Below are 113,778 nucleotides of genomic sequence, written 5' to 3' on the forward strand. Positions count from 1 at the left end.
TGTTCTTTGATCATTCCGATGATCTGTGCTTCTGTAAAACGGCTCTTTCGCATCTGTTTGCTCCATCAAGAGGTTGAGCAAACTCTACATTAAAGTGCGGGAGATTTCGGGGGGCAGGTCAAGTACGGGGCGGCCTTTGCGGGGCTGGGGCAGAATAATATCATAACCACATCCGCAGCTGCGCCAACGGTGGAGGTGCAGACGCCAGTGAGCCCTTCGGAGTGGGATGGCTCTACCCCGTTCATTGACTGATCAGAAAGCCTTTCCTGCGGCGCGCAGAGGGCAGGCAACGTGGTCATGTCCCCCCGCTTTATGCGCGCCTTTGCTCCGCGTGCATGTCCGGGGGGGCTTGTGGATCAGCGTTTCCAGAACCGTTTTGGTTTCGGCTTCTGGGCCTTGAGGTGTTTCTTCAGCTCGGTAAAGCCACCAATTTTCTCCCCGTCGATAAACACAAGCGGCGTTGTGGTGACGTGGTGCTTATCCTTGAAGACATCTGTTTCCCGGCGGGTGCGCAGCACATGTTCTTCGATATCGAATTTTTCGCGACGCAGCAGGTCAAGGGCTGCCGTGCCGAAGCCACAGGTGTAATTGGGCAAATCCATGCGATATATTACGGCTTTGGGCATAGGGGTATCCTTTCTATTCGCGGCGGGTTTCGAATACCGGCATGGCTTGCGCAAGGTCGGGCGGATCACGTTGGCGTGGGGGAGGTGAGTGCGCCGGCTGGGAGCAGCGTGGGGAGCGCCTGATTGTCAGCCGCGCGTCGGCCAGTCGCGGTGCAGATCGTCGATGATGATGGCGTGCTTGTGAGCCTCATCCCCGTGCTCAAGCAGGTGTGGATGATCCGGCGGCAGATCCGCGTGGCTATGGGTAATCTCCGATGGGGCATGGGCAGGCCAGAGGAAACGGCACAGCAGCAGCCCAGCAAGAGAAAGCGCCGCCAGCAGGATCAGCGCTGTGAGCGTGCCAAAGGCGGTCATCAGCCAGCCAGACAGCGGATAGGTCAAAAGCCAACAAGCATGGGAGAGGGCAAACTGCGCGGCAAAGATGGCCGGGCGGTCCTCGGCATGGGCAGAGCGGCGCAACAGCCGTCCGGAGGGGGTCATGACCGACGAGTAGCCGATGCCGACCAGGCACCAGCTGATCAGCAGCCCACCCCAGCTGAGGCCCGTAATCGCCACCAGGGCCGCCAGCCCCAGCAATGCCGCAACCAGCAGCCCGGCGCCGGACAGCATGACTGGCCGGTCCGGCACCCGGTCCAGCACAGGGGGCAGCAGCAGCGCCGCCAGCATCGAGCCGAAGCCAAAGGCGAACATCGCCCAGGCCACATTGCTTTCGCTCAGGCCCAACTCTCCGCGCACCAGAACCACCGAGTTCACCAGCACCATGGCTCCGGCGGCCGAGACCGCAAGATTGAGCGCCAGAAGACCGCGCAGCCGCGGCGTGGCCAGATAGATCCGGATCCCTCGGGTGGTGCGGTCGTAGATACCGCGCCGCTGGGTGGATTTGGGGCTGGGCAGCAGCACTGAGACGACAAGCAGGGCCGAGCCTATAAAACCGGCGACCGTGCCAAGGAACAGCGTGTCATAGGCCATGACGGCCAGCAGCAGCGCCGCCAGAGTCGGGCTGACGATGTTCTCCAGATCATAGGTCAGCCGCGACAGCGACAGCGCCCTTGTATATCGGTCCTCTTCCGGCAGGATGTCCGGAATCGTGGCCTGGAATGTGGGAGTAAAGGCAGCTGATGCGGATTGCAGCATGAAGATTAGCACATAGACCTGCCAGACCTCGGTGACGAAGGGGAGACACAGGGCCGCTGCCGCCCGCACGAGGTCCAGAGATACCAGCAGGGCGCGGCGGTTCACACGGTCGGCAAAGGCCCCGGCGATGGGTGCAATCCCCACATAGGCGATCATCTTGATCGTGAAGATACTGCCGAGCACCAGCCCCGCGCCGCTGCCTGCCAGATCATAGGCGAGCAGACCCAGCGCAACGGTGGCAAGTCCAGTCCCGATCAGCGCCACGACCTGGGCCAGGAACAGATGGCGATAGGTGCGGTCTGACAGGATGTCGAACATGGGCGTCCTTACGCGGAGCGGGAAATGGCGATGGGCCTGATCCTGCCTGAGCGTCAAAGGGCAGGCAAGAACGACGGGGAAGAGCGTTCGACAAACGGGCTTCTTTTCGGCACGATGCGCCGGACGAACACATAATCGAAGCCGGAAAGAGAGTTCATGAAGCAGCGCAAACTTGGAGCCCAGGGACCAGAGGTCGGATGCATCGGCTATGGCGCGATGTCCTTTTCAGACATGTACGGCCCCACCAATGAGGCCGAAAGCCACGCCATTCTCGACAGCTGCCGGGATCTGGGTGTGACGCTGCTGGACAGCGCCAATATCTACGGCATGGGTAAATCCGAGAACGCCATCGGCAGTTACCTGGGCGCCAATCCCGGGGCGCGTGATGAGTTTATGATCTCGACAAAGGCCACGATCACCCGCGACGGGGAGGGCAACCGGTGTTTTGACAACTCGGCTGAGCATCTTGAGGCAGAGCTGGACAAATCCCTGCAGCGGCTGGGGGTGGACTGCGTCGATCTGTTTTATGCCCACCGCCGCGATCCGCGTTTCACGCCCGAGGAAACGGCGGCGAACCTTGGTCGTCTTGTGGAAAAGGGCAAGACGCGCGCGATTGGCCTGTCTGAGGTGGCGCCGTCGACTCTGCGCCGCGCTATGACGGCCTTTCCGATCACTGCGGTTCAGTCAGAGTATTCCCTGTCGACCCGGTTCCCCGATCTTGGCCTGGTACAGGCCTGCGCCGAACTCGGGGTGGCTTTTGTGGCTTTCTCGCCGGTGGGGCGCTCCTTGCTGACAGACAACCCGATTCCGAAGGCGCGGATCCCGCAACTGCCGTTCCTTGCTGGCAACCCGCGGTTCATGGAGCCGAATCTGAGTGAGAACCTGCGGATCACCGATAAGTTCCGTGCACTTGCGGCGCAGATGGGGACCTCGGCGGCAGCTTTGGCCAACGCTTGGCTGCTGACCCGCGGTGACCACGTGATCCCGATCCCCGGGACTCGCAGCGTCAAACACCTTGAGGAATGCGTCGCGGGCGCGGATCTGACGCTGACGCCTGAGGACTTGGAACGGATCGAGACTGTGCTGCCCGTGGGATGGGCGCATGGCGACCGCTATTCGGATGAGCAGTGGATCGGCCCTGAGCGCTATTGCTGATCCGACAGTTGCTCTGGTTCACGGAGACGGGGCGAATACGGGTCTTTGGTTCGCGAGTGCGTGGAGGGATAGGGAGCTTTCCTCTTGGTTTCAATGCTTTACATCTGGGAATGAATTTTTTTGGCCGAAAGCGGATAAAATGACAAAACACCGCTTGACGATACCCGAGGCCTAGGAATATTACACCCCAACGTTCGGCAGAGATGCTGAACGGGCAGCGAGCGGTTGTAGCTCAGTTGGTTAGAGTACCGGCCTGTCACGCCGGGGGTCGCGGGTTCGAGCCCCGTCAACCGCGCCACTGCTGCCTGCCCGCCTTGGGCAATACCAGGGTCCGCTCCGGATGGGGGAGGCCGAAAGGCAGATGATATGAGATCCATGCGCGGTTGTAGCTCAGCTGGTTAGAGTACCGGCCTGTCACGCCGGGGGTCGCGGGTTCGAGCCCCGTCAACCGCGCCACTCATAAGTCTGGTCCCATGTGACAATGGGAAGTCCCGAAATGGGACCGGTCGGAACGCCTTATATAGGCCATGCGCGGTTGTAGCTCAGCTGGTTAGAGTACCGGCCTGTCACGCCGGGGGTCGCGGGTTCGAGCCCCGTCAACCGCGCCACTTCCTTTTTCCTCGAAAAATCAGGACCAGATGCGCGTGTCATGAAACTGCTGGATTCCATCGACTGGACGACTGCGATCATTGTCGCACTGCTTCTGGGGCTGGCGCCTTTCTTCCCCGAACCGCACCTGTGGGAAAAGCTCAGGATGCTGTTTGCAGGGGAATTGCAGCGCGCCCTCGAGGGGTTCAATCTGCTGATGCACGGCGCCCCCTTGGTGCTGCTGGTGCTCAAGGCCGCAAGAGACCTGCGCGCACGCAAGGGGTAGGCTGCCTGCAGAGCGGGGTATTGGCAGTAAGGGGGGGGCGGCCGCGCTGTGCCTTCTATCATCGGCCAAGGTCGGGAGAGTCTGCACAGGCTCAGTGCCCATGTAGCCGACACCATCGGCGCCAAGAACACCGGATGTCAGAACGCTGGTTGTTCACTAAGAAAGTCCAGGAGCGCTTCCGCGGTTTCCGATGGGTGCTGGTCCACGAAGAAATGCCCGCCCGGAATGGCCGCAGCGCGCATGTTGGCTAGGCGGGGCGCCCAGGTTGCCTCCACATCATATTGTTTCGCCATAGCGCCGGTGGCGCCATAAAGGACCAGCGCGGGGCAGGAGACCTGACAGTTCAGATCAGCGGCATCTAGCGCGAAATCCACATCGATTGCGGCGCGGTAATCGTTGCACATCGCATGGATGCAGGCCGGATCACGCCAGCTCTTGCGGTAGGCCGCCAGCGCCTCGGCCGGGAAATCCTCCAGCGTCGCGCCGCCCCAGCCCAACATGCAGCTTTCAAAATAGTAGTCCGGGTCCGCCCCGATCATCCGCTCGGGAAAGGGCGCGGGCTGCGCCAGAAAGAACCAGTGGTAATAAGCGCGGGCGACCTCTTGGTGCAGATCACCCAGCAGCAGGTGGGTGGGGATGATGTCCATCACTGTCAGGCTGGCCACTGCTTCGGGGCTGTCCAGCGCCATGCGATGCGCCGTGCGTGCGCCACGGTCATGGCCGACGAGGTGAAAGCTCTCATGGCCCAATGAACGCATCAGCGCCACCTGATCGGCGCCCATCTCGCGAAAGCTCATCGCGGTCATGTCGTCTGGCTTGCTGCTGTCGCCATATCCGCGCAGATCGGCAGTCACCACGGTGAACTGTTCGGCAAGGCGTGGTGCCACGGCATCCCACATGGCGCGGGTTTGTGGGAACCCATGCAGCAGTAGAACGGCAGGTCCGCTGCCTTGCTGGGTGTAGGCAATCGTTTGGCCGTTCACCTCGGCGCGGCCTGTTTCGATTTCTGATGCCATCCACCTGACCTCCCTGAGTGGTGTGACTTCCCTGAATGAGGGATGCCCGGCCCACAGGGCCGGGCATGGCGGGGAGCCGCCGCTCCCCTATCTTGGCCCCTTACGACTTGGTCAGTGCCTCCAGAACCCGCGCCCAGGAGCGGATGCCTTTGTGAAAGCTCTTGAGGTCGTATTTCTCGTTCGGCGAATGGATCGCGTCATCTTCATTTGCAAACCCGATCAGCATCGATTCCATGCCGAGGATGGATTTGAAGAAACCCGCGATCGGGATCGATCCGCCCATGCCGCAGAAGACCGCCTCGCGCTCCCATTCGTCGCTCAGCGCGCCGCGGGCGGCGGTGAATTCGGGGCGGGTGATATCCATCACCGAAGCGCGCGATCCTTCCAGATCGTTGTCCCAGACCACCTTGCAGTCGGGCTTCAGGCGGTCTTCGATATGCTTGCGGATCTTCAGGCGCAGCGCGTCGGGGTCCATATCCCCCACCAGACGGCAGGTGATCTTGCAGTGCGCCTCGGACGGGATCACGGTTTTCGATCCGGCGCCGTTGTAGCCGCCCCACAGACCGTTGACTTCCAGCGTCGGGCGCGCCCATTGCTGCTCCAGAATGCTGCGGTCCTTTTCGCCATGGGCCTGGGTGTAACCGGCGTTGCCAAGGTAGTCGTCTGCATCAAAACCGCAGCCTTCCCACTGGCGCATCTGGTCCTCGGGCACCTCTTTCACGCCCTCATAGAAGCCTTCGACGGCGATCTTGCCGGTTTCCTCATCATAGAAGGAGGCAACGATACGGCTGATTTCGCGCAGCGGGTTGAGGCCCGGCCCGCCATAGTGGCCGGAATGCAGGTCGATGCGCGGGCCGACCAGGGTGAATTCATCCTTCAGCATCCCGCGCAGCTGCGAGGCGATGGAGGGCACGCCGCGCGACACCATGGAGGTGTCACAGATCAGCGCGATATCCGCTTTCAGCTCTTCGGCGTGTTCTTTCATGAAGGGCACCAGCGACGGCGAGCCCGATTCCTCTTCGCCTTCGAAGAAGAAGGTGATGCGGCAGGGCAGGGAGCCGTGGATCGCCTGCCAGGCGCGGCAGGCCTCGACAAAGGTCATCAACTGCCCCTTGTCGTCCGAGGCGCCGCGGCCCCGGATGACGGTGCCGTTTTCGGTCTCTTCCAGTTGCGGTTCGAACGGCGGTGTCTTCCACAGGTTCAGCGGATCGACCGGCTGCACGTCATAGTGGCCGTAGAACAGGACATGCGGCGCGTCCTTGTTTTCCTGCCCCACGTGGCCCACCACCATAGGGTGGCCGGGGGTTACGCGTTTTTCGGCGTCGATGCCGATGGATTTGAGATCTGCCACCAGCCAGTCAGCCGCCTTTTCGCATTCTGCCTTGTAGGCCGGGTCGGTCGAGACGGACTGGATCCGCAGAAGGTCCAGCAGCCGGTCCGTTGCTGCGTTCACATCGGCGTCGATCCGGTCCAGCACTTCATTCAATGACATGTCTCACTCCTGCGTTCTGATTATGGTTTGTGATGATTTGTCGCGGACCGTAGCAGCGCCGTCAAAGAGGCGCCAGTGGGGAAGCTGGACGAGGGGATGAACCGCCATAGCCGGCTGACCATGCAGGTATTTACCAAAGTTTCCGATCCTCTATGACCGGCGCCTTTCAGCGCCGCGGGCCACGCAATTGTCAGGAAATAGCCGTCCGCGCCGGGTTGTGGGCTCAGTTGCTTAGGTCTATTTGACCTGCATCAATGTTGCGCAACATGCCTTTTGCGTAAGCAGTTGATCAAAATCGGCGTCTAGGGTAGTTATTCATAAATGTGAATGGGACTGCCTTCGCGCCAGCGCCCTGGGTGCCAGACTTACAGCTATGGAGATGCCGGTGGACTATACCGCGAAACTCGACGCAGCGATTGAAAGCCTTCACGAAGAAGGCCGCTACCGGACCTTCATCGATATCGAACGGAAGAACGGACAGTTCCCGCATGCGGTCTGGACCCGTCCCGATGGCAGCGAAAGCGATATCACCGTCTGGTGCGGTAACGATTACCTTGGCATGGGGCAGCACCCGGTGGTTCTGGCCGCGATGCATGAGGCGATCGATGCAACTGGCGCAGGCTCCGGCGGAACCCGCAACATCTCGGGCACCACTGTCTATCACAAACGCCTTGAGGCCGAACTGGCGGATCTGCACGGCAAGGAGGCATCCTTGCTGTTCACCTCGGCCTATGTGGCCAATGACGCAACGCTTTCGACCCTGCCCAAGCTGTTCCCCGGCCTAATCATCTATTCCGATGCGTTGAACCATGCTTCGATGATCGAAGGCGTGCGCCGCAACGGCGGTGCCAAGCGTATCTTCCGGCACAATGACGTGGCTCATCTGCGCGAACTGCTGGAAGCAGACGATCCGGAGGCGCCCAAGCTGATTGCCTTCGAATCGATTTACTCCATGGATGGCGATTTCGGTCCCATCGAAGAGATCTGTGATCTGGCCGATGAATTTGGCGCGTTGACCTATCTCGACGAAGTGCATGCGGTGGGCATGTACGGCCCACGTGGCGGCGGTGTGGCTGAGCGTGACGGTCTGGCAGACCGTATCGACATCATCAATGGAACCCTGGCCAAGGCATTTGGCGTGATGGGGGGGTATATCGCGGCTTCGGCCAAGATGTGTGACGCCATCCGCTCTTATGCACCCGGCTTTATCTTCACCACCTCGCTGGCCCCGACGGTTGCAGCCGGGGCGGCGGCCTCGGTGGCTTTCCTCAAGACCGCGCCCGAGCTGCGCGAGAAGCACCAAGAACAGGCAAAGATCCTGAAAATGCGCCTCAAGGGGCTGGGCCTGCCGATCATCGATCACGGCAGCCACATCGTGCCGGTCATCGTCGGCGACCCGGTTCACACCAAGAAGTTGAGCGATATGCTGCTGTCGGATTTCGGCATTTACGTTCAGCCGATCAACTTCCCCACCGTCCCCCGCGGCACCGAACGGCTGCGGTTTACCCCGTCGCCGGTGCATGGGCCGCTGGAAATCGACGCTTTGGTCAAGGCAATGGACGGTCTTTGGTCGCATTGTGCGCTGAATCGCGCCGAATTGGCCGGGTAGTGCACAGTTCTGTGTTCAAAACTGTTGAGTGTGTTATCGTTTCATCAACGGATTGGTCAGCTTGAGTCGTTAGGGTGATTCTGCAGACATCAAAATCCGGTTGCGGCAGGTAAAGATGGGACAGCAGGCATGATCGGGCGCCTTACTCAGCGCAAATCAAAAGAGCAGGGTGAGCCATCCGCGCCCAAAAGTTTTGACGACTTTGAGCTGCGGCTTGGCGACATGATGCGCGGCGAGCGCGCAACCATGGGGAAATCCCTGCTGGATGTGCAACGAGAGTTGCGCATCAAGGCGTCTTACATCGCTGCGATTGAAAATTCCGATCCTTCAGTTTTTGACACGCCCGGCTTCATCGCCGGGTATGTGCGCTCTTACGCGCGCTATCTGAACATGGATCCCGAAGAGGCGTTTGAAACCTTCTGCCGCGAAAGCGGCTTTACGGTTGCCCACGGCATGTCCGCCGAGGCCTCGGTGCGTAAGGCAAAGGTTGCACCCGGTGCACAAGCGGCAAATGCCAGTGGGCTGGGCAGCGACCCGTTCACCTCGCCCAACACGCCCTTTGCCCCCTCTGCGGGTGGTCTGTTCAGTCATGTGGAGCCACGCGCCATCGGATCGCTGATGGTGCTGGCGGCGCTGATCACTGGCATCGGCTACGGCGGCTGGAGCATCCTGAAAGAAGTGCAGCAGGTGCAGTTCGCACCGGTCGATCAGACGCCGCTTGTGCTGGCGGATGTGGACCCGCTGGAAGGCGCGCAGCTGAACCTGGCGAATGCGGATACGGATCCTGCGGCAGCGGCGCTGGACCGGCTCTATCGCCCCCAGGCGCTGGATGTTCCGGTTCTCGAAGCCCGGGACGCGCCGATTGCAACGCTTGATCCGCGCACCTTTGGCAACTTTGCCGAACCCGATCTGCCATCCATCCAACTGGCGGAGGCCAGCCTGCCTGCGGACATCGCCGGGCAGAAGCTGACGGTACCGCAGGTCGTCGAAGAGGTGGCGCCGAGCGCGGAAATGCTTGCCGTACGTCCGGCATGGGTCGAGGTGACCGCCGCGGATGGCAGCGTCATCTTCGAAGGGATCATGGAGCCGGGCGACCGGTTCGAGATCCCCCTGACCGAAGTTGCACCGACCCTGAAGACCGGGGAAAGCAGCGGCATCTATTTTGCCGTCAATGGACAGCATTTTGGTCCCGTGGGCCAGCGTGGACGGGTGACCAAGAATGTCGATCTGTCCCCGGATGCGATCTCGGGTCGGTTCGAGGTGGCAGATCTTGAGGATGACCGCAACCGCGCCCTTGCGACTCTGGTGGCGCAGCTGCAGGTCGACAGCGCACAGGACTGATCCTTTTTCCGCTTTTACTGTGTCTGACCGCGCCTGCCATTGCAGACGCGGCCCGCAGCACGTATCTACCGGCTGAGCAGCAGGACCATAGGGGACGGACCGCATGTCGCTGAATCACATTCGACCCTGGCGCCATATCGAGCGCCGCAAGAGCCGCCAGATCCATGTAGGGAACGTGCCGATTGGCGGGGATGCGCCCATCGCGGTGCAGACCATGACCAATACGCTGACCACCGATGTCGCTGCGACCATCGCCCAGGTGCAGGCCGCCGCGGAGGCGGGCGCGGATCTGGTGCGTGTCTCGGTCCCGGATGAGGCTTCGTCCAAGGCGCTGAAGGAAATCGTGCGCGAAAGCCCGGTGCCCATCGTTGCGGATATCCATTTCCACTACAAACGTGGGATTGAGGCAGCCGAGGCAGGCGCCGCCTGTCTGCGCATCAATCCCGGCAATATCGGCGATGAAAAACGCGTCGCCGAAGTGATCAAGGCCGCCCGCGACCACAATTGTTCGATCCGGATTGGCGTCAACGCCGGCTCATTGGAAAAGCACCTGCTCGACAAATACGGTGAGCCTTGCCCCGAAGCGATGGTCGAAAGCGGTCTCGATCATATCCGCATCCTGCAGGATCACGATTTCCACGAGTTCAAGATTTCGGTGAAGGCCTCTGATGTCTTCATGTCGGCAGCCGCTTATCAGCAACTGGCCGAGGCGACGGATGCGCCGATCCACCTTGGGATTACCGAGGCAGGGGGCTTTGTCTCCGGTACCATCAAATCGGCCATCGGTCTGGGGCAGCTTTTGTGGATGGGCATTGGCGATACGCTGCGCGTCAGCCTCTCTGCCGATCCAGTCGAAGAGGTAAAGGTCGGCTTTGAGATCCTGAAATCGCTGGGTTTGCGGCACCGCGGCGTCAATATCATCTCCTGTCCCTCCTGCGCGCGGCAGGGGTTCGACGTGATCAAGACGGTTGAGGCGCTGGAAGAGCGACTGGCCCATATCCACACACCGATGAGCCTGTCTATCATCGGCTGCGTCGTGAACGGGCCGGGTGAGGCGCTGATGACGGATGTCGGTTTTACCGGCGGCGGGGCTGGGGCCGGGATGGTCTATCTCGCGGGCAAAGCCAGCCACAAGATGAGCAACGAAGAGATGGTCGACCATATCGTCGAACAGGTCGAACAAAAGGCTGCAGAAATCAACGCGGCTGAGGCAGCCGCCGCGGAATAGGTAGAGGGCCCGATACCGGGGCTATATGCGGTCTGACAAAAACGGGGCGCCAAGGGCGCCCCGTATTGCGTTTCAGTGCGTTTCTCGGGCTGCGGTCGCAGCGCGGGTCAGCCGCGGTTCTTGCGGTTCTCTGCCACCAGGACTTCCATCTGATCAGTAGGCAGATAGCCGCGCAGCAGTTCTCCGCCCAGAACAAATGTGGGCGTGCCGGAGATCGACAGACGCTGGGCCAGATCGCGGGTCTGGCGCAATTCGCGGGTGACGTCCTCGGAATCCATATGGGCGAGGATGGCGTCGGCATCCAGATCAAGCCCGTCGGCCAGACGGCGCAGGGCAACTTCGCCCGGCTCGCCAGTCATTTCCATCAGGGCTTCGTGCACGGATTTGTAGGCATCGTCGCCAGCCAGCTGTTTGGTGGCAACGGCAAAGCGCGACGACAGCACCGAGGCTTCGCCCAGGATCGGGAATTCCTTCACCACCCAGCGGATGTTGCCATCCTTTGCCAGCAGCTCCGCCACCTCAGGCGCGGCGCGGCGGCAATAACCACAGCGATAGTCCATGAACTCGACCAGGGTGATGTCGCCCTCGGGGTTGCCTCCGACCCAAGAATAGCCGTCGTTTTCCAGTTCCTGCAGGTTGTCGGCAACCAGCGCCTGATCGCGGGTGGCTTCGGCGGCGGCCTGACGCTGCTCCAGCAGGTTCACGGCCTCAAGGATCACCTCGGGGTTCTCCATCAGGTATTCCCGCACCTGGACGCCAAAGGCCTCGCGTTCGGCGGCGCTCATATTCGAAAGGTCCAGCGCCTGCGCGGGGGCGCCAAGCAGCGCAAGAGCAGTGGCAGCGCCTGCTGCTGCACGTGTAACACGGATCATTTTCGTTTCCTTTTCTGTGTTTTCTCATAGGCCACCAGCACGTCCTGCGCCCGGCGCCAGGCTGGCGATCCGGTGGGCAGAAGCGCGGTGGCGCGTTTGGCATGCAGACCGGCATCGTCCAGCCGCCCTTGCAGGGCATAGCGTTCCGCTGTCACCAGCGCGGCTAGTCCGGTCTGTTTCGTCTTGGCATAGGCCTGCGCCATGTCCCGCAGCAGCACCGTGTTGCGAAAATCGATGCCGCGGGATTTTTCCAGCGATTTGAGCGCGGCCCGGGGCTGCCCGGCGGCCAGCTGCGCCCGGCCATAGCTGGCCAGAACCAGCGGGTCCGAGGGGGCAAGCGCAACCGCCTGTCCGTAACTGGAAAGCGCCGCATTCCAGTCGCGGTTTTCCATCAGGATCTGACCTTTGAGATCGTGATAAAACGGATCCTTGGGGCGCAGCGCGATGGCGCCGTTTATGGCGGTCAGCGCCTTCTTGCGATTGTTGAGCCGGTGATAGGCGATCGCCTCCCGCATGAGGCGGACATCCTTGTGGCTCTCGCTACCTGCGCGCCGCAGCGTCCATTTCGGAGAGCGGACGAAGGCAGAAAGCTTGCCGCGCAGCCGGGCGAACCAGTAGTCCGCCTGCGGATCGGTGGCGACGTCCGTGCCGTGGCTGGCGACATAGGCCTGCGCCGCGCGGATGCGGTCGCGGCTGAGTGGATGCGAGCGCATGTAGGGGTCCTGATGCTGGGCGCTCAGCACTTCTTGTCCGGCAAAGGTTTGGTGCAGGTCGACCAGCCCCTGCGGATTGACGCCAGCGCGGCTCAGATACCCCGCCGCCGAGCGGTCGGCCGAAGCCTCTTCGGCGCGGGTGTGTGACAGGAAGCCGCGCAGGGCAGAGCTTTGCGTGCCGATGGCGATCCCGGTCGAAGCCTCGCTGCCTGCGCCCGCAGCGGCGGCTAGAACCGCCAGGGCCATGCCCAGCCCGGCCGCGCTTCCGGCCGAGCGCATGTTCTGCATCCGCCGGGCCAGATGGCCGTTTGCGATATGGGCTGCTTCATGGGCCAAAACGGCCTGCAGCATCTCGGGGCTGTCGGACTTGAGGATCAGGCCGTAATGCACGAAAATCGTGCGGTTATCCAAAACAAAGGCGTTGTAGCTCGACTCGTTGACCACAAGGATCTTGGTGCGCCGCGCATTGAGCCCCGCCGCCTGCAGAACCGGCGCCGCAAGCCGGTTCAGCGCCTGTTCCACATCTGCGTCCCGCAACAGGGTGATCGATGCCGCCTGCACGGCCGTCGCCGCATAGGCCAGCAGGCAAAACACCAGAGCCGGGATTGACGCCAGACGAGAGAAACGGTCAAAAGTCATGCGCGCACCATGGGAGAACATCATGCGAAACTCAACCCGCTCAGAGGTCGATCCGTTTATTGTGATGGATGTCATGGAGGCCGCCCGCAAGGCCGAAGAGGCCGGGCGCCGTATCATTCACATGGAGGTCGGCCAGCCTTCGACCGGGGCGCCGGAGGCGGCGCAGCAAGCGCTGGTCAGGGCGCTGCAAAATGATGCGCTAGGGTATACCGTGGCGCTGGGGATTCCGGCGCTGCGCGAACGTATCGCACGCATGTATGGCGAATGGTATAACGTGGATCTGGATCCTGGGCGCGTGGTGGTGACCTCCGGCTCGTCCGGGGCGTTCCTGCTAGCCTTCACGGCGCTCTTTGACAGCGGTGACAGGGTCGGCATCGGCGCGCCGGGCTATCCGTCCTACCGGCAGATCCTGCATGCACTGGGGCTAACGCCGGTGGATATTGAAACGGCAGCGGAAAACCGCCTTCAGCCGGTGCCAAGCGATCTTTCCGGGCTTGATCTCGCCGGGCTGATGGTGGCCTCTCCGGCGAACCCGACCGGCACGATGCTGAACCGCGATGCCATGGCGGCGCTGATCGGCGCTACGCGAGAGGCTGGCGCAGCCTTCATCTCGGATGAGATTTACCACGGGATCGAATACGAGGCCAAAGCGGTCACCGCTCTGGAGCTGACCAATGATGCCTATGTGATCAACTCCTTCTCCAAGTATTTCTCGATGACTGGCTGGCGCGTTGGTTGGATGGTGGTGCCTGAGGATCATGTGCGGGTGGTGGAACGTCTGGCTCAAAACATGTTCATCTGCGCGCCGCACGCAAGCCAGGTGGCGGCGCTGGCCGCGATGGATTGCGAGGAGGAACTGCAGGCAAACCTGGCGGTCTATGCCCGCAACCGGCAACTGATGCTGGAGGGGCTGCCCAAGGCGGGTTTCAGCAATATCGCACCGCCGGACGGGGCGTTCTACGTCTACGCGGATGTGTCGGAGCTGACGCAGGACAGCCGTGCATTTGCCGCCGAAATTCTGGAAAAGGCCGGGGTTGCGGTGACGCCGGGGCTGGATTTCGATCCGGTCCGGGGTGCCACAACGCTGCGGTTCTCTTATGCGCGCTCCACCGCCGATATCGAAGAAGGGCTGTCGCGTCTGCGCAGTTTCATGGAAAACCGCTAAGGTCCCCGTCAAAGGCGATGGGGGCGGTGGGTGCAAACACCCGCTGGTCAGAAGCAAAACAGAATGGGCAGGAACAGGATGACAGGCAGGATATTGGCGATCATCGCGGCGCTGTTTCTGGGCGGCGCGGCCATGGCGCAGGGGTTTTCCGGGCTCGCGCGCATTGACGCCGAGCAGAGCCGCATCAGGGATGCGGGGCAGGGGGCAGAGATTGATCTGCACCTTAGTCAGGGGGTGCCCTATCGCCTGTTCACGCTCGACAACCCTCCGCGTCTGGTGCTCGACTTTCAGGAGGTGGACTGGACGGGGCTGCGCCGGGAGAACCTGATCCAAGGCGAAAACCTGCGCGATGTGCAGTTCGGAACCTATGTGCCGGGCTGGTCGCGCATGGTTCTGGCGCTGGCCGGACCGATGCAGGTTAGCGCCGCCGGGATGGAGGTCGATCCGGTAACAGCGGGCGCGATCCTGTCGGTCACGCTGGACAAAACAGATGCCGAACAGTTCGCCGCCAATGCGGGCGCCCCGCAGGACCGGCGCTGGGACCTGCCCGCGCCCGAGCCGCTGACACCGGCTGCCCCGCGTGATGACAATGCGCCGCTGCTGGTGGTGCTGGACCCGGGGCATGGCGGCATCGATCCCGGTGCGCAGGTCGAGGGCGGCCTCGATGAAAAGACCTTGATGCTGCAATTTGCCTTTGAACTCGGTGAAATGCTGGTGCGCTCGGGCCAGTTTTCGGTGCAGCTGACCCGTGATGGGGATTACTTCGTATCGCTGGAGCGCCGGATTGCGCTGGCGCATCAGGCGGGGGCGGATCTATTCATCTCACTGCACGCGGATTCCCTCTCCGAAGGCGGCGCGCGGGGATCGACAATCTATACCCTGTCGAAAGAGGCTTCGGACAAGGCATCGGCCACCCTGGCCGAGCGGCACGACCGGTCGGATCTGCTGTCCGGCACCGACCTCAGCGCGGCGGATGATCTGGTGACGGATGTGCTGCTGGATCTTGCCCGGCAGGAAACCCAGCCACGCAGCGAGGCGCTGGCGCGCGCCATCGTCGAAGGGCTAGCGGAGCAGGGCGGGCCGCTCAACCGGCGGCCCATGCGCTCGGCCGGATTTTCGGTACTGAAATCGGCGGATATCCCGTCGGTCCTGATCGAAATCGGCTTCCTGTCCAGCGCCCGCGATCTGAAGAATCTGAAGGACCCGGAGTGGCGCGCTCAGGCGGCGCGCGGTGTTCTGTCTGGCCTGATCGAATGGCGTATCCGCGATGATGCGCTGCGCCCGCTGGTACGCCAGTAGCCGGAAAGCAGGAAAAAGGCGCCCATGGGGATCGGCGCGCAGGTGCCGACTGACCCACTGGTTGCGACAGCACCTGTCGCTGCAGCCCCGAATCCTCTATGGTTTTCCTGACACCAGCGGCATATATTCGCCGCTTCCCGTTTTGACCCCGGTAACAGGGGCTCCTATATAGGCGGGACCGTGCGAGAGAGGCTTTATTCCGTGCTCAGGTTCATTCTATCCTTCTTCGGCTCCATTTTCAGTACCATCACGCTTGGCGTGGCGGTGGTTGCACTGACCATTGGCGCGGTGTTCTGGATGTATGGGCGCGACCTGCCCAGCCACGAATCCCTGGCGCAATACCAGCCCCCGACCATCAGCCGGATCTATTCGGGCGAAGGACAGCTGATCGACGAATTCGCCGAAGAACGGCGCCTGTTCACCCCGTCGCACGAGATCCCGGCGCTGGTGAAACAGGCCTTCATCTCTGCCGAAGATAAGAATTTCTATTCCCACGCAGGCTATGATGCCCGTGGTATTGCTGCCGCCGCGATTGAAGCGGTTCGCTCGCGCGGGTCCAACGTGCGCGGTGCCTCGACCATCACCCAGCAGGTGATGAAGAACTTCCTTCTGTCCGGTGACCGTAAGGCCGAGCGCAAGATCAAGGAAATCATCCTCGCCACCCGGCTTGAGGAAACGCTCGACAAGGACCGAATTCTTGAGCTCTATCTGAACGAGATTTTCCTGGGTCAGAATTCTTACGGGGTCGCGGCGGCCTCGCAGACCTATTTCAACAAGACCCTTGGCGAATTGGCCCCGCACGAAGCTGCCACGCTGGCCTCCATGCCCAAGGCGCCGTCAGATTATCACCCGGTTCGGCGCAAGGACCGGCTGCTGGCCCGGCGCAACTACGTTCTGCGCGAGATGTACGAGAACGGCTATATCTCCGAAGACGTCTACAAGGTGGAGGTCGAACAGCCGCTGCGCTCGGTCCAGAATGGCGATTTCGAAAGCTTCCGTACCGCTCTGCCGCCGCGCGATTATTTCACCGATGAAATCCGCCGCCAGCTGTCGCAGGACTTTGGGGAAGGCGAGTTCTTTACCGGTGGTTTCACCGTCCGCGCCACCATCGACGAGGAAATGCAGACAGAGGCCGCGCTGGCGATGCGCAAAGGTCTGGAGAAATATGACCGTTCGCGTGGGATCTGGAAGGGCACAGGGGTAACCCTCACCGAAGAGGAACTCGCCTCCGAAGAGATCTGGCGCGAGGCGCTGGGACAAGCCGATGTGTCCCGCGACATCGACCTGGGTGGGAAATGGCTGCCTGCCGTGGTGCTGACAGTGGCCGATCAGTCGCTGACCGTTGGCGTAGAAGGCGTTGCCGAAACCGGCAGCGTGCCGCGCTCTGACATCAAATGGATGAAGGGCAATTTCAAGGACAACTTCACCCGCGGAGACGTGGTGCTGGTCCGCGCCGAGATGAAAGACGATGCCTTTAGCCATTGGTCGCTGCGGCAGGTCCCCGAAGTGCAGGGCGGTTTCGTTGCGATGGACGTGAACACGGGCCGCGTTCTGGCGATGCAGGGCGGGTTCTCCTATCAGCATTCGGTGTTCAACCGCGCCACCCAGGCGCAGCGACAGCCTGGGTCCAGCTTCAAACCTTTCGTCTATGCGGCGGCGCTGGACAGTGGATACAGCCCGGCGACCATCATCGTCGACGCCCCGATCGAGATCAACACGCCGCAGGGTCTGTGGCGGCCCAAGAACTCCAGCAACAAGTTCTACGGTCCGACGCCGCTGCGCACCGGGATCGAGATGAGCCGGAACCTGATGACCATCCGTCTGGCGCAAGAGGTCGGCATGCCGGTGGTCGCGGGCTATGCGGAACGCTTTGGCGTCTATGACAATATGGGCACCTATCTGGCCAACTCGCTGGGGGCCGAGGAAACCACGCTCTACAAGATGGTTGCAGCCTATGCGATGTTCGCCAATGGCGGCCAGCGGGTGCAGCCGACCCTTGTGGACCGCATTCAGGATCGCTTTGGCAAGACAATCTATCGCCACGATGACCGCGACTGCGTCGATTGCGCCGTGGCTTCCTTGGAGCCTGGACAGGCACCGCGTATCGTTGCCGACCGCGAACAGGTGATGGATCCGATCACCGCCTATCAGCTGACCTCGATGATGAAGGGGGTTGTCGACCGCGGCACCGCCTCCAGCGTGATCAACCTGCCGGTGCCCACCGCGGGCAAAACCGGCACCACCAACGATTCGCGCGATGTCTGGTTCGTCGGCTTTACCTCCAATATCGTTGCGGGTTGCTACATGGGCTTTGACCAACCCCGCCCGATGGGGCGTGGCGCCTATGGCGGCACCATGTGCGGGCCGGTGTTCCAGCAGTTCATGACTAAGGCTGTCGAGAAATTCGGCGGCGGTCCATTCGAAGTGCCCGAAGGCGGCCATTTCATCAAGATCGACCGCTATACCGGCGCGCCTTTGCCGGATGATGCTTCGGGTGCCTATGTGGTGGCGGAATACTTCCGCGACGGGGCTGAGCCGATCTTTGGCATGACCTTCGATGGCGGCTTTGCCATGGGCTCCAGCCTGCCGTTGATCGAAGAGGTCGAACAATCCGGGCGCAAGGTTACCACCTCAAGCGGTGGAACCGCGGTTCTGGGGCCAAAGGCCAGCTTTGGCACCATCAGTTCGGGCGGCCTTTACTGACCGCCCGCCTGTGCCTTTGCGGGCACCGGCTTTGACGGGGGTATTGCGCGCGGGGCGCGATTGTCGGCCGCCTATGCGCACTGCTTGACGATGGACAGGCGCAGACCCTTGTTCTGCCTTGGTCTCTGGGCTATCACGCCAGCCTGAACGTCATGACAGGATACTCCCAAGATGCGCGCTGAAACCCAGAATATCGTGACCGAGATTGAAAAATCGCTGGAGCTTCTCGCCCAGCGGCTCGATTGGGAAACTGCGGAGTTCCGGCTGGAGGAATTCAACGCCCGGGTCGAGGATCCGGGACTGTGGGACGATCCCGAAGCGGCGCAGAAATTGATGCGCGAGCGTCAGATGCTGGTCGATGCGATTGATACCTACAAGGGCATCAAGCAGGATCTGGCCGACAATATGGAGCTGATCGAGCTTGGCGAGATGGAAGAGGACGAGGAGGTCGTCACCGACGCCGAGGACGCTCTGAAGGCGCTGAAGGACAAGGCCGCCGAGAAGGAACTGGAGGCGCTGCTGGACGGCGAGGCGGACGGCAACGATACCTTCCTCGAAATCAACGCGGGCGCGGGCGGCACTGAAAGCTGCGACTGGGCTTCGATGCTTGCGCGCATGTACGTCCGCTGGGCCGAGAAGAAAGGCTACAAGGTCGAGCTTCAATCCGAAAGCGCTGGTGAAGAGGCAGGCATCAAATCCGCCGCCTACAAGATCTCCGGCCCCAATGCCTATGGCTGGTTGAAATCCGAGAGCGGCGTGCACCGTCTGGTGCGGATTTCACCCTATGACTCGGCTGCCAAGCGTCACACTTCCTTCTGTTCGGTCTGGGTCTACCCGGTGGTGGACGACAATATCGACATCGAAGTGAACCCGGCGGATATCCGTATCGATACCTACCGTTCGTCCGGTGCGGGCGGTCAGCACGTTAACACCACCGACTCGGCGGTGCGGATCACCCACCATCCCACCGGGATCGTGGTGACCAGCTCGGAAAAATCCCAGCACCAGAACCGCGACATCGCCATGAAGGCCCTGAAATCGCGCCTGTATCAACTGGAGCTGGACCGTCGCAACGCGGCCATCAACGAAGCCCACGAGAACAAGGGCGACGCGGGCTGGGGCAACCAGATCCGGTCCTACGTGTTGCAGCCCTACCAGATGGTCAAGGATCTGCGCACGGGGCATGAAACCTCTGACACCAAGGGCGTTCTGGATGGCGATCTGGACGGCTTCATGGCGGCGACACTGGCGATGAACGTGTCCGGCAAGAGCCGCGCGGACGCGCAGGCGGAGTAATCCGGCGGCCTAAGGGTGACCCAAGGTTAGCCTCGGGGCAAGTCACGGCTTTCCTTTGTAAAAATCTGCGGCTAGGCTCTGTTTAACAAATGAACGGAGTCACGGCAACTATGACAGATTACAGCTCTGCCAGCGATATTCTGGCCCAATTGCAAGATGGTAGCCTGACTGCCGCCGCGCTGATGGAGCATACCCTGGCGCGGATCGAGGCGGTGAACCCGGATCTGAACGCCATCGTGGGACTGCGCCCGGCAGAAGAGCTGATGGAAGAGGCGCGCCGCGCCGACGCGATGCGCGCCGCCAATGTACCGCTGGGGCCGCTGCACGGGCTGCCGATGGCGATCAAGGATCTTGCCAACGTCAAAGGCATCGCATCGACCCAGGGCTCCCCCCTGATGAAGGATTTTGTCCCGACCGAGGATGAGCTGTTCGTATGGCGCCTGCGCGCGGCGGGGGCGATCCTGATCGGCAAGACCAATACGCCGGAATTCGGCCTTGGCTCCCATACCTTCAACCCGGTCTATGGCGCGACCAATAACCCGTTTGATCCCACGCGGACCTGTGGCGGCTCTTCCGGTGGCTCAGCGGTGGCGTTGGCCGCCGGGATGGTGGCGCTGGCGGATGGATCCGACATGATGGGATCCCTGCGGAACCCGGCAGGCTGGAACAATGTCTACGGCTTCCGCCCTACCTGGGGCTGGGTGCCGTCAGAACCCAAGGGAGACGTCTTCCTGCATCCTCTGGCGACGCTTGGCCCGATGGCGCGTAGCCCCGAGGATATCGGTCTGCTGCTGGACGTGATGAGCGGGCCGGACCCGCGGCAGCCGCTGGCCTCGGGCGGGGCTCCGGTGATGCCGCTGCCGGAGGTCGAAAAGATGCGGATCGGCTGGCTTGGCGACTGGGGCGGGGCCTTTCCGATGGAGCCGGGAATCCTTGAGCTATGCGAGGCGGCGGCAAAGTCGTTCGAAGACTTGGGGCATACGGTTGAAGCCGTGGCGCCGCCGTTCCCGGCGGAACGCATCTGGGAGGCCTGGATCACCCTGCGCTCCTTTGCTGTTGCAGCGGGGCTGCGGGTGTTCAACGATCGCCGCGAGCATCTGAAGGACACCGCCATCTGGGAGCTGGAGCGCGGCCTTTCGATGACAGCGCAACAGGTGCAGGAGGCGTCTGATGCGCGCTCTGACTGGCAGCGGGCCGCAGCGCGGCTGTTCCAGGACTACGACGCCCTGATCCTGCCGACGGCGCAATGCTGGCCGTTCCCGGTCGATATCGATTACCCGCGGGAGATCGCAGGCGTTGAGATGGACACCTATCACCGCTGGATGCAGGTGGTAGTGCCGGTCAGCCTGCTGGGGCTGCCCTGCCTTGGCGCGCCTGCGGGGTTCAGCGAGGCGGGCCTGCCGATGGGCATTCAGATCTTTGGCGCACAGGGGCAGGATCAGAATATCCTGGCACTGGGCCAGCAGTATCACGCGGCCACGCAATGGCCGCAAAACGCCCCTCCACAGGGTTAAGGAGGACCCGGGGGAGGGGAAACGTTTCGGGGAGGAAGCGTTTCGATGACAGAAAAGGCATTTGGTGTACCGGAAATGCAGCCGATGACCGCAGGGATCCTGCGCGAGGCGCTGCGACGCGGCTGGGCGGATTTCCTGGCCAAACCCGGATACGGGTTGTTCTTTGCCGGGTTTTACGTCTTGGCAGGCTGGGCGATGGCCTGGGTTACCGCGCAGACCGGCACCACCTTCTGGCTGGTGCTGGCGGCCATCGGATTTCCCCTGATCGGTCCCTTCGCTGCCGTAGGGCTTTATGAGGTCTCACACCGGCGCGAACAGGGGCAGGCAATGGATGCCCGGGCCATTCTGGGGGTGGTTCTGCAGCAAAGCCGCCGCCAGCTGCCGTCGATCTGCGCCATCATCATTGTGGTGTTTCTGTTCTGGTTTTTCCTTGGCCACATGATCTTTGCCCTGTTTCTGGGGCTGTCGACCATGACCAATATCTCTACCTCTCTGGATGTCTTCCTGTCGGTCGAGGGGCTTACCATGCTGGCAGTCGGAACGGTTGTTGGCGCGTTGTTCGCGTTGCTGCTCTATATGATCACGGTGATCTCTCTGCCGCTGCTGCTGGACAGAGAGGTGGATTTTGTCACAGCTATGATCACCAGCTTTACCTATGTGCAGCGGAATTTTGCGCTGATGATGCTCTGGGCGGTGCTGATTGCGGTGCTGACCTTTGCGGCCATGCTGCCCGCCTTTGCCGGTCTGCTGGTGGTGCTGCCGTTGCTTGGCCACGCCACTTGGCACATCTACCGGCTCGCCACATCCCCGACCTAGGGCGGCGTGGCTTCTCTGGTCAGGAGAACGGTTCGTTGATGCGCAGCAGGCGGCGGTGGTAGGGCAGCAGGTCCTCTTCGCTCACAAAGCCCGCATTGCGGGCCACGGCCAGCGCAGGCCCCATGTCGCGGCCGAGGTATTCATAGACCATCCGGGTGACCCGTTCATCGCCGCTTTCGCGCACGGTGCGGGCCACGTAGCCAACCCAGAAATTGTTTTCAAGCGAGGCCACGCGCGCCAAGTAGTTGAAGGAAAAAGTCATCGCGCGGCGCCGTGAAATCAGGAAGGCGACGCCGTCCTCGTGACAGCTGAGCACGCCACGGAACTCGCGCGATGCCGGGTCTTCGGGCAGGCCCTGAAACCGCATCGCATCCTTGGCCTCAAAACCCTTGATATAGGCGACGCCGCCTCCGTCACGGCTTACGCGCACCAGACCAACGACAAAACTGTCCCCGTTGATGAAGCTACGACGGGTGAAACGGTAATAGCCAGAGGGGAAGATCTGCTCGCTCAGCTGCTCGATCCCATGGCCCAGAAAATCATTGAGAAAGGCGCCGTGCAGGATCTTGTCCTGTTTGCCAACTGTGTCGACCGGCTCCAGCAGGATACGCGCGTCTACATCAAAGAAGCAGCAGATCCGGTCTAGAACGTCAGGCCGCGGAAAGCTTTCGCCGGACATGTAGCGATTGAACTGCGTCCGGTTGATGCCAAGGCGCCGCGACAGTTCGGAGATGGAGGGGTATTGCTGTGCCAGATGACGCAGGTTGGCGCCAAACATGTCGCGCAATTCTGCGGGAGAACGCGATTGCCGGGCGCGGTTGTCATCTCTTGCTGTTGCTATGGCAGCCATTGTGGCCTCAATCCCCGACCGCTGATCGCGACAAATATTTCCATTTTACGATGGGTTGTCGCTTTATCGCGTCAATGTTGTCTCTAAATCACGTCGGGATACTATCCTCGCTGACACAAATTGCAATAGTCCGACGCAGTATTTGCCATGTTGGCGCCTCTCCAATTGGCCCAGAATTGAGCGATAAACGAACGAGGCTTGCAACATGATCGGATATGTACTTTGGAGTGACGTCGCCGTCGGAAAAGCAATTATCTGGTGTGAGGATCAGGGGGATCTGGCCTATTATTCCCGGCACAGAGATGCCTCACAGACGGCGGTGTGTAAGGGAGATTGGGTACAGTTTGACCTGACCGAAAAAGGCAATATGCGGTTGGCAGCCAATGCGGTCATTCTGGATGACGTCGGGTATCCTGACCTGTCCGAGATGCTGGTCGAGGCAGCACCGCTGCCAAAAGCGGCTTCAACAGCGGTGACGGCCGATTATCCGGTTCGCACAACAGGTGCAGGGCGGAGTTTTGAAGCGTCTGGCGGTGTCGAGGTGGTAACGGAAAACAATGTGATACCCTTTCCGGCTTTCTCAAAATGGCACACGGCCGCGCGCTACGGATAACCCCCGTACTGTCGGAACGGTCTGGCGCAGCGCTTTGTTACAAGCGGACATGGCGCTGCAGGCCCCGTGATTTTCTACTGACCCGGACGTCGCAAAAAGGCCGCCCAGATTGGGCGGCCTTTCGTGTTATCGGTGCAAGACATGCGGTCGGAAGGGGCAGGTGGTCCTCTCCCGGCGCGGCAATCAGGTGCCGCGCAGCAGGGCAGCAACGCCGGTACGGGCGATTTCAATCAGTCCCAGCGGGCGCATCAGATCGGCAAAGGCATCGATCTTGTCCGGGGCGCCGGTGATTTCAAAAATGAAGCTTTCCAGCGTGCTGTCCACGACGTTGGCGCGGAAGATATCGGCAAGACGCAGGGCCTCGACCCGCTTGTCACCATCGCTCACGACTTTGAGGATCGCCAGTTCCCGCTCGACCGCGGGGCCTTCTACGGTCAGATCGTGCACCTCGTGGACCGGAACGATACGGCCCAGCTGTGCCTTGATCTGTTCGATCACCTGCGGCGTGCCGGTGGTGACCACGGTGATGCGGCTGAGGTGTCCGGTGTGATCGACTTCGGCGACGGTCAGACTTTCGATGTTGTAGCCGCGTCCGGAAAACAGGCCGATGACACGGGCCAAAACGCCGGGTTCGTTTTCGACCAGCAGGGCCAGCGTGTGGCGCTCCTGCACGTCGGAAAACGTGGGCCGTAGGTTATACGCCGAATGTTTGCTGGCGCCTTTTTTGATGTGTAGGGCAGACATGGAATTGTCCTTTTTCATTCCTATCGGGCCGTGTCGGCGATTGCCGGGCCCATCAATTCGGTGAAGGGGGAGCGGCGTGGATCAGACCAGCACCGCACCTCCGGCCTGAATGGCGCCCTGGGTCTCGGCTTCGCCCAGCAGCATTTCGTTATGGGGCTTGCCCGAGGGGATCATCGGGAAGCAATTCTCATGCTTTTCAACCAGGCAATCAAAGACAACCGGACCGTCGTGGTTGATCATCTCCATGATCGCATCGTCCAGATCCTTGGGGTCCTTGCAGATGATGCCCTTGGCGCCAAAGGCCTCGGCGAGCTTCACGAAATCAGGCAGCGCCTCGGACCAGGAGTGGCTGTAGCGTTCACCGTGCAGCAGTTCCTGCCACTGGCGCACCATGCCAAGGCGTTCGTTGTTGAGGATGAACTGTTTTACCGGCAGGCGGTATTGCGCGGCGGTGCCAAGCTCCTGCATGTTCATCAGCCAGGACGCTTCGCCGGCGACGTTGATCACCAGTGCGTCCGGGTGCGCCATCTGCACGCCGATGGAGGCCGGGAAACCATAGCCCATGGTGCCAAGTCCGCCTGAGGTCATCCAGCGGTTGGGATCCTCAAAGCCAAGGAACTGCGCCGCCCACATCTGGTGCTGCCCAACCTCGGTGGTGACGTAACGGTCGTGACCCTTGGTCAGCTCCTCAAGGCGTTGCAGCGCGTATTGCGGTTTGATGGTGCCTTCGGACGGGGTGTAGGACAGGCAATTGACCGCGCGCCATTCGGAGATCTTGGCCTGCCATTTGGCCAGCGCCTCCTTGTTGGTCTTGCGACCGCGGGATTTCCAGACCTTCAGCAGATCTTCCAGCACGTGGCCCACATCACCCACGATCGGGATATCGACGCGGATCACCTTGTTGATCGAGGAAGGATCAATGTCGATATGCGCTTTGGTCGATTTGGGGCTGAAGGCATCGATGCGGCCAGTGATCCGGTCGTCGAACCGCGCGCCGATATTGATCATCAGGTCGCAGTCATGCATCGCCATGTTGGCCTCATAAAGACCATGCATACCCAGCATGCCGAGCCAGTTCGGGCCAGACGCAGGATAGGCGCCAAGGCCCATCAGGGTCGAGGTCACGGGAATGCCAGTGGCATCCACCAGTTCGCGCAGCAGCTGGCTGGCGCCGGGGCCGGAGTTGATCACGCCGCCGCCGGTATAGAACACCGGGCGTTTGGCGGTCTCGATGGCGGCCACCAGTTCGGTGATCTCTTCCATATCGCCCTTGACCGGCGGCTGGTAATGCGAGGCCGAGGGGCGCGGCGTCGTGTAGGTTCCGGTGGCGAATTGCACGTCTTTCGGAATGTCGATCAGAACCGGACCGGGGCGGCCCGAGGTGGCGACATGGAACGCCTCGTGCAGGGTACCGGACAGCTTGTCGGTGTCCTTCACCAGCCAGTTGTGCTTGGTGCAGGGGCGGGTGATGCCAACTGTGTCCGCCTCCTGGAAGGCGTCTGAACCGATCATGAAGGTCGGCACCTGACCGGTCAGCACCACCAGCGGAATGGAATCGAGCAGCGCATCGGTGAGGCCGGTCACCGCATTGGTTGCACCGGGCCCCGAGGTGACAAGAACGACGCCGGGTTTTCCAGTCGAACGCGCATATCCTTCGGCGGCGTGAACCGCGCCTTGCTCGTGGCGGACCAGAATGTGGCGGATATCGTTCTGCAGGAAGATTTCATCATAGATCGGAAGCACGGCGCCACCGGGGTATCCGAATACCGTGTCCACGCCCTGATCCTTCAGGGCCTGAACAACCATTTTTGCGCCGGTCATTTCACGTGTCATCTGCTTTTGCTCCAGTTGGCGGCAACGTCCATTCCGCATAAAAAAAGCCCCCGATTTTCTAGGTCGGAGGCGCATGGGTCAGATTATGGTCAACCGTTACCGGCCCATGCGCTTGGTTCCTACAATGACGACTAGGGAGGTCATTTACCCCAGGCTCCTCTTTTGCGTTGAAGCGCAGACTATGACCGGCCGGCAGGGGCGTCAACAGGCAAACCCATCAAAAATGCCCGTCTTTCGACATTTTCTTGCGCTCAAGGGGCGCGTTGCGACATTTCTCAAAAGGAGACTCCCGGAAATGTGACCGAAACCCGAGCCGCAGGGACTCAGCCGCAGGTGTCGCGTGCTCCAGAAATGGGGGGAGCAGGGGCTACAGCCCGACGCCAGTGCCCTGTAGAACGCCGTGTTGCAGCGCATAGCGGGTGAGGCCGGCGGTCGAGGAAATGCCCAGCTTGCGCTTGATGTTCTTGCGGTGGGTTTCCACTGTGCGCACCGAGATATCGAGCGCAAGGGCAACTTCCTTGTTGGATTTGCCCTGAGCCAGTTCCAAGAGGATGGTCTGTTCGCGCCCGGTCAGCGCCTCGCGCAGACCGCTGTCCTTGGGCTTCAGCGACCCTTCGGCGCCGGTGCAGAGATAGCGTTCACCGCGCATCACCGCGTCGATAGCGTCCTTGATCTCTTCGGTGGGCACGTCCTTCAGCACATATCCCATGGCGCCATGGCTAAGCGCGGTAGAGATATATTCCGGGCTGTCGTGCATCGACAGGATCAGGATACGAGTGCTGGGGCTGCGCTCCAATATGATTTCGGTGGCGCCGAGGCCACCCAACCTGGGCATGTTGAGATCCATGAGGATCACATCGGGCGCCAGCTTGGCGACGCGGCTCACCGCTTCTTCGCCGTCGGTCAACGATCCGACCACCGCGATGTCATCGTAGCTTTCGAGAATCGACTGGATGCCCTCGGCGACCATCGGGTGGTCGTCCACGATCAGGACACGCACAGGCTCGCAATTTCCGTCTTTCAGCAGAGTGCCATCCCCCAACTGCCTATATGCTTCGGACCCGGCAGAGATACGGATCCTGCATCTGCCACTACGACACGCGTTTCGGAGCGGCTTCGTTCCCCGGAGGCAGCAGATGGCTCAAAGGGAGTGTCGCTTCGATCACCGTGCCGCTCTGGGTGCCCCGTGATGACAGAATCCGCAAGGTGCCGTCAAGCTGATCGATCCGCTCTTGCATGTTGCGCAGGCCGATGCCCGGCTCGCCTTCGGGCTTTTTCTGGGGCAGGCCACGGCCATTGTCGCTGATGCGCATGGTGGCGCCGCGGGCGTGGCCACGCAGGTCTATACTGACATGGCTTGCATCCGCGTGCCGTTCTATATTGGTCAGCGCCTCCTGCGCGATGCGGTACATGGCGATCTTGGCGTCCTGATCCAGCCGGTTGCGGAACACCACAGTGGTAAAATCCGTTTCGATTCCGGTGCGGGCCGCAAAATCATCGGTCAGCGCCTTCAGCGCAGGGCCAAGGCCCAGATCATCCAGCACTCCCGGGCGCAGATCCCGGCTGATGCGGCGCACTTCGGAGATGGCGATGCCAAGGTGTTCGATGCCTTTGTCGAGCGGATCCGAAGCGCCATCGTGATCGCCCCGCATCAGGCGCCGCCGGGTGTTGTCCAGCGCATAGCGCACCCCGACCAGAAGCTGGCTGATCCCGTCGTGCAGCTCGCGGGCCACGCGTCCACGCTCTTCTTCCTGCGCGTCGAAAACCCGCTGTGTAAGCTCTTTCAGCTTGGCATCGGCAAGGCGGCGCTCGCGGATGTTCAGAACCATGCCCGATGCAAAGACAAGGACCAGTGCAACAAGGGTAATTCCGCCAATATAGATAAAGGTCCGGCGTACCCGGGCTTCCACCTCGGCGCGGCTGGCGGCGACCGAGGCCAGCACATCGTCGATGAAGACGCCGGTCCCGACCGCCCATTGCCAGTCCTGCAGGCCAAGGACGTAGGTAACCATCTGCGCTTCTTCGCCAGTCGATGGTTTTTCCCACATGAAACTGTGCCAGCCTGCGCCTTGGCGCGCCTGCTCGATGAAGGTGTCCACGACTGGCGTGCCCTGGCTGTCGGTAAGCCCGCGCCAGTTCTGGTTGATGAACTCGGTTTGCCGGGGGCTGACCAGATTGTTGCCGTCGTAGTCATAGACGAAAAAGAACCCGTCCTGGCCGTAGATCATCGCGCTAAGGATTTGCGTCACCCGCTCCTTTGCATCCGCATCATCCGGCGCAGCCAGACCATAGATATGGGAAAAGGCATTGCGGGCCTGGGTGACATAGTTGCGCAGTTCGGCCTTCTTGGCTTCGATCAGCTGCCGCTCCAAGGCCTTGATCTCCCGCTCGGCGAGGGCGCGGGACTGATTGGCCACCAAGAGCGCAATCGCCGCCACTGCCACCACCAGAGGCAGCGTCGCCAGAAGCGAAAGTTTCTGCGCATAGTTTGGTCGGAACAGGCTGGAAAACGGGGGCATAGGGCTGTCCGGCGGCTGTGAGAGAGGGAAGGCGAATCGTTACGCAATCGAAATCCGAAAGCAAAGGGGGCTTTGAGGCAGATTTTGCCGTCAACTGCGTAACAAAAGAAGCCTGCGCTCAAAATTAGTGCAACAATCGTACTGAAACTTACCAAAAAAGCGCCGATCTACGCAGTACTAGGTATTCACAAGTTTGGCCCCGTGGCTAGGCTGACGCCACTCGAACCGATCCGCCCAAGGCTTTGCTGCGGGCAATCCATATATCTGGGAGGAAAACATCATGGATCGTCGTTCCTTTTTGAAAACATCCGCTCTGGGCGGTACCGCCGCTGCTGCGTCCACTCTGGCAGCTCCGGCTTATGCTCAGGGTAAGCGCACCCTGACCATGGTTACCACCTGGGGTCGTGGTCTGGCTGGCGTGTTTGACGCCGCTCAGCGCGTTGCAGACAACGTCACCGCCATGTCCGATGGCAACCTGACTGTCGACATCAAAGCCGCAGGCGAACTGGTTGGCGCCTTTGAAGTGTTTGACGCCGTTTCCTCGGGTCAGGCCGACATGTACCACGGCGCCGACTACTACTTCGTTGGTCAGCACCCGGGCTATGCCTTCTTTACCGCCGTGCCCTTCGGCATGACCGCGCAGGAACTGTCCAACTGGTACTACTTCGACGGCGGTATGGAGCTGCACGACGAGCTGGGTCAGATCTTTGGTCTGAAATCCTTCCTCGGCGGCAACACCGGCGCGCAGGCTGGCGGCTGGTTCTCCAAAGAGATCAACAGCCCCGAAGACTTCAACGGACTGAAGTTCCGTATGCCGGGTCTGGGCGGCAAGGCACTGGGTAAACTGGGCGCTTCCGTTCAGAACATCCCGGGTTCCGAAGTGTACCAGGCTCTGTCCTCTGGCGCTATCGACGGCACCGAGTGGATCGGCCCCTGGGCGGACGAAAAAGCCGGCTTCCAGGAAATCACCAAGACCTACTACACCGCTGGCTTCCACGAGCCGGGTGCAGGTCTGTCGGTTGCAACCAACCGCGACGTATTCGAGAGCCTGAGCCCCGCGCATCAGAAGATCATCGAAATCGCATCGGCTGAATGCCACCAGTGGAACCTGGCACAGTTCCTGGCCAACAACGGTGCCGCTCTGCAGCGTCTGCAGGCCGGTGGCGTGAAACTGATGGAATTCCCGGACTCCGTCTGGGATGCCTTCGGTAAGGCTTCCATGGAAGTGCATGCGGAAAACATGGGCGACGATCTCTACAAGAAGATCCACGACAGCGCCATGGCTTCGATGAAGTCCTCCTCCGCCTGGATCAAGACTTCCTCGGGCACCTACGTGTCGCAGCGCGACCGCGTTCTGGGCTAAGCGGCGTACTTACGCTTTCATCGGATCCTCCGCCATTGTGCGGGGGATCCCTTTTCCATTGCAGCAGGTCGAACCGGGCAAGCCAGCTCCTTGTGGAGCACCGCCAGCTCATCTAAAGACCCGCCGCAATCAATGATCCCGGGGGAACAATGCAGGACGACAGTGGCATTTCCTTTTTCGGCGCCCTGTGGGGTGGTCTTGTCTGGCTGGTCCAGAACATCGCTGGCGCCTTTTACAATCTTGGCTACGCGCTCTCCCATACCAGCGAATGGCTGGCATGGACCGGAGGGCTGGAGTCCGTTGAGGACAAACAGTCGCTTATGCGCTTTGTCTACTTCGGTGGCTCGGTCGAGTTCTTCTTTGTAGTGTTTACCGCGTTTCTGGTTCTGACAGCGGTGGGGATTTACCAGCGCCAAGTCATGTGGGGCGTGGTGCGCGGGCTGGAAGGCTTTGCCAATACCATCGGCCGCCTGTTCGCCTGGGCCGGTCTGATCATGGTGATCCAGCAGATCATCATTGTCTTTATGCAGCGGGTCTTTGCCCGGCCGGACATGAGTTTCGGTCTGGGGATCGAACTGCAGATGGACATCTCGTGGTTTGCCGAAGAGTTGAAGCTCTATAACGCGCTGGTGGTCTGTATGTGCGTTGCCTACACATTCGTGCAGGGCGGCCATGTGCGGGTTGACCTGATCTACTCCGGCATCAGCTTCCGCGCCAAGCGGGTGATCGACATGATCGGCTCGCTGATCTTCATGATGCCTGCGGCTGTTCTGACCTGGATGTATGGCTGGTTCTTCCTGTGGCGCCACCTGATCGTGCCGAAGCCTTCGGCCTCTGATGGGCTTGACCGGCTGGTGATGAAAGCACGTGCGCTGCGCTGGAACGTGGAAACCATCGGGTTCAGCCCGAACGGCTTCAACGGGTACTTCCTGTTCAAGATCCTGCTGGTCTCGTTTGCAGGCATCGTCTTCCTGCACGCCATTGCCTTCTTCTACCGCTCGTTCCTCGAGTTCGTCGAAGGTCAGGGTAGTGAAAACAAATACCTCGACAAGGATACCCTTGGAGAGGGCGAAGAAGCCTATGAAGGCGCGCATTAAACTAAGGGACAGCTGACATGCTATTCGGTCTTGATGGCGTCGAAATCGGCCTGATCATCGTATTCTTCTGCCTTTTCGGAGGCATTCTTTCCGGCTTCCCGGTGGCCTTTGCCATCGGCGGCGCCGGCATCATCTCCTTCGGGATTATCGCGGCGCTCGACAGTGCCGGGCTTCTGGTTCACCAGGCCATCGACACCTCGTCGCAGGTCTACCGGGATCTGGTGAATTCGGGCGTCAAACCCGATGTCATATCCATCTTCCGATATCCGGATCTTCCACGCGTTGCCGAGCATGTGTTCCCGCAGGGCTGGGAAAGCGCGATGGATCGCAACGTCTCCTTCATCGTGAACCGCATGAACGAGCGGGTTCTGGCAGGGGCGTCGATTGAAACGCTGCTGGCGGTTCTGATGTTCGTTCTGATGGGGATCACCCTGGAGCGGTCGAAGATCGCCAACGATCTGTTGACCACCATGGCGCGCGTTTTTGGCCCGCTGCCCGGCGGTCTGGCCGTGTCCATCGTGGTTGTGGGGGCCTTCCTGGCCGCTTCGACCGGCATCGTGGGCGCGACTGTGGTGACCATGGGGCTTCTGGCGCTGCCCACCATGCTGCGCAACAACTACTCGCCGGAGCTGGCGACGGGTGTGATTGCAGCTTCGGGCACGCTGGGGCAGATCATCCCGCCCTCTATCGTGATCGTTCTTCTGGGCACGCTGGCAGGGGATCTTTACTCCACTGCGCAGGAAAACCGTGCGCAGGAAGCGGGCTGTACCGATGCGCTGACCTTCCTGGGTGAGCCTGCGGTGGTTTCGGTCGGGACCTTGTTCCAGGCGGCGCTGCTACCGGGCATCATGCTGGCGCTTCTTTATGCGCTTTATGCCTTTGGCTATGCTCTGATGAACCCGGAAAAGGCACCTGCGGTTGAGCTCGGCGGCGCCAGTGACGAACCGGTGACCCGCACCGAGGCCCTGACCTGGTTCCTGGGCGCGCCTGCTGCGATCATCGTCGGTACCGTGCTGCTTGGCTCGTTCGGCGTTGTTGGCTCGCAGAACATCAATGTGTCCAGCTTCTCCGACGCTGGTCAGACCGCGTCGCTGCGCACCTCGGTCGGGGCGGAATGTCAGGCCTCGATGATCGAACTGCATGGTCAGGAAGCCTGGGATGCAGCGGTGGAAGAGCAGAAGGCGATTGATGCCGCTGGCGGTGTCGCCTCGGCTGAGCGTCTCAGCGAGGAAGAGATCGCTGCGGCAGAGGTAGAGAAGATTGCCAACGCGGCGCCGATCGGCACCGGTATCGCGGTGATCATCGTTCTGCTGGGCCTGGTTCTGGCCGTTGGCCGCGGTGTTGCGCCGTCGCGCGATACCAAGCCGCTGATCGTAGGGGCCATCGGTCTTCTGCTGCTGGCACTGGTCGACATTCTGCTGATCGCGCCGACCACGTCCCCCGGGGCGACGGTGCTGCTGATGCTGATCCCGCTGGCGATCGCGCTTTACGGCTGTAAAGAGGCGGCGATCCGCTGTGCGCGCAACGATCTGATCCGGGTGGTCTTCCCGCCGCTGGTTCTGATCGTGGCCGTGCTCGGCTCGATCCTTGGCGGTATCACCAACCCGACGCCCGCTGCGGCGCTGGGGGCAGGCGGTGCCATCATGCTGGCGGCGTATCGCCGTCTGCAGGACGAGGGACGCTCGGGCAAGGTGATCATCTGGTCCACCTTCGCGGTGATCCTGTGCATCCTGATCGGGGTGAACTTCGATCTGCGGATCAATCAGGACAATGTGTCGTTCGAAAGCTGGGTGGCCTTCTTCTTCGCTTATGCGGCCTACCTTTATGCGCTGTTCGGCCTTCTGTTTGGATGCTGGGTGCTGTTCAAGGGCGGGGTTCTGACGCCGATCGTGCGTGAGACGGCGAAGGTGACCTCGATGGTCTTCACCATCCTGATCGGCTCGCAGCTTCTGAACCTGGTGGTGATCTCCTTTGGCGGTGAGCACTACATCCAGCAGTTCCTGAAGAGCTTTGACAACGAGATGACGGTCTTCCTGATCGTGATGCTGGTTCTGTTCTTCCTGGGCTTTGTGCTCGACTTCCTTGAGATCATCTACATCGTGATCCCGATCGTCGGGCCGGTGATCTACGGTGGCTCCTTCGATCCGAAATGGGTGACGATCATGGTCGCGGTGAACCTGCAGACCTCGTTCCTGACACCGCCTTTCGGCTTTGCTCTGTTCTACCTGCGCGGGGTTGCACCGAAGGAGGTGACAACGGGTCATATCTATCGCGGGGTGCTTCCCTTCGTGCTGATCCAGGTGGTTGGTCTTGCGATCCTGTGGCTGTTCCCGTCGATCGTGACAATCGTACCGGCGCTGATGCCAGGCTGATCCGGTTCAGGATATCACAAAGACTTAAGGGGCCCTCGCGGGCCCCTTTTTCATGGCGGCGGTGCAGATGGTGGTGACTGGAGCGCACAGGCAGACAGGCCGGACCCGGCGAGATCCGCCGGATAGCGTCAAGGTCGAGCTGTAGAGACGCGCGTGCAGCCCCAAGAGACGCCTTCAGCGGTTGGCTGCGTGGTTGTTGGGGCTAGGGCTCCGACTGCTGGAGAGTTACCGCCCGCGGTGGACCGGCTGCTGGGGAAGCTGAATATTGGCGACCTGCTCGGAAATCGTATCGGTCGCAGGGCTGTCCGCAGTATCTTGAACCTCGGACATCGCTGTCCACTTGCCCCCTTGATAGACCTCAAGGCCCGAGAACTTGACCTTATAACCCATCTTGGGGCTGCCTTTGACCCAGTAGCCGAGGTAGACATAGGGCAGCCCGGCATCGCGCGCGATGTCGATGTGATCGAGGATCATATAGGTGCCCAGCGAATTCTGCGGCAGGTTCGGGTTGTAGAAGGAATAGACCATGCTCAACCCGTCTTCGAGCACATCGGTCAGCGACACCGCAGTCAGTGCGTTGTCTTCGGGATTGGTGTATTCCACCACCCGACTGCGCACCGGAGTCTCCTCGATCATTGCGGCATATTCGAACACGTCCATATCGGCCATGCCGCCATCCGCGTGGCGGCTGTCCAGATAGTCGCGGAACAGCTGGTACTGGTCCTCGGTTGCCCAGGGCGATGTTGCCCGGCGGACCAGATGCGCGTTGCGCTTGCTGGTGCGTTTCTGGCTGCGGCTGGGCGTGAACTCTGCCACGTTGATGCGCGCCGACAGGCAGGCCGAACATTCCGAACAGGACGGACGATACAGCACGTTCTGAGAGCGCCGGAACCCCTGTTGTGAGAGGCTATTGTTCAGCTGCTCGACACCATCGCCCTGCAACGCCGTGAACAGCTTCCGCTCCATCCGCCCCTCCAGATAGGGGCATGGTTGGGGCGCAGTCACATAGAACTGCGGTGCGATCGGAAGAGTATGGCGCATAGGGTCGGGCTTGAGTCCAAGGCTTGTCAAAAAACACAATAAGGCTGGAGTTCACGATAGCAACGACCAACCCGCCCGCCAAGGCCGGTCTGCACAAATGGTTTAACAGTGATTGCCAAGCGGGGTGTTTGCCCCGAGTTGACCGCTATCGCTGGATGCTGCGCCGGTTCAGCATCACCGTGCCGAGAATGGCATCGCCCAGCCCCTGACCGCGTGCCGATGTCAGCATCATGATCACCGAGACCACCTGCAAAAGCGGCACGGCCAGAGCAACCGTATAAGCACCCGTATGCAGCGCAGCCATCTGCAGATCCATCCGCTGGCCGGAAAGGTCACGCAGCTCGATCCCGGCAAAGCGCATCCCCAGCGTGGCAGAGCCGTTGGCGATGGTAATCGTCCGGTAGGCAAAGCCGATCGTCAGATAGAGCAGCGGCCAGATGAAGAGCCCGACAAAGGCAGTCATCACCACCGTCGCCATACACAGGCCGAATATGATCAGGCTGTCGACGACCCAGGCCAGCAGCCGTTTGGGGGCAACCGATGCGTAGAATTCAGCTTGGTAATCCGGGTCGGGCAGGGCGGTCATCTCAGGTGTCCTGTTTTGCGGGCGTGTGGTGGCAGGCAGGCAAGCGAGCGCCTCCCGCCCGTATCTATGGGCGGGAGGCGCTGATGTCAGTAGGGATCAGTGGCGTTTGTCGCCGATATCCTCGTCGCCGATGTCCTGCGCTTCGGCAGGGGCGGCGGCGCGCTGCTCCATGAATTCGTCGAACTCAGCCTTGTCCTTGGCTTCGCGCAGGCGCTGCAGGAAGGCGTTGAAATCATCCTGTTCCTGTTCCAGGCGGCGCAGCGTATCGGCCTTGTAGGCGTCAAAGGCACTGTTGCCGCTCGAGGTCATGGCGGACATGCCGTGGCGGGTCCAGGATTTGCGGTGGCGGCAGGATTTGTTGAACATACGTTTGCTCCAGATCATGTAAAACAGCAGGGCGAGGCCGATTGGCCAGAAGAACACAAAGCCAAGCACCATGGCAGCAATCCAGGCGCCTTTGCCCTTGCTGTCCAGCCAGGCCTCGCTGCGGGAAAACCAGCCCTGGTCATGCGGGGCGGCTGCGGTGGGGGTGATACTCGTCATTGGAACCTCCGGTATTGGGTTGATGTAAATCGCCTTCACATCCTCAATATCGTGCGCTCGCCTGCGCCCTGCAAGTCTGCAAGTAAATGTTTTTTACATTTACTTGGTAGGTCATTGATAAATCGTCTTAAAATATTGCCGTGAAGAGGGATGATTGGCTGGGGTTTCCATGCCTCCGTGGGGCAAGGGGGGCTATGTCTGGGCTCCGAAACCGCCCGACCCCTGCAAAAGGGGAAGGCTATGAGCGCCCGCCCTTGGGGTCGTCTGTCTGTATGGGGTCGCGTTTTCGCAAGGGGCACTTTGCGCGGCGCAGTGTCAGCCCGGCGCCCCGCGGTGCCCGGCCTATTGGTCGACGGCGTGGCGGATGTCGCCTGTGTCCAGCACTGGGGACGCGTCGATGTCGTCGGCATCCAGCATCGCCGCCACGCGCTCAAGGCCCGCCACCAGCATCGCCTGCTCCCAGTCTTCCATCGCGTTGAACTTGCGTACAAAGCGTTGTTGCAGCGGATCAGGTGCCTCAGTCAGGACCTGACGACCGGCATCGGTCAGCAGGATATTGGTCTGCCGCCGGTCCTGGCTCGACTTTTCACGCAGCACCAGACCGTCACGCACCAGCTTGTCGACAAACGAGGTGATGGTGCCCTGGGACACCCGCATCCGCAGAGAAATCGCCTTGGCAGTGCTGTAGCCCTGTTCTCCGATGATCTGAAGAACCCGGAACTGTGCAGGTGTCACGCCAGTGGTTTGTCGTATCTCACGTCCGAACAATTCGGTGGCCCGGACGATGCGCCGAAGCGCGATCAAGCTGCTGTCGATGCGATCCATGAAGACTCCGTTGTTTTGATCATCAAACTATATAGGAAGATATGACGCTATTCAAAGCAGAATACACTTTGAAATATAAAGGATGCAGGGGCCTAAATACGACGTTCTCCGCGACATAATGCCTAAAAGCGACGTTTGTGTCGCAAATTTTGCTTTGCCTGTTGAAGTTTTCGTGAGGCGCTGCTATTTCGATTGCCGAAGCGAAAGGAGCGAACACATGCAATACCACGCTGACCCGAGGCGGATCCCGCTGCCCACACTGCGTAAACCGACAGCGTCGGATGGCGCGGATATCTGGGAGCTGGTCCGCAGCTGCAGGCCGCTTGACGAGAATTCGATGTACTGCAACTTGCTGCAGTGCGATCATTTTGCCGACACATGCGTACTGGCCGAGCTGTCGGGCGAGGCCGTGGGGTGGATCTCTGCCTACGTCATGCCCAACGACCCCGAAACGCTGTTTGTATGGCAGGTTGCCGTGTCCGAAAAGGCGCGCGGCCGCGGTCTGGGCGCGTTGATGCTGCAATCGATCATGCAGCGTGAAGCCTGCGAAGGCGTTACCCGCCTGCAGACCACGATTACCGCCGACAATGACGCCTCCTGGGCGTTGTTCCGCAAGTTCGCCAAGCTTCAGGACAGCGGTCTGGATATTCAGCCCTACTACACGCAGGCGCTGCACTTCCAGGATCGTCATAAAACGGAAAACCTGGTGACCATCCCTCTGGACGAGCGCGCTCAGCTGGCTGCTTGAGCCGCGCAGACGTCGGTTTTCACTTTCAACTCTTCTCCCACCCAAAAGAGGTCGTATGTCTACGAACACCTCCACCACAACTGTATTCAAACGTCGGGAATCCGAAGCGCGCAGCTATTGCCGCGGCTTTGATACCGTCTTTACCTCCGCGCAGGGATCTGAAATGACTGCCCGCGACGGTCAAACCTATATCGATTTTCTGGCCGGCTGCTCGTCGCTCAACTACGGGCACAACGACCCGGACATGAAAGAGGCGCTGATCGCGCATCTGCAGGCCGATGGCATTGCCCATGGTCTTGACATGCACACCGATACCAAGGCCGGTTTCCTCGAGACCTTCGAGAACGTCATCCTGCGTCCGCGCAAGATGGACCACAAGGTGATGTTCACCGGTCCCACCGGTGCCAACGCGGTCGAAGCGGCGATGAAAATTGCCCGCAAGGTGACCGGACGCAGCAATATCGTGGCCTTCACAAATGGGTTTCACGGTGTGACGCAGGGTGCGCTGGCCGCCACCGGCAACGGCTATCACCGCGGCGGCGCCGGACTGCCCCTCAATAACGTGACCCGTCTGCCGTTTGACGGCTACATGGGGCAGGGCACCGATACCGCCGATTACCTAGAGGCGATGCTGAACGATCCGTCTTCGGGTCTGGACGCACCTGCTGCGATCCTGCTGGAGACTGTGCAGGGCGAGGGCGGCCTGAACGCCGCACGCGCCGAATGGGTGCAGCGCATCGCCCGTCTGGCAAAGGAAGCAGGCGCTCTGCTGATCATCGACGACATTCAGGCCGGTTGCGGCCGCACCGGAACCTTCTTCTCGTTCGAAGAGTTCGGCATCGACCCCGACATCGTCACCATGGCGAAATCGGTTTCGGGCTTTGGCCTGCCGATGGCGCTGGTTCTGGTGAAGCCCGAACATGACGTGATGGGTCCCGCGGAACACAACGGCACCTTCCGGGGCAACACCCATGCCTTTGTCACGGCCCGCGTCGCGATCGAGAAATTCTGGTCGGACAGGGCCTTTCAGGATGACATCGCCCGCCGGGCGAAGATCGTCGAAAAGGCCCTGCAGGAGATTGCCGACATGGTGCCCGGCTCGCGGCTCAAGGGGCGCAGCATGATGCGCGGTGTCGATGTCGGATCTGGTGAACTGGCTGGCGATATCTGCGCCCGCGCGTTCCAGAACGGCCTGATTGTCGAAACCTCCGGCCCCAATGATGAGGTCGTCAAGATCCTCGCCCCCCTGACCACGCCCGACGCCCAGCTCGAAGCTGGCCTCAGCATTCTCAAGGATGCCGCGCGGGACGTGATCGGAACAACCAAAGTTGCAGCGGAGTAAGACAATGATTGTCCGTGACTATAACGATATCCTTGAAAAAGACCGCGACCGCGTGGTCAGCGATGCGGAGTGGACCAGCGTCCGTATGCTTCTGGCCGATGATGGGATGGGCTTTTCCTTCCACATCACCTTCCTTGAGGCAGGTTCGGAACATACGTTCGAATACAAGAACCACTTTGAAAGCGTCTATTGCATGCAGGGCACCGGGTCGATCACCGACCTGGCGACCGGCGAGACCCATCACATCCGTCCCGGCGTGATGTATGCGCTCGACAAACACGACCGCCACGTGCTGAAGGCTGACGAACAGCTCGTGATGGCCTGCTGCTTCAATCCGCCCGTTACGGGAACCGAAGTACACCGGGAAGACGGATCCTACGCGGCCCCAGAAACCGTCGAGGCTTAAGCCATGACCCATACTGTAGAAAAGATCGGCGGGACATCCATGTCCCGCCTGAACGAGCTACGGGATACGCTGTTCATCAAGAACGATGAGCCCGAATACGGGCGTATTTTCGTGGTGTCCGCCTTTGGTGGCATCACCAACCTGCTGCTGGAGCACAAGAAGACCGGTGCCCCTGGTGTCTATGCCCGCTTTGCCAATGCCGAGGATGACCACGGCTGGTTCGATGCCCTGAACGAGGTGTCGGCCGCGATGATCGCCGCGCATGAGGCGGTTCTGGACAATGCCGGCGATGTTGCCCAGGCGACCGCCTTTGTGCAGGAACGTATCGAAGGCGCCCGCAACTGTCTGATCGACCTGCAGCGTCTGTGCTCCTACGGACATTTCCGCCTCAACACGCATCTGCTGCAGATCCGCGAGCTGCTCTCTGGTCTCGGCGAGGCGCATTCGGCGCTGGTTGCCGTGCTGATGTTGCAGCGGGCGGGCGTCAACGCGCGTCTGGTGGATCTGTCCGGCTGGCGCGGCGATGCGGATATGTCGCTGGAACAGCGGATTGAAACGGCTCTGGAAGGGGTCGACCCGGCGCAGGAAATGCCCATCGTCACCGGCTACGCGCAATGCGCCGAAGGCCTGATGCGGGAATTCGACCGGGGCTATTCCGAGGTGACCTTCTCGCAGTTGGCGGCGCAGACTGGCGCGCGTGAGGCGATCATTCACAAGGAATTCCACCTGTCCTCTGCCGATCCGAAACTGGTCGGTGCCGAGAACGCCCGCAAACTGGGCCACACCAACTATGACGTGGCGGACCAGATGGCAAACCTCGGCATGGAGGCGATCCACCCCTCGGCGGCAAAGACCCTGCGTCAGTCCGGTGTGCCGCTGCGCGTCACCAACTGCTTTGAGCCCAATGATCCGGGCACGGTTATCGACGATCAACCCGCGCCCAAGGCTGCGGCCGAAATCGTCACCGGCCTTGATATCATTGCGCTGGAGCTGTTCGAACAGGACATGGTCGGCGTCAAAGGCTATGACGCTGCGGTGCTGGACATCCTGACACGCCACAACGTGCGGATCGTGTCGAAGGTGACCAATGCCAATACGGTTACCCACTATCTGGACGCCTCGCTAAAATCGATGCGCCGGGTCGAGGCCGATCTGTTGGCCCGCTTCCCGCAGGCCGAGGTCAACAGCGAAAAGCTGTCGCTGATCTCCGTCGTGGGACGCGATCTGAGTGGCCTGCACGTCCTGGCACGGGGGATGAATGCCCTTGAGAAGAAGGATATTTTGCCGCGCGGTGCAACGCAGGGGCCACGCAATGTGGACACACAGTTCATCCTGCAGCGCGAGGACAAGGACGCAGCCATCGCACTGCTGCATTCGGAGTTCTTCGGATCCACCGAGTCCCAGGCGCTGAAAGCGGCCTAAGAGCGGAAGCGATTTAGGCAAAAACGACCGGTTTTCAGTCGGGTGGCGCGTTTCGTGCCCCGCGTTCTGAAAACTGGTCGTTTTGCGTTTTTACAGATGTGTTCGGGGGCTGTCGAAACACGCGGCCAAAGCATAAGCCTCCACGCGAATGCCTTTTAGGTTATACGCGCTAGGTTTGCCGGGGCGGTCTGCGCAGGGGGGCGCGGCTGCGTTCGTTACCAGCGGCTGTCGCCTTTTGCAGCAGCGCCATGAATTGTTCCTGCTCTTCAGGGCTGAGGCCGGTCAGGATCTCGCCTTGCACCTCGCGTACAAGGGGGTGCGCCCGGGCCAGAACCTCTTTGCCAGTTTCGGTCAGGGTCAGCTGTCGCGCGCGGCGATCCCGCGGGCTGACGGTGCGGTCGATCAGCTGCTTCGCTTCCAGCCGGTCGATCACCTTGCCGAGTGTCGCCCGGTCATAGGCAATAAGCCCCGCAACAGAGGCCTGATCAATGCCAGGGTTGGCATCAATGGCTTTCAGCGCGGCGTATTGAACAGGGGTGAGGTCGATATCGTGGGCGGCGACCTTTTCGGTGAACTGGGCCACCGAAATTTGATGCAAGCGGCGGATCAGGTGACCGGGAAACTGATGCAGATCCAACGCGTGATCATCCTCGTCTTGTGCGTCCATAAACCCTGTTCCGGCTGTTGCTGTCTCGTCCGACTGTGATGCACAGATAAACCAGAATAGTGGGTAAATGGCCACCAAATACGGTGTCGCAGCCGGTCAATCGGCAGCCGGGTCCGCAAAACCCGCTTTCCCTTGTGGATGCAGCGGGCTAGACCCTGTTTCATGGTAAAAAGTTTTTCTTCCCTTCAGGATATGTACGATCATGGCTATGACACCATCATTGATGTGCGTAGCCCGGCCGAATTTGCAGAGGATCACGTCCCCGGTGCCATCAACCTGCCGGTCCTGAACAATGAAGAACGGGCCGAGGTTGGCACGATCTATGTTCAAGAAAGCCCCTTTCTGGCGCGCAAGCTGGGTGCTGCTATGGTGTTCCGGAATGCCGCGCGGCACATCGAAGAGACGCTGAGCCAATACGAAGGCGGCTGGCGGCCGCTGGTCTATTGCTGGCGCGGTGGGCAGCGCTCCGGCAGTTTCACCTATCTGTTGCAGCAGATCGGCTGGCGGGCCGAGATGATCTCAGGCGGCTACCAGTCCTACCGCAGGCTGGTGCATCAGATGTTGTATGAGGACGATCTGCCTTACCGGCTTGTGCTGTTGGATGGCTATACCGGCACGGCGAAGACCGACCTTCTGAAGCATGTGGCAGAGCAGGGCGCGCAGGTGCTGGATCTGGAAGGTCTGGCCAATCATCGCGGCTCGCTTTTGGGGGGCATGCCGGAGGACCAGCCCGGGCAGAAGGCGTTTGAATCTGCGCTTGCGGGGGCGCTGAGCCGTCTGGACCCCAGCCGCCCTGTGCTTGTCGAGGCGGAGTCGAGCAAGGTTGGAGATCGGATCATTCCCCCCAGCCTCTGGAGCCTGATGAAACAGGCGCCACGGATCGAGGTCAGCGCCTCGGTCGAAGAACGATGCCGCTACCTGCTGCGGACCTACAGCGACGGTCTGCCAGATGCGGATACACTGTCCGAAATGCTGGAGCGGCTTCGTGCGCGTCGCTCGAATGCGGTGGTGGATGGCTGGCTGTCCCTGATCGAAGAGGGCGATATGGCAGGCTTGGCGCGCGCCCTGATGGAACAGCATTACGATCCGGCCTACCGCAGTTCACGCCGCAGCATCGGCGTTAATGCCGTGGCAGAAGTACAACTGAAGGATCTGGACGATCAGACGCTGCAATCTGCCGCCACAACCATCTGCGACACGCTTGAAGGTCTGGCCGCAAAGGGTTTTTAAGTCAGAACAATTTGCCCTGCGCCTTGGGTAATCTTCCCGATGAGCGCCGCCGGGTAACCTGCCTCTTTCAGCTGCTGCAGCACCCCTTCGGCCTTGTCCTGCGGTAGGGCCGCGAGCAGGCCGCCAGCGGTCTGCGGGTCGAACAGCAGATCCTGCGCGCCACTGGTGCGCCATTCCGGCAGCAACGCAGCGTTTTCCGGGAATAGCGAGGAGCGGATGCCGCTGTCGGCCAGCTGCGCGGCGCCCTCCATCAGCGGCATGGCGGCAAAATCAATCTCTGCACTGACGCCTGAAGCCTCGCAGATGCCAAGGAGATGCCCGGCCAGACCAAAGCCGGTGACGTCGGTCATCGCGTGGGCTTCGGGTGCCAGAATGCGGGAGGCTGCGGCCTGCGGCTGTGCCATCTGTTCAAGCCCAGCGGTGACCCAGGCGCCTTCGGCCTTGCCTGCCATTTCGGCGGCCATGATTACGCCGGAGCCGAGCGGTTTGGTCAGAACCAATGCATCGCCCGGCTGCGCCCCGGCAAGGGTCACAGGATCCTGGTTGCAAAGCCCGGTGACTGTGAACCCCACAGTCAGCTCATCCCCCAGCGAGGTATGACCGCCGATGATCTCGGCACCTGCATCCTCCATCACGCTGCGCGCGGCGGTCATGATTTCAATCAGGGTCCGTTGCTGCAGGGCTGGCGCCAGACGCGGCAGGATCAGGTTGGCGGTAGCGGCCTGCGGGGCGGCGCCCATGGCCCAGATATCGCCAAGCGCGTGCACCGCTGCGATACGGGCCATCACGAAGGGATCAAGGCTGAAGGCGCGCAGATGATCGGTGCTGATCACCTGCCGCACGTCGCCCATGGTCAGTAGCGCGGCATCATCTCCGGGCAGGGCGGTGACATCCTCACGCAGACTCGCCACGCGCGACACGCCTGCCGCATGCAAGGCGGCGCGCCCGGCCTTGGCACCGCAGCCGCCGCACATGGGTTTGTCGCCCAGCACTGCGGGCAGGTCCAGCGTGTGTTCGGGCGGCAAATCCGGCACCTCCATTTCGGGCAGGCTCCGGAATTGCTCCATGAAGTTCTGATCGATCCGGTCCTTCCAGCGCCAGATCATCGGGCCGGAAAACTGGGTGCCGAACCTTTCTCCCAGCGCTTCCTTGGCGCCCATGGAAATTAGTTTCAGGTAATCCTTCTGCGGCCGGTAGTGGCGCATTGGATCGCCGGTGATGGCGGCGCGCAGATTGTGCAGCAGAACCGGGGCCTGCCGCACTGCGTAGACGCCGGCCTTGGGGCGCGGGGCATAGGCCAGATGGGCGCAATCCCCGGCGGCAAAGACCTGCGGGTCCGAGGTTTGCAGGCTGTCCGAAACGGTAAGGAAGCCGTCCTGTACCTCAAGCCTGGTATCGGCCAGCCAGTCATGCGGGCGCGCCCCGGCAGCGCCGGTGGTGAAGTCCGAGAGAACCTCGCGCCCGCCTTCGAGTTCGATATGGCTGGAATGGATGCGATTGACGGCGGTGTTTTCAACGACGGTGACGCCTTGCTCGGAAAAGGCGCGGCGCAGCCGCTCGCGGATCCCGGCGCTGGCGGTGCCCAGAACCGTGCCGCTGTCGATCAGGGTGGCTTGTTCCAGGCGGCCCCGGCTGCGCAGGGCGTGAGCCATCGCCAGAACCAGCTCGGCTCCGGCCACGCCGCCGCCGATCACCGCGATGCGGGCAGGGCCATCGCCGCCGCGGAACGCGTCCCAGCGGCGGGCAAAACTACCAAGCGGCTTCGCCGGGATGCCATGTTCTGCAAACCCTGGCAGGTCCGGCATGTCGGAGGTAATCCCCACATCGACCGAGGCCACGTCATAAGCGATGTCAGGTCGCCCCGGCACCCTGACGCTGCGGGTGTCTGGATCAAGTCCCTCCGCCGCGCCCTGCACCAGCCGCGCCCCGGCGAAGCGCGCCAGCCGGACCAGATCGATATCAAGATCGCCCCGCGCGTAGTGACCGGCGACAAAGCCGGGCAGCATCCCCGAATAGGGCGCGGTGGGGCCGGGGTTGATCAGCGTCAGCCGGGCGCCGGGCAGCGGGCGCATCCCCCATTTCAGCAGCACCAGCGCATGGGCATGCCCGCCTCCGATCAAAACCACATCTTTGGTTTGGGGCAGGCGGGAGGTATCCATTTCGGTGGCTCACTTTCTGTTTCTGGGGCCGTGGGCCAATGGCCCGGGGTGGGGCTATTGCGGCTGATCTGTGCTTTCGGGATCTTCCGGCGGGGTGTTGTGGGTGGCCCAGATCGCATCCGGTCCAGCCGAAGGCAGAGTGCCTGTTTCCTCGCGACGGTGAATGTGCACCTTGGCGATGAAATGCGCGGTCACCGGGGCGGTCAAGAACAGAAACAGCGTGATCATCAATTCGTGTAGCGACAGGCGCCCTTCAAAGGCGATCGCGTGCACCATCGAGGCAAGAAGAACCCCGCCTACGCCCAGCGTCGTCGCCTTGGTCGGAGCGTGCAGCCGCGACATCGGGTCGTTGAGTTTCAATAGGCCGTAGGAGCCGACAAAGCCGAACACACCAGCCATGACCAGAAAGCCTGCAATCAGAACGTCGAGTATCATATCCATAAGAGCCTCACTCGATGATGTTGCCGCGCAGGATAAAGCGCGCGTAGGCCACGGTTGAAACGAAACCGAGCATGGCGATGATCATCGCCGCTTCGAAAAAGATCTCGGTTCCGAGCGCCAGCCCATAAAGAACCATCAGCGCGATGGCGTTGATGAACATGGTATCAAGCGCCAGAATACGGTCGGCCATGGCGGCTGCGAACATCACCTTCCAGAGGTTCATCAACAGCGCCAGCGCAAAGCAGACAAAAGCAAAAAGAGCCGCAGTTTCAATCATTCGAAAATCTCCATCAGGCGGCGCTCGTAGCGCTCTTTGATTTCGTCCCGAACCGCATCAGGGTCGTCGCAATCAAGGCAATGCACCAGCAGCGCGTGACCTTCGGCGGAAACATCTGCAGTGACGGTGCCCGGCGTCATGGTGATGGTGCCAGCCAGCACGGTGATCGCCTCGGGGGTGCGCAGCTCCAGCGGAACGGTGACCCAGTTGGGCTGCCGCTTTGCGTTAGATTTGAACACCACGATCCGCGCCACGGTGATATTGGCAACAACGATGTCCCAGATCACGATCAGGATATAGGCCGCGATCTTGACCGGGTGTTTCATGCGCAGTTGCTGCGGCCAGAACGGCTGGGTCAGGAAGGGGATCAGCAGCCCCAGCAGAAAACCAAAGACCAGCGAGTTCAGCGTGAAGCTGTTGACGATGAGAACCCAGGTGAGGGTCAGCAGCAGCGTCAGCACCGGGTGCGGCAGAAGTCGATGCATCAGTTTCATTCCCCGGTCCTCCCCAGGACGGTGTCAATATAGGCATCCGGCGCAAAGAGTTGCGCGGAGGTGGCCTCGGCGTAGTCCATCATCGGACCTGCAAAGACGGTCAGCAGGATCAGCCCGGCCAGAAGGCCGAAGCTGGCCACGAAAGGCAGGGACGAACCGCGTTGCGCCTGCACCGGCGCCTCTTCTGTGTCATCCGCTTCCACTTCGCTTTCAGCATCCTCTTGCGGTGCAAGTCCGTGACTTTTCCAGAAGATCAGGCTGCCCGCCCGCGCCAGACCGATGATGGTAATTAGCGACGACACCAGAATGACGCCCCAGATCCACCAGACAAGATCATGCCCACGCGCAGCATCCATCACCAAGAGCTTGCCCAGAAAGCCGGACAGAGGCGGCATGCCCGCCATGGCGATGGATCCACCAAAGAACAGCGCCGCGATCAGCCCGCTTTGCTTCATCACCGGTTTCGGGGCGATATCGCCTCCCTGACGTTCCATCACCATATCGGCGACCAGGAACAGGAAGGCGGTCGCAAGGGTGGAATGCACGGTGTAGTAAAGCGCAGCACCGACCGAGGCTGGCGTGAACAGCGCTACCGCCGTCAGCAGGGTTCCCATCGAGGTGATGGCACCAAAGGCCACAAGCCGCCCGATCTCTCGCGCGCCAAGAACACCGATAGCCCCGACCGCAAGCGTCAGAAGCGCTGCAGGCAGCAGCCAGTCTCCGGCCAAACCTGCAGTGATCTCGGCCTCGGGGCCGAAGACCAGCGTGTACATGCGCAGGATGGCATAGGCGCCGACCTTGGTCATGATCGCAAACAGGGCCGCCACTGGCAAAGGCGCGTTGGCATAAGAGGCTGGCAGCCAGAAATGCAGCGGCAGCACCGCAGCCTTGATGGCAAACACCAGCAACAGCATGATCGCGCCGACCCGCAACAGGGCAGTATCCTCGGCCGGAAGCTCGGCCACCCGCACCGCCAGATCGGCCATGTTAAGCGTGCCGGTCACGGAATAGAGCGTGCCAAGAGCAAACAGGAACAGTGTCGATCCCAGCAGGTTGTAGACGACATATTGCACACCGGCCTGGAACCTTGTGGCGCCGCCTGCGTGGATCATCAGACCATAAGAGGCGATCAGCAGGACCTCGAAGAAAACGAAGAGGTTGAAGGCGTCGCCGGTCAGGAAGGCACCGATGATACCCATCAGCTGGAACTGGAACAGCGCATGGAAATTGGCGCCGCGCGCGTCCCAGCCGGTTCCGATGGCGTATAGCACCACCGCCAGCGCCAGCACCGCCGTCAGGACGATCATCATCGCTGACAGCCGGTCCAGGACCAGCACGATGCCAAAGGGCGCAGGCCAGTCGCCGAGCTCATAGACCTGTACCGTGCCATCGGCGGCCTGGCTGGCCAGAACCAGAGTGATCAGGGCAATCGCAACCGTGCTGGCAATCGAGAAGATGCGTTGCAGATCCAGATGATAGCGCACCACCATGATGATGAAGGGGGCAACAATCGCAGGCAGAACGATGGGGGCAATCAGAAGATGGTTCATGCGTCCTCTCCCGACTGCGTATCGCTGGTCATGTCGATGCGGTCATCGCGCGAGGACAGGAACGCCCCCAGCGCGATCATCACCACAACCGCCGTCATCCCGAAAGAGATCACGATCGCCGTCAGAACCAGCGCCTGCGGCAGCGGATCCGTGTAGGCGACTTCCTCGTATTTGTTGAGGATGGGCGGCGCGTTGACCATCAGGCGCCCGGTGGCGAACAGGAAGACGTTCACCGCATAGGACACCAGCGACAGGCCCAGGATCACCGGAAAGGTGCGTTTGCGCAGGATCAGGTAGATCCCTGCGGCGGTCAGGATACCAACAGCCGAAGCAACCAGAAGTTCCATGCTCAGACCTCGTTTTCGTTCTTGGGCTCGTCATCGCGGGCCGGGTTGATGTCCATGGCGTATTCCGAGGAAATCCCCGGCTGCCAGGCAAAGCGGGAGAGGCTTTCGAGCGCGAGCAGCACCGCGCCGACCACCGCCAGGAAGACGCCGAGGTCGAACAGCGCCGCGGTGGCCCATTCGAATTCTTTCAGCGGCGGCCAGTGGATATAGCCGAAGGCGGATGTCAGGAAGGGCATGTCGTTGAACCAGGCGCCGATACCGGTGGCGGCGGCGATCAGCACGCCGGAGCCAATGATACCGTGGTAGTAGAACCGCTGCCGTTCAGAGGTCCAGGCAAAGCCCGAGGCCATGTATTGCATGATGACAGCAATGGCCGCGATCAGACCGGCGATAAAGCCGCCGCCCGGCAGGTTGTGACCCCGGAAGAAGATATAGGCCGCCACCATCAACGCCAGCGGCATCATCACGCGGGTCGCCACCACCATCATCATCGGGTGGGCATCGCCTGCCTGCGGCAGATCCGGTTTTCGGTTCAGCAGATAGGCCCGCACGCGGGTGCCCAGAACCGCCTCGGTCAGGGCATAGATGACCAGTGCCGCGATGCCGAGAACGATAATCTCGCCAAAGGTATCAAAGCCCCGGAAATCCACCAGAATGACGTTCACCACATTGGTGCCGCCGCCGCCCTTGTAAGAGTTGGCGAGGTGGAATTCGGAAATGCTGGGCGCCGCGAAATCGCGCGTCATCAGCGCATAGATCAGCCCGCCTGCGCCAAGACCGGCCACAACGGCGATGGCACCATCACGCAGCCGGATCAGCGCCGGGGTCTCGACCGGGGTTTCCTTGGGCATGAAGTTCAGCGCTAGCAGCATCAGCACGATGGTCACAACCTCGACCGAAAGCTGGGTCAGCGCCAGATCGGGGGCCGACAGGTAGTTGAACGACATGGAGACCACCAGACCCACGACACCGATCAGAACCAGCGCCAGCAGGCGGTTGCGGTGACGCGCAACGATCAGCAGCGTCGCCAGTACCAGGCTGAGCCACCCGAGCGCCGGGATCGCGCCGATTTCCTGCAGGCTGCGGGTTGCCGGGCCAGTGGTGCCGGTGGAATAGGCATACCAGCTGATCGCCACGGTAAAGCTGATCATAACCGCGCCATAGCGGGTGATCGAGCCATTGTGCAGCCCGTCGGTCACCGCCTTGGCCAGACGCGCCAGCACCGCCATCAGGGCATCAAAGATATCCTTGGCCTCGGGGCGGGGGGCGGCGTTCCAGGCGCGCATCAGGGGCTTGTGCAGCGCGAGCAGCAACGCACCGCCGCCCACAGCCACCAGCGACATGTAAAGGGCGGGCGTCAAACCATGCCATAGTTTCAGCGAGTAATAGGGCAGCTCTTCTCCGCCAATCACGGCGCCTGCGGCCACGGCCACCAGTGGCCCGGCGATCTTGGCCGAGAACAGGCCGATCAGCACCACCAGCGTGATCAGGAAGGCCGGTGCCAGCCACATGCCCGCACCCGGATCATGGGGATGCGCGGGATAGTCGTCCCGCTTGGGGCCAAAGAAGACATGAACGATGAAGCGGAAGGAATAGGCTGCCGAGAACAGCGCCGCGATCAGTGCAAGGCCCGGCACCAGATAGTGCGATCCGGCCCAGACCGTGTGTACGGTTTCCTCCAGCATCATCTCCTTGGACAGGAAGCCGTTGAAGGGCGGGATACCCGCCATCGACAGGGCGGCGACAAAGGCGATGGTAAAGGTCACCGGCATCAGGTGGCGCAGACCGCCCAGACGTTTGATGTCTCGGGTGTGCGCCTCGTGATCGACGATCCCGGCCGACATGAACAGTGCCGCCTTGAAGGTGGCGTGGTTGATGATGTGGAATACTGCGGCAACCGCTGCGATCTTGGTGCCAAACCCCAGAAGCATGGTGATCAGGCCCAGATGGCTGACGGTGGAAAAGGCCAGAAGACCTTTTAGATCATCCTTGAACAGGGCAATTACGGCACCGATGAGCATGGTCACAAGGCCGGTGGTCGCCACGATGTAGAACCACTCCGGGGTGCCGGACAGAACCGGCCACATCCGCGCCATCAGGAACAGGCCTGCTTTCACCATGGTGGCGGAGTGCAGATAGGCCGAAACCGGCGTCGGCGCCGCCATGGCGTGGGGCAGCCAGAAATGGAACGGGAACTGTGCCGATTTGGTGAAACAGCCCAGCAGGATCAGGATCAGCGCGGGCAGGTAGAGCGGCGACGCCTGGATAAGGTCCTTGTTCTCTAGGATCACGCTCAAATCATAAGAGCCGACGATATTGCCGAGGATCAGCATGCCCCCGATCATCGCTAGGCCACCGGAGCCGGTCACGGTTAGCGCCATACGCGCGCCCTGACGCCCTTCGGGCAGGTGTTTCCAGTATCCGATCAGCAGGAAGGACGACAGCGAGGTCAGCTCCCAGAACACCAGCAACAACAGGATGTTATCTGAGAGGACGATGCCGACCATCGCACCCTGGAACAGCAACAGGTAGGTGTAGAACTGCCCCATGGGATCTTCGCGCGACAGGTAAAACCGTGCGTAAAGGATGATCAGCATTCCGATCCCAAGGATCAGCGTAGCAAAGAGAAACCCAAGCCCATCCAGAAAGAAATTCGCATTGAGCCCCAGACCGGGCAGCCAGTCGAATGTGGCTGTGATGACCTCTCCGCGAAATACAGCGGGGGCATGCAGCAGAAGGCCGGTTAGGGCCAGGAAGGTGGTCAGACCAGCCGCCGAAGCGGAGGCGTTACGCCCCGCCCGGATCAGCAGAGCGGGAAAGACCGCTCCTAGAAAAGGCAGGGCCGCAATCAAAAACAGGGACACGTGCAGATCTCCTGGTAGGGCTAGGCGAATTTTGACTTTGCCTAAGCAATTTTTCGCTTCTGTGCCAGCCCCGCAGGCCCGGTTCTGAGGAAGATCGGGCAAATGACGCTGGAATTGTTGGACATTGCGCCACTACTTGGGGCTGGGGGGCGGAGTTGACAAGATTTTGAATGGCCAAAATTCGCCCTCTGTGCTGATCGGGAATACAAATGCTGCTAGAACGGTGTCCAAAGGGATGGCACCCGCCCGAAACACGGCGCTGCGGGGCGTGTTTTCCCGGATATTGGAGAGACGCAGATGCAAGACCCAATCAGTGCGGAGACCCAGGAGGCCAGCGGGCGGCCGGTCACTATGTCGCGGCGCAAGCTGTTGTCCTCTGCGGGCATCCTTCTGGGCGCTGCGGCGGTCGGCGCGGTGGCCTGGCGATATCGGCCCGCGCCGGATCACGACCGTCCGCGCCTGTCCGTGGCCGAGGCGTTTTCCGCCGCCGGAGCGGGGTCGATCACCTTGGTCGACATTCGCACCCCCCGGGAATGGCGCAGTACCGGCGTTCCGGTCGGCAGCGTCCAGATTGACATGCGTCGTGACGATTTTACTGACGCACTGTCCCGTGCATTGGGTGGCAACCGGGCCGCGCCGGTGGCGCTGATCTGCGCCCGCGGTGTGCGTTCGGCCCGGATGGTGCGGCGCATGGCAGAGGCAGGGTTTTCACAGATCATGGATGTGCCCGAAGGCATGCTCGGCTCTGGTGCCGGACCGGGATGGATCGCGGGCAACCTGCCGGTGGCGCGGTGGCAGGGCTAGGCCCCGCGCGCCGACGGCGCAGCCTGATCCGGCGCCGGGCCGGAGGAATTTTTCTTTCGTTGCTCGTGGCGGCACTCTGCTCGGGCCCTGCGCTGGCAGGCTGCGGCGCTGCAGAAGAAGCTTGCGATCTGCCGTCCGGTGACTACCACATCGCCACACCCGATCCGGGCGCCTCGGCCAGTACGGAAGCAAAAGGCACTCCGGCGGTGGTGTTTCTGCACGGCTATGGCGGTTCGGGCACCGGGGTGCTGCGCAACCGCGCCTTGGTTCAGGGGGTGCAGGAGCGGGGCTATGCGCTGATCGCGCCGACCGCCTTGCCGCGCTGGAATGGCAAGAGGTCGTGGAACTTTCTGCCTGGCGCCGAGGGACGGGATGAGGCGCAGTTCCTGCAACAGGTCCTTGGCGATGCGGAGTCGCGGTTCGGCATCGACCGGCAGAGGGTTGTTCTTGCTGGATTCTCCGCCGGGGCCTTTATGGTGAACTACCTCGCCTGCGCCCATCCCGGGGATTTTGCTGCCTTCGCTCCGGTGGCGGGAGGATTCTGGCGACCACGGCCCGAGACTTGCGCCGGTCCGGTGCGGTTGCTGCATACTCACGGCTGGGCCGACAAGGTCGTGCCACTGGAGGGGCGCATTCTGGGCAGCAGCACGCGCGAACAGGATGATATCTTTGCCGGGCTGGCCCTGTGGCGGCAGGTGAACGGCTGCGCCGATGACGCACCTGATCGCCTGTGGGTTACCGGAGCAGAGCTGCATCGCCGCTGGGATTGCCAATCCGGGGGCGATATTGAACTGACGCTCGGTCCGGGGGGGCACCGCATTCCGGACACTTGGCCGATGCGGGTCGTCGAATGGTTTGAGCGGACCCCGGACTGACGCCCGGGGCACGCGGTTCTTCTATTCCGCCGCTGAACGGTGGTCAGGTGCCCCGGCAAAGACGCGTTCAACCGCTTTGCGATAGGTCCGGGCGGTCTGGGCGATACGGGGTTCGGCAAAAACCTCGCGCGTACCCATCCAGAACCTGAGTCGAAGCGCGGGACGCATCCCCGACAGGGCCGACAGCGGCAGCACCAGTACCAGCGACAGGGCAATTGGCGCCAGCCAGACGGAAACCATCCCGGCCAGGATCCCGGCGCTGATCGCAAGACCGCTGGTGAATTCGAGTGCATGACAGATCAGCATGGTCTTCAGCCCATAGCGCCCGCCGTCACGCGCCTGCGGCGCCCAGCCCCGTTGCAGGCGCAGGGCGCTACGCAAGACGGCGATCATCTGCTGCACCATCAGGATCGGCGCATAAAGGATTGCCAGCAGGATTTCGGAGACTACGGAGAGCGCGAACTGCCGACCGCCGCCATAATCCGATAGCCGCGCGCCAGTCAGGGGTAGCGCGGCAAGGGCCAGAAGTTTCGGCGCCAGCAGCATCGCATAGATAACCAGGATCACGGCGACATGGCGCGGCTCTGACATATCCGGCCAGGAGGGGCGCAGCGGGTCGGCGGGGCTGAAATACTGCAGCGCCGAGGTTTCCCCGTCTTCTCCGATCAGCGCCCATATCACCAGAAGCGCAAACCAGATCGGCGCCATCAGGTACCCGATCGCCCCATGCAAGAGATGGAACCGTGAAATCGCGCAGAAACCCTGCGCGCTCAGCAGTTTCAGGTGCTGCAGATTGCCCTGGCACCAGCGCCGGTCGCGCAGGATGTGGTCGATCAGGGTGGGCGGTGTCTCCTCGTAAGAGCCCTGGATGCGGGGTAGGAAATGCACGCCCCAGCCGGCCCGGCGCAACAGACCTGCCTCGACGAAATCATGGCTCATGATCAGGGTCTTGCCGCCGAATGTCTGTTGCAGCTCGGGCAGCCCGGCGCAGGCGGCAAAGGCGCGGGTGCGCAGGATGGCGTTATGGCCCCAGTAGTTGCCCTCGGCGCCGACCCAGCGTGCCAGCCCTTCGGCCATGGCAAGGCCATAGACCCCGTTGGCAAACTGCTGCATGCGGCCAAAGACGGATCTGGCGCCGATCAGCTGTGGGAAGCTCTGGATCAGTCCGGCTGCCGGATCTCGGCGCAGCGCATCGGCCAGTTGGGCAATCGCCCGGCCAGTCATCAGACTGTCGGCATCCAGCACCAGCATGGCGTCATAGCCGCCACCCCAGCGGCGCACCCAATCCGCGATATTGCCCGCCTTGCGCCCGGTGTTGTCCTCGCGGCGGCGATAGTAGAGCCGGATACCGGGCGGTAGCGCGGCGCGCAGTGTCTCGACGCCCGCCAGTTCCTGCGCCGCGATCCGCTCATCCCGGGTGTCAGAGAGGATGAACATGGCGTAATCATGCGCGCCGCCCCAGGCATGTAGATCCTCCAGCATAGTGCGGGCGTTGCCGAACACGGCGGCCGGATCTTCGTTGTGGACGGGCACCAGCACCGCAACGGTAAGCGGCGGCGTGTCGGGTGCGATGGGACCGGTCGGAGCCCGGCGCTCGGCCTCTTGCCTGCGCTGCCACAGGCTGAACAGGCCCAGAAGCACGGTGGAGACCGAAAAGCAGATCCAGAAGAAATTGAAGGCAATGAGCGCCAGAAGCAGAACCTCGATCATCATGAAGCCGCCATCGGCAAACCAGCCTTGCATCACGAAGGTCAGCAAGGCGGTTGCAACCATCGCCGGGGAAAAGGCGATAACCCGCCAGAGCGCCACGCGCATCTGCGGCGCGGTCCCGGGGGCGCTCATGTCGCGGAAAGCGGCGCCAAAGTTCTGCTCTGGCATCGCCATGGGCTGTTCGGGCGGCAGCATCTTCGCCGCAGAGGGGGCGGAGATCAGATCTTTCATGCGGTCCACCTGTAAAGCCAGACTTCGGTGGCAGGCTGCCCGTCCCGGCGCAGCGCCGCCCGTAGCTCCACAAGGGAGCGGTCACCGGGTTCAAAGCTGAAGGCGAGCCGCAGGCCACCAGTGGCCGGATTGCGCTGCAGGACCCCGGTGCTGAGCTCGACATGCGGCGAGGAAAGCACGACGTCGAAGTTTTCGGGATCGCCTGCCAAAAGCGGATGATCTTCGAAGTCCACGGTCATGATCCGCCCCGGGTCACCAAAGATACGTGCGCCCGCAGCGGTGTCCACCACCTGCGCCAGCGTACCATTGGGGCCGGTGCCCCAGGTCAGGCGGTAATCAAGCCGCACCTCGGCTCCGGCAGGATAGGGCGTACGCGGGCGCCAATAGGCGACGATATTGTCGTAGATTTCCTTGTCCGCCGGGATCTCTACCAGCGTGACGGCGCCCTTGCCCCAATCGCCCTTGGGTTCGACCCAGAGGCTGGGCCGGTCCTGATAATGCGCCTCAAGATCGGCGAAGTCCGACAGGTTGCGGCTGCGCTGCATCAACCCGAAACCTCGGGGGTTCTCGTCTACAAAGGAGGACACCTGCAGCTGCGCCGGATTGGCCAGTGGTCGCCACAGGGTTTCGCCGTTGCCATTCTCGATCAAAAGCCCATCGCTGTCGTGCACGGCGGGGCGGAAATCGTCGAACCGGTTGCGGTTGGTGCGATCAAACAGGAACATCGAGGTCAGCGGCGCGATCCCTGCATGGGTCAGCTCTTCGCGTGGGAACAGCGTTGCTTCGACCTCCATCACGCAGGCGGCGCCTGGGGTGATGGTGAACCGGTAGGCGCCTGCGGCCGAAGGCGAATCCATCAGCGCATGCACGACCATGTGGCGCTGGCCGGGGGCAGGGGCCTCCAGCCAGAATTCAATAAACTCGGGGAATTCCTCGCCTTCGGCGTCGCCGGTGTGAAGGGCCAGCCCGCGCGCCGACAGCCCATAGGCCTGCCCGATGCCGATGGCCCGGAAATAGCTGGCGCCCTGAAAGACACAGAATTCATTCTTCTTGCCCGGCTCGCTCAGCTCGGTGCGCAAGCGAAAGCCCGAATACCCCAGCGCTCCTTCGGTGCTGAGATCCGGCGCCTTGTCTGTCTTGTCAAACAGGGTCAGATCAAAGGCAACAGGCTGCGCCAGCCCGTCCGCGACGCTGTGCATCTGCACCGCACGGGGGAAATAGAGGCCCGGCAGGAAGAAATCGACATTATAGCTGCGTTCCGTCTTGCTCCACAGCGCGTCGCGGCTGCGGAACCAGCGGGTCTGATAATCCTCATAGGTGAGATCCAGCCAGTCCTGCGGCACCTTAGCACGCGTGTGATAAGGCATCTGTGCCAGCATGCGGGCCTTGTCAATAACATCCTGATGCCGGAACGGGACGGAGGCGGCCTTGGTCGCGAGCGGAGCTGTCAGCGCAAGGCCGGAGACACCGGCAAGGAAACCGCGGCGCGAAAGACGGCTCATCGCTTTGCCCTCCAGGGGTGGGATTTGAACCAGGCGGCGGCAAAGGCACAGGCGATGATCAGGCAGAACCCGGCGATATTTGCCGCAGCGGTGATCAGGATGCCCCGGTCAGTCTGATCCAGCGCAAAGCCGATCAGACGGGCCAGCGCCATCGAGAAGACGAAGACCGCAAGGGACTGTTGCCCGACCTTGGTGATGATGCGCAGGGCAAAGGACCAGAGCCGCGCCAGCCCCGAATGACCGGAGGCGATCAGCCGCTGACCACCAGCTCCGGCGGCCACCCAGCCGAGATAGGCCAGTGCCAAAAAGTGCGCATAGCGCAACAGGCCGAAATCGGTTTTCTCGCGCCACTCGTCCGTGAAGGCCCAGGCCGGGCGGATGGCGGCGGCCAGATCGTCGTTCCAGGCCTCAACCCACAGGAAGACCTTCCAGGAGCCAAAGGGGGCAGAGAAGATCAGGAAGGCTGCAGATACAAGCACCAGTGCCCGCGACACGGGCGGCGCCGGAAGCCAGCCTTTCATGAAGGCAAAGCCCGTGAAAAACAGCAATTGCCAGCCGAAGGGGTTGAAGAACCATTCCCGCGCCGACCAGGGTTCGGCAGGCAGGGATGCTCCGTCCGGTCCAAGGCCGATCATATAGGGGTTCGCGGCCAGCCAGATCAGCGCCGAAGCTGCGGCAACGGTCCAGAGGCCGATGCGCTCCAACCCCATCATCAGCGGCATCAGCGCCAGCACCACCAGATACATTGGCAGGATGTCAAAGTAGTTCGGCACATAGGTCAGGGTGAACAGGCCCACCAGCTGTGGCATCGGGTCATTGAAGAAATGGCCAAGGTTCAGAGAGTTGACGTAGCTTTTTTCAAAGACACCGGTCAGGTCCAGTGCCGCCATGGTCATGGCGACAAAGAAGAACAGGCCGATATGAGCCCAGAATACCTGCCAGCAGCGGAATACCACCCGGGCAGTGCCCATCAGCCAGCCACGGCGTGCAAAGGACCCGCCAAAGGCGATGGCCGAGGCCATGCCCGAGCAGAAGACAAAAATCTCGGTCGCATCGGAAAACCCGAACCGGGCTGGGATCCAGCCGGTCCAGCGGTTGCCGGGAATATGGGCAACCAGGATGATGAACATGGCAATGCCGCGATAGAAATCGAGCCGCGGGTCGCGGACGCGCTTTTGCCCGCCTGCCGGGGCTGGGGCATGCTCCGATGCGGGCGCACGGCGGGTGTTGGCCGCTGCCGGACCTGCCACGGTCGGAATTTCTGCTGTGGGAGCGGGGAACTTGGAAATACGCGCCATCGTTAAGCGGTGTCCTTCCTGTCAATCAAACATTGTGGCGGCGATGTAAGGGCGCGCCCGAGGCCTGGACCGGCATCCGGGCGCGATCCGATCATTTCGCAGATCACTCGGCCGGCAGGCTGCGGCTGTCCGGCTGATTGCGCGCCTCGCTGATCAGGGCACGGCGGGCCAGAGCATAGTTGTCCTCGGCGCCACCGCGCTGGGCGCGGCGGCTGTCCAGCATCCGGGATACCTCGCTCAGGCGACCTGCGCGGATCCCGGCATCGATGGTCATGCGTTCAAAAACGTCGCGCTGGGCGTGGCTGCCACCGGCCAGTTGCATGGAGCCACGGGCCTGCGCCAGGTGGTCAAAGGCCAGCGCGAAATCACCTTCGCCAAAGGCCTCCAGCCCGCTGGCGGCGGCTCGGCCGGGATCTGCCATGCGCTGCCGCGCCTCGTCCCCGCCTGCGGCTGCCGCATCGGCGTGGATACGCTGCACCATCCGGGTGGTTTCATCCGGGCGCCCGCGCCCGGCCAGCGCCAGAAGGTAGTGCAGGTCGGCAAAAATCAGGCTGCCATCCTCGGTCCGGGCGGCGCAGAGGTCGGAAAGTTCTTCCCAGCGGTTGCCGACGGCAATGCCTTCCAATTCCAGCCGCATCAGCAGCGAGGTGGCATTGGAAATATCGCGGTAATCGTCGGTCTTGTCCTGGCGGATCTCGCGGTCGTAAAGGTCAAGAACGGTGTCGGTCTGGCCCAGGTCCAGATGCATCAGCGCCTTGTGCCACCAGACGTGATAGCGGAAGTTGTTGCAATGGCTCCAGGCCTCTTCGCGGCCGGTCAGCCAGTCGAGTCCGGCCTTGGCGTTGCCGGTCATGTCATGCACATGCGCCACCGCATGCAGGCCCCAGGCATCATCCGGCGCCATCCAGAGTGCCTGACGCCCCGCAGTCTCCGCCTTACTGTAGTCGCCGGTTTCCTCCAGCGCGAAGGCGTGACAGCCAAGCAGATAGCCGCGCCCGGGGTGATCCGGCGCATAGGCGGGCATCACCCGTTCCACTGACCGGCGCATCCCGGCGCTGTCGCCAAGGACGAAACGGATCGCCTGGCTCATCTTCATGGCAAGGCTGTCGGCAGGGTGAGAGCGCAGGACCTGCTCCAGCTTCTCAACGGCGGCGGTGGGGCGGCCCGCCAGCCACAGCTCCAGCGCATCGGCGAAGAGCCGCTCCCGGGGCAGGGCAGAGGCATAGGCGATGCGGGCAGCAGCCAGCGCATCGCGGGCAGGGGTGCGCATTTCGCGGCGGCCCAGCAGCAGCAGGAACAAACCCTTGGCAGCCTGCCCAAGGGTGAATTCGGGGGCGGCTTCCAACAGCTTACCCAGATGCACCGGGGCCTCTGCGCTGTGCGACAGAACCCCGATCTGAACCGCGTTCCACAGATCCAGCATTTCGGGATCTTTCAGGCTCGTCTCCTGTCCGAAGAGATCATGTGTCATTTGGGTCCAATCCTTACCACCGGTGTTGTTCACTAGGGGAAGGTTAGAACAGTGGTTTTCATCGCGCGACGGGCGCTCTCGCTTTGGTGAAGGCGCGTGTTTGAAGGTGGGGAAACCCGCTGAAACCTGTAATATTTGCGGGCAATTTCCCGCCAGACGGGTCTTTGAAACGCAAAACGCCCACCACGAAGGCAGGCGTTTGCCGGTTTTTGTAACATTCGGCCGGATCGTGCCGGGCAGAATATGGCCTAAGCCTTGGAAAACGGGTCCTCGGCGCCGAGAATCCGGTCGCTGTCAGCGCCGCAGCTGGGCGGTGCGTGGCGGTAGGTGACCGGGGTGCGCGAGAAATTGAGCGGATTTCCAAGCAGTTTCACGGGAGTGTCCCCGGCCTGCATGTCGATGGCCATGCCCCGCGCAGCCACCTGATCGGAGGCAAAGACCCGGTCGAGCGTCTGCACCGGACCGGCGGTCACCTTGCGGGCCTCCATCGCGGCGATCACCTCGTCCATGGTGAAGCGTTTGAGCGCCGGGATCATGATGTCGTTGAGCGCTGCGCGATGCTCTAGCCGCGCCGGGTTGGTGGCAAAACGGGGATCGTCTGCAAGGCCTTCGAGCCCGAGGAACTCCATCACGCGCCGGAACTGGGCATCGTTGCCCACCGCCAGGATGACGTGGGAGTCCGAGGTCTCGTAGACGCCATAAGGCATGATGCTGGGGTGTTCGTTGCCGCGCCGGGTCGGCAAGGTGCCGGTGTTGAGATAGGCGACGCCTTCGTTGATCAGCCAGGCAATGGTGCTGTCGACCAGAGCCAGGTCGATCTGCTGCCCTTCACCGGTTTTTTCCTGGTGGCGCAGCGCAGCCAGAATGCCAATGCAGGCATACATACCGCACATCACATCGGCGATGCCGGTGCCAACCTTCACGGGCTGCCCCTCGGGATCGCCGGTGAGTGACATGATGCCGCTAAGCCCCTGCGCCACAAGATCATATCCCGGGCGGTGGTTGTTGGGGCCGGTCTGCCCGTAGCCCGAGATCGAGCAGTAGACCAGCCGGGGAAACTCATCCTTGAGGCTGGCATAATCCAGCCCGTATTTCGCCAGTCCGCCGGGTTTGAAATTCTCGATCAGGATATCGGCCTCGGCAGCGAGCCTGCGGATCTCGGCCTGACCTTCGGAGGTGGTGATATCCACCGCGACCGAGCGTTTGTTGCGGTTGGCGGCCATGTAGTAGGCCGACAGATCCGTGGGGTTGCCGTCGGCGTCCATGGCATAGGGTGGGCCCCATTGGCGGGTATCGTCACCCCCCGATTTGGGGTTTTCCACCTTGATGACCGTGGCGCCGAGATCGCCCAGCAGCTGGGTACAGGTGGGGCCGGCCAGAATGCGCGACAGGTCGAGAACCTTGACCCCATCAAGGGCCCCGTGTGGCAGCGTGTCAGATGCGTCCATCATATCCTCCGGGTTCGATTTCGGCAGAGATGACAGTGAAACGATCAGAAGCCAAGGCATCGGTGAGGGCGGCGCGCAGTTCGGTGCGGTTACGTACCGTCACGCCGTTGCCGCCAAAGGCCCGGCCCATCGCGGCAAAATCGTGCCGGGCGAAATCGACGCCGCGGTTTTTAAGCTGGCGTTGACGCTGTTTCAGCTCAATCAGGGCGAGGCTGGCATCGGCAAAGACCACGAAGATCGGCGCCACATCCAATTCGGCAGCGGTGGCCAGATCCCCGGCCACCATTAGGAAGCCTGCATCGCCGGAAAAGCTGACGACGGGACGGTCTGGCTGCGCCAGCTTGCGCCCGATCGCCATCGGCACGGCGCAGCCCATTGTGCAAAGCCCGGATGACTGGATCAGCCCGCGCGCCTCGTTGCACTGCCACATCTGGCTGAGCAAGATCCGGTGGGCCCCACTGTCTGCGGTGGCTAGCGTCTCGGCAGGCAGAGTGGCGCGGCATTCGGCGATCACGCCCGCCGGTCCCCAGCTGTCATCCTGCGGATCAAAGGCGGTGTGCAGCGCCTGTTGCGCGGTGCTCAGCTCTCCGCCGGGCCAGCGCGTCGGTGCTGTCTCGGCTTTTTCCGTCAGGGCATCCAGCGCGGGGGTAAGCGGCGCCACGATGTTGAGGCTGGCCTGATGCATGTAATGGGTGTTGGGTTCGGCAGCGATCTCGATCACGCGCTGGTGGGTTGGGTCCCAAGCGTTGCGCCAGCCGGGGCGCATTTCGATAGGATCATAGCCAAGCGACAGGATCAGATCCGACTGCGCCGCCAGCGGCAACAGGTGGCTGTCGGCCAGGGGGGACAGCCCGGCGCCGCCAAGGCACAGGGGGTGATCTTCGGGCAGGATGCCCTTCGCCTTGTAGCTGGTGACAAAGGGGATCTGATGCGCCTCCAGAAAGGCGCGAAGGGCAGGACCCGCGCCTTCGGCCACCGCATCAAGTCCGATGATGGCCAAGGGACGCTCGGCCTGCGCCAGCCAACTGCGCGTCTGCGCCAGTGTGTTATTGTCTGGCTGGGTGGGCGCAGCAGGCGCGCGGCGGAAGTTGCGATCCCTGGCAGGGGCATCCGCGACCGAGATCGGCACGTCGATATGCACCGGACCATTGCGCGGCTCGGTGGCGATGGCGACCGCCTTGTCTGCGATCACGTCAGCCGCATCCGCATCCAGACGGAAGGTCGCCTTGGTGATGGAGGCAAAGACGGCGCCATGGTCGAGCACCTGATGGGTGTAGCTTTGCGCCTCGGCAGCATCGACGCAGCCGGTGAGAACCAGCATCGGCACCCGGTCCTGATGGGCGTTGGCCACCACATTGACCCCGTTGAGCGCGCCGGGGCCGAGGGTGGCAACCAGAATGACCGGGGCGCCATCGGCATGATGCACACCTTCGCCCATGAAGCCGGCAGCGTTTTCGTGTTTCGCCAGATGGAAGGTGATGCCTGCCGCCTCTAGCGCGTCGACCAGCGTCAGCACCTCGCCGCCGGGCATGCCAAAGGCGTGGCGGCATCCGGCCGCATAAAGGCGCCGGGCCAGAACGTCGGCGGCGCGTAAACTGTCAGTCATGGCGATCTGTTCCTATCTGATGTCAGAGCCAGATTGCCTGCCCTGACGCGGGGCGCAAGCACCCTCACGGCTCTGTGACCCGGTGGCGTTACTTCAACGCCTCCTGTGCGATCTGATCAAACCGCTGGTCCAGCTCCTCTGCAAGCGCCATCAGCCTGTCGCCGCCTTCGTCCCGGTAGGGGGCAAAGACATGGCTTGGCCGCTTATACGAGAGCTGCGCCGTGCCGCCCGGCATTTCGGTGACATAGAGGCGGATCGGGGCTTCGATCATGGCGGCGGTCGAGGTTTCCAGAATGTTGACCGCAAAGACATTGTTGAAAACGCCGATGACCCGGTTGCCCGGAATGGTGATCCCGCGCGCCGCTGCAGCGCCGGTGGGGCCGGCCTGCGTGACGATGGCCAGATCGCTGGCCCGCACCGCCGCCTGCGTATCCTGCAACAACTGCTGGTAGGATTTCGCCGTGTCGTGCACCTCCCAGCTTGGGCGGGCAGACACCTCTCCGGCGATGCTTGCCTGCGCGCTCAGGGTGACGGTCGAAAAGGCCAGTCCGGACAGCATTGGCAGACTGAAGGCAAGTGCGACGAGGATTGGGCGCAGGTTCATCATGGGCTCCGTTGTTTTGTGGAGCCACAAGCCTAACCCGGATTGCAATCACGCAGGTGTCACATCCCCGTGCTGCTGACTATGCCCCGTCGGGAGGTTGGGCGGCATCAGCAAAGAAAAACGCGCCCCTTTTGAGGGCGCGTTGAATGCTTTGTTCATGCCAAGGGTAAAGATTACATGGCGATCTTGCCGCCGCCCTTTTTCGTAACCACGACGACCGAGGGCCGCGGCGGCATCTTGGGATCAAAGTCGGGCCAGCGGGTGGCCGGATCCTCAAAAGTCGAGGCGCGCTCGAAGCCTTTCAGAGCCTTGGTGCCATCGGTGCCGGGGTGCTGCACCGCCAGGAACAGGGTTTCGCCGTTGTCGGTGAAGTAGGGGCCGCAGAGCTCCCCGCCGACGGGGCAGCGGAAGAACAGCTTGGACGTGCCACGCAGATCGCCTTCGGTCTCGACGCCATAAAGGCCATCGGATTTGCCGGTCTTGCCCCATTTGCTGCCCTGGTCGGTCGAGACCCAAAGGCGGCCATCGGCGTCAAAGGCGCAGTTGTCCGGGGAGCCGAACCAGCCGTTCGCGCTGGTTTCAGGGTTCCACTGGGCGCCGACCTCGGCCAGTTCGGGATCGCCGCATTTCACCAGGATCGACCAGGTGCCACGGGTGGCTGCGTGATCGCCGCCTTCTTCCTTCACTTCGATGATGTGACCGAAGTTGGATTTCGCCCGGGGGTTGGCCGCGTTGACCTGCTCTTCCTTACGCTTGGAGTTGTTGGTCAGCATGATGTAGGCGGTGCCGTCGCCGCGCGGCTGCGCGTCTTCGGGGCGGTCCATCGGGGTGGCACCCAGGGCATCGGCAGCAAGGCGGGTGTCGATCAGAACATCGGCCTGGCTGGCAAAGCCGTTCTCGGCGGTCAGCGGGCCGGTGCCATGCACCAGCGGCATCCACTCAACGCTGCCGTCTTCATCAAAGCGGGCTACAAAGAGGGTCCCGTCGCTGAGCAGGGCGCTGTTGGCGGCGGCATCGTCGGACACTACGCCGTTCGAGACATATTTGTACTGGTAGTCAAAGCGGTTGTCGTCGCCCATGTAGACGACCAGCTTGCCCGAAGAGGAAACAGTGGTTTCGGCGCCTTCGTGGCGGAAGCGGCCAAGGGCGGTGTGCTTCACAGGCTTGGCACCCGGATTGCGCGGATCGACTTCAACAACCCAGCCAAAGCGGTTGGGTTCATTGGGCTCCTTGTCGATATTGAAGCGGTCGTAGAACTTGCCCCAGGCATACCAGCGGCCCGGCACGCCGTAGCGTTTCATGTTCTTGGCTTCGGGCTGGGCCGAGATATCGGGTTTGCCGTCGCCGTCGACCGAATCGGTCCAGAAATAGCCGTGGAAGTTCTCTTCGGCCATCAGGTAGGTGCCCCAAGGCGTCATGCCGCCGGCGCAGTTGTTGAGCGTGCCGATGACCGACATACCCGAAGGATCGGCGTTGGTTTTCATCCGGTCATGACCGGCGGCGGGGCCGTCGATGGTCATCTCGGTATTGAGCGGCGTGATGCGGCGGTTCATCTTGCCATCGCGCACCACGGCCCATTTGCCGTCTGCACCCTTGGCGATTTCCACAACGGTGCCACCATGGGCGGCCATTTCGATGTCGACCAGCTCCTTGGTCATGCCTTCAAAGCCTGCCTTGTCCTGGCGGCCAAGGCCCGGGAACATGACCTCTTCATTGGTGTATTCGTGGTTCACGCAGAGCAGGCCGCGGGTGCCTTCGGCGTTCAGCGGGGTGAAACCGACGTAGTCGTTGTTGTAGCCGAACTGCTTCAGCTGGGCTTCGGCACTCTGGTTCATCACGTCGAATTCCGGGGCATCGGCGGTGATCGGATCGCCCCAGCGCAGCAGAACGTCGGCGTCATAGCCATCGGCGATATGGTGGGTTTCGTCGTTGCCCCAGGTCAGTTCCTCGAAGTTGTAGCGGCTGCCACCGTGGCCACCGGCGGTGGCTTCGTTCGGAGCGATCAGGGCCGAGGTGCCGAACAGGGCGGTGGTGGCGGAGACGCCCAGCATGCCCTTCAGCAGGTCGCGACGGCCATAGCGGGCGTTGATCACATCGCCGATGGTGCGTTCAAGCCGAGGATTGGTAGGGATGTCGTCAAAGGCTTCATAGGCTTCCGCCTTGTTGCCGATTTCGGGATCGTTGATGATTTGCTTGCGGTCCATGGCTTGCTCCAAAGTTCCAGATGCCGACGGTGCGTCGTCGCGTGCTAAGTTGCGCGGACCTGTAACAATTGCGTGACGTGCTCCAAGGTTTTACCAAACCGTTACAACTTGGGCCGTTTTTCGCCTGTTCGCGATACTTTATCCGGAGCTGATGCCCCGTATATCAAGCTGTGGCGGCGTCGGCGAAGGGGCGAATCCAGATCACTCGGCGGGGCGGAAGCCTTCGATCAGCTGCCGCAGGCCAATCGCCGCCCCGGCAAAAATCGCCAGGAAGGTGACCGGCGCGGAAACGGCCAGCAGCGAAAAGGCGCTGAGCCCCTGACCGACGGTGCAGCCCATGGCGATGACGGCACCTGCGCCCATGATGCCCGCACCCACGATCTGGCGGCGCAATTCGCGGGGGTCTTCGCAGGCCTCCCAGCGAAAATGCCCCTTGATCAGCGAGCCGATGAAGGCCCCGGCCCAGACTCCTGCGATGGAGCCGACGGCAAAGGACAAGGGGCGCAGGCTGCCGGTCATGGTCCACAAAATAGTCTCGCCCAGAGGGGCAGAAAAGGAATGCGACACCACCGGGAGGGCTTCGAAACCGGTCTGGTTGACCTCGCTGGTCAGGCCCCAGCCCGAAACGATGGCAAGGCCGACGATCACGGACCAGAAGACCGCGCTCTTGTCTTGACGCAGTTCGCGTCCGCAAAGCGCGGCGATGACCAGCACGGCGCCGACGGTAAGCCCGATGGTGTGCAGTGGCAGACCCGTCAGGGCAGCGGCGTGATGGGCCAGCCCGGGGGGAATATCGGTCGTGACCTGATGCTGCTCAAAGAAGAAATTGCGCAAGGGCGCAAGCGGACCGGAAAGAACCACATAGGTGGACACGCCCATGACCAGCACGATGACGAAACTGCGCAGATCACCACCGCCCAGTCGGGCGATAGCGCCATAGCCGCAATTGCCGCTAAGCGCCATTCCGTAGCCGAACATCAAACCCCCGATGATTGAAGCCAGAGGCATCCATCTGATGCTGAGGTAGAAACTTTCGCTTTCATCCATAAGTCCTGCTGCGATAAGGGAAAAGCTGCCGATAACGGCGACGCCGATTGCCAATATCCACATACGCATGCGCAGGGTGGAGCCGCCATAAAGAACGTCCTCGATCGCGCCAAGCGTGCAGAACCTGCCCAGCCGGGCAGCAAGGCCAAGAAGGATTCCGCCTACGAGGCCTGCAATGGCCGCCAGGTGATGTTCTGTCAGCATATCAAACATGAGACGCCCCTCCCGGCAGGTTTCCTATCTTTCGAGTCATGCAGAAAGGAGGTGTGCGATGCAAGCGGCATCGCGCTGTCGCCGCCTGCTGTCGATGGGCAGGTGGTCAGCTATGGGAGCTCGGGAACGCAACGGGGCGGACAGATGTTGAAGGATCTACAGGTCGCTCAGGCCGTGCGTATCTTGCTGGCTCCAGACCGGGACAAGACGGGTAGGGCAGGGAAAAAATCTAGGTCGTGCTCAGTTGCAGAAGAGGTCGTAGACCACTTCGAGGATGCGGCGCGGACGGTCGTCTGCCAGCCGGTAGTAGATGGCCTTGCCGTCGCGGCGCGGCACTACCAGACCCTCAAGGCGCAGGCGGGACAGTTGCTGCGATACCGCTGCCTGACGCGCCGAAAGCAGCTCTTCCAGCTCGGTGACGGATTTCTCGCCGGTGACCAGATGGCACAGGATCATGAGACGACCTTCGTGGCTGATCGCCTTGAGGAAATTGGACGCCGTGGTGGCGTTGTCCATCATCTTCTCAAGATCGTCATCTGCCATGTCTACCGAAAATTGCGGCAACCCCATCGCTCATTCTCCTTTGTGGCGGGCCGAATGGCCCCGCACATCTATACTTGTCCCAATCAGCCAGACGTGTCGGTCTCCAAACCGGTCAGCTGTCGCCCACTTCTCCATCCGGCGCAAAGTCTGCATGATCGCGCAGCAGCGCCTCCAGCAGGGGCCAGAAAAAATCGGCCCCCGGATATCCTTCGAGCCGGGCCTTCTCATGACCGTCCTCCACAATCAAGAAGGTCGGGGTAAAAAGAACGCGACGAGTTGTTTCCAAGTCATCCGGCATATTGCGCAGATCCACCCGGCGCAGCGGCGCAAAGGCGCCTTCGGCCGTTTTGGGATAGATCGGTGCGATTTCTTCGTTCCAGCGCGCGCACCATTCGCAGCCATGCTGTTCGACCATCACCAGTTCCACTGCCCGGGCAGGTAGGCTGAGCGTGCACAGCACAAAAAAACCGGCCAGCAACCGGCGCAGCAGCAGCAAGGGCCGCAGAGGAACTGTGGACGCAAAAACCATGATGAAGCCGTTCGAAGCCGTTGACGAAGGTGCAGTGAGTAGGTTCTTTATGTAACACAACTTAATTTGAATATGTGAATGAGACAAGGCGCGCCGTCCCCGAATATCGGCTAATGCGCCCAAAAAAGGAGCTGAGATGCTCGAAATATCGTACTTTGGGGCCCTGTTTGCCGGTTTGTTGAGCTTTTTCACGCCCTGCATCCTGCCGATGGTGCCTTTTTATCTGTCCTACATGGGCGGGCTTTCGATGGCTGAACTGCGCGGCGACGGGCGCATTGCGCCGGGGGCGCAGCGCCGACTGGTGATCTCTGCGCTGTGTTTCGCAGCCGGTGTCACCACGGTGTTCATGCTGATGGGCATGGGAGCTACCGCGCTGGGGCAGTTGTTCGGGCGCTACATGGATATTCTGGCCTATGGCGCCGCCGGGGTGCTGGTCCTGTTCGGCCTGCATTTCCTGGGCGTGATGCGCATTCCGCTCCTATACCGCGAGGCACGCATGGAAAGCTCGGCCGAGCCTTCCACGCTGATCGGGGCCTATCTGATGGGGCTGGCCTTTGGCTTTGGCTGGACTCCCTGCGTGGGACCGGCGCTGGCGTCGATCCTGATGATCGCCTCCGGCATGGGGGACATCTGGCGCGGTGGCCTGCTCTTGCTGGTCTACGGTGTTGGAATGACAGCGCCTTTCGTCGTTGCCGCCCTGTTCGCAAAGCCGTTCCTAGCCTGGGTGGCGCGGCACCGGACCGCTTTTGCTTGGGTGGAAAAGGCGATGGGGGTTATGCTGATCCTGTTCGCTGTGCTGATTGTCACCGGAGGTGTCAGCTACATTGCCGATGCAATGATCCGCTGGATGCCCGGACTGTCCACAATTGGCTGACTGTCACCATAAATGGGAGAGACAAGGCAATGAATAGATTACTCAAAATGATTTCCGCACCGCTTGCCGCGCTGGCGCTTCCGGTGCTTCTGGCCGGGCCGGTGGCAGCGGTCGAGGTGGGCGACGACGGCCTTCATAAAACCGCATGGATGCGTGACACCTTCAAGGACCTTCAGGAAGACCTTGCCGAGGCGAATGCAGAGGGCAAGCGGCTGGTTCTTTTCTTTGAGCAGCGGGGCTGCATTTACTGCGCCAAGATGCACGAGGAGGTGTTCCCGCGTCCGGAAGTCAGCAACTACATCGAAGAGAATTATTTCGTCGTTCAGCTGAACCTGCACGGCTCCACCGAGGTGACGGATTTCGACGGCGAAACCCTGCAGGAGCGGGAGATGGCGCGGAAGTGGAACGTGCTGTTCACGCCGACGATTCTTTTCCTGCCGGAAGAGGTGCCCGAGGATCAGACCGCGGTGCAGGCGGCCGTTTCCATCATGCCGGGGGCCTTTGGGGCGGGGACCACGCTCGATATGTTCACTTGGGTCAACGAGAAGCGGTACGAGCTTGATAATGGGGAGGATTTCCAAAGGTATCACGCGCGCCGCATTCAGGAGCGCAACAATGGATCAACAGACTGATCCTTTACGCAAGAGAATTAAAATTCACATTAATGAATTTGTTGTTGCGTCCCAGGCCTTCGGTGGCCTACGGTATGCAATAGCTAAGCAGGCCACTTCGCGGTGGCAGCCAACGGGAGGAACCATGAAGAGACTATCTCTGACACTGGCCATGTGTCTGGCCGGGACCATGTCGCAGGCGGGCGAAGTCGCGCCGAAAGACGTGAAATTCACCGAAGATGGCGCAATTGCCGAATCGTTGACAGGTGTTGCTGGCGACGCGGCCAACGGTGCGATCATCGCCGGGACCAAGTCCAAGGGGAACTGCGTGGCCTGTCATCAGGTGACTGCACTGGCTGACGTGCCCTTCCACGGCGAAATCGGCCCCATGCTGGACGGCGCGGGGGAGCGCTGGAGCGAAGCTGAGCTGCGTGGCCTCGTGGCGAATGCAAAAATGACCTTCGAGGGCACCATGATGCCTGCGTTCTACAAGGTCGACGGGTTTATCCGTCCGGGCGATGCCTACACCGGTAAGGCGGGCGCAGAGCCGCTGCCGCCGATCCTGACCGCCCAGGAGATTGAAGATGTCGTCGCTTTCCTCGCGACGCTGAAAGAAGAGTGAGACAGCAGCTTCCAGCTGCTTGTCCGAGCGAAGTCAAAGGAGACAAATGATGGAGTTCTCACGTCGCGAAACCCTGGCGATGGGCCTGGGCGCCGCCGTGCTGACGGTTCTGCCCTACCGCCTGAGCGCATCGGCAGACGATAAGATCGCCGAGTTCACCGGCGGTGCCGATATGGCCGACAGCGGTATTGAACTGACTGCGCCGGAGATTGCCGAAAATGGCAACACCGTGCCGATTTCGGTCAACGCCCCCGGCGCGACCGCGATCATGGTTCTGGCCACCGGCAACCCGACCCCCGGCGTTGCAACCTTCAACTTCGGCCCCGGTGCCGCCAGCCAGTCCGCATCCACCCGGATCCGCCTTGCTGGTACCCAGGACGTCGTGGCCATTGCCAAAATGGCAGACGGCAGCTTTGCCAAGGCAAGCGCCGCTGTGAAAGTGACCATCGGAGGCTGCGGCGGCTGATCGCCCCGCATCCCTTTCCGAATTCAAGGAGTTAAGACATGGCATCCGGTGTAAAACCCCGCGTCAAGGTCCCGAAGAAAGCCGCTGCTGGCGAAGCCGTCACCATCAAGACGCTGATCAGCCACAAGATGGAAAGCGGCCAGCGTAAGGACAAGGAAGGCAACGTCATTCCGCGTTCGATCATCAACCGTTTCACTTGCGAGTTTAACGGCGCCATGGTGATCGACGTCACGATGGAACCGGCGATTTCCACCAACCCTTACATTGAATTTGAAGCCACCGTGCCTGAAGCAGGCGACTTCAAATTCACATGGTATGACGATGATGGATCCGTCTACGACACGGCGAAGTCGATCAAGATCGCCTGATCCTTTCCGGATCTCAAAGGCAAGCGTCTCGTCCGCCACTCCGGCGGGCGAGGCGGATACCCAAGGGAGGATATGGAATGAAATATAAGGCACTCACTGCCATTGCCGCCGTGCTGGCCCTGCCGATGGCCGCCTTCGCCGGCGCAGACGACGACACGCTCGTGGTGAACGAAGAGATCGAAATGGTCACCAAGACTGCGGCCCCGGCTGCAGTCGCTGACGCATTGGACGAAGTCATGTCTGGCTGGCACTTCCGCTCGGACGAGACCCAAGCCCTGCAGATGGACGATTTTGAAAACCCCGCGATGGTCTTTGTTGATCAGGCGATGGACAGCTGGGAAACCGTCGAAGGATCCGAAGGCAAGTCCTGCGCGTCCTGCCACGACGATGTTGCCGACAGCATGAAAGGCGTGCGCGCAGTCTATCCCAAGTGGAACGAAGAAGCTGGCGAAGTCCGCACCCTGGCCATGCAGATCAACGACTGCCGCGAAAACCAGATGGGCGCCGACAAGTGGAAATACACTGGCGGTGACATGGCGTCGATGGAGGCTCTGATCTCTGTCCAGTCGCGTGGCATGCCCGTCAACGTTGCCACCGATGGTCCGGTTCAGGCGATGTGGGAAAAAGGTAAGGAAATGTATTACACGCGTACCGGCCAGCTCGAGCTGTCCTGCGCGAACTGCCATGAAGACAACTATGGCAACATGATCCGCGCCGACCACCTGAGCCAAGGCCAGATCAATGGCTTCCCGGCCTACCGCCTGAAAAACGCCAAGCTGAACACCGTTCATGCACGTTTCAAAGGCTGCGTACGTGATACCCGCGCCGAAACCTACAAGCCCGGTTCGCAGGATTTCGTCGCACTTGAGCTTTATGTCGCTTCGCGCGGCAACGGCCTGTCGGTCGAAGGACCGTCTGTCCGTAACTAAACCCGGAACGACCCCGTGCCAGTTCATGGTGCGGGGTCTTTCGTTCTTTCAATATTCACACATGCGAATATGTCGTATGTTTACACAGGATATCAGAGTACCATGATCTCGCGCCGTGATTTTCTGCAGGTTTCGATGGCCGCCTCTGCCCTGGTCGGGGCATCTGGTTTTGGCAATTGGGGGCGTCTTGCGGCGCAGCAAAGCCTGACTCAGGATCAATTGCTGGAGTTTGATACCTTCGGCAATATCAGCATCATCCATGTCACCGACATTCATGCGCAGCTGAAACCGATCTATTTCCGTGAACCCTCGATCAACCTCGGGGTGGGCGCGAACAAGGGTCAGGTGCCGCATATCACCGGTGCCGACTTCCGCAAGGCCTATGGCATCGCGGATGGCAGTCCTTCCGCTTACGCGCTCACCTATGACGATTTTTCCTCCCTCGCCAAAGGATACGGGCGCGTAGGCGGTCTGGACCGCATGTCGACAGTGATCAATGCCATCCGGGCCGACCGCCCCGATGCGTTGCTGCTGGACGGCGGCGACACCTGGCACGGCTCCATGACCTGTCACAAGACCGAAGGTCAGGACATGGTCAATGTCATGAACGCGCTGAAACCGGATGCGATGACCTTCCACTGGGAGTTCACGCTGGGCTCTGACCGTGTGAATGAGATCGTCGAAGGTCTGCCCTTTGCGGCGCTGGGGCAGAATATCTTTGACTCGGAATGGGACGAACCGGCCGAGCTGTTCAAGCCGTACAAGTTCTTCGAACGCGGCGGCGCCAAGGTTGCCGTCATCGGTCAGGCCTTCCCCTATATGCCGATCGCCAACCCCGGCTGGATGTTCCCGGAATACTCCTTCGGGATCCGTGACGAGCATATGCAGGAGATGGTGGACGAGGTCCGCGCAGCGGGCGCTGACGTGGTGGTCTGCCTGTCGCACAACGGTTTCGACGTGGACAAGAAGATGGCCAGCGTTGTCACCGGCATCGACGTGATCCTGTCGGGCCACACCCACGATGCGCTGCCCGAACCGGTGCTGGTGGGCACGACCCACATCATCGCCTCCGGTTCCAACGGCAAATTCGTCTCCCGCGTGGATCTGGACGTGCGCGATGGTCAGATGATGGGGCTGAAGCACAAGCTGATCCCGATCTTCTCGGATGTCATCGCGCCCGATCCTGTGATCTCCAAGCTGATCGACGAACAGCGCGCGCCGTTCAAGGCCGAACTGGAAGAGGTGATCGGCCAGACCGACTCGCTGCTCTATCGCCGCGGCAACTTCAACGGCACCTGGGACGATCTGATCTGCGATGCGCTGCTGAGCGAGCGGGAAGCTGATATCGCCATGTCGCCCGGCGTGCGCTGGGGCCCGTCGCTGGTACCTGGTGACGACATCACCCGCGAAGACATCTGGAACGTCACTTCTATGAGCTATGGCGCAGCCTATCGCAGCGAGATGACCGGTGAATTCATCAAGGTGATCCTGGAAGACGTGGCTGACAACATCTTCAACCCGGACCCCTATTACCAGCAGGGCGGCGACATGGTGCGCATCGGTGGCATGGGCTACCGCATCGACATCACCAAACCGCAGGGCGAACGGATCACCGAGATGACGCTGCTGAAGAACGGTGAGGCGATCGATCCGGCGAAGACCTACATGGTCGCAGGCTGGGCCAGCGTCAACGAAGGCACCGAAGGTCCGCAGATCTGGGACGTTGTCGAAAACCACATCAAGAAAATGGGCACCGTCACGGTCAACCCGAACAACTCGGTCAAGGTGGTCGGCGCTTAATCAGCGCCGCCGCCTGACGGGCAAATTTTGCGCCGATGAGGCCCTGCCAGGGCACTCATCTAAATATGGAGGCATGAACAAGATGAGCGATAATTCAAAGGGTTTCACCCCGTCGCGCCGTCAGTTTCTGGCGGGTGCGGCTGCGGCCGGGGCCGGATCTGCGGTTGCTGGTGCGGCCCAGGCGGCCGGGCCTGACCCGCTGATCACGGAAGTCCAGGAATGGGCCAGCGGCTTGGGTGATGGCGTCGACGCCACCCCCTATGGTCTTCCGATCAGCTATGAATCGGATGTGATCCGCCGCAACGTGGAATGGCTGACCGCCGATACGATTTCGTCGATCAACTTTACCCCGATCCACGCGCTGGATGGCACCATCACGCCGCAGGGTTGTGCGTTCGAACGTCACCACTCGGGCGCGATCGAGCTGAAGAAAGAAGACTACCGCCTGATGATCAACGGTCTGGTCGACACGCCGCTGGTCTTCTCCTACGCAGATCTGGAGCGTTTCCCGCGTGAAAACCGCGTCTACTTCTGCGAATGCGCGGCGAACTCGGGCATGGAATGGGCGGGTGCCCAGCTGAACGGTGCCCAGTTCACCCACGGCATGATCCACAACATGGAATATTCCGGCGTCAGCCTACGCACGCTGCTGGAAGAGGCCGGTCTGGATGCTGCAGGCGATCTGAAGGACAAATGGGTCTATGTGGAAGGCGCCGATGCCTCCTCCAACGGCCGTTCGATCCCAATGGACAAGGCGCTGGACGACGTTCTGGTGGCTTTCAAGGCCAACGGCGAAGCCCTGCGCAAAGAGCACGGCTATCCGGTGCGTCTGGTCGTTCCCGGCTGGGAAGGCAACATGTGGGTCAAGTGGCTGCGTCGCATCGAAGTCACCAACGGCCCGGTTGAATCCCGCGAGGAAACCTCGAAGTACACCGACACGCTGGCCGACGGCACCAGCCGCAAATGGACCTGGGAAATGGATGCGAAATCCGTTGTCACCAGCCCCAGCCCGCAGTCGCCGATCACCCACGGCAAGGGGCCGCTGGTCATCACCGGTCTGGCCTGGTCCGGTCGCGGCCACATCACCGGCGTTGACGTCTCCATTGATGGCGGCAAAACCTGGAATGAGGCCCGCCTTGCGGCGCCCGGAACCGATAAGGCGCTGACGCGCTTCTACCTCGATATTGACTGGGACGGTCAGGAAATGTTCCTGCAAAGCCGCGCCCGCGACAGCTCGGGCTATGTGCAGCCGACCAAGACCCAGCTGCGCGACGTGCGTGGTCTGAACTCGATCTATCACAACAATTCCATCCAGACCTGGTGGGTGAAGGCAAACGGAGAGGCGGAAAATGTCGAAGTTTCCTAATCTGATCGCAGCAACAGCAGTGGCCACCGCCTTGGCGGTGCCTGCCTATGCAGAGAAATTCGGACTGGGCCGTCCGGCGCTGCCCGAAGAGATCGCCGCATGGAATCAGGACGTCAGCCCCGATGGGACCGGCCTGCCCGAAGGTTCCGGTGATGTCTTCACCGGCGAAGAGGTCTTTGCCGAGAAATGCGCGGTTTGCCACGGCGATTTCGCCGAGGGTGTCGACAACTGGCCGAAACTGGCTGGTGGCGCAGACACACTGGACCACGAGGACCCGCTGAAGACCGTGGGTTCTTACTGGCCGCATCTGTCGACTACCTGGGACTACGTGAACCGCTCGATGCCCTTTGGTGCGGCGCAGACGCTGGAACCGGATGAGGTCTATGCCATCGTGGCCTATATCCTGTACTCCAACGATCTGGTGGATGACGAGTTCACCCTGTCGAACGAGAACTTCCTGGATGTGGAAATGCCCAACGCGGATGGCTTCATCGTCGATGACCGCCTGACCTCCGAAGCGCATTTCTGGACCGACACGCCTTGCATGGAAAACTGCAAGGACAGCGTGGAAATCACCATGCGTGCGGCGGTTCTGGACGTGACCCCAGACGAAACCGGCGAAGTCCCTCCGGCGGAAACCGGTGAAGCCGTGGTTGAAGAGGCCAAGGCGGAAGAGCCTGCCGCCGCTGAGCCGGTGGAAGAGGTTGCCGCGCTGGACCCTGAACTGGTTGCAGATGGCGAAAAGGTCTTCAAAAAGTGTAAGTCTTGCCACCAGGTGGGTGACAAAGCCAAGAACAAGACCGGTCCGGTTCTGAACGGAATCGTTGGTCACGCTGCTGGTGCTGTGGAAGGCTTCCGTTATTCCAAGGCCATGAAGTCGGCCAATGAAGACGGTCTGGTCTGGACCGAAGACGAGCTTTCTGCCTTCCTGGCAAAGCCGAAGAAATACATGAAAAAGACCAAAATGTCCTTTGCTGGGCTGAAGAAAGACGACGACATCGAAGCGGTCATCGCCTATCTGAAGTCCTTCGGCGGCTGATGGTCTGACGGCCATATGGTTCTGGCATTGCCGCTCTTCATGGGGCGGCGGGGCCGGGCAGTCCACCTGGCAATACATCTCTGAAAACAGGCGCGGATCGTTTCCGCGCCTGTTTATTATTGTCGATCAGGATTGATTGTTGGCTGGGTCGCTGTGGTTCGCGCATCCGCGAACAAAGGCATAGGAATTTGCTATGATTGCTATCAGTAAAAATAACTTATTTTTATCACACGGATTTGTTAGAACGTTTCTAGGTTAAGGGAGGGAAGCCTTTAGGGCTGCGGATCCGATTTGCGTTTCTGCACTCCACGCAAAGGCTCTTCTCCTGACAGACACTTGTCCTTCTGGAATGGCCCATTCCGGGGCAGGTGTCGCGCCACGACGACAGAAACGTAGCAATAATCGGAGGAAAAAATGGACGGCAATGATATTCCCAGCGGCAAATGCCCGGTGATGCACGGCGGCACAACCACCTTTGGCGCGCGCGTCAACAGCGATTGGTGGCCGAACCAGCTGAACCTGCGGATCCTGCATCAGAACAGCGCAAAGTCCGACCCGATGGGGCAGGCCTTTGATTACGCAGAAGAATTCAAGAAACTCGACCTGAAGGCGCTGAAGAAAGACCTTTATGCGCTGATGACCGACAGCCAGGACTGGTGGCCGGCGGATTACGGTCACTATGGCGGTCTGTTCATCCGCATGGCCTGGCACAGCGCAGGCACCTACCGCACCGGCGATGGCCGCGGGGGCGGCGGCACGGGGCAGCAGCGTTTTGCGCCGCTGAACAGCTGGCCGGATAACGGCAACCTCGACAAGGCGCGTCGCCTGCTGTGGCCGATCAAGCAGAAGTACGGCAACAAGATCTCCTGGGCCGACCTGATGATCCTTGCGGGCAACTGCGCGCTTGAGGACATGGGCTTCAAGACCTTCGGTTTTGCCGGTGGCCGCGCTGACGTGTGGGAGCCGGAAGAGGACATCTACTGGGGCGCCGAAGACGAATGGCTGGCGACCTCTGATACGGAAAACAGCCGTTATTCTGGCGATCGTGAGCTGGAAAACCCGCTGGCCGCCGTGCAGATGGGCCTGATCTACGTGAACCCGGAAGGTCCTGACGGTAACCCGGACCCCATCGCCTCGGGCCGCGACATCCGCGAAACCTTTGCCCGCATGGCGATGAACGACGAGGAAACCGTGGCGCTGACCGCTGGTGGCCACACCTTCGGCAAGATGCACGGCGCGGGCGATGCCGCTCATGTGGGCGCCGAACCCGAAGCCGCGCCGATGGAGGCGATGGGTTTTGGCTGGCTCAGCAGCTACAAATCCGGCAAGGGCCGTGACACCATCACCTCGGGTCTGGAAGGCGCCTGGACGTCGAACCCGATCAAATGGGACAACGGTTATTTTGACGTGCTGTTCAAATACGAATGGGAAAAGGTCAAAAGCCCGGCCGGTGCCTGGGTCTGGACTCCCAAGGACATCCAGGAAGAGGATATGGCGCCGGATCCGGAGGATCCGTCCAAGAAGGTTCCGATCTTCATGTCCACTGCCGACATGGCAATGCGCATGGACCCGGCCTATGAGAAGATCTCGCGTCGTTTCCACGAGAACCCGGAAGAGTTCGCAGATGCCTTTGCCCGCGCTTGGTTCAAGCTGACCCACCGCGACATGGGGCCGAAATCGCGCTACCTGGGCGATGAGGTTCCCGCCGAAGATCTGATCTGGCAGGATCCGATCCCTGCCGTGACCCATCCGGTCATTGGTGAGGCGGAAATCGCCGAACTGAAAGAGAAGATCGCGGCTTCGGATCTGACCATCCCTGAGCTGGTTTCGACCGCCTGGGCCTCGGCCTCGACCTTCCGTGGGTCGGACAAGCGGGGCGGTGCCAACGGTGCCCGTATCCGTCTTGCGCCGCAAAAGGACTGGGAAGCCAACCAACCCGAACAGCTGGCCCGTGTTCTGGGCGTGCTGGAAGGAATCCAGGGCGCCTTCAACGCAGGCCGCAGCGATGGCAAACAGGTGTCGCTGGCAGATCTGATCGTGCTGGGTGGTTCGGTCGGTATCGAGCAGGCTGCAAAGAAGGCTGGGCAGGACATCACCGTGCCTTTCACACCGGGACGTGCAGACGCAACGGCTGAGCAGACCGATGTGGAATCCTTCGAGGTGCTGGAACCGGTGGCTGATGGTTTCCGCAACTACCAGAAGACGCAGTTCACTGTTGCGCCGGAAGAGATGATGCTGGACCGGGCGCAACTGCTGACGCTGACAGCACCGGAAATGACAGCGCTTGTCGGTGGCCTGCGGGTTCTGAACACCAACGTCGGGCAGACTGCCCATGGTGTTTTCACGGATAAGCCTGAAACCCTGTCCAACGACTTTTTCGTCAATCTTCTGGATATGTCGACCGAGTGGAAACCCACCTCGGACGAGGCACAGGAGTTCGAAGGCCGCGACCGCGCCAGCGGAGAGGTCAAATGGACAGCCACCCGTTGTGATCTGGTCTTTGGCTCCAACTCGCAACTGCGCGCCCTGGCCGAGGTCTATGCCCAGGCGGACAATGGCGGGAAATTCGTCAATGACTTTGTGGCGGCCTGGACCAAGGTGATGAACGCAGATCGCTTCGATCTGTCCTGAATACGGCCTGTCTGATCTGTCCGAAAAACAACCAACGCCCCGGCATTTGCCGGGGCGCTCTTACTTGGGCGCCGGGCATCAGCCCGTTGAGTGTCAGGACCAGCCTTTACGGAAGAAATGCGGGCTGGCACCGAATTTGCGTTTGAACTGGCGGGAAAAATGCGTGGTGCTGTTGAAGCCCGAAGCCAGCGCGATCTCGGTCACCGACATCGAGGTTTCATTCATCAGGGCAAAGGCATGGCTGAGCCGCATATCGCAATAGACGTGCATCGGGCTCTGGTTCAGGTAGCGGGCAAAAAGCCGCTCCAGCTGGCGACGGGAGATATCCAATCGGGCGCAAAGATCGCCGATCTGAAGCGGTTCTTCGATCGCTTCTTGCATCAGCTGCAAGGCGTTCAGCAGACGTTGGTTGCGGCTGCCGATGGCCACCGCGAAATTCGACTTCTGCGGCGCGGCCTGTCCGCCGGACCGGGCATGCAGACACATGTCGGCCACGATAATGGCCAGCTGTTTGCCATGCCGCGCTTCAATGAGGCTCAGCATCAGGTCGGTCGCGGCATTGCCGCCGCCGCAGGTCATCAGGGGGCCCGAAACCTCGAATGTATTGGCGGATGGGGTCAAGCGCGGAAATCGTTCGATGAACCCCGGCTGGTTCTCCCAGTGCAGGGTGAATTTCTGATCCTTGATCAGCCCGGCCTGCGCCAGTGCAAAGGCGCCCGTGCAGATGCCACCGATGGAGCGGCCAAAGCGGCTTTCGCGGCGCAGCCAGTTGAGCGTGGCCTCGCCAGCGGTGCTTTGGGGTTCGACCCCGGCACAGACAAAGCCAAGACTGTCGGCGGGCAGGGGGCGCAGGGGCATGTCCGGCGTGATCATCATCCCGTTTGAACACCGGATCGGTTCGCCATCCTCGGTCATCACGAACCAGCGATAAAGCCGCGTGTTGGTGACCTGATTGGCGATCCGCAGAGGTTCGATTGCGGCTGCGACGGGCAGCATCGTCGCCTTTTTCAGCAGCAGGAAATAGAAATCCTGCGGTTCCCCTTCAAATGGCACGTCCAGCTTTGCCGCCGCACCTTTTTGAACGAAGCTGTCATCTGTCATGGCATGGATCCGCCGCCGGGAGTGTCTCTGTGTCTTAAGCCAGAGTTTTGCAGGCAGGCCGGGGAATTGCGACCGGGGATTCGCGAATAGCGACCTGCTGGCCCGGGGTGCGGAACCGGTCGCAGGAGGAGCGGCAGGACGGGCGCAGGCAGTTTAAATTCGCATACCGCCCCTTGCAGGCCTTTTGGGCGAGCACTAAGACTCAGGTAACAGTTGGTCCGATATGATGGCGGACATAATTCAAAGCAGGCAGGTCCTAATGATTGATCCGACAGAAACATACATGAACACTCTGGTGCCCATGGTGGTTGAACAGACCAGCCGGGGTGAGCGCGCTTACGATATCTTCTCGCGCCTGCTGAAAGAGCGTATCATCTTCCTCAACGGTCCGGTTCACGATGGGATGAGCTCGCTGGTCGTGGCGCAGCTGCTGCACCTTGAGGCGGAAAACCCCTCCAAGGAAATCTCGATGTATATCAACAGCCCCGGCGGTGTTGTCACCTCGGGCCTGTCGATCTACGACACCATGCAGTACATCAAACCCAAGGTCTCGACCCTGGTGATTGGTCAGGCGGCCTCGATGGGCTCGCTTCTGCTGACCGCGGGTGAGCCCGGCATGCGCTTTTCGCTGCCCAACAGCCGCGTGATGGTACACCAGCCGTCCGGCGGGTATCAGGGGCAGGCGACCGATATCATGATCCACGCCGAGGAAACGCTGAAGCTGAAGCGCCGCCTCAATGAAATTTACGTGAAGCACACCGGCCAGGAATACGAGAAGGTCGAAAGCGCGCTGGAGCGTGACAATTTCATGTCGCCCGAAGAAGCCAAGGCCTTTGGCCTGATTGACGAAATCGTCGAAAGCCGCAGCAAAGGCGACGACGAAACCAGCTAAGCCCGGTAGATCAACTGGGTGTGTGCCCCTATCCCTTTGGGGCACACTTTGACATTGTGACCGCTTGAGCAGTGTCTTAAGCTGTCAAAAAGGCGAAGGGGGCTGACGGCTCTTTTTCGGCCCGAGCGGACTGAAAGGTAGATCATGGCAACGAACTCAAGCGGCGACAGCAAGAACACGCTTTACTGTTCCTTCTGCGGCAAAAGCCAGCATGAGGTGCGCAAGCTGATTGCAGGACCGACCGTGTTCATCTGCGACGAATGCGTCGAACTGTGCATGGACATCATCCGCGAAGAAACCAAGGCGTCGGGGCTGAAGGCCACCGATGGCGTGCCCACGCCCAAGGACATCTGCGAGGTTCTTGACGATTATGTGATCGGTCAGGCCACGGCAAAGCGGGTTCTTTCGGTGGCGGTGCACAACCACTACAAGCGTTTGAACCACGCGCAGAAAACCGCCAGCGATATTGAGCTGGCGAAATCCAACATCCTGCTGATCGGCCCCACCGGCTGCGGCAAGACGCTGCTGGCGCAGACGCTGGCGCGCATTCTGGATGTGCCCTTTACCATGGCTGACGCCACCACGCTGACCGAAGCCGGTTACGTGGGCGAGGATGTGGAGAACATCATCCTCAAGCTGTTGCAGGCGTCGGAATACAACGTCGAGCGCGCGCAGCGCGGCATCGTCTATATCGACGAGGTCGACAAGATCACCCGCAAGTCGGAAAACCCCTCGATCACCCGCGACGTGTCGGGCGAGGGCGTGCAGCAGGCGCTGCTGAAACTGATGGAAGGTACCGTGGCCTCCGTTCCGCCGCAGGGCGGGCGCAAGCATCCGCAGCAGGAATTCCTGCAAGTGGACACCACCAACATCCTGTTCATCTGCGGCGGTGCCTTTGCCGGTCTCGACCGGATCATCGCGCAGCGCGGCAAGGGTTCTGCCATGGGCTTTGGCGCCGATGTGCGTGACAACGATGACCGCGGTGTGGGCGAGATCTTCCAGGATCTGGAACCCGAAGATCTGCTGAAATTCGGCCTGATCCCGGAATTTGTTGGCCGTCTGCCGGTTCTGGCAACGCTGGAAGATCTGGATGAGGACGCGCTTGTTACCATCCTGACCAAGCCGAAGAACGCGCTGATCAAACAGTACCAGCGCCTGTTCGAGCTGGAAGACACCGAGCTGGACTTCACCGACGAGGCGCTGATGGCAATTGCCAAGAAAGCCATCGAACGCAAAACCGGTGCCCGGGGCCTGCGCTCGATCCTCGAAGATATCCTGCTCGACACCATGTTCGAATTGCCGGGCATGGAGAACGTCACCAAGGTGGTCGTGAACGAGGAAGCGGTGACATCGGATGCGCAGCCTCTGATGATCTATGCCGACGAAAAGGAATCCGCATCGGCCGGTTAATCCGCTGATGTGGATCGCATTTGCGCTGCTGCGCGGAGGGGCGAACGTCATTTTGACGTTCGCCTTTTTCTATGGGGTTTGGGCTTCAATACAGAGAGGGGCATTTCATGACGATCAAACGCATTTCATCCGGCGGTGAATTTGAGAAAAAGGTCGGCTATTGCCGGGCCGTTGTGGCGGGTGGTTTCGTGCATGTCGCAGGCACCGTGGGGCAGGGGGAGGATGTTGTCTCCCAGTGCCGCTCGGCGCTGGATATCATTGCAAAGGCACTGGCGGAGGCTGGCGCTTCCTTTGCCGATGTGGTGCGGGTGAACTATTACCTGCCGGACCGGGCTGAATTCGACGCCTGCTGGCCGATGCTGGCCGAAACCTTTGGGGATAATCCCCCCGCTGCAACCATGATCGAATGCGGGCTGATCGATCCGAAGTATCGGATTGAAATCGAAGTTACGGCCCTTCTGCCCCAGTAAGCCTGGGATCGTGCCAATTCCTGTCATGCTGTTAGCCACAGGGTGGCAACCCACTGGACCTCGCGCCGAAAGTACGCCATATCAGGGGCAACATTTTCGGAGGCACCCATGGGAATCCTGAACTCTCTTCTGCGCGCTGTGACCTGGTGGAACGGCTCCACGCTTAACACCGCTATCTACACCCGCCGCAAAGGCATCAAAGTGGGTGAGGATGACGCGGGCAATGTGTTCTACCGCAATGCCGATGACAGCCGCCGCTGGGTCATGTTCAACGGTGAGGCCGAAGCTTCGCGCGTCAGCCCCGACTGGCATGGCTGGCTGCACCGGACCTTTGACGAGGTGCCGAGCGACAAGCCGCTGGCGCATAAGACCTGGGAAAAACCGCATCAGGAAAACCTGACCGGCACCGCGCTGGCCTATGCTCCGGCCGGATCGATCCGCCGGGGCGGTGAGCCTGAGCGGCGCAGCGACTACGAGGCCTGGGTTCCCGAGTAACCCCTGACATCTTTGCGGTGTCAGCTGACCATAAATAACGATTTAGGCAGGCGATATGTCCCATAATACCACAGAGGTTCTGGCCGGTGGCGTTGTCGTTGCGGCGGCGCTTGCCTTTGCAGTCTACGCTGGACAGGCTGCGGGCCTGTCGCGCGGCGGGGCGGGCTATCCGCTCAGCGCCTCTTTCCGCTCTCTCGAAGGGGTCACCGTCGGCACCGATGTGCGGCTGGCCGGGGTCAAGATCGGCACCGTCACCGGGGTCGAGCTGAACCCGCAGACCTTCCGCGCCGATACCAGTTTTACCGTGGACAATGGCATCGTGATTCCCGACGACAGCTCTGCAGTGATCTCCTCCGAAGGGTTGCTGGGCGGTAACTTCGTCGAGATCATGCCCGGTGGTTCGCCGCTGAACCTGGAGGCCGGGGAAGAGATCCTCGACACTCAAGGCGCCGTCAGCCTGATTTCACTTCTGGTGAAATTCGTTTCCGGAAGTGGTGGAGAAGACCAGTGACGCACCTCGCGGCCCGTCTGCAGACCGTCAGATCGGCGCTGCTTTGGGGCTGCGCGGTTTGTGCCGGGTTCGGCCTGACCGCGATGGATGCCGCGGCGCAGGCGGTGATTACGCAGGAGCTGTCAGAACAGGACCAGGCGGTGCAAGAACAGGCCGCCTCGGGCTCTGCTGCCGTTTTGCGCGGCCTTGATAAGGTCAACGGGCGCACGGTGGATGCCGAGATCCCCGTCGGTGGCAGCGCAGAAATCCTGGGCCTGATCGTGACTTTGGGCGAATGCCGTTATCCTGCTGACAACCCGACCGGCGATGCCTATGCCTTCCTCACCGTGCGCAGCCCGGCCAATGGCGAAGTCTTCTTTGAAGGCTGGATGATCGCCTCAAGCCCGGCGCTGAACGCGCTGGATCACAATCGCTATGACGTCTGGGTCATCCGTTGCAAAAGCGAGTGAGGCGTCGGTGTCTGCGGGCGGGTGAAATCGCCACTCCCTTCCATGGCGTCGCGTAATTGCCGCCGATAGGCCGCACGGCTGATCTCGATCGCGCCGAGTGAGGCCAGATGATCGGTCAGGAACTGAGTGTCGCACAGAACAAATCCGCCCTGCCGCAGCCGGTCCACCAGGTACGCCAGCGCCACCTTTGAGGCATCGCGTTGGCGCGAGAACATGCTTTCGCCAAAGAATGCCGCGCCGAGCGAGACCCCATAGACGCCTCCAACCAGTTCATCGCCATGCCGTACCTCAAGCGAATGCGCATGGCCGATCCGGTGCAGGTCCATATAACGGTCGAAAATCTCGCCATTGATCCAGGTATCCGGGCGGTCGGCGCAGCCCGCGACCACACCAGCGAAATCGCGGTTGATGGTGATCGAAAAGCCGCCGTTGCGGATGCGTTTGGCCAGCGAGCGGGAGATGTGAAACCCATCCAGAGGCAGGATACCGCGCCTTTTCGGATCAACCCAGAAGATCTCCGGATCGTCGCGGTGTTCTGACATGGGGAAGACGCCAACGGAATAGGCATGCAGCAAGAGTTCGGGCGTAAGGCTCATGCGGGTGCCCCCGGGGGCTTTGGTGGCTTCGGTCGTCTTGGTGGCCTTTTCCTTATTGGGAGGCCCTCAGGCGACAGGGCGGGCATGGACGCGCCCCGTCGCAATCATTTGCAGCCCGGCCCTTAGGCGGGCAGGTTTTCTTCCAGCCAGTGCTCCAGCCAGTGGATGTCATAATCCCCGGCCAGAACGTCACGCTCCTGCAGCAGGGCGTGGAACAGCGGAACGGTGGTGTCGATGCCATCGACGATCAGCTCACCCAGCGCGCGGCTGAGACGCGCCAGCGCCTCGGGCCGGTCGCGGCCGTGCACGATCAGTTTCCCGATCAGGCTGTCGTAATAGGGCGGGATCGAATAGCCGTCATAGAGCGCCGAATCCATCCGTACACCCAGACCGCCCGGCGCGTGGAACGCGGTGATCTTGCCGGGACAGGGGGTAAAGTTCGGCAGTTTCTCAGCGTTGATCCGCACTTCGATGGCATGGCCATTGATCTGCAAATCGTCCTGACCAAAGGACAACGGCTGACCCGAGGCGACACGGATTTGTTCGCGCACCAGATCAACACCGAAAATACCCTCGGTCACCGGATGCTCCACCTGCAGGCGCGTGTTCATCTCGATGAAATAGAACTCGCCGTCCTCATAAAGGAATTCGACCGTACCAGCGCCGGAATAGCCCATCTTGCCGATGGCATCGGCGCAGATCTTGCCGATGCGGGCACGTTCTTCCGGGCTGATCGAGGGGCCGGGGGCCTCTTCGAAAACCTTCTGGTGGCGTCGCTGCAGCGAGCAGTCGCGCTCGGCCAGATGCAGGCCGGTGCCCTTGCCGTCGCCAAAGACCTGAACCTCGATATGACGCGGCTTCTGGAGGTATTTCTCCATATAGACTTCGTCATTGCCAAAGGCTGCCTTGGCTTCGGAGCGGGCGGTGGAAAAGGCCATTTCGAGTTCGGCTTCGTCCTTGGCCACCTTCATGCCGCGTCCACCGCCACCAGCGGTAGCTTTGATGATCACGGGATAGCCCATGTCGGCCGCAGCGGCCTTGGCCGTGGCCAGATCCGGCACACCGCCCTCAGAGCCCGGCACCACGGGGATGCCCAGTTCCTTGGCGGTTTCCTTGGCGGTGATCTTGTCGCCCATGATGCGGATATGCGCCGCCGAGGGGCCGATGAAGGTCAGCCCGTGATCCTCGACGATCTGCACGAAGTTGGCGTTCTCCGACAGGAAGCCATAACCGGGGTGAATCGCCTGGGCGCCGGTGATCTCACAGGCCGAGATGATCGCCGGGATCGACAGATAGCTTTGGTTGCCGGCGGGCGGGCCGATGCAGACCGATTCATCCGCCATGCGCACGTGCATCGCATCGGCATCGGCCGTCGAATGCACTGCGACGGACTGGATGCCCATCTCGCGGCAGGCCCGGATTACGCGCAGGGCGATCTCGCCGCGGTTGGCAATCAGGATCTTGTCAAACATGCTGGATCCTTACTCGACGATGACCAGGGGGGATCCGAACTCCACGGCGGCGCCGTCTTCGACCAGAATGCGCTTCACCGTGCCGGATTTCGGCGCGGGGATGTGGTTCATCGTCTTCATCGCTTCGACGATCAGCAGAGTATCACCCTCTTTGACGCTGTCACCGACCTTGATGAAGGAAGGCGCGCCGGGCTCGGGCTGCAGATAGACGGTGCCGACCATGGGTGAGGTCACCGCGCCGGGGTGGCTGGCGGGGTCTTCTGCGGCTTCCGGTGCCGGAGCTGCAGCGGCTGCTGCCGGGGCCGGTGCGGCGGCAGCGGCCGGTGCCGCTGCGATCGTCTGCACCGGAGCAGGGGCGGCGGCGATTTGCCGTGAAACCCGCACGTTCAGGCTGTCATCTTCACCGTAGTCCCGTTTGACCTGCAGTTCGGTCAGGTCGTTTTCGCGCAGCAGTTCCGCCAGCGCCTTGATGAATGCCACGTCAGCTTCGTGAGATTTTTCTGTCATTTTGTCCTCAGCCGGTTCCGACAGGCCTGCGAAGATGTCGCAGGCTGGAAATTAGAGCGCTTATAGGCCAAGCTTTACCACAAGGAAAGCGCTGCCGGTCATGCGCGGTCTATTAGCGCCAACATGGGGGCGTCGCGCGGGATTCGCAATTGCAGAGGGGCCTGTGATTGGCCAAAGGCAGCTGTCACGGCCTCTTAAAGGCTCATAATGGCATCCCGGTCAGCTTGGCCACCAGTTCGGGTAGTTTGCGGGCGCCGAACTTTTCCAGAAGGTGCGCCCGGTGGGTTTCTATGGTGCGGTAGGAGAGGTTCAGTTTGGCGCCGATTTCCTTGGCCGACAGGCCCTTGCAGGTCAGAATGGCAACCTCGCGTTCTCGCGGGGTCAGGCTGACCACGGGGCGGTCGTCTGAGATATCGGCAAAGGACCAGACACCGGTCTGAAACGGCGCCTCTGGTGAAACGGACCGCCCGCGCACCCGGCACCAGAAGAGTTCTCCTGATCGGCGCCGCATGATGCGTTCGTCGCTGTAGCTGCCGGTGCGGTGCTCTTCTTCCTGCAAAAGCGCGCCAATACGACGGAACTCTTCCTGGGTGGGGTAAAGATCCGCGATCAGCATTTCGTCATAGTCGGCTGGCTCCCCGCCAAAGGTCGCGGCGAACTGGAGATTGCAGCGTTTGATCACACGGCGTTCCAGCACGGCAAGGCCGACGGGCGCATGGCTAAAGGCGATATCTGTCATGACCTCTATTAACCGGGTATTTTTGCGGAATTGAAGAGGCCGGGGCCGCATGAAAATGTATTTCTGCCGCTCAACAGGGCGCGCTATGGGAGGATTAGCATGAATATCGGAATGTGGCTGGCCCGTCAGGCTGCGGCGGGCGGGGACCGTCCTGCCTTGTTTCTGGGCCGCGATCAGGTGGCGGACTACGACAGCTTCCACCAAAAAGCCGCACGTGTTGCAGGCTGGCTGGTCTCGCAAGGGGTAGGGCCGGGGGACCGCGTCGCAATCTTCATGAAGAATTGCCCAGACTATCTGATCGCCCTGTTCGGGATCTGGTATGCCGGAGCATCGGCGGTGCCGGTCAACGCAAAGCTGCATGGGCGCGAGGCGGCCTATATCCTGGAAAACTCCGGCACCCGGCTGGTCTTTGCCTCGGCTGGTCTGGATACGGCCCTGCGCGAGGCCGGGGTGACGCTGGATATCATCGACTTCTCCGGCGCAGACGGGGCCGCTGTGCTGGCTGCGGATCCTGTGACTGCGCCGGTCCGACGGGCACCGCAGGATCTGGCCTGGCTGTTCTACACGTCGGGGACCACCGGCAGGCCAAAGGGGGTGATGATCACCCACCGGATGCTGGTCACGGTTTCGCTGGCCTATCTCAACGATGTGGATGCGGCCAGCGCTGAGGATCAGATCCTATACGCCGCCCCGATGAGCCACGGCGCAGGCCTTTATGCCATGTTGCACGTGCTGGTCGGCGCCGCCCATGTCTGCCCGCCGTCGGGGGGATTTGAACCGCATGAGATTTTCGATCTGGCCGAGCATTTTGGCCGCGTCCAGATGTTCGCCGCGCCTACCATGGTGACGCGCATGACCGCGCAGGCCAAGGCGGCAGGACGCAGCGGACGCGGCCTGCGCACCGTGGTTTATGCGGGCGGACCGATGTATCTGGCGGACATCATCGAGGCGGTCGATCATTTCGGCCCGGTCTTTGTACAGATCTATGGACAGGGCGAATGCCCGATGGGGATCACCGCGCTCAGCCGTCATGACGTGATCGACCGAAGCCATCCGGAATGGCGCGCCAGGCTGGCTGGTGTGGGCCGCGCCCAAAGCCCGGTCGAGGTGCAAATTGGATCATCGGATGGCACACCGCTGCCGCCGGGAGAGGTCGGAGAGATCATGGTGCGCGGCGATGCGGTGATGCCCGGCTACTGGAACAATGAGATCGCCACCGCAGAAACGCTGAAAGACGGCTGGCTGATGACCGGGGACATGGGGGTCATGGATGCGGCGGGCTATCTGACGCTGCAGGACCGCTCCAAGGATATGATCATCACGGGCGGCTCGAACGTCTATCCGCGCGAGGTCGAAGAGGTGCTGCTGATGCACCCGGATGTGCAGGAGGTCTCGGTCGTGGGGCGCAGGCACGCCGACTGGGGCGAAGAGGTGGTGGCCTTTATCGTGGGAACGGCACCCGAGGCAGAGCTGGATGCGCTTTGCAACGATCAGATCGCCCGCTTCAAGCGGCCCAAGGCCTATATCCGCACGGCGGAGCTTCCCAAGAACAACTACGGCAAGGTCCTGAAGACCGAGCTGCGCAAAATGCTGGAGGAAAACGCATGACGGATCTGAGTAGAAAGACGGCGCTGGTAACAGGATCGGTTCAGGGGATCGGCCTTGCGATCGCAAAGGAACTGGCGGCCGCGGGCGCCCGTATCGCGGTGCATGGCATCGCCGATGAAGCAACCGCGCAGGCAGCGACGGAGGCCCTGCAGGAGGCCGGGGCACCCGAGGCACGATTCTTTGCCGGGGACCTGAGCCAGCCGGAAGAGATCGACGCGCTGATGAGCGCCGTTGCGGACTGGGGCGGCGCCGATATCGTGGTGAACAATGCCGGCATCCAGAAAACCGCGCCTTTGGCCGAGATGCCGCGCGAGACCTGGGACGCAATCCTAGCGGTCAACCTGTCGGCGGCCTTTCACATCATGCAGGCGGCGCTGCCGGGCATGGCGGCGCGTGGATTTGGCCGGGTGATCAATATCGCCTCGGTCCACGGGTTGGTCGCCAGCAAAGACAAGGCGCCCTATGTGGCCGCGAAATTCGGGCTGGTTGGTCTTAGCCGGGTGGCGGCGCTGGAGTATGCCGATCAGGGCAGCCGGGACACCGGCGGTGTGACGGTGAATTGCATCTGTCCGGGCTGGACCGAAACCGCGATCATCGAACCGCAGGTGGCGGCGCGGGCAGCGCAGATGGGCGGTGACAGGGAGGCGGGGATAGCCGATCTTCTGTCCGAAAAACAGCCTAGCAAAAGGCTGTCGGATCCATCGGAAATCGGTGCGCTGGCGCTGTGGCTCTGTGCTCCGGTGGCGCATAACGTCACCGGCACCGCCATTCCGGTTGATGGCGGCTGGACCGCGCAGTAGGCGCCAAAATGCACTGTCCCGGATGCGCCGGTCAGCCCGGTTTGGCCAGCGGTTCCGGGGCGGTGTCCTTGCCGTGACCCATCAGCGTGTCGATCAGGAGGCTCATCAACTCGGCGCGGTTGCCGCTGCCGGATTTGCGGTAGATGGCATTGAGTTGCGCCTTGACGGTGCCTTCGGCGCTGCCGCGCATCTGGGCGATTTCGCCAGTGCTCAGCCCCTTGACCAGAAAGGTCGCCACATCCCGCTCTGCCGGGGTCAGGTTCCAGGTGGAAAACTCGGCATCGATGACTTCCTGAATGGCGCCCTGCGCGCTCTTCAGGCTTTGCTCCAGATGCGCCTTGCGCCGCAAGAGCCACATCAGGATACGGACTTCGACTACGATGGCGGCGATCAGGCCGAAGGTGGCAATCGCTTCGATCGCCGCGTGCCGCCCTTCAGTATTCATCGCGCCGGGCATCAGAAGATCGGCAATGATATCACCCAGAAAGATCGCCGCGCAGATGGACTGCACGACGATCAGGGCGATCAGAACGGAGGGTTGGGCCGGGTCAAATCTGCTGTTGGTCACTGTTGGGTCTCCGGGGGACTCGTCGGTAGGTCCTTGTACCCCGAGACCATGGAACGCGCCAGATTGACCCTTGTGCGGCGGCTTTCATAGATCACCGCAGCGATATGCAGCACGACCGAGATTTCGGCCCAGGTGACCAGTGCTTCGTGCAGCTCTTCGGGCCATTCGATGCCCCAGAACATGTCGGTGGTCATCAGATAGCCGGTGAGACCGATGCCAAGGATCGTCAGCAGCAGGTTGTAGATCATCAGGGCGCCAAGCGGCGTATGGCCCCGGTGCGGACGCACCCGCCCAGTGGCAATATCCGTCAGCTGCCCGACAGCGCCCGAGAAACTGGGGGGGAAACTGGAAAACCGGGCATAACGGCTGCCAATCACCCCCCAGAGTATGCGCACCCCGATCAGGCCAACGATCACGTACCCCAATACCTCGTGAATCCTCTCGTCCGGATCGGTCAGCAGCGCATTAGCGGCGAACAGAATGACAAGTGACCAGTGAAACAGACGGATCAGCGGATCCCAGACATAGTGACGTTGCATGAGGGTCTCCCAATCGAATGGATGCGGCATTTGGTCGGGCGGAGCGGTACGTGCATCCCGGCTCCGCCCGGGCTGGTATCAGTCTTCCTTGACGCGGATGATTTCCATCTTGTCGTTCAGATAGATCTCCAGCTTTTTGCCGTCTTTCAGGGCGTAGGCCTCGTACATGCCGTCTTCGGATTCGATCTTGCGCACCTCATAGCCCTGTTCGGTCAGTGTGGCGCGGATCTGCGCGTCGACTTCGGCGCTGGGCTTGCCATCCGAGGCCAGCGCCGCGACGGGCAGCGACAGAGGCAGGACAAGGGCGAGGGCCAGGATGCGGGCAGAAGGTTTGAACATGATAAGTCTCCTTGATGTGACAGTCTGATGTGACTGCGGCACGCCATGCGGGCCGTGGTGGACATATCGGAGCGGGCAGGGCGGATCTGGAATAGATCGCGGGATGGATGCGGAGGCTAAACCGGGCGCGTATAACCCTGGTTTATGCAGGTTTTTGCGCTATTTCCCTGCTGTGAAACAAAAAAGACCGGCTCCGAAGGGAACCGGTCTTGAGGTAACCGCACCAGTCACAACACCAGTGCGACGGGGAGAATTGAGATCAGATCGCCAGATATTCGGCGCGCAGCTCGGCGTTTTCCAGAACCTCGGAGGCGGTGCCGTCAAAGACGATCCCGCCGGTGTCCAGAATGACCGCCCGGTCGGCAAGTTCCAGCGCGCGCACCGCGTTCTGTTCCACCAGAATCGTGGTCATGCCCTGTTCCTTGATGTGGATGAGGGTCTTTTCGATCTCGTCCACGATCACCGGCGCGAGGCCTTCATAGGGTTCATCTAGCAGCAGCACCTTGATGTCCCGGGCCAGTGCGCGGGCAATGGCCAGCATCTGCTGCTCACCCCCCGAAAGGGTCACGCCTTCCTGCTTGCGCCGTTCACCAAGGCGCGGGAACAGGTCGTAAAGGCGCTCGATGGACCAGCCGATGGGGGGGGCGATCTGTGCCAACTGCAGGTTTTCCTCGACGGTTAGGCCGGGGATGATGCGCCTGTCCTCGGGTACCAGACCCAGACCAGCAGCGGCCGCTTCATGGCTTTCCATCTTGTGCAGCGGCTGGTGGTCCAGCCAGATCTCGCCCTGGGTGACCATCGGGCTGCCGGTGCGGGCGATAGACCGCAGGGTGGATGTCTTGCCCGCGCCGTTGCGGCCCAACAGGGCAAGGATTTCGCCTTCGTGGACGTTAAAGTTGATGCCCTGCACGATGTAGCTTTCGCCGTAATAGGCGTGCATGTCCCAGACTGACAGGAAGGCCGGAGCCGTTGTCGCCTGATTGGCGTTCTTGGAGAAATCCGGTTTGACGTTCATCTCTGTTTCTCCTTATGCGCTTTCGCCCAAGTACGCTTCGCGCACCTTGGGGTTGCCACGGATGTTCTGCGGATCGTCTTCGACCAGCGGCGTGCCCTGCGCCAGAACCGTGATCCGGTTGGCCAGGCTGAACACCACATGCATGTCGTGTTCGATAATGGCGATGGTGATGTCGCGCTCGTCCGAGATCTGTTTCAAGAGATCGATGGTGTTGTTGGTGTCGGCCCGCGCCATGCCTGCGGTGGGTTCATCCAGCAGCAAGAGGCGGGGTTCCTGAGACAGGCACATGCCGATCTCAAGACGCCGTTTGTCGCCGCGCGACATGGCGGCGGCATGCATGTGCCGCTTGTCCGCCATGTTCATTTCCACCAGCATCTGCTCGGCCTTTTCCAGCACATCCTTCTGCTTGGCGACCGAGGCGATGGCGTTCAGTTCGAACGCCCCGTCCCGTTTGGCAAAGCAGGGGATCAGCATGTTTTCCAATACGGTGAGATCGCCAAAGATCTCGGGCGTCTGGAACACGCGGGAAATGCCCATCTGGTTGATCTCATAGGGCGCCCGGCCCAGCACCGACTGACCGTCGAACATGACCGATCCGGTGTCTGGGATCAGCTTGCCCACCAGACAGTTCAGAAGGGTGGATTTGCCCGCCCCGTTCGGGCCGATGATGGCGTGAACGGAGTTTTCCTTGACGCTGAGGTTCACATCCGACAGCGCCTGAAGGCCGCCGAACCGTTTGCCCACGTTTTTGACTTCGAGGATACCCATTGATCCTGTCTCCTTATTCCGCAGGTTCGGTTTTTTTGCTGGCCGAGCTGTCCTTGGACTTGCGCCCTTTGAACCAGCCTGCAATGCGCTGCCCGCCTTCGACGAGGCCACCCGGCAGGAAGATCACCACCAGCATGAACAGGATGCCCAGCGTCAGGTGCCAGCCTTTGCCGATGAAGGGGTGGACGATGAAGACCATGAAGTCTTCGATCCCGTCGGGCATAAAGCTGAACCAGCTGTGCAGAACGTTGTCGTTGATCTTCGAAAAGATGTTTTCGAAGTATTTGATGAAGCCCGCGCCCAGAACTGGACCGATCAGCGTGCCGGCGCCGCCGAGGATGGTCATCAGTACCACCTCACCCGAGGCGGTCCACTGCATGCGCTCGGCGCCTGCCAGCGGGTCCATCGAGGCCATCAGGCCACCAGCCAGACCGGCGTACATTCCCGAGATCACAAAGGCAGCCAGGGTGTAGGGACGGGTGTTGAGACCAGTGTAGTTCATCCGTTGCTGGTTCGATTTCACCGCCCGCAGCATCATGCCAAAGGGCGAGCGGAAGATGCGGATCGCCAGATAGAAGGAGGCCAGCATAACGAGCGCGCACAGATAGTAGCCCGCGTTGAACTGGAAGGCCCAGGGACCCACCGCCATTTCAAAGGTCGAGCGCATCTCCATCCCGAAGAAGTTTGTCACAGGGATTGAGCCGTCCGCGGTGGCAGAGACACCCAGAACGCGGGGGTCTTCCAGCGTCAGCTGTAGGCCGGTTTCACCGTTGGTGATCGGCGTCAGCACCGAATAGGCCAGGTTGAACGACATCTGCGCAAAGGCCAGCGTCAGGATCGAGAAGTAGATGCCCGAGCGGCGCAGGGACACAAATCCGATCAGCAGCGCGAACAGCCCCGCAATGATCACCGACAGGATGATGGCCGGGACGACGTTCATGCTCAGGAGCTTGAACATCCAGACCGCCGAGTAGGAGCCCACCCCCAGAAAAGCCGCGTGGCCAAAGGAGAGGTAGCCGGTGAGGCCGAAGAGAATGTTGAACCCGATTGCGAAGATCCCGAAGATCACGAAACGCTGCATCAGGTCAGGATAGCCCGCGTTGAACTGCGCCATGGCGCTGTCTGCCGGGAAGGGGTTCAGGATGAATGGTGCGCACAGGGCCAGGATGGCGACCAGCAGCAGCATTCGAGTGTCTTTTTTGTCCAGTCCGAACATGTGCTTAGTCCTCCATCACGCCTTTGCGGCCCATCAGGCCCCGCGGGCGGGTGAGCAGAATGATGATCGCGACCACATAGATGATGATCTGGTCGATACCGGGGAGAATGGATTTGATTTCATTCATCGAAGCAAAGCTTTCGAGAACCCCCAGAAGGAAGCCGGCCAGAACGGCGCCGGGCAGTGAGCCCATGCCGCCCACAACCACAACCACGAAGCTGAGAACCAGGAAGTCCATGCCCATGTGATAGTTGGGAGAGTTGATCGGCGTGTACATCACACCGGCAAGTCCCGCGACCGCAGCGGCAATACCAAACATGATGGTAAAGCGGCGGTCGATGTTGATGCCCAGAAGGCCGACGGTTTCCCGGTCTGCCATCCCGGCGCGTACAACCATGCCGAAGGTGGTGAATTGCAGGAAGCTGAAGATGCCGCCGATGATCACCACCGCAAAGAAGAAGTAGACCACGCGCCAGACCGGATAGACGATGTCCATGCCGATGACCGCGCCGAGATTCACAACGCCGTTCAGCGCCTCGGGGGCCGGGGTCTGGATCGGGTTCGCGCCATAGAAATACTTGACGATTTCCTGCAGCACGATGGCCAGGCCAAAGGTCACGAGGATCTGGTCCGCATGTTCGCGCTTGTAGAAATGCTTGATCAGCCCGCGTTCCATCACGTAGCCGACGAAGATCATGATCGGGATCGCAAACAGGATCGCCAGCGGCACCGCCCAGTCGATGATCGCGCCGCCCACCTCGGGGCCGAACCAGGATTCAACATAGGGCGTTTTGACCTTCAGCGGGTTGCCAAGAAAGTCTTTCTGGCTTTCGTCGACGGTCTCAAAGCTGAGGTTCAGAATGCGCTGCAGGGTCACGGCGCAGAAGGCGCCGATCATGAACAATGCGCCGTGGGCGAAGTTCACAACGCCCAGCGTGCCGAAAATGAGTGTCAAACCCAGCGCGATCAGCGCATAGGCCGAGCCTTTGTCCAGCCCGTTCAAGATTTGCAATAGGATTGCGTCCATAGTCCCCACCTTCGGGTTCTTCAGTATGGAAGTGATAGAGTCCGACCGTTCGCGGGACGTGCCCCGGCGTTCTGTGCGGAGGCGCTCCGCATGGCAGATGAATGGACGGACGTTTCTGAAAGGGGCCGGGCGCAAGACGCGCCCGGCTTTTCATTCGGATCAGGCGCCCGGGTTGCAGGTGCCAAGGGCACCGCCTGCAAACATCGGGTGATCCGGCGGATAGGTAACCTGAGCGGCCGGGGTGACCTCGACAACTTCCAAGAGGTCGAACTCGGAGGTCGGGTTCTCTTTCCCGCGCACAACCAGAACGTCTTTGAAGCACTGGTGATCTTCGGCGCGATACAGCGTCTTGCCGTTGCCCAGACCGTCAAATTCGAAGCCTTCAAGAGCCTCGGCCACACCGCAGGGGTTGAAGGTGCCCGCGCGCTCACATGCATCTGCATAAAGCAGGGTCTGGCAGTAAACGGTATGCGCCGCCTGGCTGGGCGGGAAGCCGTATTTGGTGCCGAAGGACTGCACGAAGGCTTTCGATGCATCGTCCTGCAGCGACCAGTGCCAGTTGGTGGAACCGTGAATGCCCTTCACGTTTTCGCCGGCGCCTTTCGCCATCAGACGGGAGTAGAGCGGAACGACGATTTCGAACTGCTTGCCGTTGACGATCTTGTCGCGCAGGCCGAACTGAACCGCGTTGGTCAGCGAGTTCACCATGTTGCCGCCATAGTGGTTCAGAACCAGAACGTCGGCGCCGGAGTTCAGAACCGGGGCGATATAGGACGAGAAGTCGGTCGCTGCCAGCGGTGTGCGCACCTTGTTGACGGTGGTCCAGCCCAGAGCCTCGGTCGCGGCTGCGATCGATTCTTCCTGGGTCCAGCCCCAGGTGTAGTCGGCGGTCAGGTGATAGGCGTGACGGTCGGTGCCATAGAGGTTCTTCAGCACCGGCGCCAGCGCGGCACCCGACATGTAACCGTTAAAGAAGTGACGGAAGCCGTTGGCTTTCTTGTCTTTACCGGTGGTGTCGTTGGAGTGGGTCAGGCCCGCCATAAAGATCACGCCGGCTTCCTGGCATAGGCCCTGAACCGCGATGGCAACGCCCGAGGACGAGCCGCCGGTGATCATCACCGCGCCGTCTTTTTCGATCATCGACTTGGCCGATGCACGGGCCGCGTCGGATTTGGTCTGGGTGTCACCGGTGACGAATTTGACTTCCTTGCCCAGGATGCCGTTCCCTTTCAGCGCCTTCGAGCTGAAGGTGTTCATCATGCCGCCGTCGCCGCCACCGTTCAGGTGCTCGACTGCCAGCTGGTATGCGCGCAGCTCGTCTGCGCCCTCATCGGCGTAGGGGCCGGTCTGCGGCACGTTGAAGCCGAGGGTGACGGTGCTGCCGGTCGGCTCGTTGGTGTAAGCGGCTGCGGACGACGCAGTGAAGATCGTCGGAAGCGCAACGCCAGCGCCCATCATGGCACCGGACTTCAGTACCCCGCGACGCGAGACATCAGATTTGGACATGTAATCCTCCCTTAAGATTTTAACGCCTAGCAGCTCCTCACTTCCGCTCGGCGTCGGCACGGTTTTCGTGCAAAATCAGTATGAGGGCAGCTTGTAAAATCGCGCAATAAATCCCTTGTAAAGCAGGCTTATTCTGTAAATAAATGAACAGTATTCCACGGCATTCTGTAAAGAAACTTATGCCGCGCCGCGGAAAGCCCTTGAAATAGCGGCCTTTTGGGAAAGACCTGTAAAATGGCACGTGACACTCTGACCGGCAGCAGAATCCGCGAACGGCGGCTCATCCTCGGGATGCGTCAGGCGGAACTTGCCCGCGCGGCCGGTATTTCGGCCTCATATCTCAATCTGATCGAACACAACAGGCGCAGAATCGGCGGCAAACTGCTGGTCGGGATCGCGCAGGTTCTGGGGGTTGAACCTTCGATGTTGAGCGAGGGCGCCGAAGCGGCGCTGATCGCCAGCCTGCGCGAAGCAGCAGCAGACAGCGGCGTGCCCGTGGCCGAGCTGGACCGGGCGGATGAGTTCGCGGGCCGGTTCCCCGGCTGGGCCGAGGTGCTGGCCACCAGTCACCGCCGCATCGCCACGCTGGAGAGGACGGTGCAAACCCTGTCGGACCGGCTGACCCACGATCCGCATCTGGCGGCCTCGCTGCACGAGGTTCTATCGACGGCTGCGGCGATCCGCTCGACCGCGTCGATCCTGGCCGAAACCAATGAGCTGGAGCCGGAGTGGAGCGACCGGTTCCACAAGAACCTGAACGAAGATTCCCTACGGCTGGCCGAAAGCAGCCGCGCCTTGGTGAGTTTTCTTGATGAAAGCAATACGGGCGCAGACCGTCGCGGGGTGCCGCATGAAGAGGCCGAGGCGTTCTTCCTCGCCCAAGGCTATCATTTCCCGGATTTGGAAACCGGCAGCGGCAGCCCGGAGGAATTGGTTTCTGGCGCGCCGGAACTGGTCAGCGATGCAGCAAGTCTGATCGCCCGCAGCGCACTGGAGCAATATCAGCGCGATGCCGCAGCGCTGCCGCTGGAGCCATTGCGGGCGGCACTGGACAAGGGGGGTATTCGCCCCGGGGCGCTGGCGGAACAGTTCGGCTGTGACCTGCCCACGGTGCTGCGCCGTATCGGTCTGCTGCCGTTCGAAGTGCTGGGGCAGGAGGCCGGGCTGGTGATCTGTGATGCCTCAGGCTCGATCCTGGTGCGCAAACCGGTGACCGGATTTGCCCTGCCGCGTTTTGGCGCCTCATGCCCGCTCTGGCCGATTTATACCGCGCTGGCGCGCCCGCATGTGCCGGTACGCCGCAACGTGGTGCAGCAGGGTCGCTCGGCGCTGGCGTTTAAATGTTTGGCGGTGGCATGGGATCATGTGACACCGGATTTCGACAGCGATCCGCTCTATCACGCGGTGATGCTGATCCTGCCGCAAAGCGAAGTGCCGGAAGGCGCGCAACCTGTGGGCGCCAGCTGCCGGATCTGCCCGCGCCGGGGGTGTCCGGCCCGCCGCGAGCCGTCGATCCTGAAGGAAGAGTTTTGACAGCTGCGGGGCTGCGCGGCTACTCTAACGTGAAACGGGCATGTGCGCCGGGACCGTTATGGGTCCGGGGAGCGGCGCTGGGAGGACCTTCTGCCAATGAGCAGACACGTAATTCTGATCGAGGATGAGCCGAATATCACTGAGGCGATCCGCTTTCTTCTGACGCGCGATGGCTGGCAGGTTGATGCCTATGCCGATGGGACCGGCGCTGTCGAGGTGATACGCGAGGCCCAGCCGGATCTGGTGATTCTGGACCTGATGCTACCGGGCAAAAGCGGGCTGGAGATCATCCGTGAACTGCGTGAGGTCGACGGGTTTGCCTCCTTGCCGGTTCTGATGCTGACAGCCCGCGGCCAGATGAAGGACCGGGAAATGGCCGAACGCGCTGGCGTGACCCGGTTCATGACCAAGCCCTTTTCCAACTCCGAGGTTCTGACAGCCGTGCGGGACCTGCACGCTCAGGCCAGCCAGGGATGACCCCGAGCGCTCGGATTTGGCCCCCAGCAGGAGGCAGCCTTGGCTGCCGCCCTGACCGGGGGCGATCATGATCCGGGGCGATGGGGCCGGGCGGCAGGATGAGATCTCTGCTCCCTTTGTCGAGCGGCGCACCTATCGCCGTCGCCGCCTGATGGATATTGCCCGGCTGTTGCCCATCCTGGGCGCCTTGCTGTTCCTGATGCCTTTGATGTGGCCCGACCCCGATCCCTATCCTGCGCCGGGCAGCCATGGCGGCATGGCGATGTCCTCGGCCATCATCTATATCTTTATGGTCTGGGCGATCCTGATCGCGGTCAGCCTTGCCTTTGGAGAAGCGGTGCGCCGCTGGGCCGAACACTGGACCGCAGGCGGGCATTCCGAAGCTGAGCCCTATCAGGCACAGGACGCGGCGGTTGGTTCTGGGACAGAGCAGGGCAGCGCAGAGGCTTCGCGCGACTGATGGCCTCTCTCAATGTTCTGGTCCTGGTCTGCTTTACCTATGTTGCGCTGCTATTTCTTGTGGCCTTTCTTGCGGACCGGATGGCCAGTCGGGGGCGCAGTGCCGCCTGGATGCGCTCGCCGCTGACCTATACGCTGTCACTGTCGATCTATTGCACCGCCTGGACCTTTTATGGCGCGGTGGGATACGCAGCGCGGTCGGGGCTGGAATTCATCACCATCTATCTGGGGCCGACGCTGGTCATGCTGGGCTGGTGGTGGGGGTTGCGCAAACTGGTGCGGGTCGGGCGCAGTCAGCGCGTCACCTCCATCGCCGACCTTCTATCGGCGCGCTATGGCAAGTCCAATACGCTGGCCATCGGCGTGACCATCTTGGCCGTTATCGGGGTGACGCCATATATTTCACTGCAATTGCAGTCTATTACCCTGTCTTTTTCAATCTTCGCCGAGGCTGATCCCCTGCGCGGGTATAACGAGACCAAGACGGTATTCTGGGTCTCGGCGGGCCTTGCCGTCTTTGCCATCCTGTTCGGCACCCGTAACCTCAATGCCAACGAGCGCCACCACGGGGTGGTGACGGCGATTGCGCTGGAGGCGGTGGTCAAGCTGGTCGCCCTGCTGGCAGTGGGGATCTTCGTGGTCTGGGGCATCGCTGGCGGGCTGCCAGAAACGTTTGCGCGGATCGATGCCTCGCGTATTGGCCAGTGGCAGGTGGACGGGGGCCGCTGGGCCACCATTACCTTCCTTGCCGCTGCCGCCTTTGTCTGCCTGCCGCGCATGTTTCAGGTCATGGTCGTCGAAAACGAGGACGAGCGTCATCTGCGCATAGCGGCCTGGGCATTTCCGACCTACCTGCTGCTCATGTCGATGTTCGTGGTGCCCATCGCCGCCATCGGGCTTGAGCTGCTGCCGACGGGGGCGAACCCGGATCTTTTCGTTCTGACGCTGCCGTTACACCAGGGGCAGCAGAACCTTGCAATGCTGTCTTTCCTTGGCGGTTTTTCCTCGGCTACCTCGATGGTGATCGTGGCGGCAATGGCCCTGTCGACCATGGTGTCGAACCATATCGTGATGCCGATCTGGCTGCGGCTGCAGGGCGCGGCGGGGGCCTCGGTCTCCGGGGATGTGCGTGATGTGGTGCTGTTTACCCGCCGTGTGACCATCGCGGTGATCATGGCGCTGGGGTACTTCTATTACACGCTGTCCGGCGGCGGCGCGGCGTTGGCGGCGATCGGCCTGATTTCCTTTGCCGGGGTGGCGCAGATGCTGCCGGCGCTGGTGGGCGGCTTGTTCTGGCGCGGCGCCACCCGCAGCGGCGCCCTGGCAGGGCTGACCGTCGGCTTTGGCATCTGGGCCTATACCATGCTGCTGCCGACCCTCGGCGGAGGGGTTCTGCCCGATGCGGTGCTGGCCGAAGGTCTGTTCGGCCTGTCCTGGCTGCGCCCGCACGCCCTTTTCGGGATCGAGGCGCTCGACCCCACAGTGCATGCCGTCCTTTGGTCCATTGGGCTCAATGCCGTGGTGTTCTGCATCGTGTCGCTCGCCAGTTTCCCGAGCCCGATGGAGCGACTGCAGGGCGCGCAATTCGTCAATGTCTTCGATCACTCATCCGGCCCGCGCGGCTGGACCGGCTCGGTGGCGCAGAGCGAAGACCTGATGGTGATGTCGCAAAGGATCTTGGGCGCCACCGAGGCACAGGCATTCTTCCAGCGCGAACTGGCCCGGCAGGGCGGTCGGGGCAGCCTTCCAGAGCCGACGCCGGTGTTCCTTGAGCGGCTGGAACGCGAGCTGAGCGCGTCGATCGGGGCAGCCGCAGCGCATGCGATGATCGGTCAGATCGTTGGTGGCTCTTCCGTTTCGGTTGAGGATCTTTTGGCGGTGGCGGATGAGACAGCGCAGATGCTGGAATATTCGAACCGTTTGGAAATGCAGTCTGCCGAATTGTCCAGGACGGCGCGCAAGCTGCGGGAAACCAACGAAAAACTGACGCAGATTTCACGCCAGAAGGATGCCTTTCTCAGCCAAGTCAGCCACGAATTGCGCACGCCGATGACCTCGATCCGGGCCTTTTCCGAAATCCTGCGGGACGATGATACCCTGGCGCAGGAGGGAAAGGCCCGATATGCGACCATCATCCATGACGAGGCGTTGCGGCTAACGCGCCTGCTGAACGACCTGCTGGATCTTAGCGTGCTGGAAAGCGGCCAGGTCAGCCTCAACATGACCCGTGGCACGCTTAAAGAGGTGTTGGATCATGCGGTTTCCACAGCTGTAGCGGGATTTGATACCCCAATGCGGGTGCTGCGGGATCCTGCAAGTGAAGATATTAAGATTTCATCGGATCTGGACCGGCTGGCGCAGGTCTTTATCAACCTGATCGCCAATGCCCAGAAATACTGCGATGCGGAACATCCGGAGCTGAGCATCCACGTGTCCCGCGAGGGCTCGCAGGTGCTGATCGATTTCATCGACAACGGCAGCGGCATTCCGCCCGAGTTCCAGCAGATGATTTTCGAGAAGTTTTCGAGGGTTAGCCCGGAGCGGGCTGGCGGAGCGGGGCTCGGGCTGGCGATCTGCCGTGAGATTGTGCAGCGCCTGGATGGCGATATTTCCTATCTTGCAGGCGCCTCTGGTGGCGCCTTCCGGGTAACCCTTTCCGGTATCCGTGAAAAAGCCGCATAAAGCCCAGAAATAAAGATCTTGGTAACCCTCCGTAGTCTAAAACAGAGACAACAGGCGCTAAGGGTTCAGGTTCACGACGTATGTCTGACACGACGACACAGGATTCGACAGGAAGCAAGCCAGGGGTTCTTGCCCGCAAGCTGGCGGCAACCAAAGAGGGGTCGGGAGCATTCAGCAGTTCGCTGACGCTCAAGGCGCTGCGGCGGTCGCTTGCGCGGGCAGCAGCCGAGCTGTGCGAACTGCCGCTTGCGGTTCTGGCTGCACGCCAGGTGAACCGTGCGTCGGATGAACTGCCCGAGATGCTGTCTGACAAGCATCTGTTGGTTGTTCTGGATGGCCCTGATGGCCGTCTTGGCGCTGCGACAATGGACGCCGCCCTCGTGACTGCTCTGATCCAGAAGCAGACCATTGGTCAGGTCATGGGGAAAACCCCTACAGAGCGGCATTACACACCGACCGATGCTGCGATGACAGCCGATTTCCTCGAAAGCGCCTTGAAAAAGGTGGTCGTGATGTTGGAAGGCCAATCCGACCAGGCCATCTTCTCTGGCTATCAGTTTGGCGCCCAAGTCGAGGACCTGCGCAGTCTGGCCCTGGGGCTTGAAGCCGACGATTATCGCGTTCTGACCCTGACTGTTGATCTGGCCATCGGCGCCATGCAGGGCGAATTGAACCTGATCCTGCCCGAACCCACGCCCGAGGAACTGGGCAAGGGGGGCGGCTCCGGTCCGTCTCTTGGGCGCAACCTTGGGGCCATGCGGGCCGAATTGTCCGCCGTTCTTTGCAAGATGCGGGTGCCGCTCAACGAATTTTCCGGATTGAAGACTGGCGATCTGCTGCCGCTGGATCAGGCATTCCTTTATGAAACGGACCTTCAGGCGGTGAGCGGTCAGTCGATCGCTCAAGGGCGCCTTGGGCAGTTGAATGGAGCGCGCGCGGTTCGCCTCAATCAGCCGCGCACCAAGCTGGTGAATGACATGAAAGCGGATCAAGCCGGGTTTGCAGATGGTGTCGGGGCTGACGCCATGCCTGCCGCCGCTGACGAAATGCCCACGCTTGATCTTGGCATTGCAGCCGAGGATCTGCAGGACCCCCTGGACAGCGGCATGGGCGGCGGTGGTCTCGGTTCCGGCCTGGGTGGTGATTTCGATACCGGCGGTCTGGGCGATATGAACAACCTTGGTGGTGACCTCGGCTCCGATATGGGGGGAGATCTGGGTGCGGACCTGGAGAACGATTTTGCGGCGGCCCTTGGAGGAGGGGATCTTGGCGGCAACTTCGGCGGGGATCTGGGCGGTGGCCTCGGCGGCGATTTGCCCGCGTTGCCGGACACCGGCATGGATGAGTTCAACCCGGATGATGCTGCAGCGGAAATCTCCAAACTGGCTGGACTTGGCTCTGGCTGACAAGGCGATCACGGCAGGCGCAGTTGTACTGCGGTCTCCCGATCCGTTCGCAACAGGATGAGCAAAACACGAGCCCGGCATGTTTAGATGCCGGGTTTTGCTATTTGGGGGCACTCCTGGCCACTGCTCGCAAATGCCAGGGGAGGGCATGATCCGCAGTTCGCCCCTCGATGTCAGAGCAATGAAAAAGACCTCAGCCGTAGGGCTGAGGTCTTTGAGTGTTGTGAGTGATGGTCTTAAAAGTTGGGGGTGGGAAATAATTCTTTGATCTGTCTCGCTTCGGCTCAGGACTTGCCCGCAGCCTCAAGCGCAGGACGCAAACCATCCAGCGCGTAGCCCGCTGCTGCGGTTTTGCCGAGGATCTCATCCGCCGACATCTCCTGCGCCTGACCCAGCGCCCAGACTACCGAAGAGCGGGTGCCCGATGCGCAATAGGCCAGCACCTGACCCTCGGCGCCTTCGTAGAGTTCACGCTGGCGCGCGACGTTTTCCGGCGTCATGGTCTGGTGGGTCAGCGGCAATTCTTCAAAGCGCAGCCCGGCAGCCTCGGCCGCAGCGCGGATGGCGGCGGCCTGATGGCTCGGCTGAACCTCGGAATCGGGGCGATTGCAGATCACCAGTTTGAAACCGGCTTCGGCGATTGCGGGAATGTCTTCGACCGAAATTTGCGGCGAGACGGCGTAGCGGGGCGTTATGTCACGAGCTTGCATGGGCAATCCTTTACGCCTTTGCGGCCATCCGGTCCAGTTGCACGCCGATCGGCGCCGAAGCCAGCATACCGGCCGACATGGCAGCAAGGAAAATCAGCCCACCCCAGCCGTTATAGGTCAAAGACGCGAGTGCCGGACCCGGGCACAGACCGGCCAGGCCCCAGCCCATGCCGAACAGGACTGAACCGGTGATCAGCCGGTGATCCAGTTCCGGACGCGGAAGGGTCGGGAAATCGCCGCCCACCAGCGGTTTGCGGCCATGGGTCAGACGCCAGGCAAAGAACATCGGAATAACGGCGCCGCCCATCACGAAGGCCAGTGTGGGGTCCCAGTTGCCAAAGACGTCCAGCCAGCCCTGCACCTTGGTGGTGTCGGTCATGCCGGAAATGAAAAGTCCGCCGCCAAACAGGCTGCCTGCGATAAGAGAAAGAAGAATACGCATTAGATCAGCCCCAGAACGTGACGGAAAATGGCCAGGGTCAGACCACCGGCCAGAATGTAGAAAACGGTGGCAACGATGCCGCGCAGGGACAGGCGGGAAATTCCGCAGACCCCGTGGCCGGAGGTGCAGCCATTTGCGATACGGGTTCCGACGCCAACCAGAAGGCCGGCCGCAATGATCACACCAACATTGGTGGTCATATGGGTGTCGATCTCAACGTTGTAGATCGGCCAGAGGATCAGCGGGGTGACGATCACGCCGACCAGAAAGGCCAGCCGTTCCCACAGGGTGTTCCAGCCGCTGCCATCGATGAGCCCGCCGAAAATACCGCTGGCGCCCATGATCCGGCCATTGCCCAAAAGGTAGACGGCACCGCCGAGGCCGATAATACCGCCTCCGACGAGGCCCCAGATCCAGTCTGTTTCCATTGTTCGCGTTTCCTTGGTCTTTGCGCTGCGGATATTCGTGCTGACAGCGCGTGTTTTGAAGCTGCAGCGCCGGGCCAACAGGGGCGCGGCGCTGCAACCGGGGTTCTGGTGTTAGATCTTGTTGACCGGGATTTTCAGGAAGACATCGCCCTGATCGTCCGGCTCGGGCATTTGGCCTGCGCGCATATTGACCTGCAGCGACGGCAGGATCAGCCGGGGCATGCCCAGCGTCGCGTCGCGGGCATCGCGCATCGACACGAAGTCTTCGATGCTTTTGCCCTGACCAATGTGAATGTTCAGCGCTTTCTGCTCTCCGACCGTGGTTTCCCAAGCGTATTCGTCCCGGCCCGGCGCCTTGTAGTCGTGGCCGACGAAAATGCGGGTTTCATCGGGCAGGGCCAGAATCTTCTGGATCGAGTTGAACAGCGTTTCGGACGAGCCGCCGGGGAAGTCGCAGCGTGCGGTGCCGAAATCGGGCATGAACAGCGTATCGCCGACAAAGGCGGCATCGCCGATAACATAGGTCAGGCAGGCCGGTGTGTGACCGGGGGTGTGCAGCACTTCGCCGCGCAGCTGGCCGATCATGAAGGTATCACCTTCCTTGAACAGCTGATCGAACTGGCTGCCGTCGCGCTGGAATTCGGTGCCTTCGTTGAAGACCTTGCCGAAGGTATCCTGGACGATGGTGATGTTCTCGCCGATACCGATCCTGCCGCCCAGGCGCTCTTGCAGATAGGGCGCGGCCGACAGGTGGTCGGCGTGCACGTGGCTTTCCAGGATCCACTCGGTTTTCAAACCTTCTGCAGTGATCCAGTCGATGATTTCATCCGCCGAGCTGGTGTCGGTCCGGCCTGCCGCATGATCGAAATCCAGAACCGAATCGATAATGGCACAGGCGCTGCCGTTGGGATCGCGGACAACATAGGAAACAGTATTGGTCGCTTCGTCGAAGAAGGCTTTGACGATAGGATTCATGATGGGGCTCTCCCTTGCGTTTCACTATACATATGTTGAAATCAGAATGTGTTTCAACCCTTCGCGTGTGGTTAACTTAGCTGTACCGGCGGCAGGGCGGTGTTGATCTGGCTCAATCGCGTCCCGAACCGGGTCCTGTAGAGGCGCAAAACATCTATCCGGGACTGCTGTTTTTGCCGGTATTTTGGCCGGTATTTTGCCTGTCTGCTGTGCAATTTGCCCGATATTGCGCCAACCTCCGCCGATGATGACTCAAATCAAGGAGTTTTGCTGTATTTCTGTTTCAAACCCCTGCCAGAATGTTCGAACGACAGGGAGGATGAAACATGACAGACGCAGTTTTGCTGCAGAATGCGCAGCATCTTGAAAAACAGATTCGCACCGCATCGGGGCCGACACGTGAACGGCTGGTGGATGAATTCTTCAGCGCGCTGACCCGGCTGCGTGCTTCGGGCTTGGCCATTCCAGGCACCCTGCGCCGGGTTAAGGCCAAGCTGGAAGAAGAAGCGGTGGAAAATCAGTTCGACAATATGCCGGTCTGAGCTGCCACCACGCGGAGCGGTCATTTCAAAACTTGTAGGCAACGAAAAAGCGGATCCTTGGTAGGGTCCGCTTCAGGCGTTTTGCAGGTTCTATTGCAGGGGGCCTTGGAGTGCGCGCAGGGCAGGGGTCAGGACAGGAAAATTCCGACCATGACCAGCATCAGCCCGATCACCGACAGCAGCAAAGCGCCAAGGTTCAGCGGTAGCACTGATTGCACCACGGCGCGCAGCGCCTCGTCGTCCAGTTTCTGTCGCCGCGCCTTTGCGACGCGCAGGATGCACCAGACCAGCCCCAAGAGACCACCCACGGACAGGGCCGCGCCCACCCAGACAAGGATTTCAAACATGCCAGTCTCCTGCGGTTTGCATGCTGCTGCGGGTAGCGGATTGGCCTTGTGGATGCAAGATGCTTGCAGGCTGAGACAGGTATCAGGGGCCCGCGCAGCGCGCAAAACATCGCCCGAAGGCACAATGGCGGGCTTTCCCGGCTTGCGGTGATCAGGTCGGACCGCTATCCCCTTTTATCGACCGCAATGACATGCCTTGCTGACGGAGCCGCACATGGATCTGACCGAAGACGAAAAGAGTGAAAACTACCGGGTAACCGCCGGGGAACTGCGCCAGTTCATCGAACGTTTCGAACGTCTGGACGCAGAAAAGAAGGACATCGCCGAACAGCAGAAAGAGGTGATGGCCGAAGCCAAGGCGCGCGGCTATGACACCAAGGTCATGCGCAAAGTTATCGCCCTGCGCAAGCGGGACAAGGACGACATCGCCGAAGAAGAGGCGGTGCTGGACATGTATAAAGAAGCGCTTGGCATGTAACTGCCAGCCGCTTTGCAGATTGAATTCTACCGCGCATCTCCTTTGGGTGCGCGGTTTTTCTTTGGTCCCTGGTATCAGCGCCGCAGGGCGCCGCACGGAAGCCGCCCGCAATGCAAATCGCTTCAGGTATGAAATTTTAAGCTTGAAATACTTTGCGCGCTGGCGGATATTGCCAGCAGCACTGCAAACAGAACCGAATTGAGGAGACAGGCAATGCCCGCAATCAATGTGCACCCCGAAGGCTGGAAGCCGGCCAAGGGCTATGCCAATGGCATGGTCGCCGAGGGCAAACTGCTGTTCGTCGGTGGGCAGATCGGCTGGACCGCAGATCAGGTCTTTGAGGCAAAAGACTTTATCGGTCAGATGAGCCAGGCGCTGCGCAATATCCTCGATGTGGTCGAGACTGCGGGCGGCGCGGCCAGCGATATCACCCGGCTGACATGGTATGTCACCGACAAGGCGGAATATATGGCGCATCAGGCCGAAGTGGGCAAAGCCTACCGTGACGTGATGGGCTATCACTTCCCAGCCATGACGATGGTTGTGGTCTCGGCGCTGGTCGAGGATGAAGCCAAGGTCGAGATCGAAGCCACCGCGGTTCTTTCGAACTGATCTCTCTGCCGGGCCAGATGCCTTTGGTTTTTGGCCCGCCGACACACAATTTGGTGAATTCGGTTGGAAATTCGCCCGGGATACCCCAGATCTGTCCCCGACAGATGAGGGGAGTCACAGATGCGGATCAATGCCGATTTTTCACAGCGTGTCGCGGTTCATTTTGACGATATTCCCTGGGTGCAAAGCCCGGCTGCCGGGGTCGAGCGGAAGATGCTTGACCGGATCGGCGAGGAAGTTGCCCGCGCCACGACCATCGTGCGCTTTGCGCCGGGCTCATCCTTTTCTGCGCATACTCATGACGGCGGCGAGGAATACCTCGTGCTGGACGGCGTATTTCAGGACGAAGCGGGGGACTTCCCGGTTGGTTCCTACGTGCGCAACCCGCCCACATCCCGCCACGCGCCAGCAGCTGCAGATGGCGCGATGATCCTGGTGAAACTGCACCAGTTCGACCCCGAAGATCGCCAGACTGTTCATGTCGACACCACTGAGGCGCAGGATCCGCATCTGCCGCTTTACTCCGATCCGCACGAGGATGTGTGTTTGGTGAACTGGGCCCCCGGGCTGGAAGTCTCCTTCACGGCCGAGGGCGGCGCTGAGCTGTTCGTGCTGGAAGGAAGCTATCAGGACGGGGATGAAACCTTTGGCCGCTGGGACTGGCTGCGCCTGCCTCCGGGCGGGCAACTGGATGCCAAAGCGGGTCCAGATGGAGCGCGTGTCTGGATCAAATCAGGGCATCTGACCGAGATGGTGAAAAACTAAGCAAGCGTCTTTCGTAATATAAATCAACAGCATGTCGGCCATTTCTCAGAATTGGCCGATATTTTTTGGCCCGTCAAAAATTTTACCAGTTGATAAAAAAACAAACTGTGGCACTCTGACTTGCAGAAAAATAACAGTCAGGGAGACACCCAATGGCGAGTAGCCATCAGGCATCCGGGATCCAGGCTGGACGTTTGTCCGCCCCAGAGATCGCCGAGAATTTCGGGGATCTGCATGCCCCCTATGATCAGCACGAAGCCGCCGTTGCCGCGGATCGTTGCTATTTCTGCTATGACGCGCCCTGCATGACGGCCTGTCCGACCTCGATCGATATTCCGCAGTTCATTCGCGAAATTCAGGCTGGGCATCCGACGTCAGCGGCCAAGACCATTCTGGATCAGAACATCCTTGGCGGCATGTGCGCTCGCGTTTGCCCGACCGAGACCCTGTGCGAAGAGGTTTGCGTGCGCGAAACTGCCGAAGGCAAGCCGGTCGAGATTGGCCGTCTGCAGCGCTATGCCACCGATACGCTTATGGCCAAGGGCGAGCATCCCTTCACCCGCGCCGAGGCGACGGGCAAGCGTGTTGCGGTTGTCGGCGCTGGTCCTGCGGGCCTGTCGGCCGCGCACCGTCTGGCGATGCTCGGTCACGACGTCACCGTCTATGACAGCAAGGACAAGGCCGGCGGTCTGAACGAATTCGGTATTGCCGCCTACAAGTCCACCAATGATTTCGCCGCGCGCGAAGTCGATTGGCTGCTGCAGATCGGCGGTATTTCAATGGAATACGGCAAAAAGCTCGGGTCGGAGCTGTCGCTTGAGGCGCTGAAAGGCGACTTTGACGCGGTGTTCCTGTCCATCGGTCTTGGCGGCGTCAACGCGCTGCGCAGCGAAGGCGAAGACAAGGATGGCGTGCGCGATGCAGTGGACTTCATCGCCGATCTGCGTCAGGCTGACGATCTGACCACGCTGCCCGTGGGTCGTAATGTCGTGGTCATTGGTGGCGGCATGACGGCGGTCGATGCCGCTGTGCAGTCGAAACTTCTGGGCGCCGAAAACGTCACCATCGCCTATCGCCGTGGCCGCGATGCCATGGGCGCCAGCCGGTTTGAACAGGATCTGGCGGCCTCCAAGGGCGTCAAGCTGATGTTCAACGTGATGCCCAAGGCGATCCATGGCAACGGTGCCGCTGCCGAGATTGAGCTGGAATACACAGAGGTCAAGGATGGCCGCGTAACCGGCACTGGCGAGACCCTGCGCCTGGCAGCGGATCAGATCTACAAGGCGATTGGTCAGACCCTTGAGGGACAGCCCGACGGGCTGGAGATCGACGGTGGCAAGATCAAGGTCTCGGAAACCGGGCGCACCTCGGTTGCCGGTGTCTGGGCCGGGGGCGACTGTGCCTCGGGTGGCGAAGACCTGACCGTGACCGCCGTGGCCGAGGGCCGCGATGCCGCAATGGACATTCATTCCAGCCTGATGGGCTAAGCCAGTCGGTCCTCCCGCATCATCAGGGAGGGCAGGCGAGCATGAAAAGGAACAGACAAATGGCTGATCTGACATCTGAATTTCTGGGGATCAAATCTCCGAACCCGTTCTGGCTGGCCTCGGCGCCGCCGACTGACAAGGAATACAACGTCCGCCGCGCCTTTGAGGCTGGCTGGGGCGGTGTGGTCTGGAAGACCCTCGGTTCCGAAGGCCCGCCAGTGGTCAACGTCAACGGGCCGCGTTACGGCGCGATCTGGGGCGCGGACCGGCGTCTGCTAGGTCTCAACAATATCGAGCTGATCACCGACCGCAGCCTTGAGACCAACCTTGAGGAAATCACCCGCGTCAAGAAGGACTACCCGGACCGCGCGGTGATCGTCTCCATCATGGTGCCTTGCGAGGAAGAAGCCTGGAAGGCGATCCTGCCCAAGGTCGAAGCCACGGGTGCCGACGGGATCGAGCTGAACTTCGGCTGCCCGCACGGTATGGCCGAACGTGGCATGGGCTCTGCCGTGGGGCAGGTGCCGGAATACATCCAGATGGTCACGGAATGGTGCAAGAAATACTATTCCAAGCCGGTGATCGTGAAGCTGACGCCGAACATCACCGATGTGCGCTTCCCGGCCCGCGCGGCCAAGGCGGGCGGCGGCGATGCGGTGAGCCTGATCAACACCATCAACTCCATCGTCTCGGTTGACCTCGACAACATGGCGCCCGAGCCGACCATCGGCGGCAAGGGTACCCACGGTGGCTATTGCGGCCCGGCGGTAAAGCCGATTGCCATGAACATGGTTGCGGAAATCGCCCGCGACCCGCAGACACATGGCCTGCCGATCTCGGCCATCGGCGGCGTCACCACCTGGAAAGATGCGGCTGAATTCATGGCGCTTGGCGCGGGCAACGTTCAGGTCTGCACCGCGGCGATGACCTATGGCTTCAACGTGGTGAAAGAGATGATCTCGGGCCTGTCCACCTGGATGGACGAAAAGGGCTACACCTCGACCCAGGACTTCATCGGCATGGCGGTTCCGAACGTGACCGACTGGCAGTATCTGGATCTGAACTATGTCGCCAAGGCAAAGATCAGCCAGGATGACTGCATCAAATGCGGTCGCTGCTTTGCCGCCTGCGAAGATACCTCGCACCAGGCCATCGAGATGAGCGAAGACCGCACATTCACGGTGAAAGATGACGAATGCGTCGCCTGTAACCTGTGTGTCAACGTCTGCCCGGTCGAAGGCTGCATCACCATGGAAGAGGTGCCCGCCGGTCAGGTTGACTTGCGCACCGGCAAGGTGGTGTCGGATCAATACGCCAACTGGACGACGCATCCGAACAACCCCTCGGCCACGGCTGCTGAGTGAGCTTTCGCTCTTAACGTTTTGATAACAAATAAAGAGGGGCGTCCGATGCGGGCGCCCCTTTTGCTGTTTCATGTAGTGTGACGTGGGGTAGTTAACCCGTTGGCGTCAGCATGCGCCGATAGAAGGTATCCAGGAACGCAGGTGCTGCCTCGAACGGATCTTCTTCTCCCATCAGGGTGCGGACCTGAACGTCGAAATCCGCATAGTGTTGGGTCAGCGACCAGATCGAAAAAATCAGATGTTTGGGGTGGCTGGGCTGCAGTTTTCCGTCGTCCATCCAGCCTTGGATTACGGCAGCTTTTTCCTCGACCAGCTGTTTCAGATCGGTCGAAAGCGCCTCCAGCATACGCGGCGCGCCTTGCACGATTTCATTGGCAAACAGTCGGCTTTCACGGGGGAAGTCCTGGCTCATCTGCAATTTGCGCTGCACATAGGCCAGCATTTCCTCCAGCGGCTCACCCTCGGGATCCAACTCCCGCAAGGGGTCCAGCCAGGTATCCAGAAGTTCCGAGAGCAGCGCGGTGAAAATCGCCTCTTTCGACGGGAAATAGTACAGCAGATTTGGCTTCGACAGCCCGGCCTCACCCGCGATCTGATCCACGGTGGCGCCACGGAAACCATGGGTGGAAAACACCTCAAGCGCGGCGTCGAGGATGGCGGCGCGATTCTTTTTCTGAATGCGGGTTGGGGATCTGTCCTTGGGCATTGGCGGGTTTTCTGTCCTTGGGTGTCCGGGCGTCGGAAGAACGCCTCTATTTCACACATTTCACCTGTAAACCAAGTGTTTTCCCAGTCCTTGTGACGCAATTTCTTGACTGACTGCGCCCTCATGGTAGCTTGAGTTTGACCAGTTGGTCAAATCCGGTCCGAAAAGACTTTGACCAACGCTTCAAAGCCACCAAAATGGCGCCAAGCCAAAAATAGCCCGCAAAACAGACGGGACCAACAGGAAGGAAGCTGCGATGACGTCGCTTGGACAGAATCTGAAGATCAATGGCGATCGGCTGTGGGACAGTCTGATGGAGATGGCCAAGATCGGCCCCGGCGTTGCGGGCGGCAACAACCGTCAGACCCTGACCGATGAAGATGCCGAAGGGCGCGCCCTGTTCCAGAAATGGTGCGAGGATGCCGGATGCACCATGGGGCTCGATCAGATGGGCAATATGTTTGCCCGCCGCGAAGGCACCGATCCCGATGCGCTGCCGGTCTATGTGGGTTCGCACCTTGATACCCAGCCGACGGGCGGCAAATACGACGGCGTGCTTGGGGTTCTGGGCGGCCTCGAATTAATCCGCTCGCTCAACGATATGAATATCAAGACAAAACACCCCATTGTGGTGACCAATTTCACCAATGAGGAAGGCACCCGTTACGCCCCGGCGATGCTGTCGTCCGGGGTTTTTGCCGGCATCCATACGCAGGACTGGGCCTATGACCGCGAAGATGCGGAAGGCAAGAAATTCGGTGATGAGCTGAAGCGGATCGGCTGGCGCGGTGACGAAGAAGTCGGCGCCCGCAAGATGCACGCCTTCTTTGAACTGCATATCGAACAGGGCCCGATCCTTGAGGCTGAAGGCAAGGATATTGGCGTTGTCACCCATGGGCAGGGGCTGAGCTGGACGCAGGTGACGATCACCGGCAAGGATGCGCACACCGGGTCGACCCCGATGCCGATGCGCCGCAATGCCGGCCTTGCCATGGCGCGAGTGCTGGATGCGGTGGACGAAATCGCATGGTCCCATGCGCCGCATGCGGTTGGCGCGGCAGGTCATATCGATGTCTTCCCCAATTCGCGCAACGTGATCCCCGGCAAAGTGGTTTTCACTGTCGATTTCCGCAGTCCCGAGCTGGAGGTGATCGAGGATATGGAACTGCGCCTGCGGGAGCAGGGACAGGAAATCGCCGATGCCATGGGCGTGCAGATCGAGTTCGAGAAGGTCGGCGGCTTTGATCCGGTGAAATTCGATGATGCCTGCGTGACGGCAGTGCGCAGCGCCGCCGAGCGGCTGGGCTATTCCCACCTCGACATTATCTCGGGTGCCGGCCATGATGCCTGCTGGATCAACCGCGTGGCACCGACCGCAATGGTCATGTGCCCCTGTGTCGACGGGCTAAGCCACAATGAAGCCGAAGAGATCAGCAAGGACTGGGCCGAAGCAGGGGCAAACGTCCTGTTCCACGCCGTGGTCGAAACTGCTGAGATCGTGGAATAATCCGGTGACCCTCAAGCCCATGTTCCGGACCCTGCTGTTGCGGCGGATGGTCCTACGGTGATCGGCGCCGGCCTCTCCATCCCCGATCGGATCAAACATCTGATCGAGACGGAGGTCGCTGAATTCCCAATCACCAGTAACGTGGGCTTTGAAACCCTTGCCGCCTTTCGCAGCGCGCTGTGCGAGCCGGAAGAGGTCACCGTCAATTTTTCCGGCGGCCTGACACAGGACTGTTGGGCCGTCACCCAGCTGAATGGCGACTACCGGGTGATATATCTGCCGCTGGCGGGCTACTTCTCGCTTTGCGTTGAATCTGTTTTCGGCCCGCTCGACATCGGCGTACACGGACATGCAATCGGTTGTTTCAGTTCAGTCTGAAACGGATCGAACATATAAATAACAGGGAGTTAGAAACCATGAGTAAAGTCATCAAGAACGGGACCATCGTCACGGCTGACCTCACCTACAAGGCCGACGTGCTGATCGAAAACGGTGTGATCACCGAAATCGGCCCCGATCTGAAGGGGGACGAGCAGTTGGACGCGACCGGCTGTTACGTGATGCCGGGCGGGATCGACCCGCACACCCATCTGGAAATGCCTTTCATGGGGACCTATTCCTCGGATGATTTCGAAAGCGGTACCCGCGCAGGTCTGGCGGGCGGCACCACCATGGTTGTCGACTTTGCCCTGCCGAACCCGGGCGAAAGTCTGCTGGATGCGCTAAAACGCTGGGACAACAAATCGACCCGCGCCAACTGCGACTATTCCTTCCACATGGCCGTGACATGGTGGGGCGAGCAGGTCTTTGACGAGATGAAGACCGTGATCGAAACCCGCGGCATCAACACCTTCAAGCATTTCATGGCCTATAAAGGCGCGCTGATGGTGAACGATGATGAGCTGTACTCCTCCTTCCAGCGCCTGTCGGAACTGGGCGGTATCGCCATGGTGCACGCTGAAAACGGCGATGTGGTGGCCGAGCTGAGCGCCAAACTTCTGGCCGAGGGCAACAACGGCCCCGAGGGGCACGCCTATTCCCGCCCGCCGCAGGTCGAAGGCGAGGCCACCAACCGCGCCATCATGATCGCCGATATGGCCGGTGTGCCGCTTTATGTGGTGCATACCTCCTGCGAGGACAGCCACGAGGCCATCCGCCGCGCCCGCATGCAAGGCAAACGCGTCTGGGGTGAGCCGCTGATCCAGCACCTGACGCTGGATGAAAGCGAGTATTTCAACCAGGACTGGGATCACGCCGCGCGCCGGGTGATGTCGCCGCCGTTCCGCAACAAAAAGCATCAGGACAGCCTCTGGGCGGGTCTTCAGTCCGGTTCGCTGTCTGTCGTGGCGACCGACCACTGCGCCTTCTCGACCGAGCAGAAACGCTATGGCGTGGGCGATTTCACCAAGATCCCGAATGGCACCGGCGGCCTTGAAGACCGTATGCCGATGCTGTGGACCCACGGTGTTGAAACCGGCCGCCTGACGCCGAATGAATTCGTGGCCGTCACCTCGACCAACATCGCCAAGATCCTGAATTGCTATCCGAAAAAAGGTGCGGTTCTGGTGGGCGCCGATGCCGATCTGGTGGTACTGGACCCGAACAAGACCAAGACCATCAGCGCCGAGACTCAGCAGTCCTCCATCGACTACAACGTCTTCGAAGGCAAGGAGGTCAAAGGCCTGCCGCGCTTTACCCTGACGCGCGGCCATGTCGCCGTCTACGACGGGGAGATCCGCACGCAGGAAGGCCACGGCAAGTTCGTCGAGCGCGAGGCCAACACCACCGTCAACAAGGCGCTGTCGACCTGGAAAGAGCTGTCCGCGCCGCGTCCGGTGGAACGGTCCGGTATTCCGGCAACCGGCGTGTAATTGGTATCAAACAGGAGACGGGCCT

107 protein-coding genes and 3 tRNA genes are annotated in these 113,778 nt (G+C 61.2%); 57 read left to right on the forward strand and 53 right to left on the reverse strand.

Annotated features, from left to right (window positions below; all coding sequences use genetic code 11):
- Window positions 1-356: 356 nt before the first annotated feature.
- Together SM766_RS12820 and SM766_RS12825 are read right to left on the reverse strand one after the other, a co-directional pair.
- Complete coding sequence (locus SM766_RS12820; protein WP_116560280.1) at window positions 357-626, reverse strand: glutaredoxin family protein; 270 nt, start codon at window positions 624-626, stop codon at window positions 357-359.
- A 126-nt stretch (window positions 627-752) separates the two neighbouring features.
- Window positions 753-2,078, reverse strand: a complete 1,326-nt coding sequence (locus SM766_RS12825) for an MFS transporter (RefSeq protein WP_368948025.1) — start codon at window positions 2,076-2,078, stop codon at window positions 753-755.
- Between the two features lie 156 nt (window positions 2,079-2,234).
- Here SM766_RS12825 and SM766_RS12830 point away from each other — a divergent pair, with 156 nt between their 5' ends.
- The 5 genes from SM766_RS12830 (at window position 2,235) to SM766_RS12850 (ending at window position 4,107) form a co-directional block, all read left to right on the forward strand.
- On the forward strand, window positions 2,235-3,233 hold the full coding sequence (locus tag SM766_RS12830) for an aldo/keto reductase (protein ID WP_368948026.1): 999 nt from the start codon (window positions 2,235-2,237) through the stop codon (window positions 3,231-3,233).
- A 221-nt stretch (window positions 3,234-3,454) separates the two neighbouring features.
- Window positions 3,455-3,531 (forward strand) — tRNA-Asp (locus tag SM766_RS12835).
- 81 nt (window positions 3,532-3,612) lie between these two features.
- Window positions 3,613-3,689 (forward strand) — tRNA-Asp (locus tag SM766_RS12840).
- A 75-nt stretch (window positions 3,690-3,764) separates the two neighbouring features.
- A tRNA-Asp gene (locus SM766_RS12845) sits at window positions 3,765-3,841 on the forward strand.
- A gap of 41 nt (window positions 3,842-3,882) precedes the next feature.
- Entirely contained in the window at window positions 3,883-4,107 is a 225-nt protein-coding gene (locus tag SM766_RS12850; RefSeq protein ID WP_368948027.1) for an RND transporter, read from the forward strand.
- Between the two features lie 137 nt (window positions 4,108-4,244).
- Here SM766_RS12850 and SM766_RS12855 read toward each other — a convergent pair whose 3' ends face one another.
- Window positions 4,245-5,123 (reverse strand): alpha/beta fold hydrolase, encoded by an 879-nt coding sequence (locus SM766_RS12855; protein ID WP_368948028.1) that lies wholly within the window; start codon window positions 5,121-5,123, stop codon window positions 4,245-4,247.
- A 100-nt stretch (window positions 5,124-5,223) separates the two neighbouring features.
- Complete coding sequence (locus tag SM766_RS12860) at window positions 5,224-6,615, reverse strand: M20/M25/M40 family metallo-hydrolase (RefSeq protein ID WP_274828939.1); 1,392 nt, start codon at window positions 6,613-6,615, stop codon at window positions 5,224-5,226.
- Between the two features lie 385 nt (window positions 6,616-7,000).
- On the opposite strand from SM766_RS12860, the gene hemA reads away from it, so the two are divergent.
- From hemA to ispG, 3 genes are all read left to right on the forward strand, one after another.
- Window positions 7,001-8,224, forward strand: a complete 1,224-nt coding sequence (gene hemA, locus SM766_RS12865; RefSeq protein ID WP_274838992.1) for a 5-aminolevulinate synthase — start codon at window positions 7,001-7,003, stop codon at window positions 8,222-8,224.
- Window positions 8,225-8,353: 129 nt separating this feature from the next.
- Window positions 8,354-9,565: a helix-turn-helix domain-containing protein gene (locus SM766_RS12870; RefSeq protein ID WP_368948029.1), complete on the forward strand. Its 1,212-nt coding sequence runs from the start codon at window positions 8,354-8,356 to the stop codon at window positions 9,563-9,565.
- A 103-nt stretch (window positions 9,566-9,668) separates the two neighbouring features.
- Complete coding sequence (gene ispG / locus SM766_RS12875; RefSeq protein WP_065270615.1) at window positions 9,669-10,793, forward strand: flavodoxin-dependent (E)-4-hydroxy-3-methylbut-2-enyl-diphosphate synthase; 1,125 nt, start codon at window positions 9,669-9,671, stop codon at window positions 10,791-10,793.
- A 107-nt stretch (window positions 10,794-10,900) separates the two neighbouring features.
- Here ispG and SM766_RS12880 read toward each other — a convergent pair whose 3' ends face one another.
- The gene (locus SM766_RS12880; RefSeq protein WP_368948030.1) at window positions 10,901-11,665 is read right to left on the reverse strand and encodes a DsbA family protein; all 765 of its coding nucleotides are present in this window, start codon (window positions 11,663-11,665) and stop codon (window positions 10,901-10,903) included.
- Entirely contained in the window at window positions 11,662-13,041 is a 1,380-nt protein-coding gene (locus SM766_RS12885; RefSeq protein WP_368948177.1) for a M48 family metalloprotease, read from the reverse strand. The genes SM766_RS12880 and SM766_RS12885 overlap by 4 nt, the downstream gene beginning before the upstream one ends.
- On the opposite strand from SM766_RS12885, the gene SM766_RS12890 reads away from it, so the two are divergent.
- The 6 genes from SM766_RS12890 to SM766_RS12915 all read left to right on the forward strand — a co-directional run bounded on the left by SM766_RS12890 (window position 13,040) and on the right by SM766_RS12915 (window position 21,810).
- Window positions 13,040-14,182: a pyridoxal phosphate-dependent aminotransferase gene (locus SM766_RS12890; protein WP_368948031.1), complete on the forward strand. Its 1,143-nt coding sequence runs from the start codon at window positions 13,040-13,042 to the stop codon at window positions 14,180-14,182. The two genes, SM766_RS12885 and SM766_RS12890, sit on opposite strands and share 2 nt — an antisense overlap.
- A gap of 78 nt (window positions 14,183-14,260) precedes the next feature.
- On the forward strand, window positions 14,261-15,481 hold the full coding sequence (locus SM766_RS12895) for an N-acetylmuramoyl-L-alanine amidase (protein ID WP_347508988.1): 1,221 nt from the start codon (window positions 14,261-14,263) through the stop codon (window positions 15,479-15,481).
- Window positions 15,482-15,682: 201 nt separating this feature from the next.
- Window positions 15,683-18,184 carry a penicillin-binding protein 1A gene (locus tag SM766_RS12900; protein WP_368948032.1) on the forward strand — a complete coding sequence of 834 codons (2,502 nt, stop codon included), beginning with the start codon at window positions 15,683-15,685 and terminating at the stop codon, window positions 18,182-18,184.
- Window positions 18,185-18,355: 171 nt separating this feature from the next.
- Window positions 18,356-19,480: a peptide chain release factor 2 gene (gene prfB / locus SM766_RS12905; protein WP_065270609.1), complete on the forward strand. Its 1,125-nt coding sequence runs from the start codon at window positions 18,356-18,358 to the stop codon at window positions 19,478-19,480.
- A gap of 110 nt (window positions 19,481-19,590) precedes the next feature.
- Window positions 19,591-20,994: an amidase gene (locus SM766_RS12910; RefSeq protein WP_368948033.1), complete on the forward strand. Its 1,404-nt coding sequence runs from the start codon at window positions 19,591-19,593 to the stop codon at window positions 20,992-20,994.
- A 45-nt stretch (window positions 20,995-21,039) separates the two neighbouring features.
- Window positions 21,040-21,810, forward strand: coding sequence for a DUF2189 domain-containing protein (locus tag SM766_RS12915; protein ID WP_274828954.1), 771 nt, complete (start codon window positions 21,040-21,042; stop codon window positions 21,808-21,810).
- Window positions 21,811-21,829: 19 nt separating this feature from the next.
- Here SM766_RS12915 and SM766_RS12920 read toward each other — a convergent pair whose 3' ends face one another.
- Complete coding sequence (locus tag SM766_RS12920; RefSeq protein ID WP_065270606.1) at window positions 21,830-22,588, reverse strand: helix-turn-helix domain-containing protein; 759 nt, start codon at window positions 22,586-22,588, stop codon at window positions 21,830-21,832.
- Window positions 22,589-22,865: 277 nt separating this feature from the next.
- On the opposite strand from SM766_RS12920, the gene SM766_RS12925 reads away from it, so the two are divergent.
- Window positions 22,866-23,273 (forward strand): hypothetical protein, encoded by a 408-nt coding sequence (locus SM766_RS12925; protein WP_368948034.1) that lies wholly within the window; start codon window positions 22,866-22,868, stop codon window positions 23,271-23,273.
- A 183-nt stretch (window positions 23,274-23,456) separates the two neighbouring features.
- Here SM766_RS12925 and ilvN read toward each other — a convergent pair whose 3' ends face one another.
- The 4 genes from ilvN to SM766_RS12945 form a co-directional block, all read right to left on the reverse strand.
- Window positions 23,457-24,017, reverse strand: coding sequence for an acetolactate synthase small subunit (gene ilvN, locus SM766_RS12930; RefSeq protein WP_065273495.1), 561 nt, complete (start codon window positions 24,015-24,017; stop codon window positions 23,457-23,459).
- Between the two features lie 81 nt (window positions 24,018-24,098).
- A complete protein-coding gene (locus SM766_RS12935; protein WP_274828959.1) occupies window positions 24,099-25,850 on the reverse strand; it encodes an acetolactate synthase 3 large subunit in 1,752 nt (583 codons plus the stop codon).
- Between the two features lie 367 nt (window positions 25,851-26,217).
- Complete coding sequence (locus tag SM766_RS12940; RefSeq protein WP_368948035.1) at window positions 26,218-26,850, reverse strand: response regulator transcription factor; 633 nt, start codon at window positions 26,848-26,850, stop codon at window positions 26,218-26,220.
- Window positions 26,851-26,941: 91 nt separating this feature from the next.
- Window positions 26,942-28,369, reverse strand: a complete 1,428-nt coding sequence (locus tag SM766_RS12945; RefSeq protein WP_368948036.1) for a cache domain-containing protein — start codon at window positions 28,367-28,369, stop codon at window positions 26,942-26,944.
- Window positions 28,370-28,649: 280 nt separating this feature from the next.
- Between SM766_RS12945 and SM766_RS12950 the strand changes: the two genes are divergently transcribed.
- The 3 genes from SM766_RS12950 (at window position 28,650) to SM766_RS12960 (ending at window position 33,201) form a co-directional block, all read left to right on the forward strand.
- Window positions 28,650-29,732, forward strand: coding sequence for a TRAP transporter substrate-binding protein (locus tag SM766_RS12950; RefSeq protein WP_065270601.1), 1,083 nt, complete (start codon window positions 28,650-28,652; stop codon window positions 29,730-29,732).
- Window positions 29,733-29,881: 149 nt separating this feature from the next.
- Window positions 29,882-30,829: a TRAP transporter small permease subunit gene (locus tag SM766_RS12955; RefSeq protein ID WP_065270600.1), complete on the forward strand. Its 948-nt coding sequence runs from the start codon at window positions 29,882-29,884 to the stop codon at window positions 30,827-30,829.
- A 17-nt stretch (window positions 30,830-30,846) separates the two neighbouring features.
- The gene (locus SM766_RS12960) at window positions 30,847-33,201 is read left to right on the forward strand and encodes a TRAP transporter large permease (protein WP_065270599.1); all 2,355 of its coding nucleotides are present in this window, start codon (window positions 30,847-30,849) and stop codon (window positions 33,199-33,201) included.
- 225 nt (window positions 33,202-33,426) lie between these two features.
- Here the strand turns inward: SM766_RS12960 and SM766_RS12965 are convergent, their stop codons facing one another.
- From SM766_RS12965 to SM766_RS12980, 4 genes are all read right to left on the reverse strand, one after another.
- Window positions 33,427-34,242: an arginyltransferase gene (locus SM766_RS12965; protein WP_274828962.1), complete on the reverse strand. Its 816-nt coding sequence runs from the start codon at window positions 34,240-34,242 to the stop codon at window positions 33,427-33,429.
- 145 nt (window positions 34,243-34,387) lie between these two features.
- Complete coding sequence (locus SM766_RS12970; protein WP_065270597.1) at window positions 34,388-34,828, reverse strand: RDD family protein; 441 nt, start codon at window positions 34,826-34,828, stop codon at window positions 34,388-34,390.
- A gap of 96 nt (window positions 34,829-34,924) precedes the next feature.
- Complete coding sequence (locus SM766_RS12975; protein WP_368948037.1) at window positions 34,925-35,371, reverse strand: DUF2852 domain-containing protein; 447 nt, start codon at window positions 35,369-35,371, stop codon at window positions 34,925-34,927.
- Window positions 35,372-35,713: 342 nt separating this feature from the next.
- Complete coding sequence (locus SM766_RS12980; protein ID WP_368948038.1) at window positions 35,714-36,196, reverse strand: MarR family winged helix-turn-helix transcriptional regulator; 483 nt, start codon at window positions 36,194-36,196, stop codon at window positions 35,714-35,716.
- A 217-nt stretch (window positions 36,197-36,413) separates the two neighbouring features.
- On the opposite strand from SM766_RS12980, the gene ectA reads away from it, so the two are divergent.
- From ectA to SM766_RS13000, 4 genes are read left to right on the forward strand one after another with little or no spacing between them, the layout of a single operon-like run.
- Complete coding sequence (gene ectA, locus SM766_RS12985; protein ID WP_065270594.1) at window positions 36,414-36,944, forward strand: diaminobutyrate acetyltransferase; 531 nt, start codon at window positions 36,414-36,416, stop codon at window positions 36,942-36,944.
- A 55-nt stretch (window positions 36,945-36,999) separates the two neighbouring features.
- Complete coding sequence (gene ectB, locus SM766_RS12990) at window positions 37,000-38,286, forward strand: diaminobutyrate--2-oxoglutarate transaminase (protein ID WP_368948039.1); 1,287 nt, start codon at window positions 37,000-37,002, stop codon at window positions 38,284-38,286.
- A 4-nt stretch (window positions 38,287-38,290) separates the two neighbouring features.
- Window positions 38,291-38,692, forward strand: coding sequence for an ectoine synthase (locus SM766_RS12995; RefSeq protein WP_274833388.1), 402 nt, complete (start codon window positions 38,291-38,293; stop codon window positions 38,690-38,692).
- 3 nt (window positions 38,693-38,695) lie between these two features.
- A complete protein-coding gene (locus SM766_RS13000) occupies window positions 38,696-40,114 on the forward strand; it encodes an aspartate kinase (protein WP_274835949.1) in 1,419 nt (472 codons plus the stop codon).
- A gap of 169 nt (window positions 40,115-40,283) precedes the next feature.
- On the opposite strand, the gene SM766_RS13005 is transcribed toward SM766_RS13000, so the two are convergent.
- Window positions 40,284-40,781: a MarR family winged helix-turn-helix transcriptional regulator gene (locus SM766_RS13005; protein WP_368948040.1), complete on the reverse strand. Its 498-nt coding sequence runs from the start codon at window positions 40,779-40,781 to the stop codon at window positions 40,284-40,286.
- A 162-nt stretch (window positions 40,782-40,943) separates the two neighbouring features.
- On the opposite strand from SM766_RS13005, the gene mnmH reads away from it, so the two are divergent.
- A complete protein-coding gene (gene mnmH, locus SM766_RS13010; protein WP_368948041.1) occupies window positions 40,944-42,011 on the forward strand; it encodes a tRNA 2-selenouridine(34) synthase MnmH in 1,068 nt (355 codons plus the stop codon).
- On the opposite strand, the gene selD is transcribed toward mnmH, so the two are convergent.
- From selD to SM766_RS13045, 7 genes are read right to left on the reverse strand one after another with little or no spacing between them, the layout of a single operon-like run.
- Entirely contained in the window at window positions 42,008-44,170 is a 2,163-nt protein-coding gene (gene selD, locus SM766_RS13015; protein ID WP_368948042.1) for a selenide, water dikinase SelD, read from the reverse strand. The genes mnmH and selD overlap by 4 nt on opposite strands.
- Window positions 44,171-44,224: 54 nt before the next feature.
- Complete coding sequence (locus SM766_RS13020) at window positions 44,225-44,611, reverse strand: Na+/H+ antiporter subunit G (protein WP_065270587.1); 387 nt, start codon at window positions 44,609-44,611, stop codon at window positions 44,225-44,227.
- Between the two features lie 7 nt (window positions 44,612-44,618).
- A complete protein-coding gene (locus tag SM766_RS13025; protein WP_065270586.1) occupies window positions 44,619-44,888 on the reverse strand; it encodes a K+/H+ antiporter subunit F in 270 nt (89 codons plus the stop codon).
- Window positions 44,885-45,382, reverse strand: a complete 498-nt coding sequence (locus tag SM766_RS13030; protein WP_065270585.1) for a Na+/H+ antiporter subunit E — start codon at window positions 45,380-45,382, stop codon at window positions 44,885-44,887. Before SM766_RS13030 ends, SM766_RS13025 begins: the two co-directional genes overlap by 4 nt.
- Window positions 45,379-46,932: a monovalent cation/H+ antiporter subunit D gene (locus SM766_RS13035; RefSeq protein ID WP_368948043.1), complete on the reverse strand. Its 1,554-nt coding sequence runs from the start codon at window positions 46,930-46,932 to the stop codon at window positions 45,379-45,381. The genes SM766_RS13030 and SM766_RS13035 overlap by 4 nt, the downstream gene beginning before the upstream one ends.
- Window positions 46,929-47,279, reverse strand: a complete 351-nt coding sequence (locus SM766_RS13040) for a Na+/H+ antiporter subunit C (RefSeq protein ID WP_065270583.1) — start codon at window positions 47,277-47,279, stop codon at window positions 46,929-46,931. Before SM766_RS13040 ends, SM766_RS13035 begins: the two co-directional genes overlap by 4 nt.
- 2 nt (window positions 47,280-47,281) lie before the next feature.
- Window positions 47,282-50,143 carry a monovalent cation/H+ antiporter subunit A gene (locus tag SM766_RS13045; protein WP_368948044.1) on the reverse strand — a complete coding sequence of 954 codons (2,862 nt, stop codon included), beginning with the start codon at window positions 50,141-50,143 and terminating at the stop codon, window positions 47,282-47,284.
- 297 nt (window positions 50,144-50,440) lie between these two features.
- Between SM766_RS13045 and SM766_RS13050 the strand changes: the two genes are divergently transcribed.
- Entirely contained in the window at window positions 50,441-50,947 is a 507-nt protein-coding gene (locus tag SM766_RS13050; RefSeq protein ID WP_368948045.1) for a rhodanese-like domain-containing protein, read from the forward strand.
- Window positions 50,948-51,006: 59 nt separating this feature from the next.
- The gene (locus tag SM766_RS13055) at window positions 51,007-51,822 is read left to right on the forward strand and encodes a CE1 family esterase (protein WP_490363358.1); all 816 of its coding nucleotides are present in this window, start codon (window positions 51,007-51,009) and stop codon (window positions 51,820-51,822) included.
- Window positions 51,823-51,843: 21 nt separating this feature from the next.
- On the opposite strand, the gene mdoH is transcribed toward SM766_RS13055, so the two are convergent.
- The 11 genes from mdoH to SM766_RS13110 form a co-directional block, all read right to left on the reverse strand.
- On the reverse strand, window positions 51,844-53,763 hold the full coding sequence (mdoH, locus tag SM766_RS13060; protein WP_368948046.1) for a glucans biosynthesis glucosyltransferase MdoH: 1,920 nt from the start codon (window positions 53,761-53,763) through the stop codon (window positions 51,844-51,846).
- Window positions 53,760-55,265: an OpgD/OpgG family glucan biosynthesis protein gene (locus tag SM766_RS13065; RefSeq protein WP_368948047.1), complete on the reverse strand. Its 1,506-nt coding sequence runs from the start codon at window positions 55,263-55,265 to the stop codon at window positions 53,760-53,762. The genes mdoH and SM766_RS13065 overlap by 4 nt, the downstream gene beginning before the upstream one ends.
- Window positions 55,262-56,563, reverse strand: a complete 1,302-nt coding sequence (locus SM766_RS13070) for an OpgC family protein (protein WP_368948048.1) — start codon at window positions 56,561-56,563, stop codon at window positions 55,262-55,264. The genes SM766_RS13065 and SM766_RS13070 overlap by 4 nt, the downstream gene beginning before the upstream one ends.
- 103 nt (window positions 56,564-56,666) lie before the next feature.
- Window positions 56,667-58,034 carry a tetratricopeptide repeat protein gene (locus SM766_RS13075; protein ID WP_368948049.1) on the reverse strand — a complete coding sequence of 456 codons (1,368 nt, stop codon included), beginning with the start codon at window positions 58,032-58,034 and terminating at the stop codon, window positions 56,667-56,669.
- A 248-nt stretch (window positions 58,035-58,282) separates the two neighbouring features.
- Window positions 58,283-59,482, reverse strand: a complete 1,200-nt coding sequence (locus tag SM766_RS13080) for a CaiB/BaiF CoA transferase family protein (protein WP_490363359.1) — start codon at window positions 59,480-59,482, stop codon at window positions 58,283-58,285.
- Complete coding sequence (locus SM766_RS13085; protein ID WP_368948051.1) at window positions 59,469-61,088, reverse strand: thiamine pyrophosphate-binding protein; 1,620 nt, start codon at window positions 61,086-61,088, stop codon at window positions 59,469-59,471. Before SM766_RS13085 ends, SM766_RS13080 begins: the two co-directional genes overlap by 14 nt.
- Before the next feature lie 88 nt (window positions 61,089-61,176).
- Complete coding sequence (locus SM766_RS13090; protein ID WP_368948179.1) at window positions 61,177-61,647, reverse strand: DUF302 domain-containing protein; 471 nt, start codon at window positions 61,645-61,647, stop codon at window positions 61,177-61,179.
- Between the two features lie 218 nt (window positions 61,648-61,865).
- Window positions 61,866-63,896, reverse strand: a complete 2,031-nt coding sequence (locus SM766_RS13095; protein ID WP_368948052.1) for a PhoX family protein — start codon at window positions 63,894-63,896, stop codon at window positions 61,866-61,868.
- A gap of 201 nt (window positions 63,897-64,097) precedes the next feature.
- On the reverse strand, window positions 64,098-65,156 hold the full coding sequence (locus SM766_RS13100) for a YeeE/YedE family protein (RefSeq protein WP_368948053.1): 1,059 nt from the start codon (window positions 65,154-65,156) through the stop codon (window positions 64,098-64,100).
- A gap of 240 nt (window positions 65,157-65,396) precedes the next feature.
- Window positions 65,397-65,726, reverse strand: coding sequence for an ArsR/SmtB family transcription factor (locus tag SM766_RS13105; RefSeq protein ID WP_065270573.1), 330 nt, complete (start codon window positions 65,724-65,726; stop codon window positions 65,397-65,399).
- A gap of 85 nt (window positions 65,727-65,811) precedes the next feature.
- Complete coding sequence (locus SM766_RS13110) at window positions 65,812-66,228, reverse strand: hypothetical protein (protein ID WP_065270572.1); 417 nt, start codon at window positions 66,226-66,228, stop codon at window positions 65,812-65,814.
- A gap of 136 nt (window positions 66,229-66,364) precedes the next feature.
- Between SM766_RS13110 and SM766_RS13115 the strand changes: the two genes are divergently transcribed.
- The 10 genes from SM766_RS13115 (at window position 66,365) to katG (ending at window position 76,934) form a co-directional block, all read left to right on the forward strand.
- Window positions 66,365-67,102, forward strand: a complete 738-nt coding sequence (locus SM766_RS13115; RefSeq protein WP_065270571.1) for a cytochrome c biogenesis CcdA family protein — start codon at window positions 66,365-66,367, stop codon at window positions 67,100-67,102.
- Between the two features lie 29 nt (window positions 67,103-67,131).
- Window positions 67,132-67,734, forward strand: a complete 603-nt coding sequence (locus SM766_RS13120; protein ID WP_065270570.1) for a thioredoxin family protein — start codon at window positions 67,132-67,134, stop codon at window positions 67,732-67,734.
- Window positions 67,735-67,858: 124 nt separating this feature from the next.
- Window positions 67,859-68,335 (forward strand): sulfur oxidation c-type cytochrome SoxX, encoded by a 477-nt coding sequence (gene soxX, locus SM766_RS13125; protein ID WP_065270569.1) that lies wholly within the window; start codon window positions 67,859-67,861, stop codon window positions 68,333-68,335.
- 49 nt (window positions 68,336-68,384) lie between these two features.
- Window positions 68,385-68,801 carry a thiosulfate oxidation carrier protein SoxY gene (soxY, locus tag SM766_RS13130; RefSeq protein WP_065273490.1) on the forward strand — a complete coding sequence of 139 codons (417 nt, stop codon included), beginning with the start codon at window positions 68,385-68,387 and terminating at the stop codon, window positions 68,799-68,801.
- A 38-nt stretch (window positions 68,802-68,839) separates the two neighbouring features.
- Window positions 68,840-69,169, forward strand: coding sequence for a thiosulfate oxidation carrier complex protein SoxZ (soxZ, locus tag SM766_RS13135; RefSeq protein WP_065270568.1), 330 nt, complete (start codon window positions 68,840-68,842; stop codon window positions 69,167-69,169).
- 77 nt (window positions 69,170-69,246) lie between these two features.
- Window positions 69,247-70,098, forward strand: coding sequence for a sulfur oxidation c-type cytochrome SoxA (gene soxA / locus SM766_RS13140; protein ID WP_065270567.1), 852 nt, complete (start codon window positions 69,247-69,249; stop codon window positions 70,096-70,098).
- A 102-nt stretch (window positions 70,099-70,200) separates the two neighbouring features.
- Window positions 70,201-71,898 carry a thiosulfohydrolase SoxB gene (soxB, locus tag SM766_RS13145; RefSeq protein ID WP_274829019.1) on the forward strand — a complete coding sequence of 566 codons (1,698 nt, stop codon included), beginning with the start codon at window positions 70,201-70,203 and terminating at the stop codon, window positions 71,896-71,898.
- Window positions 71,899-71,980: 82 nt separating this feature from the next.
- Complete coding sequence (soxC, locus tag SM766_RS13150; RefSeq protein ID WP_065273489.1) at window positions 71,981-73,264, forward strand: sulfite dehydrogenase; 1,284 nt, start codon at window positions 71,981-71,983, stop codon at window positions 73,262-73,264.
- Complete coding sequence (locus tag SM766_RS13155; protein ID WP_368948054.1) at window positions 73,248-74,303, forward strand: c-type cytochrome; 1,056 nt, start codon at window positions 73,248-73,250, stop codon at window positions 74,301-74,303. The genes soxC and SM766_RS13155 overlap by 17 nt, the downstream gene beginning before the upstream one ends.
- Window positions 74,304-74,717: 414 nt before the next feature.
- The gene (gene katG / locus SM766_RS13160) at window positions 74,718-76,934 is read left to right on the forward strand and encodes a catalase/peroxidase HPI (protein WP_368948055.1); all 2,217 of its coding nucleotides are present in this window, start codon (window positions 74,718-74,720) and stop codon (window positions 76,932-76,934) included.
- 93 nt (window positions 76,935-77,027) lie between these two features.
- On the opposite strand, the gene SM766_RS13165 is transcribed toward katG, so the two are convergent.
- Entirely contained in the window at window positions 77,028-78,035 is a 1,008-nt protein-coding gene (locus SM766_RS13165; protein WP_065270563.1) for a GlxA family transcriptional regulator, read from the reverse strand.
- 259 nt (window positions 78,036-78,294) lie between these two features.
- On the opposite strand from SM766_RS13165, the gene SM766_RS13170 reads away from it, so the two are divergent.
- From SM766_RS13170 to SM766_RS13195, 6 genes are all read left to right on the forward strand, one after another.
- Complete coding sequence (locus SM766_RS13170; RefSeq protein ID WP_065270562.1) at window positions 78,295-78,927, forward strand: ATP-dependent Clp protease proteolytic subunit; 633 nt, start codon at window positions 78,295-78,297, stop codon at window positions 78,925-78,927.
- A 144-nt stretch (window positions 78,928-79,071) separates the two neighbouring features.
- A complete protein-coding gene (gene clpX / locus SM766_RS13175) occupies window positions 79,072-80,337 on the forward strand; it encodes an ATP-dependent Clp protease ATP-binding subunit ClpX (RefSeq protein WP_065270561.1) in 1,266 nt (421 codons plus the stop codon).
- A 107-nt stretch (window positions 80,338-80,444) separates the two neighbouring features.
- Window positions 80,445-80,807, forward strand: a complete 363-nt coding sequence (locus tag SM766_RS13180; protein ID WP_274829027.1) for a RidA family protein — start codon at window positions 80,445-80,447, stop codon at window positions 80,805-80,807.
- A gap of 108 nt (window positions 80,808-80,915) precedes the next feature.
- Window positions 80,916-81,302 (forward strand): NADH:ubiquinone oxidoreductase subunit NDUFA12, encoded by a 387-nt coding sequence (locus SM766_RS13185; protein ID WP_065270558.1) that lies wholly within the window; start codon window positions 80,916-80,918, stop codon window positions 81,300-81,302.
- A 55-nt stretch (window positions 81,303-81,357) separates the two neighbouring features.
- Window positions 81,358-81,813, forward strand: a complete 456-nt coding sequence (gene mlaD / locus SM766_RS13190; RefSeq protein WP_065270557.1) for an outer membrane lipid asymmetry maintenance protein MlaD — start codon at window positions 81,358-81,360, stop codon at window positions 81,811-81,813.
- A gap of 83 nt (window positions 81,814-81,896) precedes the next feature.
- Window positions 81,897-82,262 (forward strand): DUF2155 domain-containing protein, encoded by a 366-nt coding sequence (locus SM766_RS13195; protein ID WP_368948180.1) that lies wholly within the window; start codon window positions 81,897-81,899, stop codon window positions 82,260-82,262.
- Here the strand turns inward: SM766_RS13195 and aat are convergent.
- From aat to SM766_RS13215, 4 genes are all read right to left on the reverse strand, one after another.
- The gene (aat, locus tag SM766_RS13200; RefSeq protein WP_347508770.1) at window positions 82,226-82,858 is read right to left on the reverse strand and encodes a leucyl/phenylalanyl-tRNA--protein transferase; all 633 of its coding nucleotides are present in this window, start codon (window positions 82,856-82,858) and stop codon (window positions 82,226-82,228) included. The genes SM766_RS13195 and aat overlap by 37 nt on opposite strands.
- Before the next feature lie 122 nt (window positions 82,859-82,980).
- A complete protein-coding gene (gene accC, locus SM766_RS13205) occupies window positions 82,981-84,330 on the reverse strand; it encodes an acetyl-CoA carboxylase biotin carboxylase subunit (protein ID WP_065270555.1) in 1,350 nt (449 codons plus the stop codon).
- 9 nt (window positions 84,331-84,339) lie between these two features.
- The gene (gene accB, locus SM766_RS13210; RefSeq protein ID WP_065270554.1) at window positions 84,340-84,837 is read right to left on the reverse strand and encodes an acetyl-CoA carboxylase biotin carboxyl carrier protein; all 498 of its coding nucleotides are present in this window, start codon (window positions 84,835-84,837) and stop codon (window positions 84,340-84,342) included.
- Window positions 84,838-85,039: 202 nt separating this feature from the next.
- Window positions 85,040-85,576, reverse strand: coding sequence for a LuxR C-terminal-related transcriptional regulator (locus SM766_RS13215; protein WP_065270553.1), 537 nt, complete (start codon window positions 85,574-85,576; stop codon window positions 85,040-85,042).
- Window positions 85,577-85,675: 99 nt separating this feature from the next.
- On the opposite strand from SM766_RS13215, the gene SM766_RS13220 reads away from it, so the two are divergent.
- On the forward strand, window positions 85,676-87,184 hold the full coding sequence (locus SM766_RS13220; protein WP_368948056.1) for a class I adenylate-forming enzyme family protein: 1,509 nt from the start codon (window positions 85,676-85,678) through the stop codon (window positions 87,182-87,184).
- Window positions 87,181-87,984: a 3-hydroxybutyrate dehydrogenase gene (locus SM766_RS13225; protein ID WP_368948057.1), complete on the forward strand. Its 804-nt coding sequence runs from the start codon at window positions 87,181-87,183 to the stop codon at window positions 87,982-87,984. Before SM766_RS13220 ends, SM766_RS13225 begins: the two co-directional genes overlap by 4 nt.
- A 31-nt stretch (window positions 87,985-88,015) precedes the next feature.
- Here the strand turns inward: SM766_RS13225 and SM766_RS13230 are convergent, their stop codons facing one another.
- The 8 genes from SM766_RS13230 to SM766_RS13265 form a co-directional block, all read right to left on the reverse strand.
- The gene (locus tag SM766_RS13230) at window positions 88,016-88,552 is read right to left on the reverse strand and encodes a helix-turn-helix transcriptional regulator (RefSeq protein ID WP_368948058.1); all 537 of its coding nucleotides are present in this window, start codon (window positions 88,550-88,552) and stop codon (window positions 88,016-88,018) included.
- A complete protein-coding gene (locus SM766_RS13235; protein ID WP_065270549.1) occupies window positions 88,549-89,091 on the reverse strand; it encodes a cytochrome b/b6 domain-containing protein in 543 nt (180 codons plus the stop codon). The genes SM766_RS13230 and SM766_RS13235 overlap by 4 nt, the downstream gene beginning before the upstream one ends.
- A 78-nt stretch (window positions 89,092-89,169) precedes the next feature.
- The gene (locus SM766_RS13240) at window positions 89,170-89,430 is read right to left on the reverse strand and encodes a PepSY domain-containing protein (RefSeq protein ID WP_368948059.1); all 261 of its coding nucleotides are present in this window, start codon (window positions 89,428-89,430) and stop codon (window positions 89,170-89,172) included.
- Window positions 89,431-89,689: 259 nt separating this feature from the next.
- Window positions 89,690-90,445 (reverse strand): ABC transporter ATP-binding protein, encoded by a 756-nt coding sequence (locus SM766_RS13245; RefSeq protein WP_065270547.1) that lies wholly within the window; start codon window positions 90,443-90,445, stop codon window positions 89,690-89,692.
- Window positions 90,446-90,457: 12 nt separating this feature from the next.
- Entirely contained in the window at window positions 90,458-91,213 is a 756-nt protein-coding gene (locus SM766_RS13250; RefSeq protein WP_065270546.1) for an ABC transporter ATP-binding protein, read from the reverse strand.
- 13 nt (window positions 91,214-91,226) lie between these two features.
- The gene (locus SM766_RS13255; RefSeq protein WP_065270545.1) at window positions 91,227-92,429 is read right to left on the reverse strand and encodes a branched-chain amino acid ABC transporter permease; all 1,203 of its coding nucleotides are present in this window, start codon (window positions 92,427-92,429) and stop codon (window positions 91,227-91,229) included.
- Window positions 92,430-92,433: 4 nt separating this feature from the next.
- Window positions 92,434-93,456: a branched-chain amino acid ABC transporter permease gene (locus SM766_RS13260; RefSeq protein ID WP_065270544.1), complete on the reverse strand. Its 1,023-nt coding sequence runs from the start codon at window positions 93,454-93,456 to the stop codon at window positions 92,434-92,436.
- Between the two features lie 159 nt (window positions 93,457-93,615).
- A complete protein-coding gene (locus tag SM766_RS13265) occupies window positions 93,616-94,962 on the reverse strand; it encodes a substrate-binding protein (protein WP_368948060.1) in 1,347 nt (448 codons plus the stop codon).
- Window positions 94,963-95,196: 234 nt separating this feature from the next.
- Between SM766_RS13265 and SM766_RS13270 the strand changes: the two genes are divergently transcribed.
- The 5 genes from SM766_RS13270 to SM766_RS13290 all read left to right on the forward strand — a co-directional run bounded on the left by SM766_RS13270 (window position 95,197) and on the right by SM766_RS13290 (window position 101,519).
- Window positions 95,197-96,495, forward strand: a complete 1,299-nt coding sequence (locus SM766_RS13270; protein WP_368948061.1) for a helix-turn-helix domain-containing protein — start codon at window positions 95,197-95,199, stop codon at window positions 96,493-96,495.
- A 96-nt stretch (window positions 96,496-96,591) separates the two neighbouring features.
- Complete coding sequence (locus SM766_RS13275; protein WP_065270541.1) at window positions 96,592-96,972, forward strand: response regulator transcription factor; 381 nt, start codon at window positions 96,592-96,594, stop codon at window positions 96,970-96,972.
- A gap of 67 nt (window positions 96,973-97,039) precedes the next feature.
- On the forward strand, window positions 97,040-97,432 hold the full coding sequence (locus SM766_RS13280; protein WP_368948062.1) for a hypothetical protein: 393 nt from the start codon (window positions 97,040-97,042) through the stop codon (window positions 97,430-97,432).
- Window positions 97,432-100,113 (forward strand): sensor histidine kinase, encoded by a 2,682-nt coding sequence (locus tag SM766_RS13285; protein ID WP_274835930.1) that lies wholly within the window; start codon window positions 97,432-97,434, stop codon window positions 100,111-100,113. The genes SM766_RS13280 and SM766_RS13285 overlap by 1 nt, the downstream gene beginning before the upstream one ends.
- Window positions 100,114-100,193: 80 nt before the next feature.
- Window positions 100,194-101,519, forward strand: a complete 1,326-nt coding sequence (locus tag SM766_RS13290; RefSeq protein ID WP_368948063.1) for a FliM/FliN family flagellar motor switch protein — start codon at window positions 100,194-100,196, stop codon at window positions 101,517-101,519.
- Window positions 101,520-101,803: 284 nt separating this feature from the next.
- Here SM766_RS13290 and SM766_RS13295 read toward each other — a convergent pair whose 3' ends face one another.
- The 4 genes from SM766_RS13295 to SM766_RS13310 form a co-directional block, all read right to left on the reverse strand.
- Window positions 101,804-102,229, reverse strand: a complete 426-nt coding sequence (locus tag SM766_RS13295; RefSeq protein ID WP_274833420.1) for a protein tyrosine phosphatase family protein — start codon at window positions 102,227-102,229, stop codon at window positions 101,804-101,806.
- A 10-nt stretch (window positions 102,230-102,239) separates the two neighbouring features.
- Window positions 102,240-102,671, reverse strand: coding sequence for a DUF6691 family protein (locus SM766_RS13300; RefSeq protein ID WP_065270536.1), 432 nt, complete (start codon window positions 102,669-102,671; stop codon window positions 102,240-102,242).
- Complete coding sequence (locus SM766_RS13305; RefSeq protein WP_065270535.1) at window positions 102,671-103,099, reverse strand: YeeE/YedE family protein; 429 nt, start codon at window positions 103,097-103,099, stop codon at window positions 102,671-102,673. The genes SM766_RS13300 and SM766_RS13305 overlap by 1 nt, the downstream gene beginning before the upstream one ends.
- Window positions 103,100-103,210: 111 nt before the next feature.
- The gene (locus tag SM766_RS13310; protein ID WP_368948064.1) at window positions 103,211-104,074 is read right to left on the reverse strand and encodes an MBL fold metallo-hydrolase; all 864 of its coding nucleotides are present in this window, start codon (window positions 104,072-104,074) and stop codon (window positions 103,211-103,213) included.
- A 326-nt stretch (window positions 104,075-104,400) separates the two neighbouring features.
- Here SM766_RS13310 and SM766_RS13315 point away from each other — a divergent pair, with 326 nt between their 5' ends.
- Window positions 104,401-104,616 carry a hypothetical protein gene (locus tag SM766_RS13315; protein ID WP_368948065.1) on the forward strand — a complete coding sequence of 72 codons (216 nt, stop codon included), beginning with the start codon at window positions 104,401-104,403 and terminating at the stop codon, window positions 104,614-104,616.
- A gap of 128 nt (window positions 104,617-104,744) precedes the next feature.
- Here SM766_RS13315 and SM766_RS13320 read toward each other — a convergent pair whose 3' ends face one another.
- Window positions 104,745-104,963, reverse strand: coding sequence for a hypothetical protein (locus SM766_RS13320; protein ID WP_065270532.1), 219 nt, complete (start codon window positions 104,961-104,963; stop codon window positions 104,745-104,747).
- Between the two features lie 214 nt (window positions 104,964-105,177).
- Here SM766_RS13320 and SM766_RS13325 point away from each other — a divergent pair, with 214 nt between their 5' ends.
- The 5 genes from SM766_RS13325 to preA all read left to right on the forward strand — a co-directional run bounded on the left by SM766_RS13325 (window position 105,178) and on the right by preA (window position 109,669).
- A complete protein-coding gene (locus tag SM766_RS13325; protein ID WP_065270531.1) occupies window positions 105,178-105,441 on the forward strand; it encodes a DUF2312 domain-containing protein in 264 nt (87 codons plus the stop codon).
- Window positions 105,442-105,654: 213 nt separating this feature from the next.
- Window positions 105,655-106,053 carry a RidA family protein gene (locus tag SM766_RS13330; protein WP_065270530.1) on the forward strand — a complete coding sequence of 133 codons (399 nt, stop codon included), beginning with the start codon at window positions 105,655-105,657 and terminating at the stop codon, window positions 106,051-106,053.
- Between the two features lie 120 nt (window positions 106,054-106,173).
- Window positions 106,174-106,818 (forward strand): cupin domain-containing protein, encoded by a 645-nt coding sequence (locus SM766_RS13335; protein WP_368948066.1) that lies wholly within the window; start codon window positions 106,174-106,176, stop codon window positions 106,816-106,818.
- A gap of 152 nt (window positions 106,819-106,970) precedes the next feature.
- A complete protein-coding gene (locus tag SM766_RS13340; RefSeq protein WP_368948067.1) occupies window positions 106,971-108,305 on the forward strand; it encodes an NAD(P)-dependent oxidoreductase in 1,335 nt (444 codons plus the stop codon).
- 59 nt (window positions 108,306-108,364) lie between these two features.
- A complete protein-coding gene (preA, locus tag SM766_RS13345) occupies window positions 108,365-109,669 on the forward strand; it encodes an NAD-dependent dihydropyrimidine dehydrogenase subunit PreA (RefSeq protein ID WP_368948068.1) in 1,305 nt (434 codons plus the stop codon).
- 91 nt (window positions 109,670-109,760) lie between these two features.
- On the opposite strand, the gene SM766_RS13350 is transcribed toward preA, so the two are convergent.
- The gene (locus SM766_RS13350) at window positions 109,761-110,375 is read right to left on the reverse strand and encodes a TetR family transcriptional regulator C-terminal domain-containing protein (protein WP_368948069.1); all 615 of its coding nucleotides are present in this window, start codon (window positions 110,373-110,375) and stop codon (window positions 109,761-109,763) included.
- A 256-nt stretch (window positions 110,376-110,631) separates the two neighbouring features.
- Between SM766_RS13350 and SM766_RS13355 the strand changes: the two genes are divergently transcribed.
- The 3 genes from SM766_RS13355 to hydA are packed head-to-tail and all read left to right on the forward strand — an operon-like array spanning window position 110,632 to window position 113,753.
- Window positions 110,632-111,882: a Zn-dependent hydrolase gene (locus SM766_RS13355; protein ID WP_274837200.1), complete on the forward strand. Its 1,251-nt coding sequence runs from the start codon at window positions 110,632-110,634 to the stop codon at window positions 111,880-111,882.
- Between the two features lie 57 nt (window positions 111,883-111,939).
- Window positions 111,940-112,260 carry a hypothetical protein gene (locus tag SM766_RS13360; protein ID WP_368948070.1) on the forward strand — a complete coding sequence of 107 codons (321 nt, stop codon included), beginning with the start codon at window positions 111,940-111,942 and terminating at the stop codon, window positions 112,258-112,260.
- Between the two features lie 38 nt (window positions 112,261-112,298).
- The gene (gene hydA / locus SM766_RS13365) at window positions 112,299-113,753 is read left to right on the forward strand and encodes a dihydropyrimidinase (RefSeq protein WP_065270523.1); all 1,455 of its coding nucleotides are present in this window, start codon (window positions 112,299-112,301) and stop codon (window positions 113,751-113,753) included.
- The last annotated feature ends 25 nt before the right edge of the window (window positions 113,754-113,778 follow it).

The organism is Pseudophaeobacter sp. A-200-2 (assembly GCF_041008815.1).
In the GTDB taxonomy this organism is placed as follows: Bacteria; Pseudomonadota; Alphaproteobacteria; order Rhodobacterales; family Rhodobacteraceae; genus Phycobacter; species Phycobacter gallaeciensis_A.

Bases quoted from the DNA above. Each gene is read 5' to 3' on its own strand.
- ilvN (WP_065273495.1), bottom strand. From the start codon at position 24,017: ATGTCTGCCCTACACATCAAAAAAGGCGCCAGCAAACATTCGGCGTAT.
- SM766_RS13115 (WP_065270571.1), top strand. From the start codon at position 66,365: ATGCTCGAAATATCGTACTTTGGGGCCCTGTTTGCCGGTTTGTTGAGC.
- SM766_RS13285 (WP_274835930.1), top strand. From the start codon at position 97,432: ATGGCCTCTCTCAATGTTCTGGTCCTGGTCTGCTTTACCTATGTTGCG.
- SM766_RS13090 (WP_368948179.1), bottom strand. From the start codon at position 61,647: ATGCTGTCCGGACTGGCCTTTTCGACCGTCACCCTGAGCGCGCAGGCA.
- SM766_RS13255 (WP_065270545.1), bottom strand. From the start codon at position 92,429: ATGTTCGGACTGGACAAAAAAGACACTCGAATGCTGCTGCTGGTCGCC.
- SM766_RS13245 (WP_065270547.1), bottom strand. From the start codon at position 90,445: ATGAACGTCAAACCGGATTTCTCCAAGAACGCCAATCAGGCGACAACG.
- SM766_RS13340 (WP_368948067.1), top strand. From the start codon at position 106,971: ATGGCGAGTAGCCATCAGGCATCCGGGATCCAGGCTGGACGTTTGTCC.
- accB (WP_065270554.1), bottom strand. From the start codon at position 84,837: ATGACAGAAAAATCTCACGAAGCTGACGTGGCATTCATCAAGGCGCTG.
- SM766_RS12850 (WP_368948027.1), top strand. From the start codon at position 3,883: ATGAAACTGCTGGATTCCATCGACTGGACGACTGCGATCATTGTCGCA.
- SM766_RS13300 (WP_065270536.1), bottom strand. From the start codon at position 102,671: ATGCGTATTCTTCTTTCTCTTATCGCAGGCAGCCTGTTTGGCGGCGGA.
- accC (WP_065270555.1), bottom strand. From the start codon at position 84,330: ATGTTTGACAAGATCCTGATTGCCAACCGCGGCGAGATCGCCCTGCGC.
- SM766_RS12825 (WP_368948025.1), bottom strand. From the start codon at position 2,078: ATGTTCGACATCCTGTCAGACCGCACCTATCGCCATCTGTTCCTGGCC.
- SM766_RS13290 (WP_368948063.1), top strand. From the start codon at position 100,194: ATGTCTGACACGACGACACAGGATTCGACAGGAAGCAAGCCAGGGGTT.
- SM766_RS12925 (WP_368948034.1), top strand. From the start codon at position 22,866: ATGATCGGATATGTACTTTGGAGTGACGTCGCCGTCGGAAAAGCAATT.
- ectA (WP_065270594.1), top strand. From the start codon at position 36,414: ATGCAATACCACGCTGACCCGAGGCGGATCCCGCTGCCCACACTGCGT.
- SM766_RS13120 (WP_065270570.1), top strand. From the start codon at position 67,132: ATGAATAGATTACTCAAAATGATTTCCGCACCGCTTGCCGCGCTGGCG.
- SM766_RS13295 (WP_274833420.1), bottom strand. From the start codon at position 102,229: ATGCAAGCTCGTGACATAACGCCCCGCTACGCCGTCTCGCCGCAAATT.
- SM766_RS12860 (WP_274828939.1), bottom strand. From the start codon at position 6,615: ATGTCATTGAATGAAGTGCTGGACCGGATCGACGCCGATGTGAACGCA.
- SM766_RS12820 (WP_116560280.1), bottom strand. From the start codon at position 626: ATGCCCAAAGCCGTAATATATCGCATGGATTTGCCCAATTACACCTGT.
- SM766_RS13225 (WP_368948057.1), top strand. From the start codon at position 87,181: ATGACGGATCTGAGTAGAAAGACGGCGCTGGTAACAGGATCGGTTCAG.
- SM766_RS13195 (WP_368948180.1), top strand. From the start codon at position 81,897: ATGGATGCCGCGGCGCAGGCGGTGATTACGCAGGAGCTGTCAGAACAG.
- SM766_RS13270 (WP_368948061.1), top strand. From the start codon at position 95,197: ATGGCACGTGACACTCTGACCGGCAGCAGAATCCGCGAACGGCGGCTC.
- preA (WP_368948068.1), top strand. From the start codon at position 108,365: ATGGCTGATCTGACATCTGAATTTCTGGGGATCAAATCTCCGAACCCG.
- aat (WP_347508770.1), bottom strand. From the start codon at position 82,858: ATGAGCCTTACGCCCGAACTCTTGCTGCATGCCTATTCCGTTGGCGTC.
- SM766_RS13250 (WP_065270546.1), bottom strand. From the start codon at position 91,213: ATGGGTATCCTCGAAGTCAAAAACGTGGGCAAACGGTTCGGCGGCCTT.
- SM766_RS13185 (WP_065270558.1), top strand. From the start codon at position 80,916: ATGGGAATCCTGAACTCTCTTCTGCGCGCTGTGACCTGGTGGAACGGC.
- SM766_RS12955 (WP_065270600.1), top strand. From the start codon at position 29,882: ATGCAGGACGACAGTGGCATTTCCTTTTTCGGCGCCCTGTGGGGTGGT.
- SM766_RS13335 (WP_368948066.1), top strand. From the start codon at position 106,174: ATGCGGATCAATGCCGATTTTTCACAGCGTGTCGCGGTTCATTTTGAC.
- SM766_RS12885 (WP_368948177.1), bottom strand. From the start codon at position 13,041: ATGATGTTCTCCCATGGTGCGCGCATGACTTTTGACCGTTTCTCTCGT.
- SM766_RS12915 (WP_274828954.1), top strand. From the start codon at position 21,040: ATGACAGAAAAGGCATTTGGTGTACCGGAAATGCAGCCGATGACCGCA.
- SM766_RS13320 (WP_065270532.1), bottom strand. From the start codon at position 104,963: ATGTTTGAAATCCTTGTCTGGGTGGGCGCGGCCCTGTCCGTGGGTGGT.
- SM766_RS13035 (WP_368948043.1), bottom strand. From the start codon at position 46,932: ATGAACCATCTTCTGATTGCCCCCATCGTTCTGCCTGCGATTGTTGCC.
- SM766_RS12920 (WP_065270606.1), bottom strand. From the start codon at position 22,588: ATGTTTGGCGCCAACCTGCGTCATCTGGCACAGCAATACCCCTCCATC.
- SM766_RS13050 (WP_368948045.1), top strand. From the start codon at position 50,441: ATGCAAGACCCAATCAGTGCGGAGACCCAGGAGGCCAGCGGGCGGCCG.
- SM766_RS12910 (WP_368948033.1), top strand. From the start codon at position 19,591: ATGACAGATTACAGCTCTGCCAGCGATATTCTGGCCCAATTGCAAGAT.
- SM766_RS12995 (WP_274833388.1), top strand. From the start codon at position 38,291: ATGATTGTCCGTGACTATAACGATATCCTTGAAAAAGACCGCGACCGC.
- katG (WP_368948055.1), top strand. From the start codon at position 74,718: ATGGACGGCAATGATATTCCCAGCGGCAAATGCCCGGTGATGCACGGC.
- SM766_RS13265 (WP_368948060.1), bottom strand. From the start codon at position 94,962: ATGTCCAAATCTGATGTCTCGCGTCGCGGGGTACTGAAGTCCGGTGCC.
- SM766_RS12950 (WP_065270601.1), top strand. From the start codon at position 28,650: ATGGATCGTCGTTCCTTTTTGAAAACATCCGCTCTGGGCGGTACCGCC.
- soxX (WP_065270569.1), top strand. From the start codon at position 67,859: ATGAAGAGACTATCTCTGACACTGGCCATGTGTCTGGCCGGGACCATG.
- mdoH (WP_368948046.1), bottom strand. From the start codon at position 53,763: ATGAAAGATCTGATCTCCGCCCCCTCTGCGGCGAAGATGCTGCCGCCC.
- soxY (WP_065273490.1), top strand. From the start codon at position 68,385: ATGGAGTTCTCACGTCGCGAAACCCTGGCGATGGGCCTGGGCGCCGCC.
- SM766_RS12945 (WP_368948036.1), bottom strand. From the start codon at position 28,369: ATGCCCCCGTTTTCCAGCCTGTTCCGACCAAACTATGCGCAGAAACTT.
- SM766_RS12980 (WP_368948038.1), bottom strand. From the start codon at position 36,196: ATGGATCGCATCGACAGCAGCTTGATCGCGCTTCGGCGCATCGTCCGG.
- SM766_RS13180 (WP_274829027.1), top strand. From the start codon at position 80,445: ATGACGATCAAACGCATTTCATCCGGCGGTGAATTTGAGAAAAAGGTC.
- hydA (WP_065270523.1), top strand. From the start codon at position 112,299: ATGAGTAAAGTCATCAAGAACGGGACCATCGTCACGGCTGACCTCACC.
- SM766_RS13000 (WP_274835949.1), top strand. From the start codon at position 38,696: ATGACCCATACTGTAGAAAAGATCGGCGGGACATCCATGTCCCGCCTG.
- SM766_RS13315 (WP_368948065.1), top strand. From the start codon at position 104,401: ATGACAGACGCAGTTTTGCTGCAGAATGCGCAGCATCTTGAAAAACAG.
- SM766_RS12960 (WP_065270599.1), top strand. From the start codon at position 30,847: ATGCTATTCGGTCTTGATGGCGTCGAAATCGGCCTGATCATCGTATTC.
- SM766_RS12965 (WP_274828962.1), bottom strand. From the start codon at position 34,242: ATGCGCCATACTCTTCCGATCGCACCGCAGTTCTATGTGACTGCGCCC.
- SM766_RS13110 (WP_065270572.1), bottom strand. From the start codon at position 66,228: ATGGTTTTTGCGTCCACAGTTCCTCTGCGGCCCTTGCTGCTGCTGCGC.
- soxB (WP_274829019.1), top strand. From the start codon at position 70,201: ATGATCTCGCGCCGTGATTTTCTGCAGGTTTCGATGGCCGCCTCTGCC.
- SM766_RS13235 (WP_065270549.1), bottom strand. From the start codon at position 89,091: ATGCAACGTCACTATGTCTGGGATCCGCTGATCCGTCTGTTTCACTGG.
- soxZ (WP_065270568.1), top strand. From the start codon at position 68,840: ATGGCATCCGGTGTAAAACCCCGCGTCAAGGTCCCGAAGAAAGCCGCT.
- SM766_RS13020 (WP_065270587.1), bottom strand. From the start codon at position 44,611: ATGGATATGATACTCGACGTTCTGATTGCAGGCTTTCTGGTCATGGCT.
- SM766_RS13215 (WP_065270553.1), bottom strand. From the start codon at position 85,576: ATGACAGATATCGCCTTTAGCCATGCGCCCGTCGGCCTTGCCGTGCTG.
- clpX (WP_065270561.1), top strand. From the start codon at position 79,072: ATGGCAACGAACTCAAGCGGCGACAGCAAGAACACGCTTTACTGTTCC.
- SM766_RS12830 (WP_368948026.1), top strand. From the start codon at position 2,235: ATGAAGCAGCGCAAACTTGGAGCCCAGGGACCAGAGGTCGGATGCATC.
- SM766_RS13005 (WP_368948040.1), bottom strand. From the start codon at position 40,781: ATGGACGCACAAGACGAGGATGATCACGCGTTGGATCTGCATCAGTTT.
- SM766_RS12890 (WP_368948031.1), top strand. From the start codon at position 13,040: ATGCGAAACTCAACCCGCTCAGAGGTCGATCCGTTTATTGTGATGGAT.
- SM766_RS13275 (WP_065270541.1), top strand. From the start codon at position 96,592: ATGAGCAGACACGTAATTCTGATCGAGGATGAGCCGAATATCACTGAG.
- SM766_RS13260 (WP_065270544.1), bottom strand. From the start codon at position 93,456: ATGGACGCAATCCTATTGCAAATCTTGAACGGGCTGGACAAAGGCTCG.
- SM766_RS13310 (WP_368948064.1), bottom strand. From the start codon at position 104,074: ATGAATCCTATCGTCAAAGCCTTCTTCGACGAAGCGACCAATACTGTT.
- SM766_RS13025 (WP_065270586.1), bottom strand. From the start codon at position 44,888: ATGATTGAAACTGCGGCTCTTTTTGCTTTTGTCTGCTTTGCGCTGGCG.
- SM766_RS13065 (WP_368948047.1), bottom strand. From the start codon at position 55,265: ATGAGCCGTCTTTCGCGCCGCGGTTTCCTTGCCGGTGTCTCCGGCCTT.
- SM766_RS12870 (WP_368948029.1), top strand. From the start codon at position 8,354: ATGATCGGGCGCCTTACTCAGCGCAAATCAAAAGAGCAGGGTGAGCCA.
- SM766_RS13355 (WP_274837200.1), top strand. From the start codon at position 110,632: ATGACGTCGCTTGGACAGAATCTGAAGATCAATGGCGATCGGCTGTGG.
- SM766_RS13080 (WP_490363359.1), bottom strand. From the start codon at position 59,482: ATGGACGCATCTGACACGCTGCCACACGGGGCCCTTGATGGGGTCAAG.
- ectB (WP_368948039.1), top strand. From the start codon at position 37,000: ATGTCTACGAACACCTCCACCACAACTGTATTCAAACGTCGGGAATCC.
- SM766_RS13040 (WP_065270583.1), bottom strand. From the start codon at position 47,279: ATGGAACTTCTGGTTGCTTCGGCTGTTGGTATCCTGACCGCCGCAGGG.
- SM766_RS13075 (WP_368948049.1), bottom strand. From the start codon at position 58,034: ATGACACATGATCTCTTCGGACAGGAGACGAGCCTGAAAGATCCCGAA.
- SM766_RS13240 (WP_368948059.1), bottom strand. From the start codon at position 89,430: ATGTTCAAACCTTCTGCCCGCATCCTGGCCCTCGCCCTTGTCCTGCCT.
- SM766_RS13165 (WP_065270563.1), bottom strand. From the start codon at position 78,035: ATGACAGATGACAGCTTCGTTCAAAAAGGTGCGGCGGCAAAGCTGGAC.
- mnmH (WP_368948041.1), top strand. From the start codon at position 40,944: ATGGTAAAAAGTTTTTCTTCCCTTCAGGATATGTACGATCATGGCTAT.
- SM766_RS13095 (WP_368948052.1), bottom strand. From the start codon at position 63,896: ATGGACCGCAAGCAAATCATCAACGATCCCGAAATCGGCAACAAGGCG.
- SM766_RS13085 (WP_368948051.1), bottom strand. From the start codon at position 61,088: ATGACTGACAGTTTACGCGCCGCCGACGTTCTGGCCCGGCGCCTTTAT.
- prfB (WP_065270609.1), top strand. From the start codon at position 18,356: ATGCGCGCTGAAACCCAGAATATCGTGACCGAGATTGAAAAATCGCTG.
- SM766_RS12975 (WP_368948037.1), bottom strand. From the start codon at position 35,371: ATGACGAGTATCACCCCCACCGCAGCCGCCCCGCATGACCAGGGCTGG.
- SM766_RS12880 (WP_368948030.1), bottom strand. From the start codon at position 11,665: ATGATCCGTGTTACACGTGCAGCAGCAGGCGCTGCCACTGCTCTTGCG.
- SM766_RS13220 (WP_368948056.1), top strand. From the start codon at position 85,676: ATGAATATCGGAATGTGGCTGGCCCGTCAGGCTGCGGCGGGCGGGGAC.
- SM766_RS12895 (WP_347508988.1), top strand. From the start codon at position 14,261: ATGACAGGCAGGATATTGGCGATCATCGCGGCGCTGTTTCTGGGCGGC.
- SM766_RS12855 (WP_368948028.1), bottom strand. From the start codon at position 5,123: ATGGCATCAGAAATCGAAACAGGCCGCGCCGAGGTGAACGGCCAAACG.
- SM766_RS12935 (WP_274828959.1), bottom strand. From the start codon at position 25,850: ATGACACGTGAAATGACCGGCGCAAAAATGGTTGTTCAGGCCCTGAAG.
- SM766_RS13030 (WP_065270585.1), bottom strand. From the start codon at position 45,382: ATGAAACTGATGCATCGACTTCTGCCGCACCCGGTGCTGACGCTGCTG.
- SM766_RS13280 (WP_368948062.1), top strand. From the start codon at position 97,040: ATGATCCGGGGCGATGGGGCCGGGCGGCAGGATGAGATCTCTGCTCCC.
- soxC (WP_065273489.1), top strand. From the start codon at position 71,981: ATGAGCGATAATTCAAAGGGTTTCACCCCGTCGCGCCGTCAGTTTCTG.
- SM766_RS13070 (WP_368948048.1), bottom strand. From the start codon at position 56,563: ATGGCGCGTATTTCCAAGTTCCCCGCTCCCACAGCAGAAATTCCGACC.
- mlaD (WP_065270557.1), top strand. From the start codon at position 81,358: ATGTCCCATAATACCACAGAGGTTCTGGCCGGTGGCGTTGTCGTTGCG.
- SM766_RS13100 (WP_368948053.1), bottom strand. From the start codon at position 65,156: ATGTTTGATATGCTGACAGAACATCACCTGGCGGCCATTGCAGGCCTC.
- soxA (WP_065270567.1), top strand. From the start codon at position 69,247: ATGAAATATAAGGCACTCACTGCCATTGCCGCCGTGCTGGCCCTGCCG.
- SM766_RS13155 (WP_368948054.1), top strand. From the start codon at position 73,248: ATGTCGAAGTTTCCTAATCTGATCGCAGCAACAGCAGTGGCCACCGCC.
- SM766_RS13325 (WP_065270531.1), top strand. From the start codon at position 105,178: ATGGATCTGACCGAAGACGAAAAGAGTGAAAACTACCGGGTAACCGCC.
- SM766_RS12970 (WP_065270597.1), bottom strand. From the start codon at position 34,828: ATGACCGCCCTGCCCGACCCGGATTACCAAGCTGAATTCTACGCATCG.
- SM766_RS13105 (WP_065270573.1), bottom strand. From the start codon at position 65,726: ATGGGGTTGCCGCAATTTTCGGTAGACATGGCAGATGACGATCTTGAG.
- ispG (WP_065270615.1), top strand. From the start codon at position 9,669: ATGTCGCTGAATCACATTCGACCCTGGCGCCATATCGAGCGCCGCAAG.
- selD (WP_368948042.1), bottom strand. From the start codon at position 44,170: ATGGATACCTCCCGCCTGCCCCAAACCAAAGATGTGGTTTTGATCGGA.
- SM766_RS13330 (WP_065270530.1), top strand. From the start codon at position 105,655: ATGCCCGCAATCAATGTGCACCCCGAAGGCTGGAAGCCGGCCAAGGGC.
- SM766_RS13305 (WP_065270535.1), bottom strand. From the start codon at position 103,099: ATGGAAACAGACTGGATCTGGGGCCTCGTCGGAGGCGGTATTATCGGC.
- SM766_RS13350 (WP_368948069.1), bottom strand. From the start codon at position 110,375: ATGCCCAAGGACAGATCCCCAACCCGCATTCAGAAAAAGAATCGCGCC.
- SM766_RS13170 (WP_065270562.1), top strand. From the start codon at position 78,295: ATGATTGATCCGACAGAAACATACATGAACACTCTGGTGCCCATGGTG.